Source organism: Actinoplanes sp. NPDC051475, assembly GCF_040689425.1.
In the GTDB taxonomy this organism is placed as follows: domain Bacteria; phylum Actinomycetota; class Actinomycetes; order Mycobacteriales; family Micromonosporaceae; genus Actinoplanes.
The window spans coordinates 55,953-141,340 of sequence record NZ_JBFAZZ010000019.1; the positions used below are offsets into that span (position 1 = coordinate 55,953).

At 70.6% G+C, this 85,388-nt stretch carries 86 protein-coding genes, 3 tRNA genes, 2 pseudogenes and 1 riboswitch; of the genes and pseudogenes, 49 read left to right on the forward strand and 42 right to left on the reverse strand.

The features are described from left to right. The first annotated feature begins 76 nt into the window (after positions 1 to 76). On the forward strand, positions 77 to 1,078 hold the full coding sequence (locus AB0368_RS31820) for a sigma-70 family RNA polymerase sigma factor (protein WP_366157711.1): 1,002 nt from the start codon (positions 77 to 79) through the stop codon (positions 1,076 to 1,078). A gap of 74 nt (positions 1,079 to 1,152) precedes the next feature. Here the strand turns inward: AB0368_RS31820 and AB0368_RS31825 are convergent, their stop codons facing one another. The 3 genes from AB0368_RS31825 to AB0368_RS31835 all read right to left on the reverse strand — a co-directional run bounded on the left by AB0368_RS31825 (position 1,153) and on the right by AB0368_RS31835 (position 3,241). Continuing rightward, complete coding sequence (locus AB0368_RS31825; protein ID WP_366157712.1) at positions 1,153 to 2,082, reverse strand: NlpC/P60 family protein; 930 nt, start codon at positions 2,080 to 2,082, stop codon at positions 1,153 to 1,155. A gap of 42 nt (positions 2,083 to 2,124) precedes the next feature. After that, a riboswitch (cyclic di-AMP (ydaO/yuaA leader) is annotated at positions 2,125 to 2,261 on the reverse strand. A gap of 208 nt (positions 2,262 to 2,469) precedes the next feature. Beyond that, on the reverse strand, positions 2,470 to 2,799 hold the full coding sequence (locus tag AB0368_RS31830) for a DUF3817 domain-containing protein (RefSeq protein WP_366157713.1): 330 nt from the start codon (positions 2,797 to 2,799) through the stop codon (positions 2,470 to 2,472). A 13-nt stretch (positions 2,800 to 2,812) separates the two neighbouring features. Beyond that, positions 2,813 to 3,241, reverse strand: a complete 429-nt coding sequence (locus AB0368_RS31835) for a hypothetical protein (protein ID WP_366157714.1) — start codon at positions 3,239 to 3,241, stop codon at positions 2,813 to 2,815. A gap of 79 nt (positions 3,242 to 3,320) precedes the next feature. Here AB0368_RS31835 and AB0368_RS31840 point away from each other — a divergent pair, with 79 nt between their 5' ends. Further along, the gene (locus tag AB0368_RS31840; RefSeq protein WP_366157715.1) at positions 3,321 to 3,566 is read left to right on the forward strand and encodes a DUF6158 family protein; all 246 of its coding nucleotides are present in this window, start codon (positions 3,321 to 3,323) and stop codon (positions 3,564 to 3,566) included. 14 nt (positions 3,567 to 3,580) lie between these two features. Then, positions 3,581 to 4,147, forward strand: coding sequence for a DUF1360 domain-containing protein (locus AB0368_RS31845; protein ID WP_366157716.1), 567 nt, complete (start codon positions 3,581 to 3,583; stop codon positions 4,145 to 4,147). A 57-nt stretch (positions 4,148 to 4,204) separates the two neighbouring features. Here the strand turns inward: AB0368_RS31845 and AB0368_RS31850 are convergent, their stop codons facing one another. Then, positions 4,205 to 4,390 carry a hypothetical protein gene (locus AB0368_RS31850; protein WP_366157717.1) on the reverse strand — a complete coding sequence of 62 codons (186 nt, stop codon included), beginning with the start codon at positions 4,388 to 4,390 and terminating at the stop codon, positions 4,205 to 4,207. Positions 4,391 to 4,398: 8 nt separating this feature from the next. After that, on the reverse strand, positions 4,399 to 4,599 hold the full coding sequence (locus AB0368_RS31855; protein WP_366157718.1) for a hypothetical protein: 201 nt from the start codon (positions 4,597 to 4,599) through the stop codon (positions 4,399 to 4,401). A gap of 278 nt (positions 4,600 to 4,877) precedes the next feature. On the opposite strand from AB0368_RS31855, the gene AB0368_RS31860 reads away from it, so the two are divergent. Both AB0368_RS31860 and AB0368_RS31865 read left to right on the forward strand, forming a co-directional pair. After that, positions 4,878 to 5,081: a hypothetical protein gene (locus AB0368_RS31860; protein ID WP_366157719.1), complete on the forward strand. Its 204-nt coding sequence runs from the start codon at positions 4,878 to 4,880 to the stop codon at positions 5,079 to 5,081. A gap of 47 nt (positions 5,082 to 5,128) precedes the next feature. Further along, on the forward strand, positions 5,129 to 6,103 hold the full coding sequence (locus tag AB0368_RS31865) for a GAF and ANTAR domain-containing protein (RefSeq protein WP_366157720.1): 975 nt from the start codon (positions 5,129 to 5,131) through the stop codon (positions 6,101 to 6,103). A gap of 10 nt (positions 6,104 to 6,113) precedes the next feature. Here the strand turns inward: AB0368_RS31865 and AB0368_RS31870 are convergent, their stop codons facing one another. Genes AB0368_RS31870 through AB0368_RS31890 form a run of 5 tightly spaced genes read right to left on the reverse strand, consistent with a single transcriptional unit; the run spans position 6,114 to position 9,906 of the window. Then, positions 6,114 to 6,416 (reverse strand): antibiotic biosynthesis monooxygenase, encoded by a 303-nt coding sequence (locus AB0368_RS31870; protein ID WP_366157721.1) that lies wholly within the window; start codon positions 6,414 to 6,416, stop codon positions 6,114 to 6,116. A 54-nt stretch (positions 6,417 to 6,470) separates the two neighbouring features. After that, on the reverse strand, positions 6,471 to 8,105 hold the full coding sequence (locus AB0368_RS31875; protein ID WP_366157722.1) for an MDR family MFS transporter: 1,635 nt from the start codon (positions 8,103 to 8,105) through the stop codon (positions 6,471 to 6,473). Then, the gene (locus AB0368_RS31880; RefSeq protein WP_366157723.1) at positions 8,102 to 8,587 is read right to left on the reverse strand and encodes a MarR family transcriptional regulator; all 486 of its coding nucleotides are present in this window, start codon (positions 8,585 to 8,587) and stop codon (positions 8,102 to 8,104) included. The genes AB0368_RS31875 and AB0368_RS31880 overlap by 4 nt, the downstream gene beginning before the upstream one ends. Positions 8,588 to 8,617: 30 nt before the next feature. Beyond that, positions 8,618 to 9,256, reverse strand: a complete 639-nt coding sequence (locus tag AB0368_RS31885) for a 50S ribosomal protein L11 methyltransferase (protein ID WP_366157724.1) — start codon at positions 9,254 to 9,256, stop codon at positions 8,618 to 8,620. 53 nt (positions 9,257 to 9,309) lie between these two features. Beyond that, complete coding sequence (locus AB0368_RS31890; protein WP_366157725.1) at positions 9,310 to 9,906, reverse strand: hypothetical protein; 597 nt, start codon at positions 9,904 to 9,906, stop codon at positions 9,310 to 9,312. Positions 9,907 to 10,146: 240 nt separating this feature from the next. On the opposite strand from AB0368_RS31890, the gene AB0368_RS31895 reads away from it, so the two are divergent. Both AB0368_RS31895 and AB0368_RS31900 read left to right on the forward strand, forming a co-directional pair. Beyond that, positions 10,147 to 10,809, forward strand: a complete 663-nt coding sequence (locus AB0368_RS31895) for a response regulator transcription factor (RefSeq protein WP_366157726.1) — start codon at positions 10,147 to 10,149, stop codon at positions 10,807 to 10,809. Positions 10,810 to 11,059: 250 nt separating this feature from the next. After that, a complete protein-coding gene (locus AB0368_RS31900) occupies positions 11,060 to 12,457 on the forward strand; it encodes a hypothetical protein (protein WP_366157727.1) in 1,398 nt (465 codons plus the stop codon). A gap of 16 nt (positions 12,458 to 12,473) precedes the next feature. Here the strand turns inward: AB0368_RS31900 and serA are convergent, their stop codons facing one another. The 5 genes from serA to AB0368_RS31925 form a co-directional block, all read right to left on the reverse strand. Next, on the reverse strand, positions 12,474 to 13,688 hold the full coding sequence (gene serA / locus AB0368_RS31905; RefSeq protein ID WP_366157795.1) for a phosphoglycerate dehydrogenase: 1,215 nt from the start codon (positions 13,686 to 13,688) through the stop codon (positions 12,474 to 12,476). A 141-nt stretch (positions 13,689 to 13,829) separates the two neighbouring features. Further along, a complete protein-coding gene (locus AB0368_RS31910; RefSeq protein ID WP_366157728.1) occupies positions 13,830 to 14,753 on the reverse strand; it encodes an aminoglycoside phosphotransferase family protein in 924 nt (307 codons plus the stop codon). A 159-nt stretch (positions 14,754 to 14,912) separates the two neighbouring features. Further along, positions 14,913 to 16,193, reverse strand: coding sequence for a glycosyltransferase 87 family protein (locus AB0368_RS31915; protein ID WP_366157729.1), 1,281 nt, complete (start codon positions 16,191 to 16,193; stop codon positions 14,913 to 14,915). Positions 16,194 to 16,262: 69 nt separating this feature from the next. Next, the gene (locus AB0368_RS31920; RefSeq protein WP_366157730.1) at positions 16,263 to 17,273 is read right to left on the reverse strand and encodes a hypothetical protein; all 1,011 of its coding nucleotides are present in this window, start codon (positions 17,271 to 17,273) and stop codon (positions 16,263 to 16,265) included. Continuing rightward, positions 17,270 to 17,593 (reverse strand): PadR family transcriptional regulator, encoded by a 324-nt coding sequence (locus AB0368_RS31925; protein WP_366157731.1) that lies wholly within the window; start codon positions 17,591 to 17,593, stop codon positions 17,270 to 17,272. Before AB0368_RS31925 ends, AB0368_RS31920 begins: the two co-directional genes overlap by 4 nt. 1,136 nt (positions 17,594 to 18,729) lie before the next feature. Here AB0368_RS31925 and AB0368_RS31930 point away from each other — a divergent pair. Next, complete coding sequence (locus AB0368_RS31930; RefSeq protein WP_366157732.1) at positions 18,730 to 19,425, forward strand: 2OG-Fe dioxygenase family protein; 696 nt, start codon at positions 18,730 to 18,732, stop codon at positions 19,423 to 19,425. Between the two features lie 63 nt (positions 19,426 to 19,488). Further along, entirely contained in the window at positions 19,489 to 19,938 is a 450-nt protein-coding gene (locus AB0368_RS31935) for an SRPBCC family protein (protein ID WP_366157733.1), read from the forward strand. Between the two features lie 10 nt (positions 19,939 to 19,948). Here AB0368_RS31935 and AB0368_RS31940 read toward each other — a convergent pair whose 3' ends face one another. The 3 genes from AB0368_RS31940 to AB0368_RS31950 form a co-directional block, all read right to left on the reverse strand. Then, positions 19,949 to 20,314: a hypothetical protein gene (locus tag AB0368_RS31940; RefSeq protein ID WP_366157734.1), complete on the reverse strand. Its 366-nt coding sequence runs from the start codon at positions 20,312 to 20,314 to the stop codon at positions 19,949 to 19,951. Between the two features lie 92 nt (positions 20,315 to 20,406). After that, positions 20,407 to 21,117, reverse strand: coding sequence for a DUF4352 domain-containing protein (locus tag AB0368_RS31945; protein WP_366157736.1), 711 nt, complete (start codon positions 21,115 to 21,117; stop codon positions 20,407 to 20,409). Between the two features lie 56 nt (positions 21,118 to 21,173). Then, positions 21,174 to 22,268, reverse strand: coding sequence for an SPFH domain-containing protein (locus AB0368_RS31950; RefSeq protein ID WP_366157737.1), 1,095 nt, complete (start codon positions 22,266 to 22,268; stop codon positions 21,174 to 21,176). 351 nt (positions 22,269 to 22,619) lie between these two features. Here AB0368_RS31950 and AB0368_RS31955 point away from each other — a divergent pair, with 351 nt between their 5' ends. Beyond that, positions 22,620 to 23,696: a calcium-binding protein gene (locus AB0368_RS31955; RefSeq protein WP_366157738.1), complete on the forward strand. Its 1,077-nt coding sequence runs from the start codon at positions 22,620 to 22,622 to the stop codon at positions 23,694 to 23,696. A 501-nt stretch (positions 23,697 to 24,197) separates the two neighbouring features. Here the strand turns inward: AB0368_RS31955 and AB0368_RS31960 are convergent. From AB0368_RS31960 to AB0368_RS31970, 3 genes and pseudogenes are all read right to left on the reverse strand, one after another. Then, positions 24,198 to 24,979, reverse strand: a pseudogene (locus AB0368_RS31960) (transposase family protein). A gap of 1,795 nt (positions 24,980 to 26,774) precedes the next feature. Continuing rightward, positions 26,775 to 26,847 (reverse strand) — tRNA-Arg (locus tag AB0368_RS31965). A 48-nt stretch (positions 26,848 to 26,895) separates the two neighbouring features. Further along, positions 26,896 to 27,969, reverse strand: coding sequence for an alpha/beta hydrolase (locus AB0368_RS31970; protein WP_366157739.1), 1,074 nt, complete (start codon positions 27,967 to 27,969; stop codon positions 26,896 to 26,898). A 171-nt stretch (positions 27,970 to 28,140) separates the two neighbouring features. On the opposite strand from AB0368_RS31970, the gene ssb reads away from it, so the two are divergent. The 9 genes from ssb (at position 28,141) to AB0368_RS32015 (ending at position 39,018) form a co-directional block, all read left to right on the forward strand. After that, entirely contained in the window at positions 28,141 to 28,992 is an 852-nt protein-coding gene (gene ssb / locus AB0368_RS31975) for a single-stranded DNA-binding protein (RefSeq protein ID WP_366157740.1), read from the forward strand. A 635-nt stretch (positions 28,993 to 29,627) separates the two neighbouring features. Further along, positions 29,628 to 30,575: a cobalamin biosynthesis protein gene (locus tag AB0368_RS31980; RefSeq protein WP_366157741.1), complete on the forward strand. Its 948-nt coding sequence runs from the start codon at positions 29,628 to 29,630 to the stop codon at positions 30,573 to 30,575. After that, positions 30,572 to 32,107, forward strand: coding sequence for a cobyric acid synthase (locus AB0368_RS31985; protein WP_366157742.1), 1,536 nt, complete (start codon positions 30,572 to 30,574; stop codon positions 32,105 to 32,107). The genes AB0368_RS31980 and AB0368_RS31985 overlap by 4 nt, the downstream gene beginning before the upstream one ends. Beyond that, complete coding sequence (locus AB0368_RS31990) at positions 32,100 to 32,717, forward strand: hypothetical protein (protein ID WP_366157743.1); 618 nt, start codon at positions 32,100 to 32,102, stop codon at positions 32,715 to 32,717. The genes AB0368_RS31985 and AB0368_RS31990 overlap by 8 nt, the downstream gene beginning before the upstream one ends. A 20-nt stretch (positions 32,718 to 32,737) precedes the next feature. Next, the gene (locus AB0368_RS31995; RefSeq protein WP_366157796.1) at positions 32,738 to 33,817 is read left to right on the forward strand and encodes a M48 family metallopeptidase; all 1,080 of its coding nucleotides are present in this window, start codon (positions 32,738 to 32,740) and stop codon (positions 33,815 to 33,817) included. 180 nt (positions 33,818 to 33,997) lie between these two features. Continuing rightward, positions 33,998 to 35,347 carry a dipeptidase gene (locus AB0368_RS32000; RefSeq protein WP_366157744.1) on the forward strand — a complete coding sequence of 450 codons (1,350 nt, stop codon included), beginning with the start codon at positions 33,998 to 34,000 and terminating at the stop codon, positions 35,345 to 35,347. A 1-nt stretch (position 35,348) separates the two neighbouring features. Then, positions 35,349 to 36,842, forward strand: coding sequence for an FAD-dependent monooxygenase (locus tag AB0368_RS32005; RefSeq protein WP_366157745.1), 1,494 nt, complete (start codon positions 35,349 to 35,351; stop codon positions 36,840 to 36,842). A gap of 61 nt (positions 36,843 to 36,903) precedes the next feature. Next, positions 36,904 to 37,110 carry a hypothetical protein gene (locus tag AB0368_RS32010; protein ID WP_366157746.1) on the forward strand — a complete coding sequence of 69 codons (207 nt, stop codon included), beginning with the start codon at positions 36,904 to 36,906 and terminating at the stop codon, positions 37,108 to 37,110. A 354-nt stretch (positions 37,111 to 37,464) separates the two neighbouring features. Further along, complete coding sequence (locus AB0368_RS32015; protein ID WP_366157747.1) at positions 37,465 to 39,018, forward strand: ATP-dependent DNA ligase; 1,554 nt, start codon at positions 37,465 to 37,467, stop codon at positions 39,016 to 39,018. Positions 39,019 to 39,109: 91 nt separating this feature from the next. Here AB0368_RS32015 and AB0368_RS32020 read toward each other — a convergent pair whose 3' ends face one another. Both AB0368_RS32020 and AB0368_RS32025 read right to left on the reverse strand, forming a co-directional pair. Further along, entirely contained in the window at positions 39,110 to 39,547 is a 438-nt protein-coding gene (locus AB0368_RS32020; RefSeq protein WP_366157748.1) for a hypothetical protein, read from the reverse strand. An 85-nt stretch (positions 39,548 to 39,632) separates the two neighbouring features. Continuing rightward, positions 39,633 to 40,451, reverse strand: a complete 819-nt coding sequence (locus tag AB0368_RS32025) for an SURF1 family protein (RefSeq protein ID WP_366157749.1) — start codon at positions 40,449 to 40,451, stop codon at positions 39,633 to 39,635. Positions 40,452 to 40,562: 111 nt separating this feature from the next. Between AB0368_RS32025 and AB0368_RS32030 the strand changes: the two genes are divergently transcribed. Together AB0368_RS32030 and AB0368_RS32035 are read left to right on the forward strand one after the other, a co-directional pair. Beyond that, complete coding sequence (locus AB0368_RS32030; protein ID WP_366157750.1) at positions 40,563 to 42,041, forward strand: cobyrinate a,c-diamide synthase; 1,479 nt, start codon at positions 40,563 to 40,565, stop codon at positions 42,039 to 42,041. 166 nt (positions 42,042 to 42,207) lie between these two features. After that, on the forward strand, positions 42,208 to 42,813 hold the full coding sequence (locus AB0368_RS32035; RefSeq protein ID WP_366157751.1) for a TIGR03086 family metal-binding protein: 606 nt from the start codon (positions 42,208 to 42,210) through the stop codon (positions 42,811 to 42,813). A gap of 12 nt (positions 42,814 to 42,825) precedes the next feature. On the opposite strand, the gene AB0368_RS32040 is transcribed toward AB0368_RS32035, so the two are convergent. Next, on the reverse strand, positions 42,826 to 44,976 hold the full coding sequence (locus AB0368_RS32040; RefSeq protein WP_366157752.1) for a transglycosylase domain-containing protein: 2,151 nt from the start codon (positions 44,974 to 44,976) through the stop codon (positions 42,826 to 42,828). 89 nt (positions 44,977 to 45,065) lie between these two features. Between AB0368_RS32040 and cobC the strand changes: the two genes are divergently transcribed. Genes cobC through AB0368_RS32060 form a run of 4 tightly spaced genes read left to right on the forward strand, consistent with a single transcriptional unit; the run spans position 45,066 to position 48,751 of the window. After that, a complete protein-coding gene (cobC, locus tag AB0368_RS32045) occupies positions 45,066 to 46,109 on the forward strand; it encodes an Rv2231c family pyridoxal phosphate-dependent protein CobC (RefSeq protein WP_366157797.1) in 1,044 nt (347 codons plus the stop codon). Next, the gene (cobT, locus tag AB0368_RS32050) at positions 46,106 to 47,158 is read left to right on the forward strand and encodes a nicotinate-nucleotide--dimethylbenzimidazole phosphoribosyltransferase (protein WP_366157753.1); all 1,053 of its coding nucleotides are present in this window, start codon (positions 46,106 to 46,108) and stop codon (positions 47,156 to 47,158) included. The genes cobC and cobT overlap by 4 nt, the downstream gene beginning before the upstream one ends. Beyond that, a complete protein-coding gene (gene cobA / locus AB0368_RS32055) occupies positions 47,155 to 48,348 on the forward strand; it encodes a uroporphyrinogen-III C-methyltransferase (protein WP_366157754.1) in 1,194 nt (397 codons plus the stop codon). Before cobT ends, cobA begins: the two co-directional genes overlap by 4 nt. A 28-nt stretch (positions 48,349 to 48,376) precedes the next feature. Then, entirely contained in the window at positions 48,377 to 48,751 is a 375-nt protein-coding gene (locus AB0368_RS32060; RefSeq protein WP_366157755.1) for a VOC family protein, read from the forward strand. Here the strand turns inward: AB0368_RS32060 and AB0368_RS32065 are convergent. Continuing rightward, on the reverse strand, positions 48,740 to 50,170 hold the full coding sequence (locus AB0368_RS32065; RefSeq protein WP_366157756.1) for a trehalose-6-phosphate synthase: 1,431 nt from the start codon (positions 50,168 to 50,170) through the stop codon (positions 48,740 to 48,742). The two genes, AB0368_RS32060 and AB0368_RS32065, sit on opposite strands and share 12 nt — an antisense overlap. Positions 50,171 to 50,299: 129 nt before the next feature. On the opposite strand from AB0368_RS32065, the gene AB0368_RS32070 reads away from it, so the two are divergent. From AB0368_RS32070 to AB0368_RS32090, 5 genes are all read left to right on the forward strand, one after another. Continuing rightward, positions 50,300 to 50,821 (forward strand): hypothetical protein, encoded by a 522-nt coding sequence (locus AB0368_RS32070; protein ID WP_366157757.1) that lies wholly within the window; start codon positions 50,300 to 50,302, stop codon positions 50,819 to 50,821. A 117-nt stretch (positions 50,822 to 50,938) separates the two neighbouring features. After that, a complete protein-coding gene (ettA, locus tag AB0368_RS32075) occupies positions 50,939 to 52,615 on the forward strand; it encodes an energy-dependent translational throttle protein EttA (RefSeq protein ID WP_366157759.1) in 1,677 nt (558 codons plus the stop codon). 33 nt (positions 52,616 to 52,648) lie between these two features. Beyond that, complete coding sequence (locus AB0368_RS32080; protein WP_366157760.1) at positions 52,649 to 53,056, forward strand: thioesterase family protein; 408 nt, start codon at positions 52,649 to 52,651, stop codon at positions 53,054 to 53,056. Between the two features lie 2 nt (positions 53,057 to 53,058). Then, the gene (locus AB0368_RS32085; RefSeq protein ID WP_366157798.1) at positions 53,059 to 53,721 is read left to right on the forward strand and encodes a hypothetical protein; all 663 of its coding nucleotides are present in this window, start codon (positions 53,059 to 53,061) and stop codon (positions 53,719 to 53,721) included. Positions 53,722 to 53,849: 128 nt separating this feature from the next. Then, positions 53,850 to 54,434: a YbjN domain-containing protein gene (locus tag AB0368_RS32090; RefSeq protein ID WP_366157761.1), complete on the forward strand. Its 585-nt coding sequence runs from the start codon at positions 53,850 to 53,852 to the stop codon at positions 54,432 to 54,434. A 54-nt stretch (positions 54,435 to 54,488) separates the two neighbouring features. On the opposite strand, the gene AB0368_RS32095 is transcribed toward AB0368_RS32090, so the two are convergent. The 4 genes from AB0368_RS32095 to AB0368_RS32110 all read right to left on the reverse strand — a co-directional run bounded on the left by AB0368_RS32095 (position 54,489) and on the right by AB0368_RS32110 (position 58,819). Then, positions 54,489 to 55,748: a PKD domain containing protein gene (locus AB0368_RS32095; protein ID WP_366157762.1), complete on the reverse strand. Its 1,260-nt coding sequence runs from the start codon at positions 55,746 to 55,748 to the stop codon at positions 54,489 to 54,491. Between the two features lie 58 nt (positions 55,749 to 55,806). Further along, complete coding sequence (locus AB0368_RS32100) at positions 55,807 to 56,196, reverse strand: globin (protein WP_366157763.1); 390 nt, start codon at positions 56,194 to 56,196, stop codon at positions 55,807 to 55,809. Next, on the reverse strand, positions 56,193 to 57,590 hold the full coding sequence (locus AB0368_RS32105; protein WP_366157764.1) for an MFS transporter: 1,398 nt from the start codon (positions 57,588 to 57,590) through the stop codon (positions 56,193 to 56,195). The genes AB0368_RS32100 and AB0368_RS32105 overlap by 4 nt, the downstream gene beginning before the upstream one ends. A 233-nt stretch (positions 57,591 to 57,823) precedes the next feature. Next, positions 57,824 to 58,819: a mechanosensitive ion channel family protein gene (locus AB0368_RS32110; RefSeq protein WP_366157799.1), complete on the reverse strand. Its 996-nt coding sequence runs from the start codon at positions 58,817 to 58,819 to the stop codon at positions 57,824 to 57,826. Positions 58,820 to 59,130: 311 nt separating this feature from the next. Here AB0368_RS32110 and AB0368_RS32115 point away from each other — a divergent pair, with 311 nt between their 5' ends. Continuing rightward, complete coding sequence (locus AB0368_RS32115) at positions 59,131 to 59,673, forward strand: HNH endonuclease (protein WP_366157765.1); 543 nt, start codon at positions 59,131 to 59,133, stop codon at positions 59,671 to 59,673. Between the two features lie 3 nt (positions 59,674 to 59,676). Here the strand turns inward: AB0368_RS32115 and AB0368_RS32120 are convergent, their stop codons facing one another. Both AB0368_RS32120 and AB0368_RS32125 read right to left on the reverse strand, forming a co-directional pair. Further along, entirely contained in the window at positions 59,677 to 60,294 is a 618-nt protein-coding gene (locus AB0368_RS32120; protein ID WP_366157800.1) for a class F sortase, read from the reverse strand. 205 nt (positions 60,295 to 60,499) lie between these two features. Beyond that, positions 60,500 to 60,988 (reverse strand): hypothetical protein, encoded by a 489-nt coding sequence (locus tag AB0368_RS32125; RefSeq protein WP_366157766.1) that lies wholly within the window; start codon positions 60,986 to 60,988, stop codon positions 60,500 to 60,502. 271 nt (positions 60,989 to 61,259) lie between these two features. Between AB0368_RS32125 and AB0368_RS32130 the strand changes: the two genes are divergently transcribed. Both AB0368_RS32130 and AB0368_RS32135 read left to right on the forward strand, forming a co-directional pair. Continuing rightward, positions 61,260 to 61,511 carry a hypothetical protein gene (locus tag AB0368_RS32130; RefSeq protein WP_366157767.1) on the forward strand — a complete coding sequence of 84 codons (252 nt, stop codon included), beginning with the start codon at positions 61,260 to 61,262 and terminating at the stop codon, positions 61,509 to 61,511. 91 nt (positions 61,512 to 61,602) lie between these two features. Next, a complete protein-coding gene (locus tag AB0368_RS32135) occupies positions 61,603 to 61,986 on the forward strand; it encodes a DUF5130 family protein (RefSeq protein ID WP_366157801.1) in 384 nt (127 codons plus the stop codon). Positions 61,987 to 61,994: 8 nt separating this feature from the next. Here AB0368_RS32135 and AB0368_RS32140 read toward each other — a convergent pair whose 3' ends face one another. Together AB0368_RS32140 and pepN are read right to left on the reverse strand one after the other, a co-directional pair. Next, complete coding sequence (locus AB0368_RS32140; protein WP_366157768.1) at positions 61,995 to 62,558, reverse strand: Uma2 family endonuclease; 564 nt, start codon at positions 62,556 to 62,558, stop codon at positions 61,995 to 61,997. A 121-nt stretch (positions 62,559 to 62,679) separates the two neighbouring features. Continuing rightward, on the reverse strand, positions 62,680 to 65,235 hold the full coding sequence (gene pepN / locus AB0368_RS32145; RefSeq protein ID WP_366157769.1) for an aminopeptidase N: 2,556 nt from the start codon (positions 65,233 to 65,235) through the stop codon (positions 62,680 to 62,682). 187 nt (positions 65,236 to 65,422) lie between these two features. On the opposite strand from pepN, the gene AB0368_RS32150 reads away from it, so the two are divergent. The 4 genes from AB0368_RS32150 (at position 65,423) to AB0368_RS32165 (ending at position 68,373) form a co-directional block, all read left to right on the forward strand. Beyond that, entirely contained in the window at positions 65,423 to 65,665 is a 243-nt protein-coding gene (locus AB0368_RS32150; protein WP_366157770.1) for a hypothetical protein, read from the forward strand. A 61-nt stretch (positions 65,666 to 65,726) separates the two neighbouring features. Continuing rightward, on the forward strand, positions 65,727 to 66,917 hold the full coding sequence (locus AB0368_RS32155) for a DUF1015 family protein (protein WP_366157771.1): 1,191 nt from the start codon (positions 65,727 to 65,729) through the stop codon (positions 66,915 to 66,917). Positions 66,918 to 66,955: 38 nt separating this feature from the next. Further along, positions 66,956 to 67,876 carry an alpha/beta hydrolase gene (locus AB0368_RS32160; RefSeq protein WP_366157772.1) on the forward strand — a complete coding sequence of 307 codons (921 nt, stop codon included), beginning with the start codon at positions 66,956 to 66,958 and terminating at the stop codon, positions 67,874 to 67,876. 23 nt (positions 67,877 to 67,899) lie between these two features. Beyond that, complete coding sequence (locus AB0368_RS32165) at positions 67,900 to 68,373, forward strand: ribose-5-phosphate isomerase (RefSeq protein ID WP_366157773.1); 474 nt, start codon at positions 67,900 to 67,902, stop codon at positions 68,371 to 68,373. 12 nt (positions 68,374 to 68,385) lie between these two features. Here AB0368_RS32165 and AB0368_RS32170 read toward each other — a convergent pair. After that, a pseudogene (locus AB0368_RS32170) lies at positions 68,386 to 68,608 on the reverse strand (hypothetical protein); the annotation flags it as partial. 496 nt (positions 68,609 to 69,104) lie between these two features. After that, positions 69,105 to 70,343, reverse strand: a complete 1,239-nt coding sequence (locus AB0368_RS32175; protein ID WP_366157774.1) for a GNAT family N-acetyltransferase — start codon at positions 70,341 to 70,343, stop codon at positions 69,105 to 69,107. A gap of 99 nt (positions 70,344 to 70,442) precedes the next feature. Here AB0368_RS32175 and AB0368_RS32180 point away from each other — a divergent pair, with 99 nt between their 5' ends. Further along, positions 70,443 to 71,195 carry a DNA-directed RNA polymerase II gene (locus AB0368_RS32180; RefSeq protein ID WP_366157775.1) on the forward strand — a complete coding sequence of 251 codons (753 nt, stop codon included), beginning with the start codon at positions 70,443 to 70,445 and terminating at the stop codon, positions 71,193 to 71,195. A 25-nt stretch (positions 71,196 to 71,220) separates the two neighbouring features. Here AB0368_RS32180 and AB0368_RS32185 read toward each other — a convergent pair whose 3' ends face one another. From AB0368_RS32185 to AB0368_RS32200, 4 genes are all read right to left on the reverse strand, one after another. Then, positions 71,221 to 72,474, reverse strand: coding sequence for a hypothetical protein (locus AB0368_RS32185; RefSeq protein WP_366157776.1), 1,254 nt, complete (start codon positions 72,472 to 72,474; stop codon positions 71,221 to 71,223). Between the two features lie 133 nt (positions 72,475 to 72,607). Then, complete coding sequence (locus AB0368_RS32190; protein ID WP_366157777.1) at positions 72,608 to 73,129, reverse strand: SRPBCC domain-containing protein; 522 nt, start codon at positions 73,127 to 73,129, stop codon at positions 72,608 to 72,610. Further along, positions 73,126 to 73,446 carry a metalloregulator ArsR/SmtB family transcription factor gene (locus AB0368_RS32195; RefSeq protein ID WP_366157778.1) on the reverse strand — a complete coding sequence of 107 codons (321 nt, stop codon included), beginning with the start codon at positions 73,444 to 73,446 and terminating at the stop codon, positions 73,126 to 73,128. Before AB0368_RS32195 ends, AB0368_RS32190 begins: the two co-directional genes overlap by 4 nt. A gap of 81 nt (positions 73,447 to 73,527) precedes the next feature. Continuing rightward, on the reverse strand, positions 73,528 to 73,947 hold the full coding sequence (locus tag AB0368_RS32200) for a lipopolysaccharide assembly protein LapA domain-containing protein (protein WP_366157779.1): 420 nt from the start codon (positions 73,945 to 73,947) through the stop codon (positions 73,528 to 73,530). A 147-nt stretch (positions 73,948 to 74,094) separates the two neighbouring features. On the opposite strand from AB0368_RS32200, the gene AB0368_RS32205 reads away from it, so the two are divergent. The 4 genes from AB0368_RS32205 to AB0368_RS32220 all read left to right on the forward strand — a co-directional run bounded on the left by AB0368_RS32205 (position 74,095) and on the right by AB0368_RS32220 (position 76,745). Then, positions 74,095 to 75,180, forward strand: coding sequence for a CAP domain-containing protein (locus AB0368_RS32205; RefSeq protein WP_366157780.1), 1,086 nt, complete (start codon positions 74,095 to 74,097; stop codon positions 75,178 to 75,180). Positions 75,181 to 75,217: 37 nt separating this feature from the next. Then, positions 75,218 to 76,114, forward strand: a complete 897-nt coding sequence (locus AB0368_RS32210; protein WP_366157781.1) for a glucose 1-dehydrogenase — start codon at positions 75,218 to 75,220, stop codon at positions 76,112 to 76,114. A 96-nt stretch (positions 76,115 to 76,210) separates the two neighbouring features. Next, complete coding sequence (locus AB0368_RS32215) at positions 76,211 to 76,393, forward strand: hypothetical protein (RefSeq protein ID WP_366157782.1); 183 nt, start codon at positions 76,211 to 76,213, stop codon at positions 76,391 to 76,393. 70 nt (positions 76,394 to 76,463) lie between these two features. Further along, on the forward strand, positions 76,464 to 76,745 hold the full coding sequence (locus AB0368_RS32220) for a hypothetical protein (protein ID WP_366157783.1): 282 nt from the start codon (positions 76,464 to 76,466) through the stop codon (positions 76,743 to 76,745). Between the two features lie 71 nt (positions 76,746 to 76,816). Here the strand turns inward: AB0368_RS32220 and AB0368_RS32225 are convergent, their stop codons facing one another. Then, positions 76,817 to 77,119, reverse strand: coding sequence for a MerR family transcriptional regulator (locus AB0368_RS32225; RefSeq protein WP_366157784.1), 303 nt, complete (start codon positions 77,117 to 77,119; stop codon positions 76,817 to 76,819). Between the two features lie 1,124 nt (positions 77,120 to 78,243). Beyond that, positions 78,244 to 78,314: transfer RNA gene (locus tag AB0368_RS32230), tRNA-Gly, on the reverse strand. A gap of 141 nt (positions 78,315 to 78,455) precedes the next feature. Here AB0368_RS32230 and AB0368_RS32235 point away from each other — a divergent pair. The 7 genes from AB0368_RS32235 (at position 78,456) to AB0368_RS32265 (ending at position 84,603) form a co-directional block, all read left to right on the forward strand. After that, positions 78,456 to 78,529: transfer RNA gene (locus AB0368_RS32235), tRNA-Pro, on the forward strand. Between the two features lie 40 nt (positions 78,530 to 78,569). Continuing rightward, entirely contained in the window at positions 78,570 to 79,919 is a 1,350-nt protein-coding gene (tig, locus tag AB0368_RS32240) for a trigger factor (protein ID WP_366157785.1), read from the forward strand. A 186-nt stretch (positions 79,920 to 80,105) separates the two neighbouring features. After that, a complete protein-coding gene (locus AB0368_RS32245) occupies positions 80,106 to 80,735 on the forward strand; it encodes an ATP-dependent Clp protease proteolytic subunit (RefSeq protein ID WP_366157786.1) in 630 nt (209 codons plus the stop codon). Between the two features lie 11 nt (positions 80,736 to 80,746). Beyond that, positions 80,747 to 81,409, forward strand: a complete 663-nt coding sequence (locus AB0368_RS32250; RefSeq protein WP_366157787.1) for an ATP-dependent Clp protease proteolytic subunit — start codon at positions 80,747 to 80,749, stop codon at positions 81,407 to 81,409. A 290-nt stretch (positions 81,410 to 81,699) separates the two neighbouring features. Beyond that, positions 81,700 to 82,992 carry an ATP-dependent Clp protease ATP-binding subunit ClpX gene (clpX, locus tag AB0368_RS32255; RefSeq protein ID WP_366157788.1) on the forward strand — a complete coding sequence of 431 codons (1,293 nt, stop codon included), beginning with the start codon at positions 81,700 to 81,702 and terminating at the stop codon, positions 82,990 to 82,992. 110 nt (positions 82,993 to 83,102) lie between these two features. Then, on the forward strand, positions 83,103 to 83,636 hold the full coding sequence (locus AB0368_RS32260) for a GNAT family N-acetyltransferase (RefSeq protein WP_366157789.1): 534 nt from the start codon (positions 83,103 to 83,105) through the stop codon (positions 83,634 to 83,636). A 169-nt stretch (positions 83,637 to 83,805) separates the two neighbouring features. Next, the gene (locus tag AB0368_RS32265; protein ID WP_366157790.1) at positions 83,806 to 84,603 is read left to right on the forward strand and encodes a carbon-nitrogen hydrolase family protein; all 798 of its coding nucleotides are present in this window, start codon (positions 83,806 to 83,808) and stop codon (positions 84,601 to 84,603) included. Here AB0368_RS32265 and AB0368_RS32270 read toward each other — a convergent pair. After that, positions 84,600 to 84,815 carry a hypothetical protein gene (locus tag AB0368_RS32270; RefSeq protein WP_366157791.1) on the reverse strand — a complete coding sequence of 72 codons (216 nt, stop codon included), beginning with the start codon at positions 84,813 to 84,815 and terminating at the stop codon, positions 84,600 to 84,602. The two genes, AB0368_RS32265 and AB0368_RS32270, sit on opposite strands and share 4 nt — an antisense overlap. Positions 84,816 to 85,388: the final 573 nt, after the last annotated feature.

Below are 85,388 nucleotides of genomic sequence, written 5' to 3' on the forward strand. Positions count from 1 at the left end.
ATCAGTGCAGGGCGCCACTTGTTGTGTAGGTGTCAGCACCGCAATGCACGAACTGCGGACGTTACGGGGAGGGCTGATGGAAGCAGGAATTGCCCGTAACAGGGTTAGTGAAGGCAATGAGGGGACCGTGGGCAACGTGGAGAAGAGCACCGTGATGCGGACGGACGAAGTCGCCGAGGAGCGCGACCTCGTCGGCGTCTACCTGCACGAGATCTCCCGGACGCCGCTTCTGGACGCCGCCAGGGAGGTCGACCTCTCCAAGGCAATCGAGGCCGGCCTCTATGCCGAGCACCTGCTCGAGAGCGGAGACGTCCGTCGCGGCGTGAGCCGGGAGGAGCTGGAGCGGCTGGTCGTCGAGGGCGAGCGGGCGAAGGACCTGTTCATCCGCGCGAACCTCCGTCTGGTCGTCTCGATCGCACGCCGGTACGTGCGCTCGGGCATGCCGATGCTCGACCTGATCCAGGAGGGCAACACCGGCCTGGTCCGCGCCGTCGAGAAGTTCGACTACGAGCGCGGCTACAAGTTCTCGACGTACGCGACGTGGTGGATCCGCCAGGCGATCAGCCGGGCGATCGCGCAGCAGGAGCGCACCGTGCGCCTGCCCGTGCACCTCGTCGAGGACGTCAACCGGATGCGCAACGTCACCCGCCAGCTCGTCCGCGAGCTCGGCGCCGACCCGGAGCCCGAACAGATCGCTGCGGCGCTGGGCGTGACGGTGGAGCGCGTCGGCGAGCTGACCCGCTGGGCCCAGGACACCGTGTCCCTGGACACCCCGGTCGGCGATGACGGCGACACCAACCTCGGCGACCTGGTCGCCGACAGCGACGCGCCGTCGCCCGAGGAGATCGTGCTGACCGCCCTGGAGCGGCAGCGCATCGAGGGACTGCTCAACCACCTCGACGACCGCTCGGCGGGCATCATGCGCGCCCGGTACGGTCTCGAGGACGGTCGCGAGCACTCGCTGACCGAGGTCGCGTCGCGGTTCTCGCTCTCCCGCGAGCGCATCCGCCAGCTCGAGATCCAGGCCCTGGGCCGGCTGCGTGAGCTGGCCCGCGCCGAAGGCCTTCAGGCCGCGTAACCACTTCCCCCAACAACGCCGAAGGCCGGTGCCCCTCGCGGGACACCGGCCTTCTGTCGTGCCGGGGCGCGTGATCAGGTCACGCGGCCGTAGCCGTACGGGGTCATGATGTCGATCGTGCGATGCTTCACCGGCTCACCGGCCCGTGAGGCGTCGATGATCTTCCCGCCGCCGACGTAGAGCGCGACGTGCCCGAGGTTGCGGTAGAAGACCAGGTCGCCGGGTTCGAGCTGGGACCGGCTGATCCGCCGGGTGGCGCTGTACTGGGCCGCGGCGTTGTGCGGCAGTGACTTGCCCGCCTGACTCCAGGATCGCGAGGTCAGGCCCGAGCAGTCGTACGTGCCGAGCCCGTCGGCGCCGTACTCGTACATCTTGCCGATCTGGGCGAAGGCGAACCGGACCACGACGCCGGCCTCGCCGGAGACCGACGGGACGTTGCCGGTGTAGCTCGAGCCCTTCTCGGTCGCCCGGCCGTACGCTGCCTTGCGCATGGCGTACAGGTCCTTGAGCTGGCCCTCGATCTTCTTCTTGCGGGCGGCGAGCTCGTTGACCTCCGCGGTCTGCTTCACCTGAGTCGTCTTCAGTGCGGCCTGACGCTCGTTGTAGTTCTGCGTCGTGGCCGTGTACGTGTCGATGTCACGCTGCCGGTTGCGCGACAGCTGCTCGAGGATGGACATCCGGTCCATCAGGTTGCTGCTGCCCTCCAGCACGACGTTCATCGTGCCGACCTTGCCGGTCTTGTACGCGGACGCCGCGATGACGTTCATCTGCGCGCCGGCGGCCTGGAGGGCCTCCTTGGCGGGTGCGAGTGACGCGGCGAGCTTCGTCTCGTCGTCCTTCGTCTTCTTCAAGCTGATCTTCATCTTGTTGTAAGACTCGACGACGTCCTCGAGCTGGTTCGACGCCTTCTCGATCTTCTTGTTGATGTCACCGGTCGAGGGCGCCGCGTGTGCAGCCGGCGCGACGGTGCCGGTGATCACGATCGCCAGGGCGGCGACCACCATGGTGCGTAGCCTCGTTCGGGCGTGTGGCAACGGTACGTGGCCTTTCTTCCGCTGGGCCGCCTACCGGGTTAGCTGACGGATTCGGGCGGGAAGAAGGCCCTACCGCTGACGCGGATTCACCCCGGATGCTGCTTCGGTGGTTCCCCGGCTCGCCGAGACGGTCGCGGCGAGCCCCGGGGGATGGGGTCACCGTTACCGCCGTCGAGGGATTCGGCGGCGCTGGCCGGCGCCACTTGAGGGTATGGCTGCGGACCGGACCAACCGCATCAACTTATCGGCGATCTCAATTAACACAAGAGCCGGAAGAGTGACTTGCGCCAATTATCACAAATATGGGAATGATCCCGATAACGGGCTGCGATTCAACGCTTTCGCAGCGTGACCCTTCTATTTCTGCGCCATCGCGGGCGGGGTGTCCATCCCCTGGACGGCCCACTTGTGGGAGACGACCCGCTCGGCCCAGAACGAGAAGAAGGGGATCGTGCCGGCGAGCATCACCAGCAGCATCCTCCCGAGCGGCCAGCCGGCCCGGCGGCTCAGGTCGAAGGTGGCGACGAGGTAGATCATGTAGAGGAAACCGTGGACGGGTCCGACGGCCGCGACCACCGTGTCGTTGTGGCCGGCGTACTTCAGCGGCATGCCTACCAGCACGAGCACGATGAGGACCACGCCGACGATCCAGGCGATGATCCGGTAGCGGGTGAGGGCTCCCTGCACGGTCCACGTCCTTCTACTTGGTGCTGCTCTTGCGTCCGGGGTAGTCGCCGGGCCGGGCGCCGGGGTGGGCGTTGAGCCAGGCGAGGTAGTCGTTGTAGGCGTCCAGTTCGGGGTCGTCGGCGGGCATCGGCTGCGCGCCCACCGGCACGCGTACCGGCCGGCGCACCGTCACGGGCGTGTCGCCGCCGAGCGCTGCCGCCGGGGCCTCGGCGGGCTCCTCGGGCGCCTGCGGGCCGGCTCGGAGCTCCTGCTGCACCTCGCGCACCCACAGGAAGACCACGAAGAGGGCGAAGACCGGCCACTCGAAGGTGTAGCCCCAGCTGAGCGTGTTGCCGCCGGTGGCGCGGCTGAACTGCCACCAGCCCAGGCCGAGAAAGCCGATCACGAGCGCGAGCGCGACCACATGGCGCGCGATCCACGCCGGGGTCCACAGCCCTCTCATGGGTCGAGCGTACCCAGCGGGGGTTTGACGACAGGCGGCACGGGCAACCGTTGCGGGAACCACCGAGAAGGGAGAGATCATGAGCGACCCCGAGGTCGACGACCGCGTCGGCACCGAGCAGGGCATCGACCCCGCCGGGCTCGCGGACGAGGACCTGATCCGTGAGCTGGGGAGCCTGCACCGTACGCGGCTGCAGACCCTGCGGCACGGTCCGGACGCGGCGCTCGCCAACCACCTGCGCCGTACGGCCGAGCTGGAGACGGAATACCTCGCCCGGCACCCCGGCCGCGAGGTGGACCCGCACCGGCTCACCCAGGACTTCTGAGAGGACCCGTGCGCATGACCTCCTCGGTACGCGGCCGGTTCGAACGATTGCGACGGCAGTACGCCCCCCACGAGCACCGGCCGCTGGACGGGTACGCGGTGACCATGAGCGCCTTCGGCGTACTCGCCGGCAGCCTCGCCGTCGCCGCGAAGGTGACCGGACGTGTGGTGCCGGATCGCCCGGCCGTGTCGGACGTGGTGCTGATCTCGATCGCCACCCACAAGCTGAGCCGGCTGATCGCCAAGGATTCGATCACAAGCCCGCTGCGGGCCCCCTTCACCCGGTACGCGGAACCCGGCGGCAGTGGCGAGGTCAACGAGGAGGTCCGCGACGATGGCAACTCGATCCGCCACTCGATCGGTGAGCTGGTCAGCTGCCCGTTCTGCCTGGCCGTCTGGGTGGCCACCGGGCTGACCAGCGGCCTGGTGTTCGCGCCGAGGCTGACCCGGCTGGCCGCCACAGTGTTCACCGCGACGGCGGCGTCCGACTTCCTGCAGATGGCGTACTCGCTGGCCAAGGAGGCAGCGGAGGGCGACCACCAGGAGTCCGAGCCTTCGGTGAACGGCCGAGCGGTGGCTTAGGGCGGCGACGACGGCGAAGGCCCCGGCTTCCCGCCGGGGCCTTTCGCTGTGCCGTGATCAGGGTGGGCCTTCGCCGTCCAAGCCCGCCCAGCCGCGCGGGCTCTCCTGCTCGCCGGAGTCCTCGCCCTCCATGACGGCGGGCTCGACCGCGGTGGCGTCGTGCTCGCTCGCGAAGTCGTCGTCCCCGTCGGGGGTGCCGTCGGAGTCCCCGAAGGCCGGCAGGCGTTCGTTCTGCTGGGTCATGTCGCTCCTCAGGCGTCCAGAGTTCGCAGGGCCTCGGCGGCCTCGTCCTGGGCGTACTCGCCCTCGGGCAGCGCGTCGATGCGGGTCAGCGCCGTCGCCGGCAGGTCCGCGGCGATCGCCCCCCGCTGCAGGTCGGCGCTGCTCAGGCGCTCCTGCCCGGAATAGGCCTCGTCGAGGTATTCGTCCAACACTCGCAGGTCATCGCTCACAGCTCCGGACTACCCGGCGGGGCCGTCGGCAATCATGTGGTCCAGGTCACAATTGCTCGTGGAATGGGGTGGGCCTGCCGACCGTTGAGAGCAGATGTCGGTGTGCCCAGTGTCCCCGGGCCTCACCCTTTGCCTTCGCGGAATACCGTTCGGCTGGAGCCGCGTTGAGCCTTTCGCCGCGAGGCGACCTGCACACCGGCACCTACGTGACGTCGCTCCCGGCCCCGCCGGGAGCGACGTTTGTTTTCGGCCCTCATGATCGCGGGTACACGATCGGCATGAATGATGATCGGGTGCAGCAGCGGGCGGCTGACCTGCTGCCGGAGGAGCGCAGCGCGGGAAGTGCCGACCCGCAGGGCCAGGCCGAGGCCATTCTGGCCGAGTCCGACGAGCGCGAAGAGCTGCCGGACGCCGCGCCGAGCACATTCCTGGAACATCGCACGTCGGACCAGACGGTTACGCCCGCCGACGGCACCCGTTAGTGGACACCACTTTCGTGTTCACGGATCCGCATGGCAATATCGGGCAAATGTCTGCCCCGCAACGGAGCACCGGGCGGCGTCTGACGCCGCGTCGCCGCACGACCGCCCTCATACCCGATTCCAAGGGACTCGGCGTCCGAAGCCGGGTCCGGAGTACCCCGGAGTCCACGATCGCGGTCGCGCCGATCGCCGCCGGGGACCCGGATGCGGGCCGGACGACGGAGGGAGCCCCGGGTGGGAACGCCGCCCGCGGGCCGCGGCCCCGGCGTAACGCGGGGCGGGGGAGTGCCAAGACCCGCCGTCCGGTGCCGGGCAAGGCGTCCCGCTCCGGTCGTGGCGGTGAGCCGGCGCATCCCATCGAGCTTGCCGGCCTCCTGCACGAGCTGTCCGTGCGCCTGCTGGGCGCCGACGACGTCCCGCAGGCTCTCGACCGGCTGGCCGCCTTTGTGACCGCTGCGCTCCCGGGCGCCCTGCGCTGCTCGGTCGCGCTGATCGGCGAGGGCGGCCCGCCCACCCTGGCTGCGTCCGGGTCGCAGGGACAGGCCGTCGACGACATCCAGTACGCGACGGGCGAGGGCCCCGGCCTCGAGGCCGCCCGGACCCGTACGGTCGTCGCCGTCCACGACCTGGCGGCGGAAGAACGCTGGCCGGAACTCGCCGACCGGGCCCGCGCCGAGGGCGTGCACGGCATCGCCTCGGTGCCACTCGACATCCCGCGCTCGGCGGTCGGCTCGGTCAGCTTCTTCACCGGGTGCCCCGGCGGCGTCGACCCGGACACGCTGCTGACCGTGATGGTGGTGGTCAACCAGGCCGAGGTGCTGGTGGGAGAGGTGCATCGGCGGGAGGCCCTGCGCGAGGGCACCACCGTCGACCGGGCCGCCGGCGTGATCATCGCTCAGCGCGGCTGCGGTGTGCGGGAGGCGTACGACGTGCTGCGGGACACCGCCCAGAGGCTCGGCCTCCCCCGTGAAGAGGTGGCCGAGCGCCTGATCGCGGCGGCGGCCCGCAAAGCCGACGGCTGACGGGCGATCCCTACTTCGAGACCTGCTGGACGACCTCGAACTCGAGCAGGTCGGCGCCGGAGGCCACCGGGCGAGCGCGCTCGCCCGCGTGAGCGGCGCGGCCCATGCCTGACGACCAGGCCTGGAACGCCTCCTCCGACTCCCAGCGGGTGTAGACGAAGTAGCGAGTCTCGCCCTTGACGGGCCGGAGCAGCTCGAAGCCGAGGAAGCCCTCGGCGTTCTCCACCGCTCCCTGCCGCGCGGCGAAGCGCTGCTCCAGTTCGGGGCCTGCGCCCTCGGGGACGTCGATCGCGTTGATCTTCACTACTGGCATACGGCACAGGGTACGAGCGCGTGCTGCGCCCGTACCCTGTGCGGTCGTTGATCGTCAGTGCGCTCCCGGCGGACCGCCGGCGGCGGAGGCTGCCGCGGCGTCCTCGGCGCGCTGCTGCTGCGCCGAGCGCTGGGACAGCGGGATCTCCGGCAGGAAGAAGACCACGACCAGGCCGATGACCATGACCGCCAGCGCCATCAGATAGACGATGTGGATGCCGTCCGCGAAGCCGACCTTGAACGCGTGCGCGAGCGGCGCCGGCAGCTTGGCGATGAACGAGGTGTCGCTCAGGTCGCCGCCGCCACCCCGGGTGGGGAAGCCCGCGTCCTCGAGCTTGCCCGGCAGGACGTTGAAGAGCACCGACAGGAAGATCGCCGTGCCGAGCGTGCCGCCCATCGACCGGAAGAACGTCACCGAGCTGGTGGCCACGCCGATCTCGCGCGGCGACACCGCGTTCTGTACGGCCGTGATCATCGGCTGCATGTTGCCGCCCAGGCCGAGGCCCATCAGCACCATGATCAGCATGGTCTTCCACAGCGGCGTGTCGGCGCCGATGAGGGAGAACAGAGCCAGGGCCGCGGCCATGAGGATGCTGCCGATGATCGGGAAGATCCGGTAGCGGCCGGTGCGCGCGATCAGCTGACCCGCGGTGATCGAGCCGGCCATGATGCCGACGACGAACGGGATCATCTGCAGGCCTGCCACCGTGGGCGAGCTGCCCTTGACGATCTGGAGGTACAGCGGGACGGTCATCAGGCCGCCGAACATCGCCATACCCACGATCGTGCTGGAGGCCGAGCCGACGGCGATCGTACGGTTGCGGAACAGCCGCAGCGGCAGCAGCGCCTCGTCCTTGTACGCCCGCTCGGCGACCACGAAGGCGACCAGCCCCAACGCGCCGATCACGTAGCAGGCGATGGCTCTGGGGGAGTCCCAGCCCCAGTCGCGGCCCTGCTCGGCGACGGTCAGCAGCGGCACGAGGCCGACGATGAGCGCCAGCGCGCCGGGCCAGTCGATGCGGTGGTCGGTCCGGTGGTGCGGCAGGTGCAGCACCCGGGCCACCACGATCATGGCTGCGATGCCGAGCGGGACGTTGATATAGAAGACCCAGCGCCAGCCGTCGACCCACAAGATCTTGTCCTCGCCGGCGAAGAAGCCGCCGAGGATCGGGCCGATGACGCTGGCGGTGCCGAAGACCGCCAGGAAGAAGCCCTGGTACTTGGCGCGCTCGCGGGGCGGGACGATGTCACCGATGATCGCCAGGGCCAGCGACATGAGGCCGCCGGCGCCGATGCCCTGGATCGCGCGGAAGGCCGCCAGCTCGTACATGTTCTGCGAGAGCCCGCAGAGCATGGAGCCGACGATGAAGACCCCGATGGCGAACAGGAAGAACGGCCGCCGGCCGTAGATGTCGGAGAGCTTGCCGTAGAGCGGGGTGGAGATCGTCGACGTGATGAGGAACGCCGTCGTCGCCCACGCCTGCAGGTTGAAGCCGTCCAGGTCGTCCGCGATGGTCCGGGTCGCCGTCGCCATGATGGTCTGGTCCAGTGCGGCCAGGAACATGCCCATCATCAGGCCGATCAGAACCGTGATGATCTGCCGGTGGGTGAACTCCGCGGAGTGCTCGGCACCCTTCGCGGCAGCCCCCGGCCCGGCCGTCGCCGGTGCGGTGGTACTCGACTTGCTCACAGGTTCTCCCGTACTGATACGGCTGGGTCGCTGCGCAGTAGCGCCTCGACGGAGCTGTTGAATTCTTCGAACAGGTCGGTGAACGCGCGGACGCGCTCGGCCGGCCAGTCGCTCAGCGCCTCGCTGAGCAGTGCCTGCCGGGCCTCGTGGAGGTGCGCACAGGCCCTGCGGCCGGCCTCGGTGACCGCCAGCCTCGACGCGCGGCCGTCGGCCTGGTCGGCCTGCCGGCACGCGAGGCCCGCCTTCACCAGCTGGGCCGCCTGCCGACTCACCGTGGACGGGTCGGCGCCCTTGACCTCGGCCAGGTCGGTAACCCGCATCGGGCCGAGGTGGCGGAGCGGGAACAACAGCATCAGCGCGGAGAACTCGGCCCCGAGATCTCCCGTGTTGAGCATGCCCTTGGTGCGCGGCCCCAGGCGGAAGAACCGGACGAGTTCGTCGGCCAGCCGCCCGGTCGCGTCCCCGGTGTCCGGCTTCGTCACGCACCCACCTCCTTGGCAGATGCGTGCAGCTTACAACTTGTTGGTTGATGAATGCATTGTGTTCCGCATCTCCCACACCCCCGTGGCCAGCGCATCCGTCTCCTCCAGTGCCGCCGGGACCGGCACCGTGTACTGCGCCCGGCGGACGAAGAGTCGTTCCGGGAAATACCCGCGTCCGGGATCGCCAACCAGGATCAGACCGCTGGAACCGGCGGCCCGGCGCAGGGCGGCCGTCATGGTGCCGGCGACGCTGCGGGTGTAGAAGACGTCGCCGGCCAGGATCACGTCGGCCGGTCCGGCGTCGGAGATGTCCGCCGCCCTCGTCCGGACCGTCACGCCATTGGCGGCGGCGTTGCGCTCCGCCGCCTCGGCCGCCGCGGGATCGAGATCCAGCGCCTCGACGGTCGCCGCACCGGCGCGGGCCGCCGCTATCGCCGCGACGCCGGACCCGCAGGCCACGTCCAGCACCCGCCGGCCCGCCACCGTCTCCGGGTGGTCCAGCACGTAGCGGGCGAGGGCCTGGCCGCCCGCCCAGGCGAAGGCCCAGAACGGAGGCGGGACGTCGCTGCGGAACTCGCCGCCGGTCGCGTCGAACAACCCCGTGCCGCCGCCGGCCAGGTGCAGGGAGATCTCCGGAGCCAGGGGTACGGGGAGCAGTTCGGTGCGCACCGGACGATTCTCCGGCCGAGCAGTGCCGGGCCTGCCGGGAGGGGTCGGGTGGCCTATGCGGCGATTTCCGCCTCGTCCAGCGGGCGTCGCGGATCCAGCTCCTGTACCTGTTCCGCCAGGCGCCGGGCCGTCTGGGGGTCTCCGGCCGCCAGGGCGCGCCGGCCGGCGTCCAGCAGCGCTTCCGACAGGCGCCGGCGGTAGCGCTCACGGGCCTCCGCGGCCCAATGCGGCTGGTCGACGTCCTCCAGCAGGGGGCGGGTCGCCAGGTGGCTCGCGGCGGTCAGCGGGCGCAGGGCCCGGCTGGCCGTACGGCCCGAGGCGGCGGCGACCAGCTCGTCGAAGCGGGCAACGTCGACGCGTACCCGCTCGGCCACCAGGGAGTAGCCGCCGGGGGTCGAGGCGATGACCGAGTCACGGTCGTCGCCGTCGGGGTCGAGCCGATGGCGCAAAAGGGACAGATGACTCTCCACCTTGTCCTCATGACCCGGGCCGCCCCAGAGCAATTCGGTCAGCTCCGCCGTACGCACCTCGCCGTGCAGCGCCAGCAGCGCGAGGATCTGCCGCGGCTCGGCGCCGCCCAGATCCGAGCCGGAAAGGCGCAGTCCGCGCGTGCGAACCTCGAGAGGACCGAAGAGCTGGATTTCGTACATGGCGTAACACCCTGGACGGGGGACGGTCGTGCGACAAGCCACCTCGACGGTGAACAGAACCCCGAAAGCAAGGGGTAGGTTCCACCGAAGATACGAGTTATGGCGGCCGCTCGGACTCATCCGCACGGCGGGCGGCCACTGCGATCGGATTGGCTCGGATGGCCTGTCAGACTGTTGGTACGCCTTGGCGTCGCGCGGGGGACACATAGACTTCCAGCGCTGGCGGATCAGGAGGCGTTAATGGTGAGCGAGGCGATCACGGTGCTCGTGGTGGACGGGCATCAGACGTTCGCCGAGTTGCTCGGTGTGGCGCTGGCCGGGCAGCCCGAGCTGCTGTACGTGGGACATGCGCGTACAGGCGAACAGGCCATCCGAATGGTGCAAGAGGTGCGTCCCGACGTCGTGCTGCTCGATCCGGACCTTCCGGACGCGGACGGCATTGCCATCGCGGAGCTGCTGCGGCACCGGCAGCCCGACACGCGGTTCGTCATTCTCACCGCGAACAACGAGTCCGCGCTGGTCGGTCGCGCGACGGCCGCCGGCGCCTCGGGCTTCCTGTCGAAGAACGGCCCGCTCGGCGACGTGATGAACGCGATCCGTACGGCCCACGGCGGCGGCATGACGGTGTCCACGGACATCCTCGCGCGACTCCTGCGCAGCACCGCGCCCGTCGTCGGACCGCGAGCCGGTGGCCTGACCGCGCGTGAGCACGAGGTGCTGGTGTTGATGGGCTCCGGACTCGACCCGCGGGCGATCGCCCGGCGGCTCGGTATCAGCGTGCACACGTGCCGTGGCTACGTGAAGGCGGTGCTGGGCAAGCTCGGCGCGCACAGCCAGCTGGAAGCGGTGGCAGTGGCCACTCGCCGGGGCCTGCTACGCCCGGACGGACATAACGCAGAGTAATTCACGCTTGCACTCATCCGCTAAGCCGCGGGATCCGTACCACTGGCCGGGAGCGCCTCGTGGGAAGACGGCGCCGGCGTGGGCGGGAGGGCTTCGCGTGCAAAGACCGCTGGTGGATCCGTCCGATGTGTCCTTGGCGCCGGCGGCACTACCGCCGAACTCCGGTGCCGGCTGGGCCAACCGGGACAACGACTCGCTCTACCGCCGCCCGTCCGCGGCAACCCCGCTCCGTGATGAGGTAGATGACAGCATGGCCGACTCCGGAAGCTGGAACGCTTTCTCCGCGCCCTCCGAGGGCAGCCACCGACCCGCACCCGAGCCGGAGTTCGGGCCCGCGCCGCCGGCCACCTCCGGCCGTACGTCCTTCGGCGTGAGCGCCGGACCGATCAGCGGCACCACGCGGGACGGACGCCCGACATCGGGTGCGCCGATGCAATCGCCCGCTACGCCGCAAATGCCGCTTCCCTCGCGCTCCGCAAGAGACACCTCCTCGGCGGCGCCCGGCTGGGACACCCCCGCGGTGGCGCCCGGCTGGGACGCCCCAGCGGCAGCGTCCGGCTGGGACGGCCCCTCGGTGGCGCCTGGCTGGGACGCCCCCTCAGTGCCGCCAGGCGGGGACACTCCCTCGGTTACGCCCGGCTGGGACACCGCGGAGACCGCTCGGGTGGCTCGGCACTCCGATGAGGACGACTGGTTCAGCGCGCTGCGGCCGCCGCAGACGGTCACCGCGGAGTCCGTGCTCGACCGGTCGCGGCGACCGCTGTCCCGGCCGGCCGCCGATGCGGACGAGGGCGTGGGAGACATCGTCGGCGGCCCCGGCCACGAGATCCGGCAGCACCGGGCACCGCGACACCCCGCCGCGCCCGTGTCGCCCGCCGGGAAGCCGGCCGAACCGCGTCGCGGCCGCGGCGTCATGGTCGCCGGCATCGTCCTCACCGCCGCGGTGGCGATGGGTGCCACGGTCGCCGGGGTCACGTACTTCTCGGGCCCCGACAAGGACCTGACGTCCGTGCTGGAGCTCGGCGCGGGCAAGAGCGAGAAGCGTACGGTGGCCGCGCCGCTGGACGGCCGGACCGCCGCCAGCTTCGAACTGGTCAGCGCGGTCACCCGGGTGACCGTCCGCAACGAGGACCTCGGCAACGACCTCTACCGGATGACCGCGCCCGCGGGCTCCGGCGTGCTGCCCGAGCCCGAGCTGACGCAGGACAGTGTGCGGCTGCAACTCACCCCGGACGGCGATGCCGGCAGCGGCGAGGTGGAGGTCGTACTCTCCGCCGAGGTGACCTGGACGCTGCGGTTCTCGGGCGCCGCCGACGAGCAGATCCTCAACCTGCAGACCGGCAAGGTGGGGGGCATCGACCTGGCGGGCGGCGCCCGGCGTTCGGCGATCCAGCTGCCCGAAGCGGCCGGCACCGTGCCGCTGAAGGTCACCGGCGCGGTGGACGAGCTGGCGATGACGTCACCGGCCGGTAACCCGGTCAGGGTGCAGGTGAAGGGCGGCGCCAAGACCGTGGCGGCCGGCACGCGGACGCTGCGCGACGTGCCGCCGGGATCGACCGTGACGCCGAAGGACTGGGCCACCAACGACCGCTACGACGTCGAAGCCGAGGCCCGGGTGACCCTGCTGTCGATCGAAACCGCCAAGTAGGGCCACCCGGTCACGCTCAGGACAGGACCCGCAGCCGGACCGTCTGGCTCATGGCCCGCAGCTGGTCGAGGACGTCCTCGCTGAAGCTGCCGCTGATGTCGGTGATGAGGTAGCCGTACTCGCCGCGGGTGCTCAGCATCTGGCCCTCGACGTTGACGCTGTGCTCGGCCAGGATGCTGTTCACCTGCGCCAGGACGCCCGGCATGTTCAGGTGCACGTGGATGATGCGGCTCATGCCGGCCTGGGCGGGCAGGGCGATGCTGGGCAGGTTCACGCTCAGCGTGGTGTTGCCCTCCTGCACGAAGTGCGCCAGCTTGTTGGCGACGAAGTCCCCGATGTCCGACTGCGCCTCCTCGGTGGAGCCGCCGATGTGCGGGGTCAGGATCACGTTCGGCAGCCCGCGCAGCTCGGAGACGAACTCGTCGCCGCGGCCCTTCGGCTCCTTGGGGAACACGTCGACGGCGGCGCCAGTGAGGTGACCGCTGGTCAGCGCCTCGCGCAGGGCGACGTGGTCGACGACGATGCCGCGCGACAGGTTGAGGAAGATCGAGCCCGGCCGCATCTTGGCGAGCTGCTCGGCACCGAAGAAGCCGGCGTTGCCGGGACGGCCGTCGACGTGCAGCGTCACCACGTCTACCGATTCGAGCAGTTCGTTCAGCGAGCTGCACCGCTGCGCGTTGCCGAGCGCGAGCTTGTCGGCGGTGTCGTAGAAGGACACGTGCATGCCGAGGTTCTCCGCGAGCACGGAGAGCTGGGTGCCGATGTTGCCGTACCCGACGATGCCGAGCCGGCGGCCCCGGACCTCGTGACTGCCGTTGGCCGCCTTGTCCCAGACGCCCTTGTGCATCAGCTCGTTCTTCTCGGTCAGCCGGCGGGTCATCGCGATGATCTCGGCCAGCGCCAGCTCGACGACCGAGCGGGTGTTCGAGAACGGGGCGTTGAAGACCGCGATGCCGGCCTGCGAGGCGGCGGCGAGGTCGATCTGGTCCGTTCCGATGCAGAATGCGCCGATGGCGACGAGGCTGTCGGCCGCCTCCAGCACCTTCGCGGTGACCCGCGACTTGGAGCGGATGCCGAGCAGGTGCACGCCCGGGATGCGCTCGAGGAGCTCGACCTCGTCGAGGGCGTTGCGGACGGACTCGACCTGGTAACCCTCTGCCTCGAGCCGGGACACCGCGTCGGGGTGGATGCTCTCGAGCAGCAGAACTCGTACCTTGGCTTGGTCGATCATCACTTTCCGTTTCCTTAGGAGAACGTTCCTTGGGGGATCGATCGTCCGGGCCGCCACGCCGAAGCCCAGCTCACAGGCGTACCAGACTAATGCCCCGGATTGCCCGGACCCCGAGGGTGTGCTGGAGGTCCCACCTGCCGGTCACCCCCTCCGGGGCAGTCGCTCGCGCAGCCACGGCAGCAGGGCCTCCGCGTGCGCCCGCTGAAAGTCGCGCACGTACGGGATGCCGGGCGACGGATGCCGCGAGCGCTCCATCAGGTATCCGGCGAACCCCGCGCACACGTCGACGGCCTGTCCCGGATCGACGCCGACGAGGAGCCGATCGCCGTCCCCGCCGTGCACGATCACGTTCATCGCCAGCAGGACGGTGTCCAGCCAGGGCGGCCCGGCACAGGCCCACGGCCAGTCGACGACGGTGATCGAGCCGTCACGGCGTACCAGAAGATTGTCGGCCCGGATGTCGCAGTGCGCGACCGTCGCGCCGGTCCGCAGGACGTCGAGTCCGCGCTCCGCGGCCGCGCTCAGATCGTCGAGGTGGGCGGCGGTCCACGGGTCCAGGCCAGGCAGCGGGTCGGCCCGCAGACAGGCCCACCCGGCGAACTGTTCCGCGAGTCGCTCGCCGGCCTGCGGCACACCGACCATGGGCGCCGGCGTGAGGAGGTGGGCCAGGTCGCGCAGCGCGCTCACGGCCGCGTCCACCTCGTCGTCGACCCAGGGGGTACGCGGGTGACGACCGTCGACGTCCTCGAGAACGAGCACCATCCACTCGCCGTCGTCGAAGCAGCCGAGGAGCCGGGGCACGGGCGCCGCATCGGGCATCTGCCCGGTCACGTGGGCCTCGCGGCGGGCCAGCTCGACCGACGTGGTGTTGAGGTGGACGCTGACGGCTTTGACGAATGCACGGCGTCCGCGCTCAGTGACCACCCGGTCGGCGGTACCGGGCGAGAAACCGCCCCGCTGGGACGTCGCCGTCGCCACCCGGTCACCGATCAGCGACTCGACCTTCCGCCGTACGGGACGGGGCAGGTCGTGCCACCCGATCCGGAGTCCCGCCGCTTGGATCATGCATAACCCCTCGTCACCTCACCTGGGGAAGATCCTGACAGCATGATCGCGGTACGGAGACGGACTGGTTGGGTGGCCGTCGCCGACAATGTCGGGGGTGGGCGCTAGCGTCGGGCGGACCGGCAAGGGTTGGCGAGGTCCGAGGTGGTGGCGTTGATGTCAGACGAGTGGCGGCTTCGACTCCGGGAGCGGACCGACGAGGCGGTGCGCCGCCGGGCTGTTGCTGCGGCGGCGCGGGTGCGGCGCACGCGCCGTCGGGGGCATGGGCTGGCTGAGCGGCACGCGGTGCGGCTCCTGCGAAGCCGATCGGCTGGGCATCCGTTCGCCCCCGATCCGCACTGTTCCGAATAGGCCGCTTCGACGGACCCCACCCTCGGCAGATCTCGGGGAATCCTTCAGGAACATGGGCGCTACGACTGTGATCGCCACGGCCAGCAGGAGGCGGGAGTTGCTCCATGCCGGTGGGCCGAGGGCCGTCACCGGCATCACCATCAGAGCGACTACCAGGACCGGCCAGAGTTTTCCGCGCACGGGGAGGAGCGCCGCCAGCACGAGCCAGAGCTGGTGATGCGTCCAGGAGACCGGGGAGAGCACCACGCTCGCCGCGCCGGTGATGATCAGGGCTGGGAGCCATTGCCCCTGGCGGCCGAGGCGGGCGGCGTGCCACAGGCCTGTTGCCGCGATGCCCCCGCCGACGGTCAACGCGATCCAGGAGCGGGCCGGGCCAGGGACGTCGAAGCGCATCAGCACGCCGTTCAGGGACTGGTTGCCGACCGAGGAGATGTAGCCGAGCCGGCTGACGTGAAACACCTCGGACGTCCAGAAGCGCCAGGAGTCGCCGGGTAGTGCGATGGCGGCCGCGAGGGCACAGGCGAGGAAGGTCGAGGCCGCGGTCACGGCCGCGCGGCGGCGACCGGCGAGCCACAGCATCGGAATGAAGATCAGCGGGGTCAGTTTGATCGCCGCGGCGACGCCGATCAGGGCGCCCTGCCAGCGGCTTCGTCGCAGGGCCAGCACGTCGGCCACGATCGCCGCGGCGAGGAAGAGGCTGATCTGCCCGTACTTGAGGTTCGAGGAGACCGGGGCGGAGAGGGCCAGGACCAGCGCGTACGCCGGTGCGCGCCGCCGGTCGAGCAGCAGTGCTGTCAGCGCGACCGCGGCGATGGTGGCCAGCGTCCAGAGCAGTTGCAGCGGCAGCACCGGCACGTCGGCGAGCGGGAGGAACAGCAGGCCGGCGAACGGGGGATAGGTGAACGGCGCGTGCCCGGCGCTCATGAAGTCGTAGAGGCTTGCGCCGTGCCGCAGGCCGTCAACGGCGCCGGTGTAGACGCCGAGGTCGGAGAGGCGGACACGGGCCGGCCGGGCCAGCACGGCCCAGGCGGTGACGGCTGCGGCGACGGCGGCGGGCAACCAGAGGAGTGACCGGCGAGGGATACCCATAGTAGGAACTCTACATAGGGGTGGCAAGAGGCGCGACGACCCCACAAGCCGGGCCGTCGCGGTGCGCCGTCACCCCTGCTCGGCCGGGCGGCGGTACGCCACAAGCATCGCGACCAGCAACGCCGTGGCCGCCAACGCACCGGAATGCGCCAGGAAGCCGAAGCCGAACACCGCCGAGTTGTCGGCGAGCCGTTCCACCGAGGGAGCCGACCGGCGCAGCAGCTCGCCGGCGGCCACCGTGGCAAGCGCGGCGGTGATCCCGGCGGCGGTGCTGCCGACCCGAACGAGCCGAGGGACCGCAAGGCCGACCCGAGTCCGACCGATCGCCGGCGGGCGCAGCAGGCCCACCAGCACGTACGCCGAACAGAGCGCCATCGGCCCGGCCATGGCCGCGGCGTTCCCGACGAGCAGGGTCGGCACGGACTCCATCGCCCCGCCCGGCAGGAAGCTGAGCGGCAGCCAGAGCCCCGCCGACGACGCCGGGACGCCGAGCGTTGCGGCCGCGTGCAGGCAGCCGGCCGCCACCGCCAGGTCGAGAGCGGCAAGCGTGCCGACGGCCGCGACGACCCGCGAGGAGGCCGCCCGGAGTGTCAAAGCGGTCAGGACGGTCCATACAGCGATCGCCGGTCCGACGTCGCGCCAGCCCATGAACGGCATCACGGCGACCGTGTTGCCGGCCAGCAGGAATGCGTACAGGGAGAAGCCGAGCAGGACCACCCGCCCGGGCGTGGGTCGGCGGCTCGTGACGGCCATGACCGCGACCGCGACGGCCAGTGCCCCGGCGGCCGCCCACGGGCCCAGGTGGTGCTTCGCGAGTTGAACGCCGTTGAACAGGGCCGCCGCGAGCAGGGTCACGGCGACCGGCGTGGCGGCGGCGCGTGCCCGGTCGTGCCAGGTCGGGCCGTCGGCGGTGGGGGAGACGGCCAGGCTGGCGGCGAAGGCGAGCATCCGTCCCGGCCGGTCGCGCAGGACGTTCAGCTCCGCGTACCACTCGCGCTCGAGGTCTTCGGCGAGGTCGCGGGGCCAGCGGCGGGCGGCCAGCGCCACCAGCCGGCGGGCGAGTGAGGCGGCGGGTCTCATGTCGTGAGTCCCGGCTGTGTCGTGCCCGTGCCGCGGGTCAGCTGCTGGTGCATCGCCGCCACTTCGCGTCGCGCCTCGGTCTCGCCTTCGGCGGTGAGGCGGTAGTAGCGGCGGCTCGGGCGGCCCTCGGCGACCGGGTCGATGGTCTCCCACTCCGAGCGGACCCAGCCGGCGTGCTCCAGCCGGACCAGGATCGGGTAGAGGGTGCCGCTCGGCAGCCCGGTGGCGTCCATCAACTGGAGGCCGTACCGCTCGGCAGTGGGGTCGGCGAGCAGGGCAGCGATCACTTTGAGAACCGAGGTGGTCATCCGCAAGCCCATGTACGCAGCCTACATAGGTGCAGCAAGCGGTAAGTTGCTCTTCCCTGCCACTGTGGACGCAGGAAGTCGCCGGGGAGGTCGATTGAACGGGCGCAACAACCAGTGGGTGATCCCCGGTGTGCTGCTGAGTATCTCGGTCGTCTCCTATCTGTTGCTCTACACGCTGCGCGAAACCGTCAAATTGCAGGCGAATCTCCCCGTTGTGGACCGCATCTGGTCCGACGTGAGCACCACGATCCTGCTGGCGGGCATCGTGCTCGCCACCTGGGAGCGCTCGTCGCGCCGGGACATGGAGCGGTTCGTGCGCCGGCTGTCGCAGGAGCAGCGGGAGATCTCCGAGCGGATGCTCGAGAACGTGCTGGAGCGCGGCAGCGTCCGGGCGTTGCTCGCCGAGAAGATCACCGAGCCGGTCTTCCTCTCCATCCAGCGCCAGATCATCGACGTGCCCGTGGTCAACCGCGACTATCGGCTCAATCTCAAGATTCACCGGCTCGCCGAGGCGCCGGAGTTCGTCAGCATCAAGATCTTCGAGCGCTACCGGCTCTGCAACACCTCGCCCGAGTCCCGCGTGCTCGACCTGCACTGCATGTCGGACTTCAACTACGAAGACCGATTTCCCGGGTACGGCCGCCTGACCGAGGTCCGCCTGCAGCCCAGCCGCCAGCGTGACCGTCTGCGCGCGGACGGCGTGGGCTCCGACGACGACCAGACCCTCGACGAGGACAAGCTCGCCCAGTACGCGGAACGGCTCGGCAGCGCGCTGGAGTACCACATCCCCACGCCCCGGGTCGATCCGGGCGATGAAATCATGATCATGGTTCGGCGTACGAAGATCCAGCGCGCCAACGACGTCAACTTCTGGCGGGCGCTGCAGGCCACCGAGAGCGTCGAGCTGGACATCGAGCACGACGAGGAGCTCGAGGTCTCCGCCTTCCAATCGGCGCCGTGGCGGGCCTTCAGCAAGCAGGTGCACAGCGACCGCACCCAGAGCATCTGGACCATGGCGTACGCGATCATGCCGCACCAGGGCTTCGACATCTCGTGGCGGATACGCGAGCCCGGCGAAGAGCCGCCCGAAACCGTTTGACCTCGGCGGACGCCGTACTATGGGAAGATCCGCTGTGGAGGCGACGATCGTGATCTCAGCACGTCAATCCATCACCACCGACCTGGCCGAACGTGGCTACTGCCTCCTGCGGGGCCGCGACCTCCTGCTCGGTCCCGACCATCCCGCCACCCTGTCCGAGCTGGCCGGGGCGTGGAACGACCTCCCCGCCGATCCCTACCTTGCGGAGCCGCACCGCTACCGCTTCCGGCGGCACGCGCGCTACCGCTATGAGGGCGGGAAGCTCACCCGGCAGCCCGACGGTCCGTACTTCCAGTCCAAGAAGGACAACAAGCTCTTCGGCGGGACCGAGCGGACCTTCGCGCCGGTGACGCCCGAGGCCGGCGGCAACCCGTTCCTGCTGGAGCTGCTGCAATTCAACATCGACCAGCTGCCGGCGTCCGCAACCGGCTGGGACGTCAACATCCACCTGGTCCGCATCGTCGGGTCCCGGGACGCGGTCGGCGAGCCCGTGCCCGAGGGCGTGCACCGCGACGGCTTCGCGTACGTCTCCATGCACCTGATGAAGCGCGAGAACGTCGTCGGCGGCGAGACCGAGGTCTGCGGCGAGGACGGCACCCACCTGCTCAAGGGCGTTCTGGAGCATCCGCTGGACTCGCTCTACCTCGACGACCGGGCGTTGCTGCACTACACGTCGCCGATCTCGCCGGCGGACACCGAGCCCGCCCGCCGCGACATGCTGCTCGTCAGCTACGACCAGAACTGAGCCGCCCTGGCCGGCCCCAGCGATTCGCGCCGCCCGGCCGGCCCTTGGCGGCATTCTGGGCGGATGCCCATCTTCGAAGTTTTGACTCCGGTCCCGGCCGCCCCGGAAGAGTTGTTCGACCTGAGCCTCGACGTCGGCACCCATACGGCGTCGATGTCGGGGTCGGGGGAGCGGATCGTGGGCGGGGTGCGTACCGGCCGGATGCGGCTCGGGGACGAGGTGACCTGGTCGGCGCGGCATTTCGGGGTGCGGTGGCGGATGACGTCACGGATCACGGCCTACTCGCGGCCGGTGCGGTTCGTCGACGAACAGGTACGGGGGCCGTTCCGGCGGTGGCATCACGAGCATCTGTTCTCGTGGGACCCGGATGCGGAGGTCACGATGATGCGGGACGTCATTGCGTTCGTGGCTCCGGTCGGGGTGGTGAGCCATGCGCTGCTGGGGCCGTACATGAGGAATTTGATCGAGCGACGCAACGCCCACCTGGCGGCGAGTTTCCGGGGCGTGCGTTAGCGCTCGCCGGTCAGTCCGTCCAGTACCAGCCGTCGGCCATCGGCATCCGGCTCGCGCAGCCGTCGTAGACGTCGAACGCCAATTCGAGGCCGGGGTAGACGTAGCCGGCTGCACAGCCGCGAACCTTGCCGGCCGGCAGGAACAGCACCCGCTTTCCGTTCTCCTGCAGGATCATCGAGGCCGCCTGCCCTTTTCCGGACAGATATCCCAAGCCCTCGGGCAGTAGCGGACCATCGGCGATGTCGCCACCGAAGGCCCCGCGGCTCGCCATGTCGGCTACCGTGACGAAGTCGCCTCGATGCTCCCGGAAGAAACTACGGGCGTGCAGGGTCCTCCAGTCCTCGAATGCGATGAAGCCGACGCTGATCAGGCTCAAAGTGACGACGACGGCCGCCGCGAACCGCCTTGATCGCCTCCACGCCGTGGCGATCAGCCTGCCGGCTTGAGGGCCGCCGATGACGGGCCTGCTCAGCTGACCTTCACCTTGATGATGGAATCGGCGAACAGGTCGTCGGAGATCTGCAGGTACGCGAGGGTCGTGTCGGCCGGAACGTCGTAGACCAGAAGCTGGTCGACAGTCTTTCCCGGATCGATCGGCTGGTCGAGTTCTCGTTTCCCTTTGTTGGCGTACTCCTCGGCGATGATGCTTCTGTTGAGCACGCGTTCCGTGGCGTTGGTGGCCTCGATGCTCGTCGTCGGGTAGGTGTCGGTCTTCTCGCCGACGTTCTTCACCGAGAAGGAGACCACGCAGAACTTGCCCTCGGCCTTCTCGGAATTGGTGTCGTCGTAGGAGGTCGCCGGATCATCGGGTTGAGTGATCGTCTGCTTGGTGCAGTCGACGCCGCGGACCGTCGCCTCGAACGACTTGACCCGCGCCGTAGCGCCGACCTGCACCTCTTCCGCCTTGTCGGACGTATCGAAGAAGGTGGACGACAGGATCGGGTACATGATGGACCCGATCGCCAGGAAAACCGCCAGCACCATGAACAACGCCACCAACTTCTTGCGGCGCAGAACTTCGGGCGTCTCCGTGAACGTCCGAGTGGTGTTGATGGTGATGTGCGGCACGCTTGTGCCGCCCGTACCGAACGGCCAGCCTGCGGCCTGCGACGCCGGCAGCGGGACCTCGCGCCGGCAGTATGGGCATCGCATGACGCCCGCGTCGTGAACGACCTCCATCGCGGCTCCGCAGGACGGGCAGCTGGAGGAGACGGTGGTGGACTGCCCGGGGCCGGTCATCGGGGCATCGGGGGCGGCATGTGGGCGAACAGGTGCGCAAGCTCGGGTATGTCTGCGGCTCGTTCCCATTGAGCCATTCCGGCCCGCCACACCAGCGTTTCTCGGGTGATCGCACCGGCGCCCACCTGCCCGCTGAGGGTGCCGAGGTCCAACGGGCCCTGCTGGCTGCCGCCCACACCCACGTACCACTGCGGGGTCACCGGCAACGGAGGCGGCTGGGTCGGCACGGACGCCTGGCCGGCGTTCCCGTCGAGAGCCCCACCCAGGCGCTGGCCGAAGAGCATCCCGGCGCTCAGTCCCGTGCCCAGCCCCGCGGCGCCGGGGTTCCTTGCGGCGTCCTCGATGGCGTTGGCGGTCTGGAAAGTCGTGTACCGCTGCAGGTCGCCGATGATGCCCATCTGCGTACGCCGGTCGAGCGCCTGCTCCACCTCGGGCGGCACCGAGATGTTCTGGACGATGACGGTCGGGATCTTCAGGCCCATCGGAGCGAGCTGCTCGGCGAGCACCTCGGTGAGCTGCGCCCCGATGGCCTCTTGGTGGGCCGCCATGTCGAGCAGTGACACGTGTGCGGTGGCCAGTGCGGAGGTCAGCCTGCTCACGATCAGCTGCTGGAGATAGCCGGCCACCTCTTCGGAACGGAATTCCGGGTCGGTGCCCACCAGTTCGGTGAGGAATCGACGGGCGTCGACGATACGCAAAGCGTACGCGCCGTACGCGCGCAGCCGCACCATGCCGAATTCCGGATCCCGGACGATGACCGGGTTCTGGGTGCCCCATTTGAGGTCGGTGAACTGCCGGGTGTTGACGAAGTACACCTCGGCCTTGAACGGCGACTCGAACCCGTACTTCCAGCCCTTGAGAGTGGACAGAACCGGGAGATTCCGGGTGTGCAGAATGTGCGTGCCGGGACCGAAAGCGTCCGCGATGGTGCCCTCGTTTACGAGGACGGCCACCTGCGACTCGCGCACCACGAGGCGGGCGCCCATCTTGATCTCGTTGTGATACCGCGGGAATCGCCACACGATCGTGTCGCGGCTGCTGTCCAGCCACTCAACGATATCGATGAATTCGCCGCGAATCCTGTCCATCATCGCCATACGGACCTACCCGACATCTCCCCGCTGGCCGGCGTTCGGCCCGCATCATCCGGGCGGATGATATCAATGATGATCAACCTTGCCACCAGCCTTTCGGGCGGCCCGTTGCTTCCCGGCCTCGAAGGGCAGCCCCAGGAGACCGCGCCCATCGATCGCTCAGATTGCTGACCATCCCCGCCATGCCGATCGCGTCCACAATGAACCGCTGACCGCTGATTGCAGCTCCTGGGGGAATTGACCGGTATCACCGTCGGGGCCCCACCGGCTTGTTGATCTCCCGTACGATCCAGCATCCGTGCCCCTTCCGTTCGGCACGCGACGGTTCATATCGAGGAGTCATTCCGCATGGCAATGTCCTTTCCGCCCCGGCTCGCCCACATCACCCTGGGCCTCACCGTCGTAGCCGCCGCCACGACGGCGATCGGCACACCGGCCCTGGCTGCGACGCCCGGCGTCGCCAAGGTCGTCGGCTCGGCCACGGTCAGCTTCACTGCCGCCGCCGGGAACAAGAACGCGGTCGTCGTCACGCGCTCCGGCAAGACGATCACCATCGACGACCGGGTCAAGGTCAAGGCCGGCCACGGCTGCGTGGCGGTCCGAGGCGACGCGACGAAGGTCCGCTGCAAGACTGCCGACGCACCCACCTACGTGACCGTGAACCTGGGCGATCTCAACGACTCCGTCACCAACAAGAGCGACCTCGGCATCGTGGCCCTCGGCAGTGCCGGCGACGACACGTTGACCGGCGGCCCCGGTAACGACTCGCTGTCAGGCGGGGCGGGCAACGACAAACTCGTCGGAAAGGACGGCATCGACAGCCTCACCGGCGACGCCGGAAACGACCGGCTCGACGGCGGCACGGGCGGCGACGTGTTCATCGGCGGCGCCGGCGCGGACACCGTCATCGGCGGCGCAGGCGCAGACACCGTGATGTACACCGATCACACCGCGGCCGTGATCGCCGACCTCGACGGGGTGGCCGGCGACGACGGTCAGAGGAACGAGAAAGACACCCTGCAAGCGGACGTCGAGAACCTGTACGGCGGCAGCGGCAACGACACCCTGACCGGCAACGCCGCGGTGAACGTCATCTCCGGCGGCGCAGGCAACGACACGATCCGCGGCGGAACCGCCAACGATGTGCTCAGCGGCGACGACGGCGACGACAATCTGTACGGCGACGACGGCGCGGATGTCCTGACCGGGGCGAAGGGCAACGACACCATCCACGGTGGCGAGGGCAACGACATCGGCCAGGGCGGTCTCGGCAGCGACCACCTGTACGGCGAGGGCGGCGACGACTTCCTCACCGGCGACGGCGACAGCGCCGCGCTGGACGTGTTGGACGGCGGCCTCGACGGCGCCACCGGTGACTTCTGCCTGGTTGCGGCAGCCGGGACGAAGACCAACTGCGAGATGTAGTAACCGATCGCACCCGGACGCCCGAGCCAGCCGCTTTCCTCTGCCGGCTCGGGCGTTTCTGCGTTCGTGGCCGGTGCGGGAAAAGGCGATGTCAGCGCCGTAAGGCCGGCCGAGCCTGCCGATGATCGGACCCCCGGCGCGATCAACCTCAGTCACGAGCGCAGCGCCGGCCGCCCATCCGACCACGAGGAGCAGGTGCCGGGTCCAGCAGAGCAGGTCGATGCCGGTCAGGGCGAGTTCGAGCCAGGCGGCGGTGATCGCGAACTGCCGTGACGGGAACCGGCCGAAGCCGTGTGTACACCGTGTTCGCGCGGGCTGCGGATATGTCCGAGGCTCACGAGCCATGGCATCGTAACGTGGCTCGGCCATGGGTGGGCTGACAGCGCAGCGTCGAGTTAGGACGAGATTCCCTGTAACAGTTGGCCGGCGAATTCGGCTCGTGAACGGCCAGTTCCGGTGCCCTCAGGTGTACGACTTGTGCACCAGGGTCACTCAGCCTTCTCATCGCGGATAGGTGGGGTGCTCGACGTGGTGTAGAACCAGGATGGCCTGCGCTGCCGACTGCCCGGCATGGGCTGCAGCGCAGCTCGGTAAGGATTCTCCAGGTCTCGAGGGTGGCGTCGGCGCGTTCGCCTCGGGTACGGATTCGGGCGTGGGACCGGTTGACGGCTTTCTACCGTGCTGACAACCGCAGCTGCTAGCGGTGGCGTTTGAACGGGGTCCAGTCGCTGCTGTCGGTATCTTTGGTACGCCTGTCCGCGAATGTCATCATATTTGCGCTGTTCAGCGCGTCGATGATGCGGCGAGTGCGGGCCGCGGTCAGGTCGTGCGTCGAACCGGGCAGGGCCGCCGATGCCCAACCGAGCCGGCCGGGCGGGTACGCGATGACCTGGACGTTGCCGCCGTGGCGGCGGTGGTGCCCGAATAGTGCCGCTTCTGATTTGGCGATACGGTCGATCAGGATCATGGTCCCGGCAAGGATCGCGCAGGCCAGCGCTCGGATCCTGGTCATCGCGGTGTCCAGGGTGTCGCCGGTCGCGGTGGGCAGGGCGACGGCTTCGCGTGCGCATCGCCACGCGGTGGACACACCGATCTCGAAGCCGCAGGCCAGACGGGATCAATGTGTCACCGTTATGCAGGTGAGCCAGCGCGAGCAGGGCTTGGCGTCCGGGGCCGAGGCGCGGCCCGCGCGATCAGCGCTGGTCGCGGTGTCCGCGGATGAGTTCGGCCAGGTGGTTCAGGGCTCGGGTGGACAGCGGAATCGCGGCAGGGTGAGACAGCAACGAGATCTCCCGGTAAGGGCATCTCTCTTGGCCACCGGACTGCTGCCTTACCGGGGAGCCTCGTCCAGACTCGACGCTGGGCCGCCCGACCCACCAATGACAAGCCACATCACGATGAAATGGCTCAAAGTAGACAGCGTGCCGGTGAGCCCTTCTCTGATTCGCGGACTGGGGCTCACCGGCATCTCCGCTGGAAGTCGAAACGTAAGTCAAATCCGAAGGAGCATCAAGACGGGCTGGTTCTTAGAGCTCTTCAGGACCCGACGGAATGAGCTCTACAACGTCCAGCACGCGTATCCGCTGGTGTACGTGCCATTGCTCTTCACCCAGACGGCGCACACTCGGTGACCCTTTTGCCAGTTCTGGTTGATTCTCCAGACCGGAGTGACGTGATGGCTCCCCGGCACTACTATCAAGGAAGGGCCGTTGAAGGCCTGGTTGTGATTGTCTGCGATACGGACGTACCCGGTGTGGGCGTTATCCCCGAGGTTATTATGTCCACCGTACAGATCACCTACGAAATTGCCGATGCGGCACACCTGGATGGCCGTGGTTCCATGGAGTCCACCGCCAGTGTTGGTAGAATACCATTTGCAGCTCGGGGATGGTGCCGCGCTTGCGGGCTGAGCGACGATCCCGACCGACCCAACGGTAGCGACAACGGTAGCGAATACCGCCAGAGCGAATCTACGCAACGTGATCTCCGTTTCTTGTGTAGCCAAAATAGACTGACTTGCAGGTGATATACGGGCTGCCGAAGGCGAGCTATCATGTGAACGGATGCGGCATGGTTGGTTTGACGTCTGGCGACTAACCGATGCTCGAATGCTCCTGCGGGTGATACAAGAGACTCTATTCGGGTAGCGGCCCACTCGCCTTGATGCCATGTCGATTTTCCCTCGGGAATGTGACTCTTCGAAAGTCGACTCTCCCTGACAGCGCGACCCATCGGCAATTCGCGAACCTGCGACGGGTCTTTAAATCGAGCTACACTGCTACCGACGCCGAGCGACCGCAGCTGAGGCAGGACATCCTCGCCGTGCGCCACTCCAGTCAGCCGCTACGTACAATGAAAAGACACGCTGATCTTCATCAAGTTCCCCCGTTGGTACTGCAAGTGTCGCTCGCCTCGGTACGAGCCCGCAGAGTGTGGCATAGATCGATTCCAAGATCGAATGTGATGATCTGGACATTCGTACCAGGCCAGGCAGGCGCGTGTAAGTGAAAGTTCTGCTGAGTGCGCCATGCCCGCCTCATGGCCTCGATCGGCTTGGGCAGCCAGCGGGACCCGTCAAGGATGTCCAGTCGCTACAGCTCCATCGGACGGGACCGCTGCCAGCGCTTGTAGTCCTTGCGACGACGGCGGAGGGGAACCGCTTCGGCCAGGCCGTGCCGCATCAGCACCCGGTAGATCGTGCTCACCGACGGATCGGGCCAGGGCAGCTGGTGCGGCCCAGCTTGAACTCGATGCGTCGCTAACGTCGGCCGAACCCGCGCCGGATCCGCGGCCGTCCAGCGCACCACGGATTCACCCGCGCTGGCGCTCGTGTGCGGACCAACCACCCCTGCGGCCTCAAGACGAGGGGAACAACGCAGTGCCGCTCCTGCGCTTGGCCGGCACCTTCCACCCGGTGGCCGCCGTCATGTACCGGGAAGACACGCGCCGGCGGCCGGACGGTGGCATGGAGGCGATCGCCGTCGAGGACCGCGCCGTCGACCAGTTCGAGCTATCGGTCATGCCACACGCCGAACCACGCGAGGGAGACGAAGAAGCCGATCAAGGCTGTGACCTGGGTGCGCCCGGCAGGATTCGAACCTGCGACCGACGGATTAGAAGTCCGTTGCTCTATCCGCTGAGCTACGAGCGCCTGGCCAGCACATACTAGAGTCCCGGCGCCGTCGTGGCGAGCCGGATGTCAGGCCGTCGTGGTGTCCGCTTTGTCGCCCGATGCTCCCGCGGCCAGCTTCGCCTCGGCCTCGGCGCGGGCGACCCCCTCGGCGCTGTCCTCGGGTGCCGGCGGGATTTCCTCCTCCGGGGTGCCCGTCGGCGGCAGGAACCCGTCGACCCAGCGCCCGAGCTCCCGGAAGACCTCGGCGCGCACCTCTTTGCCCGACAGCGTCAGGTCGTGCATGCCGCCGTCGAACCGGGCGATCGTCACCCGCGAGCCGAGCTTCGGCGCCCAGCGGACGATGTGTTCCACATCGAGCACGGTGTCGGTCACCCGGGCGTCTTCCGACCAGGCGCGGCCGCGGTAGGTGCGGGTCGAGCAGGCGACCAGGACCGGTGCGTCGATCGTCAGCCCGGCGCGCAGGCGGGCCTGGCCGCGGCGAATCGCTTCGAGCCATCCGGTACGGACGGGGAAGCCGAGCAGGGGCTTCCAATCGAGCTCGTACGTCCACTCGCCACGGTGGTCGGAGTGCAGACTCTGCCCGTACACGCCGAGAGTGCCCACCGGCAGCACGCGGTAGGGGTTCCGGGAGCTCGTACGCCCGACGAGGTTCATCAGGGGCCGGCGCAGCACCCACGGGACGTTGAAGTCGAAGAACGGACTGTTGAGGAACAGGCCGTCGACGATGCCGCGGTCACTGCGCGCGTGGGACCACAGGGACGTGATCAGGCCGCCCGTGGAGTGGCCCGCGACGAGCATCTGGTCGTGGCCGTCCTGCTCGCGGATGATGCGCGCCGCCTCGTCCAGCTCGGGGAAGTATTCCGTGAGGCTGCGCGCGAAGTTGGGCGTCTGGTGCGGGAGCAGGCTGCGGCCGTACTTGCGCAGGTCGAGGGCGTAGAAGTCCCAGCCGCGCTCGACGAAGAAGTCCGCGAGGTGGGTCTGGAAGAAGTAGTCGACGAACCCGTGCACGTACAGCACCGCGCGCCGGGTGGGCTTGTCCGCGCGGCGCCGGACCAGGGTCGCGACGACCGGCCCTTCGTCGTCGGTGCCCAGGTCGATGGTGTGCCGCTCGTACGGCGGGCCCAGGACGTCGGTCTCCACGCCGTCAGGTTACCCACAAGTAGGGCGTGATGCGCCATAGCATGCACGGCCGATCTTCGACGGTTTTCCCCAACGCGACGTCGTCCACAGGCCGCGACGGCTCCTTCGGCACCGGCGGTGGCATCCGCGGCACGCTGCTCCCACGAACTTCGGACCGAATGAGGAGAAGCGATGTTCGACACCAACATTGTCGTGATCGGCAACGTGCTCACCGCGCCCGAGTGGCGGCGGACCGCCGGCTCCAACACGCTCGTGGCGAACTTCCGGGTGGCGTCGACGGCACGCCGGATCGACCGGGACACGGGGCGATGGGTGGACGGCAACCATCTTCGGGTACGGGTGAACTGCTGGCGCCGTCTGGCCGAGGGGGTGGCCTCGTCCGTCACGGTCGGCGACCCGGTCGTGGTGGCGGGACGCCTCTACACCCGGGACTGGACCGACTCGGAGGGCAACCTGCGGACGACGTACGAGATGGAGGCGGTCTCCGTCGGTCACGACCTGTCGCGCGGCCGGGCCCGGTTCTTCCGGACCAAGGCGGCCGCGATCGCGGCGGTCGAAAGCCCGGAATCGGTACGCGGTGAGCCGGCGGCCCCCATTTCCGAGGCCGATGCCCCCGCGGTCTACGGCGACGGGGTGCCCGACGGCGACGAGCCCGGATTCGAGGAGGCGCCGGCGCGCGTTCCCGAGCCCGTCGGCGCGCTGCGCGGTGGGGGCTTCGAGCCGTTCGACACCACGGCGACGCCCCCGGACTCGGAGGCGGACGCCATGGCGGTCGAGCCCGGCATGGACATCGTGGCCGAGCCGCCCGAGTCCGTCGGCCGTCCCGAGTCCGTCGGCCGCCCTGAGCGTGTCGATGCCGCAAGCCGCACGGAGCCGGTCGGGGCCGCAAGCCGCACGGAGCCGGTCGAGGCCGCAAGCCGCACGGAGTCTGCCGAGTCCGCGGGGCGCCCCGAGCCGGTCGTCTCGCCGAGTCCGCGTCGTGTGCGGGCTCGGAGCCCGCGTCGGCAGCCGGTCGCGGCCTGAGCGAGGCCGGCAACGGCAGCCGGCGGCCCGCGCGCGGCCGGCGCGGGCTTCCGGTCCGCCCGGGGTGGTGTCCGGTGGTCGGCACCCCGCCGGGCGGCATAGCCGCTCGTCGCCTGGGGTCGCGAGCGAGCGGCCGAAGCCCGGTCGTCGGCGTACGGCGGCGACCGGGCCCGACGTCCCCGCGGCTCTCCCCAGCGCGGTGGGCTATCCCGAGTCACCGGTCAATGCCGAGGGTGAGCACGCGGCATTAGCCGGCAGGGCGGACGGCCGGCACCCGTCCGTCCCCGCTGCCCGGCCTATCCCGTGGTGCGTCCACCCGGGGCGGGGCAGCACCGGCCGGCCGCCGCTGTCGGGCAACGGCGGCGGCTGGTCCCAAGAGGCGGCGGCGGGAGTTCCCCGTCTCCCGTTGTCGCCCGCGGCGGCGCGCGGATGTTCTGTGGCCGGCATCCGCGCGCACGCCCTCCCGTCCTGCCTCCCGGGCGGGAGGGACCGGCCTGCCCGGCGTACGGCACTCGAATGGCCGGGTGGGCGAGAAGAGCGCCGGCCACCGGTCCCGTCGGCGGGCCGGTGGCCGGCACGCGGGCGCGGGCCCGCTCACTAGGGTGGTTGGGATGGAACGAGGAAGGCGAGCTGCGATGGTTGCCGACGCCGCCGGGATTGTGGCGGGGTACGCGTTGGATGCCGTTCTCGGCGATCCGCGCCGCTTCCACCCCGTGGCGGGTTTCGGCCGGGCGGCCGGGGCGCTCGAGCAACGCCTGTACGCGCCGAACCGGGCGGCCGGCACTGCCTTCGCGGCCGCGGCGGCGGGCGTCCCCGTCGTCGCGGGGGTCTTACTGGCCCGCGCCACGCGTCGCCGGCCGGCCGTGCGTGCCCTCATGGTGGCCGCCGCGACCTGGACGGTGCTGGGTGGCCGCACCCTGCGGCGGGAGGCGGGCATCATGGCCGGCCACCTCGAGGGCGACGACCTCGCCGCGGCGCGGGGACGGCTCAACCACCTCTGCGGCCGTGACCCCTCGACACTCGACGCTCCCGAGCTGGCCCGGGCCACCGTCGAGTCCGTCGCCGAGAACACCTCCGACGCCGTCGTCGCCCCGCTGTTCTGGGGAGGCGTCGCCGGGCTGCCCGGGTTGCTGGGATACCGGGCCGCCAACACGCTGGACGCGATGGTCGGGCACCGCTCCTCGCGGTACGCACGGTTCGGGACGGCGTCCGCTCGGCTCGACGACTTGCTCAACCTCCTTCCCGCGCGGCTGACCGGGCTGCTCACGGTGGCCGCTGCGCCGCTCGTCCAGGGGCGTTCCGGTGAGGCGTTGCGCGTGTGGCGACGCGACAGGCTGGACCATCCAAGTCCCAATGCGGGGCAGTGCGAGTCCGCGATGGCCGGGGCGCTCGGGGTGCGGCTGGGGGGACGGAACGTCTACTTCGGGCGTACGGAAACCCGGCCCTTCCTGGGCGACGGACCGCGACCGTCGGCCACCCACCTCCGCCGCGCCGCACGCCTGTCCGGGGCCGTAGGGCTGGCGGCGGTCACTGTCAGCGCTGGGGTGGCCCTCGTGCGCGGGCTCGCCGGGAGCCGTCGATGAGCGGCGGGCTGCTGGTCGCCGGGACCACCTCCGACGCCGGCAAGAGCGTGCTCACCGCGGGGATCTGCCGCTGGCTGCATCGCCGGGGCGTGAGAGTGGCACCCTTCAAGGCCCAGAACATGTCCAACAACTCGGTCGTCGTGGTCGGCGCGGACGGGCGCGGCGGCGAGATCGGGCGGGCGCAGGCGATGCAGGCCGCCGCGTGCGGGATCGCGCCGGACATCCGGTTCAATCCCGTGCTCCTGAAGCCCGGCAGCGACCTGTCCAGCCAGGTCGTGCTGCTCGGCGAGGCCATCGACACGGTGACCGTCCGTAACTACCGGGCCCTGCGGCCGAAGCTGGCGGAGAACGCGCACGCCACGCTGGCCGCGCTGCGCACCGAGTTCGACGCCGTCATCTGTGAGGGTGCCGGCAGCCCGGCCGAGATCAATTTGCGGGACGGCGACTTCGTCAACATGGGGTTGGCGCGGCATGCCGGTCTGCCCGCCGTGGTCGTCGGCGACATCGACCGGGGCGGTGTCTTCGCGGCGCTCTTCGGGACCGTGGCCCTGCTCAGCCCCGAGGACCAGGCTCTGATCAGCGGGTTCGTCATCAACAAGTTCCGCGGCGACCTCGGGCTGCTGCAACCGGGGCTCGAGATGATCACCGCTGCCACGGGGCGGCCGGTGCACGGTGTGCTGCCCTTCGATCTCGATGTGTGGCTCGATGCCGAGGACTCCCTCGCGTACGGGCGGACGCTCGGACGGCCGGGCCCCCCGCGTGGCACCGAGTGGTTGCGGGTCGCCGTGGTGCGGCTGCCGCGCATCTCCAACGCCACCGATGCCGAGGCGCTTGCCACCGAGCCGGGGGTGCGCGTGATGCTCACCATCGAACCGGCCGACATCGCCGACGCCGACCTCGTCGTGCTCCCCGGGTCGAAGGCGACGGTCAGCGACCTGGCCTGGCTGCGCGAGACCGGCCTGGCCGATGCCGTACGGGCCCACGCGGCCGCCGGCAAGCCGCTGGTCGGCATCTGCGGCGGCTTCCAGATGCTTTCCGAGGCCATCCACGACGAGGTGGAGAGCCGCCGCGGCACCGTGCCCGGCCTGGGACTCCTGCCCGTCGAGATAACGTTCGGCGCCCGCAAGACCCTGGCCCGGTCGCGCGGCGCGGCGTGGGATCAGGTCCCGGTCGGCGGCTACGAGATCCATCACGGGTACGTCTCCACCGGCGCACCGGAGCCACTCCTGCGGTACGCGGACGGTACGCCGGAAGGTGCCGTGGTCGGCGCGGTGTGCGGCACGCACTGGCACGGCGCCTTCGAGTCCGACGAGTTCCGGCGCCGGTTCCTGACCGAGGCGGCCCGTCAAGCCGGCCGGCGCGGTTTCGTGGTCGCTCCGGACACCCGCTTCGCCGACGTACGCGAGAAGGCGCTGGACACGCTGGGCGACCTCGTCGAGGAGCACCTGGACACCGACGCGTTGTGGCGGCTGATCGAGTCGGGTCCGCCCGCCGGCCTCCCCTTCATTCCGCCGGGAGCGCCGGGTGCCTGACTTCACCGACCTTGCTGCGCGGATCCTGGCCACCGAACCTCGACTCGGGCCCGTACGCCTCGTCGCCGTCGACGGGCCGAGCGGCGCGGGCAAGAGCTGGTTCGCCGGTAAACTGGCCAAGGCCGCCGACGTGCCGGTCGTGCACACCGACGACCTGCTCGACGGCTGGGACGACCAGTTCAGCTTCTGGGCACGCCTCGAGGAGCAGGTGCTGGAGCCGCTGCGGGACGGGCGTACAGCTACCTATCGGCGCTACCTGTGGCATCGGCAGGCGTTCGGTGGGCCGGCTGTGACCGTTGCGCCTGCTGTGGCCGTACTTTTGGAGGGGGTCACGTCGGCGCGACGGGCGATTCGGCCGGAGCTGTCCTTCTCGGTCTTCGTGACGGCGCCGCCCGATCTGAGATGGCGGAGGGCCTTGGCACGCGATGGGCGCAACGATGTTGCGTTTCGGGCGTACCTTGAGCGCTGGCGCGCCGCCGAGGATGAGCACTTCGCGGCGGAGGCCACCGCCGCGCACGCCGACCTGCTGGTCGACGGCGCGGCCGAAGGATCCGGCGACCGCTACGAGGCGATGCGGCAGCCGCCTCATTGGCCACGATCTGCTGTGTGAGCAGCAGGGACGGGGACGAGATGACGACCGACGACGACAACCGGCCGACGCGGCGACGGGTCACGCTGACCGGCATCAGTTCCCGCGCCTGGGAGCACCCGGCCGACCGCGGCGCGCTCACCGCCCTGCGGGAGCTGCGCGGCTTCGACGACGTGGTGAAGGCGTTCTTCGGCATGTGGAACGAGCGAGGCTTCCGGCTGCAGTTCCTCGCCAGCGCCATGCGGGTCGACCACCGCCAGTACCCGCGCGTCTACCAGCGCTTCACCGAGGCCGCGACGGCCCTCGACGTGGCGGAGCTGCCCGAGCTGTACGTGAGCCAGGCGCCGATCATCAACGGTCAGGCGATCGGCATGGACAAGCCGTTCATCGTCATCACCACGGCGGCCGTGGAGAAGCTCGACGACGACGAGCTGCGGGCGTTGCTCGGTCACGAGATCGGCCACGTGCGCAGCGGCCACGCCGTCTACAAGACGATCATGATGATCCTGACCCGCTGGGCCGCCAACCTGAGCTGGCTGCCGGTCGGCGCGATCGCGCTGCGGGCCATCCTCGCCGCCATGTTCGAGTGGTGGCGCAAGGCCGAGCTGTCCGCCGACCGTGCGGGCCTGCTCGCGGGCCAGGATCCGGCGGCCTCGACGCGCCTGCTGATGAAGCTCGCCGGCGGCGGCGACCTCTCCCAGATCGACACGGCGGCGTTCCTCGAACAGGCCGCCGAGTACGAGAGCGGCGGCGACCTGCGCGACAGCATCCACAAGATCGGCATGACCGCGTGGAGCAGCCACCCGGTCCCGGTCGCGCGCGCCTCCGAGCTGCGCAAGTGGATCGACGGGGGCGAGTACGGCCGTATTCTCGGCGGCGACTACCCGCGTCGCGACTCCGACGGAGACGCCTCGGTCACCGAGGACATCAAGGCGGCCGCCGATTCCTACCGGGAGAGCTTCAGCAACTCGCAGGACCCGCTCGTAGGGCTGCTGCGCAAGCTCGGTGACGGCGCGGCCGACCTCGCCGGGTCCGCCGCGCGCGGGGCACGGGACTGGGCTTCCGGCCCCGGCCGCCGCCGGGGCGAAGACACGCCGCCGCCCCCGCCCCCGCCGGCCTGATCGCTTCGCTGCCGGCTCGACCGGCAGGCGCCGGCTTCGTCGTTCGGCGTCGCCCGGCCGCCCGGCTTCGGCGGCCGGGCCTCGCCGCCTCCAGCGTCGCCCTGACCCTCGCCGGCCCGTTGTCCACAGCCCGCCGAAGCGGCCCCGCACCGGGCCGCGCGGCGGGCCTAGGATCGGGTCATGAGCCTCACTGAAGACGACCTGCGCGCCGCGATCGCGCGGGAGCTGCCCGGTGTCCGCGCCGACCTCGAACGGCTGGTGCGCATTCCCGGGATCGCGTTCGACGGCTTCGACCACTCGCACGTCGAGCGGTCCGCCGAGGCCGTCGCGGAGCTGCTCCGCGGCTGCGGGCTCGATGTGCAGATCGTCCGCGGCGGGGGCCAGCCCGCGGTGATCGGGCACAAGCCCGCGCCGGCCGGGGCGCCGACCGTCCTGCTCTACGCGCACCACGACGTCCAGCCGGCCGGCGACCCCGCGCTGTGGACGAGCGACCCGTTCGAGCCGGTCGAGCGCGACGGGCGGCTCTACGGCCGCGGCGCCGCGGACGACAAGGCCGGCGTGATGGCGCACGTGGCCGCGCTGCGCGCCTTCGGCGACCAGTTGCCGGTCGGCGTCGTGCTGTTCATCGAGGGCGAGGAGGAATACGGCTCCGACTCCCTCGACGAGCTCATTCAGACCCACAAGGAGCTCCTGCGCTCCGACGTGATCGTGATCGCCGACTCCAGCAACTGGGACATCGGTGTGCCCGCGATGACCACGTCCCTGCGCGGCCTCGTCAACTGCTTCGTCGAGGTCGGCACGCTGCAGAACGCCGTGCACAGCGGTATGTTCGGCGGACCTGTCCCGGACGCGCTCACCGTCCTGGCCCGCCTGATCAGCACCCTGCACGACGAGCACGGCGAGGTGGCCGTCGACGGTCTCGTCGGCCGCGAGGGCGCCTCGGTCGACTACCCGGAGGACCGCCTGCGGCACGAGGCCGGCGTCCTCGACGGGGTCAAGCTGGTCGGCAACGGCCGGCTCACCGACCGCATCTGGACCAAGCCGGCCATCTCGGTGCTCGGCATCGACGCCCCGAGGACGCTCGAGGCGGCAAACGCCCTGGTGCCCAAGGCCAAGGCCAAGCTGAGTGTACGGCTGGCACCCGGCGACGACCCGGCCTCGGCGTTTGCGGCGGTCCGCGCCCACCTCGAGAAGTTCGTGCCCTGGGGTGCGCACGTCGAGGTGACCCTCGAGAGCGGCGGCGCCCCGTGCGTCATCGATGCGACCGGCCCGGCGTACGACGCGGCCCGCGCCGCGTTCACGACGGCGTGGGACGGGGTGGCGCCCGTCGACATGGGCGTCGGCGGCTCGATCCCGTTCATCGCCACGTTCCAGGAGCTCTTCCCGGCGGCGGCGATCCTGGTCACCGGCGTCGAGGATCCCTTCTCCGGGGCTCACGGGCCGGACGAGAGCCTGCACCTGGGGGAGTTCGCGCGGGTCTGTCTAGCCGAGGCGCTCCTGCTGCGCAACGTGGCCGGGCTGGGCGAGTGACATGACGTCCCCTGCCCCGGGCGAATCACGGTCGAGCTACGACGTACTCGTGGTCGGCGCCGGTCCTACCGGACTGATGCTGGCGAACTGGCTGGCCAAGCTCGGGGTCAGGGCCGTCGTCGCCGACGGCAAGGCGGGACCGACCCGCGAGTCCCGGGCGCTGGTCGTGCAGGCACGCAGCCTCGAGGTGTACGACCAGCTCGGCCTCGGTGACAAGGTCATCGCGGCGGCGCAACAGGCCCGCGCCCTCGCACCGGGCTTCGGCGATCGCGTGTTCGGGCGGATTCCGCTCGGGCCGCTCGGGGAGGGGCGGACGCCGTACCCGTGGATCGAGATCCTCGAGCAGAGCCGCAACGAGGAGATCCTCTACGAGAACCTGCGGGCCCTCGGCGGTTCGGTCCGCTGGGGTGCCACGGTCAGCTCGGTCGAGCCTGCGCCCGGCGGCGTCGAGGCGGTGATCGACGGCGAGAAGATCACCGCCCGCTTCTGCGTCGGCGCGGACGGCGCCAACTCGATCGTCCGCAGGGCGCGCGACATAGGCTTCGACGGCATCACCAACCCGCACCTCTTCTACGTCATCGACGCGACGGCTGTGGGTGGCCTCGTCGAGGCGTCGATCAACGTACGCCCGGGCCGCGACGACTTCCTCCTCGGCTTCCCGATGAGCGGCCGCGGCAACTGGCGCCTGATCGGCCTGGTACGCGACGACGACGGCGACGGCAAGGTCGGCGAGGAGGACGCCCGCGCCCGCATCCGGCGTGACTTCGCCGTCACGTACGCGGACTCCCGCTGGTTCGCGACGTACAGGGTCCATCACCGCGTGGCGGCAGCCTTCCGCGACGGCCCGTTCTTCCTCGCCGGCGACGCGGCCCACGTCCACTCGCCGGTCGGCGGCCAGGGCATGAACACCGGCCTGCAGGACGCGCACAACCTGGCGTTCAAAATCGCCGACGTCGTCCACGGCCGGGCCGCAGAGGCCTGGCTCGACCGGTACGAGGCGGAGCGCCGTCCCGTCGCACACACTCTCGTCTCCACGACTGACCGGATTTTCGGCTTCATCACCTCCCAGCGCACGTCGCTGCGGCTCCTGCGGCGGGCGATCGTGCCGCTGCTGGCCCCGGTCGGCGTACGCGCCCTCCCCGGCACATCCGGCGGGTCCCGCCTGTTCGAGTACGTGTCCCAGATCCGCATCCGCTACCCGATGCTGCCGGACGAGCCCCGCGACCCGGTGGTAGGCCGCCGCCTCCCCTGGACCGGCGACAACTTCGCGGCGTTGCGGTCGCTCGAGTGGCAGGTGCACGCGTACGGGGGAGTGAGCTCCCCGCCGGATCTCGGCCTGCCGGTGCACCTCTTCGACGCGGCCCCCGCGACGGCGTTGCAGCCGGGCACGCTCTACCTCGTACGGCCGGACGGGTTCGTGGCTGCTGCCGCACCGCCGTCGGAGGCGGCCGAGGTGTTTCGCCGGGCGATGCCGCCGCCGGGGTCCTCCGCATAGCGGCTCGCTTGATCGGGTGATTGCGGTCCCGGCCGGAGATCACTCCTGATAGGATTCGAACATGAGTTCGAATGACGCCATTGAGGCGCTCCGCGCCGCCGGCCGTGCTCTGGGGGACGTCGACGTCTCCGGATGGGACGACACCATCCTCACCGACCAGCTCGCGGAGCTCTCCGCGGTCCTGTGTCAGCTCGATGCTCAGCTGAGCCGGGTTGCCGACGCCGTGCGAGCCCGCGGTTACCGCATAGCGGAGCCCGCGGCGGCCTGACGCCTTGAAATGCCGCCGCTCGCCGGCCCGCCCACTGCCCAAGGGCGAGCTCGTCGAGTAGCGGAAACGCCGCCGCGCTCGCCGGTCCTGTCGCCACAGGACCGGTGGGACGGCAGGCAGACCGCCGGGTCCTCCCCGACCCGCCGGTGGTCCGGGCCGGCCCGCATGTCCCCATCGGCCGGCCCGGCAAGCTTCCGCACGCGCCGTCCAGGGGTGTCCGGTCCGCGGCATTCATCCTTCTGCTGCGGGTCCGGTCGCCCCGGCGGCCGCGCGGTCGTGGCCGTCTTGACCGCTTCACGGGGGAGCACGTCACGACGGCCGGAAATTGTCGTAGGTGGCTGCCAGGATGGGTCCGTGCAGTTCCTGGACCTGGCAGCCACCTCGGCAGCCGTCACCGCCGTCTCCGGCCGGAAGGCGAAGATCGACCTGCTGGCCGACGCCCTGCGACGCCTCGATCCCGACGAGATCGCGCCCGGGTCCGCCTATCTCGCCGGGGAGCTTCGGCAGCGGCAGACCGGCGTCGGGTATGCCGCCCTGCGGGATCTGCCCTCGCCCGCCGCCGAGCCGAGTCTGACCGTCGCCGAGGTCGACGACCGGATCGCCGCCATCTCCATCGTTGCCGGCGCCGGTTCGCAGGCCCGTCGCCGGGAGTTGCTCGGTGAGCTCTTCGGCCGGGCGACCGCCGATGAGCAGCGGCTGCTTGTCGGGCTCTTCGGCGGGGAGCTGCGCCAGGGTGCCCAGGCCGGCCTGCTGGCCGACGCGATCGCGCGAGCCGCGGAGGTGCCGGTTACCGCCGTCCGCCGTGCGCTGCTGCTCTCCGGTGACCTCAAGCAGGTGGCGGTCGCTGCCCTGGGCGGCGGCGCGCCCGCGCTGGCCGGGATCAGTTTGCAGGTCGGCACGCCGCTGACCCCGATGCTGGCCAGCAGCGCCCCGGACGTCGACGCCGCCCTGCTCGCCACCGGGTCGCCCGCCACCGTCGACGTCAAGCTCGACGGCATCCGCATCCAGGTGCACCGCTCCGGCGACGACGTCGCCGTCTTCACCCGCAGCCTGGACGACATCACGCCCCGCCTCCCGGAGGTCGCCGCCGCCGCGCGGGCGCTGCCCGTGTCCGACATCGTGCTCGACGGCGAAGCGATGGCGCTCCACACCGACGGCCGTCCGCGGCCCTTCCAGGAGACGTCGAGCCGGGCCGCTACCCGAGGCGCCCGCCGCGGTGCATCGGTCGGTCCCGTCGAGCGCCCCCCGCTCGTCCCGTTCTTCTTCGACCTGCTGCACCTCGACGGCACCGACCTGCTCGACGAGCCGGGACGCGTCCGCTGGGCCGCGCTGGCCGACACCCTCCCGCCGGGGCTCATCGTCGGCCGCCGCACGGTCGAGAGCGGCGAGCAGGCTCAGGAGGCCTTCGCCGCCGCGCTCGCCGCCGGCCAGGAGGGCGTCGTCATCAAGGCGCAGGAAGCTCCGTACGACGTGGGTCGCCGCGGCGCGGCCTGGGTGAAGGTGAAACCCCGGCACACCCTCGACCTCGTGGTCCTGGCGGTCGAGTGGGGACACGGGCGCCGCAAGGGCTGGCTGTCCAACCTGCACCTGGGCGCCCGTGACCCGCGTACCGGTGGGTTCGTGATGCTGGGCAAGACCTTCAAGGGCCTGACCGACGAGCTGCTGCGCTGGCAGACCGAGCGCTTCAAGGAACTGGCCGTCGACGATTCCGGCTGGGTGGTGACGGTACGCCCGGAGCAGGTGGTCGAGATCGCCTTCGACGGCGTCCAGTCCTCACCGCGCTACCCGGGCGGCGTGGCCCTGCGGTTCGCCCGGGTGCTGCGTTACCGCGACGACAAACGCGCCGAGGAGGCGGACACGATCGACATGGTGTGGGCCGTCGGCGGCAACACGCCGCCCGAAGGCTGAACAACCAGCACCGGCGAGGGCGCGAAGACAAGCGGTGCGCGAAACACGGGGGCGAGGGGGTGGTCACCGCGGGTCGCAACACGGGATTGAGTCAGAGCGCCGCGAGTGACCTCACGTAGTTCACCTGCTGATGGACGTACGTGACCTGGGTCTGGTCCGTCACCGGGATTCGGGCGACGTACTGCCGGGTCCCATTCGTCACCGTGACCTGCACCGTGCCCTGGGTGATCGTCACCTTGACCAGCAGGAACAGCAGGCTGAACACGGTCAGCACGCAGAAGCCCGCGATCGCCGCGATGATGGCCCACTTCGGGATCTTGGTCTCGTTGTGCCAGTAGTCGTGGACCGTCCACGTGGAACCCGCGAGCGGGATGTCCCCGGCCGGCGTGTGGACGACCGTCGAGGTCACGCCCATGTCCCCGATCTGCACGATCACCGGGCCGGGGACCGCCGGCAGGTCGGCGGCGGGCGGGGGAGGGGCCGGCACGCTCCACGGGTCGCCGGCGGCCGGATCCTGGGGGAACGTCACCCCAAGAACCCTAGCCGGGCTCACGCACGCACGAAACGCCCCGCGCGAGTACACGAAACGCCCGCGCGCGAGCGGGAACCACCCGTCAATCAGGCACACGGCTCGTCGGCACGGGCTTCCCGCGCTCGTCGGCCGCCGCCACGCGATCAACCCGCTTCTTGGGCGTGTCCCCCTGCGCTTCCCTCCGCGCCTGCCACCCGTACGCCAACAACGCCATCACCGCGAACATCCACCACTGCACCGCGTACCCGCCGTTCTGCCACGAGTCCTCGTGGTCGATCGGGATGCGGGAGAAGCCCTCCGCCGGGTCGCTCTGCAGCACGTATGCCCCGTACACGGGATAGGGCATTTCCTTGGCCAGACGGGGCAGCGAGATCCTGCGTGTGTCGAGGCGCCCGTCCCGGCGCGAGACGGCCGAGGGGTGGCTTTCCGAGAGGTGGAGCTGGCCGACCACCGTCACGTCGCCCGCCGGGGGTGGGGACGCGACCGGCGGCGAGATGGCGTCGCCGTCCCGCGACGGGACCCAGCCGCGGTCGATCAGGACCGCCGTCCCATCCGGCAGGACGAGGGGGGTGACGATTTCGAATCCGACTTTGCTCTCGACCGTACGACCGCGGGCCTGGATCTCGTGCGTGGCGTCGTACCGTCCGGTCACGGTGACCTTCGTCCATGCCTGGTCCTCGCCGGGGCGGGCTCCCAGCGTGCCTGCCGCAGCGGGTTTGACCAGCACGGACGTCAGCGGAATGGCCGGCGCCGAGTCGGCCGCGTCGATGCGGTGATTGATCGCGCTGCGCTCGTGGTACCGGTGCAGCTGCCAGTTGCCGAGCAACACCATGACCACCGATGCGGCCACGGTCAGCGCCGCCGCGGCGAGCCAGCGGGGGGTCAGCAGGAACCGGTACACGACCTGAGGCTACCCGGGCGGCGACGGCGGTTCGCGGCTGGCAGGTAGGGTGCGACTGCCGGCGGGCATATCACGTCGGCGGCGTTTTCCATATCCCCGAGGGAGCCATTGATGACCACGCCATCACGTCTGGTGGTGAGCGCCCCCTCGTCCGGGCACGGCAAGACAGCGATCGCTGTGGGGTTGCTGGCGGCGTGTGCCGCCCGGGGGATTCCCGCGGCCGGTTTCAAGGTCGGGCCGGACCACACCGACGCGGCGTACCTGGGTCTGGCCGCCGGCCGGCCGGGCCGCAACCTCGACCCTCGCCTGGTGGGCGCCCAGCGCATCGCGCCGCTGTTCGCCCACGGCGCGGCCGGGGCGCAGTTCTCGGTCATCGAGGGCGCGATGGGCCTGTTCGACAGCCTCACCGGCCAGCCCGAGATCGACGGCACCGCCGCGGTCGCGGCCGCCCTGCGCGCGCCGGTCCTGTTGATCGTCGACGTCGCCGCGATGGGACATTCGCTGGCGGCGCTCGTGCACGGCTTCCGGATGTTCGACGAGATGGTGCACCTCGGCGGCGTCGTGCTCAACCGGGTCGCGTCGCCGCGGCACGAGGAGATGCTGCGTACCGCGCTGGACGACATCGGTATGCCCGTGCTCGGCGCGCTGCGTCGCGGCGACCTTCCCGCGGTTCTGCCGGCGCGTGCCCAGGGCCCGGTGCCGGTCGCCCACCGTACGGTCGAAGCCGTCCGTGCCGTCCGCCGCCTGGGCGAATCCGTCGCGGGAGCGCTCGACCTGGACCGCATCATGGCCCTGGCGGACACCGCGCCCGCGCTGCCGGGCACGGCCTGGTCGCCGGCGGACGCCCTGGCCGAGGCGACCGGTGAACCTCCGGTCCCGTTCGAGACCCGCCCGGTGATCGCGCTGGCGGGCGGGCCGGGCGCGCCCTACACGTACGTCGAGACGGCGGAGCTGCTGGTGGCCGCCGGGGCGGACGTCGCCGTGGTCGACCCGCTGCGCGACGAGACGCTTCCACCCGGCACCCGGGCCCTGATGATCGGCGCCGGTCTCCCCGAGGGCTACGCGGAGGAGCTCTCGGCGAACCGGCGCCTCTGCGCGGCCGTCGCCCAGCTCGCCCACGAGGGCGGCCCGATCGTCGCGGAAGGCGTCGGACTGCCGTGGCTGGCCCGGGACTTCGACGGCCGGCCGATGTGCGGCGTCCTGGACGCATCCGCGACGACGGGCACGCAAACCGTGGCCGGGTACCGCGAGGCGACAGCGCCGGCCACCTCGCCTCTCGCTCCGGCCGGGGCGCGGATCACCGGCTACAAGCAGCACCGGGCGATCGTGACGCCGCGTGCGGGTCAGGTTCCGGCGTGGACATGGTCCGGCGGCAACCCGGAAGGCTTCGTGTGGCGGCAGGTGCACGCGTCGCAGCTCGGCCTGCATTGGGCCGGCGCTCCGGAGATCGCGCGGCGTCTGGTGGCGGCGACCGCGCTGCCGTCCGTACCGGTGCAGGGCGGGATGCCGGAAAGCCCGCCGGCTCCGCGAGAGGACGATCCGGGCGAGGCCACGTTGTCACTCACGGCCGTGACACTTCCAAAATCTTGATGGGTACGGCCACACGAGCCCGGTGACACCAAGCCTCGCGACCGCCCTCGCGCGCACCGGCTCGATGATGCCCGGCGGACGCGGCGTGTCGCCGCACGACACGCCGCCCGGCAATAGTCGCAGCCTGGCCTTACGGTGAGGGGGTCCGCGAGAAGGGAGAACGACCGTGGCTGATCGTGTGCCGCTCGATTTCGACCCGCCGGTCCGTCAGATCCGGTCCCTGCTGTTCGGCATCACCGATGGCCATCTCACCGCGCCGACGCCGTGCCCCGGCTGGACCGTCGGCGACCTGCTCGATCACCTGATGGGCCTCTGCTGGGCGTTCACCCAGGCGGCCCAGAAGAAGACCGACGCCCCCGGCACCGATTCCGCCCCACCCCAGCCCTCGGCGGCCAACCTCAACCGCCACTGGCGCAGCCGCCTCCCGGTCGTCCTCGAAGACCTCGCGACAGCCTGGAAACAACCCACGGCCTGGGAAGGCACGGCCCGAGCGGGCGGCGTCACCATGCCGGCCGCCGCCATGGGCACCGTGGCGATCAACGAGCTCATCATGCACGGCTGGGACCTGGCACGAGCCACAGGTCAGGAGTATGCGGCCGATCCCCGCACCCTCGAGCACCTCATCGAGTTCCTGTCCCAGGGCCCGGAGCAGGGCACGCCCGGGCTGTTCGGCCCGGTCGTCCCCGTGGACGACGAGGCCACCCTGCTGGAGCAGGCGGTCGGGCTGGCGGGCCGCGACCCGCACTGGCGCCCCGTCACCGCACCCCACTGATCGGAGAAAGGTTCAGCCCCCGTGCACCATCTCGTCCGGAGGCGGATTGAACTTCGCCTTCGGCAGCCCCTTCAGCGCATCCTTCAACGTCTCCGCCACGGTGTACTTCGAGATCGTCCCCCGGCTGGTCCCCACGGTGTTGTCCGGGTTGTCGGGATCGGCCACGAAGGCCGCCGCCGCCAGCTGCGGGGTGAAGCCGCAGAACCAGGCGCTCCGGTTGCTGTCCGTCGTGCCGCTCTTGCCCGCCACCGGCCGCTGCAGGGTGGCGTGGACCATCGGCGAGGTCTCCCAGCCACCGCATGATCCCTTCGCCGCGCCGTAGCCCGTCACGCAGCGGGCCGCGTCCGTCGCCGCCTGGGCCACCGCCGGGCGCAGCGCCTGGTGGCAGCGGGGGCCGGCGACCTTCTTGCCCTTGTATTCCAGGCTCGCGCCGTCGCGGGTGTTGATCATTCGGACCGGGATCGGCTCGCAGTACTTGCCCTCCGCCGCGAGGGTGGCGAAGACGTTGGCCATCTCGATCGGGGTCGCGTCGCTCACGCCGAGGGTGAAGGCGCCCCAGCCGTTCGCGTGCTCCGGGGTGGCGAGCATCTTGTCGATCTCCGTACGCCACTTCAGGCCGAGCCGCTCCGCCATCCGGACCGCCTTCTCCGCGCCGACCTTCTGCTCCACCTGCACCCAGTACGTGTTGACCGACTTGCCGAAGCCGCTCCACATGGTCTGGCGGCCGCTCATCGAGGCGCTGGAGTTCTTCGGGCACCAGTGGATGCCGCAGGTGGCCGGGCCCGGGGCGGTGATGTACCTGGAGACGTACCGCTGGGGAGCGTTGAAAGCCGTGTCGAGGGGCATGCCCTCGTCCAGGGCCGCCAGCATGGTGAAGATCTTGAAGGTGGAGCCGGCCTGGTAGCCCGCCATGTCGCCGCCGCCGAGGAGCGGGTTGACCGTGTTGGGGTAGTTGCCGCGGACCTTGTCGCGCAGGCGGCGGTCGCTGTGCTCGCCGTTCTTCCGCTGGTCGAGCGAGTAGCGGCGGTTGACGGCCATGGCCTTGATGCGGCCGGTGCCTGGTTCGATGACCACCTCGCCGTGGGCGTAGACGCTCTTCTTCTTCTCCTTGTCGAGGACGTGCTCGATCGCCGACGCCTGGATCTTCGGGTCGATGGTGGTCACGACCTTGTAGCCGCCGCGGCGCAGGTTCTCGAGGCGTTCCTGGGCGTTGGCACCGAAGGCCGGCTGCTCCATCCACCAGTTGCGGAGGTAGTCGCAGAAGAACCCCCAGTCGTTGTGCTCCTTCGGCACCGAGACGCAGTCGTTGGGCGGGCTCGTCAGCTTGAGCCTGATCTTCGACTTCTTGGCGGACCGGGCCTTCTCCTCGCTGATCGTGCCCATCTTGACCATCTGGTCGATGACGTAGTTGCGCCGCTCGGTCGCCGCCGTCTGGTCGTTGACGGCCGGGTCGTACGCCGAGGGCGCCTTGACCAGCCCGGCGAGGGTGGCCGCCTCGGTCAGCGACAGCGTCTTGGGCGTCTTGGAGAAGAACACCTCCGACGCCGCGAAGATCCCGTACGCCCGGTGCCCGAAGTACGCCGAGTTCAGGTACCGCTGGAGGATCTCCTCCTTCGACACGCGCTGCTCGAGCTCGATGGCGAGGCGCATCTCCCGCAGCTTGCGCGCGGTGGTCTGCTCGGTGGCCTCGAGGGCCTCCTTGGGCGTCTTGGCCCCGTCGCGCAGCGCCATGCGGACGTACTGCATGGTCAGCGTCGATGCGCCCTGGGAGACGCCGCCGGCCTGCTGGTTGGCGACGAAGGCGCGGGCCACTCCCTTGGGGTCGACGCCGTTGTGCTCGTAGAACCGGGTGTCCTCCGAGGCCACGATCGCCTTGAGGATGTACGGCGACATGTCATCGATCTTGGTCGGCTTGCGGTGCTCCTCGTAGAACATGGTGAGCAGCGTCTTGCCGTCGTTCGCGTACACGTAGGTGGTCTGCGCTGACGGGACGACCGAGAGCTGTTCGGGCATGCTCTGCAGCGCGTCGGCCCCGTTCTTCGCCTGGACGCCGGCGAGGGCGACCAGGGGGAAGATCAGGCCGGCGATGGCGAGCCCGGCGATGAGTCCGGCCCGGATGAGCGGGGCGAGCCGTCCAGCTTTGGCGAGTCCGGTCTTCGTCACCCTTCGAAGGTATGACAAAACCGCTCATGTCCCGACGGAACGGCCGAAGTGGCCGCCGGTTTCCGATCCGGCATGCTGGCGGGGTGGAGATGGATCTGCACCACCACGGCGACGCCGAGGTGGCACCGGGCCTGGTGGACCTGGCCGTCAACGTACGGCGGCAGCCGATGCCCGCCTGGCTCGCCGATCCGATCGCGGCCACGCTCACCGATCTCGCCGCCTATCCCGACGCGACGCGTGCCACCGAGGCCGTCGCCCGCCGCCACGGCCGGGACCTGCGGGAGGTGCTCCTGACGGCCGGTGCCGCTCAGGCCTTCGTGCTGATCGCCCGGGCGATCGCCGCGCGGCACCCGGTCGTCGTGCATCCGCAGTTCACCGAGCCCGAGGCGGCGCTGCGCAACGCTGGCCACGAGGTCGGGCGGGTCGTGCTGCGCGAGCAGGACGGGTTCCGCCTGGATCCGGCGTTGGTGCCCGACGATGCCGACCTGGTCTTCGTGGGCAACCCGACCAATCCCACCTCCGTCCTGCACCCGGCTGAGGACGTCGCCGAACTCGCGCGGCCCGGCCGGGTCCTGGTCGTCGACGAGGCGTTCTCCGACACCACCTGGCGCACGGGCGTCGACGGCGAGCCGGAGTCGCTCGCCGGCCGCCGCGACCTGCCGGGCCTCATCGTGCTGCGCAGCCTCACCAAGACCTGGGGGCTGGCGGGCCTGCGGATCGGCTACGCCCTCGCCGGGCCGGATCTGATCACCCGCCTCGCCGCCGCCCAGCCGCTCTGGGCGGTGTCGACCCCGGCCCTGGCCGCGGCCGAGGCGTGCGCGTCGCCGGTGGCCGTCGCCGCCGAGCGCGGGATCGCCGCGGCCCTCGCCGCCGAGCGTGATCACCTGGTTGCCGGGTTGCGTGGCGTGCCGGATGTCACTGTCGCGGGCGATCCGGCCGCTGCCTTCGTCGCGCTGCGCCTTCCCGGCGCCGGCCAGGTGCGCCTTGAACTGCGCAGACGCGGGTACGCGGTCAGGCGCGGCGACACCTTTCCGGGGCTGGGTGCCGACTGGCTGCGAGTCGCCGTGCGCGACACTGCCACCAGCGACGCGTTCCTCGCGACGCTGACCGACGTGCTGAAGGAGCGCCAGTGACCCTGGAGACGACCCTCGCCGCCATCGGGCCCGCCGATGAGCCGGCCATGGCCGCCGCCCGTGACCTGCAGTCGCGGCTGACCAAGCCGGCCGGCTCGCTGGGCGTGCTCGAGGAGCTGTCCGTACGCCTGTCCGGCCTGGCCGGGACCTGCCCGCCGCCGATGCCGGAGCCGGCCGCCATCGCGGTCTTCGCCGGGGACCACGGGGTGCACGCCCAGGGCGTCACGCCGTGGCCGCAGGAGGTCACCGCGCAGATGGTGGCGAACTTCCTCGCCGGCGGAGCCGTGATCAACGCGTTCGCCCGGCAGGTCGGCGCCTCGCTCATGGTGGTCGACGTCGGGGTGGGCGTACCGCTGCACGGTGGCGACAACCTGCTGGACGCCAACGTGCGCCGCGGCACCCGCGACCTGGCCGTCACCGCGGCCATGACGCCGGAGGAGGCGCGGGCCGCCCTCGAGACCGGCATCTCGGTGGCCGGGGCGCTGGTGGACGGCGGGGCGAAGTGCCTGCTCACCGGTGACATGGGCATCGCCAACACCACCCCGGCGGCGGCGCTGATCGCGGCCTTCACCGGCGCCGCTCCGGCCGCGGTGACCGGTCGCGGCACCGGCGTCGACGACGAGACGTACGCGCGGAAGGTCGACGTCGTCACCCGCGCGCTCGCGCTGCACCGCCCGGACCCGGCCCGGCCGCTCGCGACCCTGGCCGCCGTCGGCGGGCTGGAGCACGCGGCGCTGGCCGGCTTCATCCTGGGCGCCGCGGCCCGCCGCGTGCCGGTGATCGTCGACGGTGTCATCGCCGCCTCCGCCGCGGTGGTGGCCGCGGCGTTCGCGCCCGCCGCCGTCGCCGCGATGGTCGCCGGGCACCGCTCGGTCGAGCCTGGTGCCTCGGTCGCCCTCGCCCACCTGGGCCTCACCCCGCTGCTCGACCTGGGCATGCGGCTCGGCGAGGGTACGGGCGCCGCCCTGTCCCTCCCGGTCGTCGCCGGCGCGGTCCGCGTCCTGCGCGAGGTGGCCACGTTCGACTCGGCGGGGGTCTCGGAGAAGTGAACCTGTACCCGTTGGCACTGCGGCTCGACGGCCGCCGGGTGCTCGTCGTGGGCGGCGGGGCGGTGGCGACCCGCCGCATGCCGGCCCTGCTCGCCGCCGGGGCGCGCGTCGAGATCGTCTCGCCTGTGCTTACGCCGGCGCTGCGGGCGTACGTGGACGCGGGCCGGCTGAGCTGGCGGGAGGGCCGGTTCGAGCCGTCCGATCTGGACGGTGCCTGGCTGGTGCAGGTCGCCGTCGACGATCCGAGCGCGGCCGCCGAGGTGAGTGTGGCGGCCGAGGAGCGCCGCGTCTTCTGCGTACGCGCGGACGACCGCGACGCCGCGACGGCCTGGACCCCGGCGGTGACCCGGCAGGGGCAGATCACCGTCGCGGTGACCGACGGCGGTGACCGCCGCAACGCGATGGCGTTGCGCGATCTCATCGCCGCCGCGCTGGAGAACAACGAGTTGCTCACCCACCGCACCGAGCGGGGGCAGGTGTTCCTGGTCGGCAGCGGCCCGGGCGACCCCGAGCTGATCACCGTCAAGGGTCGCCGGCTGCTGAACCGGGCCGAGGTCGTGGTGGCGGACCGGCTGGTGCCCGGCATGCTGCTGGACGAGCTGCGTCCCGACGTCGAGCTCGTCGACGCCGCCAAGATCCCGTACGGGCCGTCGGCGGCCCAGGAGGAGATCAACCGGATCCTGGTCGAGCGGGCGCAGGCCGGCAAGTTCGTGGTGCGGCTCAAGGGCGGCGACCCGTTCGTGTTCGGTCGCGGCGGCGAGGAGGTGCTGGCCTGCGCCAAGGCGGGCGTACCGGTGACGGTGGTGCCCGGGGTGACCAGTTCGATCGCCGCGGCCGCGCTGGCCGGCATCCCGGTCACCCACCGCGGGGTCGCGCACGAGTTCGCGGTGGTGTCCGGGCACGTGCCGCCGGAGAGCGACCAGTCCCTCGTGGACTGGGCGGCGCTGGCCCGGCTGCGCGGCACCCTGGTGATCATGATGGGCCTCAAGAACCTGCCGCGGATCGCCGAGCGGCTGCTGGCCGAGGGGCGCGCCGCCGACACCCCGGCCGCGGTGGTCCAGGAGGGTTCGACGAGCTCGCAGCGGGTGCTGCGCAGCACCCTCGGGGAGGTCGCCGCGGCGACGGCCGCCGCGGGACTGCGGCCGCCGGCCGTCGTGGTGATCGGGGATGTCGTTCCGGTGTTGGGATAGTCACCGTACGGATGGGTAACTCGCATCTATGAGCGAGCGACCGCAGATGACACTGGCGGGGGTCACGCTGGACGCCCCGGACGCCCAGGAGCTCGCGGCGTTCTACCAGCGGCTGCTGGGCTGGAACGTCGTGCAGGACGAACCGGGCTGGGTGACGCTGGGCGCACCCGCGGGCCCGACCGCCCTGTCGTTCCAGACCGAGAAGGACTACGTCCGCCCGGTCTGGCCGGCCGGCCCCGACGACCCCCAGATGAGCGTGCACCTCGACATTCGCGTCGACGACCTCGACGCGGCCTGCGCGCATGCCGAGAAGGCGGGGGCCGGCCGGGCCGACTACCAGCCGCAGGAGGACGTCCGGGTCTATCTCGACCCGGCCGGCCATCCGTTCTGCCTATTTCTCTGAGTCCGGCTCCTCCGGGTCCGGCGCGGTGCCGGGCTCCGAGGCGCCGAGCTCCTTGAGGAACGAGCGGGCCCACTCGGCGACGTCGTGGGTCCGCAGGTGCCGCTGCATGACCCGCATCCGCCGCTTGAGCTCGGACGGCTCGGCGCCCACGGCACGCAGGAGCGCGTCCTTGACCCCGTCCGGGTCGTGCGGGTTGCACAGGAAGGCCTGCCGCAGCTCCGTCGCAGCGCCGGCGAACTCGCTCAGCACCAGCGCCCCGCCGCGGTCGGACCGGCAGGCCACGTACTCCTTGGCGACCAGGTTCATGCCGTCGCGCAGCGGCGTCACCATCATGACGTCGGCCGCGACGTACAGGGCCGCCAGTTCCTGCTTGCTGTACGACTGGTGCAGGTAGTGCACGGCCGGCATGCCGACCTTGCCGAACTCGCCGTTGATCCGGCCGACCTCGCGCTCCACCTTCACACGCAGCGTCTGGTAGTGCTCGACGCGTTCCCGGCTCGGCGTCGCGACCTGCACCATGACCGCGTCCGGCACGCTGAGCCTGCCGTCGGCCAGCAGCTCCCGGAAGGCCTTGAGGCGCAGCTCGATGCCCTTGGTGTAGTCGAGCCGGTCGACGCCGAGGATGATCGTCTCCGGGTCGCCGAGCTCCGCACGGATCTCCTTGGCCCGGGCCTGCACCTTCGGGTCCGCGGCCATCCGTTCCATGTCCGCGGTGTCGATGCTGATCGGGAAGGCGCCCGCCTTGACCTTGCGGCCGTCGACCTGGATCGACTGGCCCTCGTAGCGCAACCCGAGCAGGTGCCGGGCGAGCCGGACGAAGTTCTGCGCGGCGAGGCGCTGCTGGAAGCCCACCAGGTCGGCGCCGAGCAGGCCGCGCAGGATCTCGGCGCGGAACGGCATCTGCATGAACAGCTCGATCGGCGGGAACGGGATGTGCAGGAAGAAGCCGATCCGCAGGTCGGGGCGGACCTCCCGGAGCATCGCCGGCACCAGCTGCAGCTGGTAGTCCTGCACCCAGACGGTCGCACCCTCGTCGGCGACCTCCGCCGCGGCCTGGGCGAAGCGCTGGTTGACCACCCTGTACGTCTCACGCCAGCGACGCTTGTACACCGGCGTCTCGACGGCGTCGTGATACAGCGGCCAGATCGTCGCGTTGGACTGGCCCTCGTAGTAGCGCTCGAGCTCCTCCGCGCTCAGCGGCACGGGATGGATGTGGATCCCTTCCAGCTCGAACGGCTCCGGCGCTTCGCCGTCCCCGCCGGCCCACCCGATCCACGTGCCCCGCTGCTGGGTCAGCACGGGGTGCAGGGCGGTCACGAGACCCCCTGGACTCGGGCGCCACTGCCGCTCGCCGTCGACGATGACCTCGTCCACGGGCAGGCGGTTGGCGACTACGACGAAGGAACTTCGTTCGGCCACGCTGAGAGCACCTCCGGGTCGTTCTGGTTCCCCGCTGCTGAGCCTACTGTGCGTAGCCAGCCGGGGCCTGCCGAGGCATGTTCCGGCGCCGCGGCACCGCGTCTGGCGAACAGGTGCCATCCTTGGCCGGTGAGCCTGCCCGTTGATCTTCCCCCGCCGCGGCGACCACTGTTCTTCCCTGTGGTCATCGCCACCGTCTTCCTGAGCATCATCGGGATGTCGGCGGGCTTCGCGCTGGGCACCCGCCATGAGGGCGCCTCGGTCTCACCCACGTCCGGCGTCCCGCAGGAGCCGGGGTCGGCGGACGGCGACGGGGTCGCCTGCCCGCCGGAGATGAGGGAGACGGCCCGTCGGCTGGGCTTCGACGACTCGCTGACCCAGATCCTGCGGGTACGGGCCGACGAGACCGGCACGACCGTCTGGATCTGCCACGATTCCGCCGGAAAGCTTTACTACCAGGCGAATCGGGGCGGGGAAGCGGCCAAGTGGGTCGAGGGGGAGACCGCGCTCTTCCTCTCCGACGTGACCCAGGACGGCGACACCTACACCGCCAAGGCGGCCGACGGGAACACGTTCGCGGTCAACGGGAGCGAGCTGCGGGTCACCGTCAAGGGCGACGAGAGCACGTACGAGGTCCGGCCGGAGGAGTGATCGCGCGGGGAATCCTTGTGCGGCGGGCGGGGTTGTTGTAAGCGGCCGGGGAGCGACCTGGAAAGATTGTGCTCCCATTCCGGCACCGGAATTCAACTCACGGAGGTAGGCCGCACCGTGGCCCAGTTCATCTACACCTTGGAGAAGGCGCGCAAGGCGCACGGCGACAAGGTCGTGCTCGACAACGTGACGCTGAACTTCCTGCCCGGGGTCAAGATCGGTGTCGTCGGTCCGAACGGCGCCGGTAAGTCCAGTCTGCTCAAGATCATGGCGGGCGTGGACCAGGTCAGCAACGGTGAGGCCCGGCTGATGCCCGGCTACACCGTCGGCATGCTGGCCCAGGAGCCCCCGCTCAACGACGCAAAGACGGTCCTCGGCAACATCGAGGAGGCCGTTGCGGAGACCAAGGCCAAGCTCGAGCGGTTCAACAAGATCGCCGAGCAGATGGCCACCGACTACACCGACGAGCTGATGGAGGAGATGGGCAAGCTCCAGGAGGAGCTCGACCACTCCAACGCATGGGACGTCGACTCGCAGCTCGAGCTGGCGATGGACGCCCTGCGCTGCCCGCCGCCGGACGCGGACGTCACCCAGCTCTCCGGTGGTGAGCGCCGCCGGGTCGCGCTGTGCAAGCTGCTGCTCGAGGCGCCCGACCTGCTGCTGCTCGACGAGCCCACCAACCACCTGGACGCCGAGAGCGTGCAGTGGCTGGAGCAGCACCTCGCCAAGTACGCCGGCACCGTGATCGCCATCACCCACGACCGGTACTTCCTGGACAACGTGGCCACCTGGATCCTCGAGCTGGACCGCGGCCGGGCGTACCCGTACGAGGGCAACTACTCCACCTACCTGGACAAGAAGGCGGCCCGCCTCGCGGTGCAGGGCCGCAAGGACCAGAAGCTGCAGAAGCGCCTCACCGAGGAACTCGAGTGGGTCCGCTCCAACGCCAAGGCCCGCCAGACCAAGTCCAAGGCCCGCCTCGAGCGCTACGAGGAGATGGCCACCGAGGCGGAGAAGACCCGAAAGCTGGACTTCGAGGAGATCCAGATCCCGCCGGGCCCGCGCCTGGGCAACACGGTGATCGAGGCCAACGGCCTGGTCAAGGGCTTCGACGACCGGGTGCTCATCGACCACCTGTCCTTCTCGCTGCCGCGCAACGGCATCGTCGGCATCATCGGCCCGAACGGCGTCGGCAAGACCACCCTGTTCAAGACCATCGTCGGGCTGGAGAAGCCGGACGAGGGTTCGGTCCGCATCGGCGAGACGGTGAAGCTGTCGTACGTCGACCAGAACCGGTCCGGGCTCGACGGCAGTAAGACCGTGTGGGAGGTCGTCTCCGACGGTCTCGACCACATGATGGTCGGCAAGGTGGAGATGCCGAGCCGCGCCTACGTGGCCGCGTTCGGCTTCAAGGGCCCGGACCAGCAGAAGCCGGTCAAGGTGCTCTCCGGTGGTGAGCGCAACCGGCTCAACCTCGCGATGACGCTCAAGATCGGCGGCAACGTGATCCTGCTCGACGAGCCGACCAACGACCTCGACGTCGAGACGCTGTCGAGCCTGGAGAACGCGCTGCTGGAGTTCCCGGGCTGCGCCGTGGTCATCTCCCACGACCGGATGTTCCTCGACCGGGTGGCGACGCACATGCTCGCCTGGGAGGGCACCGAGGAGGACCCGGACAACTGGTTCTGGTTCGAGGGCAACTACGACGCGTACGAGAAGAACAAGATCGACCGGCTCGGCGCCGACGCGGCCCGCCCGCACCGGGTGACCTACCGCAAGCTCACACGTGACTGAGTCTTCCCGCGGCGGAAAACCCAAGGGAAAATCGTGAGGGAGAGATTCACCTATGAGGTGGCCGTGCGCTGGTCCGACATGGACGCGTACGGCCACGTCAACAACGCGCGCTTCCTCACCCTCTACGAGGAGGCGCGCGTCGCCATGTTCTTCGTCGGCGCCCGGGCCCAGGGGCTCACGTCGTTCGAGGAGGGCATCGTGATCTCGCGCCATGAGATCGACTACCTGCGTCCGGTGGACTACGGCGACCCGGTCCGGATCGACCTGTGGATCTCCGAGCTGCGTACGGCGTCGTTCACGGTCGCGTACGAGCTGTTCGACGGCGACGTGCTCGCGAGCCGGGCCCGGTCGGTGTGTGTTCCGTACAACCTGGCCGAGGGGTTCCCGCGCCGGCTGACCGAGGCCGAGCGGGCGTTCCTGAAGCCGTACCTGGACGCATGAGCATGGGTGACCACGGCATTCGCGGGGTCGCCGACGCCGGGGCCTTCGTGGCCCGGCTCGCCCGCCTCGACCGCTCGCTGCCGGTCCGGCTGCGCTCCGGCCGCTCCGGGCGCACCGCGCTCTGGGCCCGGGTGCCCTGGGGTGTGCTGGTCACCCGGGAGGTGGAGGGCCCCGGACCGGGTGACGCCACCGCCTCCGCCGGGGACCTGCTCACCGTGCTCGCGGCCGGCGGCGGCGAACTGCCCGGCCGCCGGGACGCCGAGTGGCGCTGGCCGCTGCCGCCCGCGGGCATCCAGGCCGTCGAGTCGGTGGGCGCCGCCGAGTTGAGCCGCCTGGCCGACGCCGCCGCCGGCACCCTGCGCGAGGTGACCGCCGCCGGTCTCGGCGGCCGCTCGGTGGGGCAGCGGGCGGTCCGTGACGCCCTCCTGGACCACGTCGCCCTGATCGTCACACCGGCGCAGGGAGATCCGGTGGCGGTCCCGCAGCGGCTCGTTCAGGCCGTCTCCCGGATGGGTTTCCTCGGTACGCCCGATGTGGACGGTCCGGGAGCACGCGTGTGCGTAGCGGGACGATGGGTGGGACTTTCGGCACCATATGGAGTCGCGTGGCTACAGCCGGTCCGGGAATTGACCGTTATGCCCATAGGGGGTCACCCGAAAGGGTGATGCTGCATCGGTTGTCCGGTCGCGCCCTCCCTTTGAGGGGATGACCTCCGCGACCTGTACGGGTACCGTCGCCCCCGGGTCACCGCTACGTCCGGCGGCTGACCTGCTGGGGAGTGAGGTGCACAACGATGCCGTGGTGGTCATGGCGTCCCGGATCGTCCGGAGACAACGAACCCGAGAGTGGTGGCGAGGTCGCGTTGCAGCGCGGCGTCCGCGTCGGCGTGCCGGCGCAGCGGGAGCCCGAACGCTTGGCGATGTCCTCCGCCGATCTGTCCACGATCGATGAGCCCGAACAGGTCGCCCCGGTCGACCTGACTCGGATCGGCAAGGCCCTCGATCTGCTCGACATCCGGTTCCTCGCCGACGGCGGCGGCAGCCTGCTGGCGATGTGGGAACGGCACGCGGTGCTGTTCACGCTCGAGGGTCCGGACGACGAGATCCTGGTGATGCGGGCCCGGCCGCACGCGACCGTCCCGCCCGACTGGGCCGACCGCGCCTACCGCGTGGTCAACGAATGGAACCACACCCGCCGCTTCTGCAAGGCGTACGTCGGCGATCCCACCGAACGGGGTCAGCTGCCGATCTACGCGGAGCTGCAGGTGCCGCTGGCCTCGGGAGCCCACGAGGCACTTCTCGTGGAGATGCTCGACTGCGGGGCCGCGGTGGCGACCTCGTTCGTCGACTGGCTGCACGACGAAGGCGCTCTGTTGTAGTCCGAACATGGAAAAGGCCGGGCCCCGTCGGGCCCGGCCTTCCGTCTTTGTGGCTCAGGCGAGCGGGAACATGCCGACCCGGCCGTGGTACTCCCTGCCGAGCTGGTCGGTGTCCCAGCCGACGATCAGGCCCTCGGGCACCGCCCGGAACGCTCGGACGCCCACGTTGCGCTTGAGGCTCGGGTTCCAGGGCAGCGCCCGGCCCGTCGCCGGGTTGAGCGCCCCGATGCCCACCCGGCCCACCGCGCCCGGGCCGGGGCCCTTCGCGTCGCTGCCGAACGGGTTGTCCAGGTAGCGCTGGTGGCCGCCGACGTACACGGCGCTGCCCGTGACCGCGACGGCGTAGAGCGAGTCGCCGCCGGTGCGCTGCACCCACGTCGGGTTGTGCTTACCGCCGCCGGTCGTCTCGAACCGCGCCGCCGAGTCGCAGAGCTTCGTGGGGGAGGAGGCGCGGCCCGTCGACACCACGACGAAGTAGCGGCCGTCGGGAGAGAATTTCACCTGCCGCAGGTACGTGTCGAAGCCCTTCATGCACTCCGCCTGGTACGCGTCGGTGTACCAGCTCAGGACCGTCGCCCGGGTGCCCGACGTGTCGAACAGGGCGATCTGCGTGCGGCTGACCGTACCGACCTTGAGCAGGGCGCCGATGACGATCAGGCGCTTGCCGTCGGGGGAGACGTCGAAGTGCTCCACCCGGGTACGGCTCAGCCCCGGCGCGGAGAGCTTGGCGTCGAAGCCGGCGTCGACCAGGCCCGAGCTGGTGTGGACGCGGGCCAGCGCGACCCGGCTGACGCCGTTGACCGCGCTGAAGGTGCCACCGAGGTAGAGGCGGCTGCCCTGGGCCGTCAGCGCCCGTACGTCACCCCAGTTGATCTTCGCTGCGAAGCCGGGCACGCGGGCGCCGTTGCCGACGAAGACCCGGGCCACGCCGCGCTGGGCCGCCTGGTTGACGGTCTTGAAGGCGCCGCCCAGGTAGACGGTGTTGTCCGCCCCGGCCGCCAGCGCGTAGACCGGCGCGTCGACCGCGGGAGCGAACGGGCGCACGATGCCGTCGCGGAGCCCGTACGCGAAGACGTTCTTCCGGTCGTAGGTCAGCTTGCGCGTGCTGTCCTGGACCTTGGTGAAGCTGCCGCCGACCACCACCGTGTCCCCGACGACGGCGAGGGCCCACACCGTGCCGTCCAGGACGTGCGGGGTGGTGTCGACCGGATTGGCCGACACCACCGCGGGTTGGGCGAGGTCGGCCGCCGCGGGCATCGCCCCCAGCAGGGTGGCGCAGGACAGCGCGGCAGCGGCGAACAGACGGCGTCGCATCGGTGGCAGCTCCTGGAAGATCGGGGCGCGAGTCAACCGATCAACGAGCGGCGCCGCCTCAGGGACTCGCGTCCATGGTGTTGACCATGAAGTAGGCCGCGCGTTCCATGTACTCCCACAGAGCGGCGTGCTGCGCCTCCGGCAGCTCGAGCGAGTCGACGGCCTCGCGCATGTGCAGCAGCCACGCGTCGCGTTCCTCGGGGCCGACCCGGAACGGCGCGTGACGCATCCGCAGGCGCGGGTGGCCCCGGCCGGCCGAGTAGGTGTTCGGCCCACCCCAGTACTGCATCAGGAAGAGCGTCAGCCGCTCGGCGGCCGGCCCGAGGTCCTCCTCCGGATACATCGGGCGCAGCAGGGGATCCTTGGCGACGCCCTCGTAGAACCGGTCGACGAGCCGGCGGAAGGTGGGTTCGCCACCCACCGCCTCGAAGAAGCTGACCTCGCTCACCCGTCCAGTCTGCCAGCAGCGGTCGGGCGCACCCGGCCGGGTGTGACGCGCATGGCGGACCGGTCGGGCCGATCGTCCTTGGGCGGGCCCGGCTCGCGCGCGGCGGTCGTGGTCTCGCCGGCGGCCGCGGCCCGGCCCGGCCAGCGGGCGGCGAGCGTCGCCATCAGGACCAGTCCGCCGAGGCTCCAGAGCCCCATGACCAGCGGGATCGACGTGTGCTGGGCGATGCCGCCGCTGAGGATGGCGGCGAGGCCCTGGGTGAGCTGCATGCCTCCCTGCATCACGCCGTACGCGCGGGCCCGGTAGCCGTGCGGCAGGGCGAGCACGAACACCGCGTTGAGCGTCGGCATGAGCACGCCCTGGGCTATCCCGGAGATCGTCACGAGGACGGCCACCACGGTGGCGTTGGGTGCCCAGGCGGTCAGCGCCAGCGCCAGCGGCATCAGCACGGCGAACGGCCTGACCAGCTGCGTCTTGCGCGACGGCGGCACCAGCCGGCCCACCACGAGACCGCCGACCACGAACCCGACCGGCCCGGCCGCCATGATCAGGCCCTGGTCGAAGCCGCGGCCCGCCGGGTCGGCGTGGAACAGCGCCGCCCAGCCGGCCGCGAGGCCCTCGGGCAGGATCGTGAACGTCGTGAGCGCGAAGACCATCAGGGCGATCGACCGCAGCAGCCGCGTACCGAAGACGAGCCGGTATCCCTCGCTGGTCTCGCGCAGCAGATGGCGGCGCTCGGCGGGGCTGGCAGCGGCCGGCCGTGGCCGGATGCCGATCGCGATGATGGCGGCCGAGACGAGGAAGGACACCGCGTCCAGGGCGATGCCGAGCCGGGCGTCGACGGCGACGGCCACGGTGGCGCCGACCAGGTAACCGAAGACCTGCGCCGCCTGCGCCGTCGAGGAGTTCACGGCCAGCACGGTGACGACGTGCTCACGCCGGACCATGAGCGGGATGAGCGCGGACCGCGCGGCCTGCGTGGGCGGAGCGCCCAGCATCGCGAGGAACAGCAGCGCGAAGATCGCGGGGACGGGCATGCCCGGCAGGGCGATGAGCGCGATCGGGAGGGCACGCGCCAGGTCCGAGGCGATCAGAACCCGGCGGTACGGATAGCGCTCGGCGACCGCCGCCAGCACCGGCCCGCCGATGATCCACGGGAGGTAGCTCACCGCGAACGAGGCGGCCGACAGCAGCACCGACTCGCTCTGCTGGTAGACGAGGGTGATGATGGCCGCACGGGCCAGGTAATCGCCGACCCAGTTGACGATCAGGGACACGTACAGCGCGCGGTATTCGCGGTTCGCGAAGACGTCCCGGAAGGTCACCGGGCGGTCCGGCTCCGTTGCGCCGCCGGCTCTGTCGCCGGGTTGCGCAGCGGGTCGGTCGTCGGACACCCGGGCCCTCCATCGATGGCGACGGCCGGCGGGATCGCCGACGGCGGTCGGTCACGGACGCCGGTCACCGGGGTTCCGGCGGTGCGCACTTCCCGGCTGCGTACGTGACGCTGCATGTGCAGATGCGTCTTGCACGATTCTGCCCGATCGGCCGAGCCCTGGCTAGGGCGTACGGGGGGATTATCGGCCAATCGGTCGAGGGCGGACATCCCCCATCATGCCGTATCAGCAGGTCAGGTAGCACCTCCGGGCGTGCTCGACGAATCCTGCGAGGGGCCCGGGAACGCCGGTGGCACGGCCGATCGGGGCAGCATGCGCGAGATCGCGATGCGTTCGGAGATGCCCGCGCTCTCCAGCGCCTCGGTGAGCCGGCGGCGGAGTTCACGTTGGACGACGGGCTGACCGTCCGCCGTGGTCTTGGCGATCGTCCGGATGACCGCGCCGTCGACGGTCATCTGTTCCACGCCGATCACGTCGGGCGGCTCGAGGAACTCGGTCGCGTGCTCGGGCTCGTCCGCCAGCGCCAGCGCCGCCCGGCGGAGCACGGCGGACGCCTCCTCGGAGTTCACGAAGCCGATCGGGATGTCGATGACCACCATCGCCCAGCCCTGGCTTTTGTTGCCGACCCGGACGATCTCGCCGTTGCGGATGTACCACAGCACGCCGCGCATGTCGCGCACGGTCGTGACGCGCAGCCCGACCGTCTCCACCACACCGACGGCGTCGCCGAGGTCCACCGAGTCACCGACGCCGTACTGGTCCTCCAGAAGCATGAACAGGCCGGCTATGAGGTCCTTGACCAGGCTCTGCGCGCCGAAACCCAGGGCGACGCCGACGATGCCCGCGCTGGCCAGCAAGGGGGCCAGGTTGAAGCCGAGCTCGCCCATCACCAGCAAGCCGGCCATCGTGGCGATGACTGCGGTCACGAAGCTGCGCAGCACCGAGCCGATCGCCTCGGCCCGCTGGCGGCGGCGCTCCGGGATGAACTGGTTCTCCGCCGCTTCCGGCTGCTTGGCCGTGCGTTCGCGCAAGGGCTTCAGCAGCGCCGGCATCTCGGCCCGGGAGGTGGACGTGGTCAGCCGCCGGATCGCCCGGTGCAGCAACCAGCGGATCAGCAGGGCGAGAAGGATGATCGCCAGGATCCGCAACGGCTTGCTGATCAGGACGTAGCCGCTGTTGGCCAGCCACTGATTGTGGTTGGTGCTGTCGTAGATCCACGTACACAGCACATCCGACTTGCAGCGTTCGGACAGCGGTGTCTGGTCGACGATCACGTCGGTGGACGGCGGCGGGGTGGGCGGGGCTAACAGGATCACGGGTCCTCACCGTACCGGCCGCCGGGCCCGGACCGGGAACCGGACATCCTCGCACGAGACCTCAGACGTTTACGTCGCGGCCACAGATTGTGCTCGCCAATTCGTCATTCATCAGGGACTATTGGCGGACGAGGATCGGCGTTCACAGGCCCTCGGCGGACCTCGCATGCGACTTCAAACACACCGGGAGCGGTTACAAGCACCTCCACCGAAGGGTGATCGCGATGCCTGACATACGACCCGCAGTGGGCTCTTCCGCGTTGGTTCTGAACGCCACCTACGAGCCGCTGTGCGTCGTATCGGTGCGTCGAGCGACCATCCTCGTGCTGACCGCCAAGGCGGAATGCGTCTCCGACGGGGACGGGATTCTGCACAGCGCACGCCACGCCCTCCCGGTGCCCTCCGTCGTCCGGCTGACCCGGTACGTGAAGGTTCCGTACCGCACCCACGTAGGACTCTCGCGACGGGCCATCTTCGCCCGCGACGGCGGCCGGTGCGCCTACTGCCGCGGCTCCGCCGAGACGATCGACCACGTCTTCCCCCGCAGCCGGGGCGGCCTGCACGCCTGGGAGAACGTCGTCGCTGCGTGCGCGAAGTGCAATCACAGCAAGGGCGACAAGACCCCCGCGGAGCTGGGCTGGCGCCTGCACGCGCCGCCCCAGGCGCCGCGCGGCGTGGCCTGGCGGGTGCTCGGCCACCGCACCCCCGACCCGCGGTGGGCGGACTGGCTCGACCTGCCCACGCCGGTCGAGGCCGAGGCGGCCTGACCGCTACCGCCGGTCGGCGCCGACCGGCTTGGTGCCGATCAACGAGGCGAAGACGACGATGTTGTCGGAGTAGCCGCGCTCGCCGCCGAGCCACGTGCCCCCGCAGGTCACCAGGCGCAGCGACGGTCTGCTGTAGTCGCCGTAGACGCGCCGGATCGGCAGCTTCTCCTTGCCGTAGCGCTCCACCGAGTTCACCTGGAAGACGGCCGTCTCGTCGTCCTCCCGCAGGACCTCGATCTTCTGCCCCGGCTTCAGCTCGCGGAGCCGATGGAAGACCGAGGGACCGGTACGGGTGTCGGCATGCCCCACGATCAGCGCCGGCCCGTACTGCCCCGGCGTGGGGCCCCCGCCGAACCAGCCCGCCTCGTTGTGCCGGTTCAACGGCGGTACGGCCACCGACCCGTCCTCCGCCAGCCCGACAGTCAGGATCGGCGCCGCCACATCGATGGCGGGAATCGTCAGGCGCTGCGGACGGCTGGGCTCCAGCACCGGGAAGTCGCGCGGCGGCGGCTTGTCCGGCCCCCGGAAGAGGTCGCCGAGGTTGAAGCCGGTCGCCGCCCCAAGGCCCACGCCCACGGTGAACAGTCCGACGAAGACCAGCAGCACGGCGATGAGACCCATCGGCACGGCGCGACGGCCGCGTACGGGTGGGGGAGCGGGAAGCCTTCTCCGACGCGGTAGCGAGGGGGGCGGCACGCGCGGTGCCGCCTTCTCGGGCACCGTTCCCGCCACGATCTCGGCGGGGCGGCGGCGGAGCACCGACTCGGGCATGGGGGGACCGGGAACGGCCGGGGTCGGCCGTACCGGGCGTGACATCGGCCCCGCCTCAGCTCGGCCGGCGGCGGCGCAGCGCCGCCACGCCCAGGACGAGGCCGGCCGCGACCGCCGTGGCGCCCCCGCCGATCAGCATCGGCGCGGACCTGCCCGGTGCGGTGCCGCCCCCACCGGTAGCGGGGCCGCGTTTCGGCTCCACCTTGACGACCACGTGCAGGGTGCTGGTGGCCACCTTGCCGTCGGGGCAGCGCAGGCCCACCGGGTAGGCGCCCGCGTCGGTGGCGGCGGGGACGCGGGCGGTGGCCGTCAGGAAGCCGTACCGGGGGGAGACCGTCACCGTGCCCAGCGGCTCGGCCGTCACCTTGGCGGCGGTCAGGTTGTCGTCGCAGCTGGCGCGGATCCCGACCTCGTCGCCGGCCCGTACGGTGCTGGGGTTGGTCTCGACGAAGACGGTGGCCGCCCGCGCGGGGGAATCCGGCAGCAGGACCACGGGCACGGCCAGGGCGAGCGCCGCGCAAGCGGCCGGGACGGATGGGCGCATGATCTCCCCCTCCTGCCGTCCGGGGCGGAAACGTCGCGGACGGCGCGTGAAGGTGATTTTCGCACCTCCGGGCCGATTTCGCGTGGTCAGGGACATCCCACGTAGTGGGTCTTGACACCCGCCGCTTCGTGACGCCGCACACTCAGCTACCGTGATTGACGTTCGGATCACTGGGAAGACAGTGACTTGGCCCGGTTCCTTTTGACGCCTGGGGGCGTTGAGGTTGTCGATATTCAGCACGTTTCTGGTCTACGCGGCGATCCCATTAACGGTGATCGTCGTGGTGGCGGCCCTCGTCGCCGCCGGTGGGCGCGGCAGCCGGCCCGACCGCCGCTACCGGCCCGGCCGGCCGTACGACTTCCGCCCGATCTGGTTCCTGGCGTCACCCTCGCAGGTGAGCCCGTCCTTCGGCGCCAAGGCGTCCGACGGCTCCACTCGGGCGCTGGAGCCGGGGGTCGTCGAGGGTCCCGGCGGCCGGCAGGTGCGGCCCGGACCGGTTGGAGGCGCAAGTGACCGTTGGTGAGCACCAGGCGATCGTGAGCAGCGGCGAGCAGCCCCTCACCGCCCTCGACCACGCCGGCGGCCCGACGCTGACCGAGCGGCCGGAGCTGACGATGTCCGAGGCGGGCATCGCGGCGCTCGACGGGCCGTTCACCACCCGGCAGCTGCTGCGCCTCGACGAGGCCCTGCGCGTCGCCGACCAGCAGACCGGCCTGACCTTCAGCGTCTACATCGGCCCGCTCGAGGAGCCCACCCGGGAGAGCGCTGAGGCGCTGCACCGGCAGCTCGACGGCGCGACCACGGCGGTGCTCCTCGCGATCTCGCCCGGCCAGCGGCTCCTCGAGATCGTCACCGGCGCGGACGCCCGCAGGCGCATCTCGGACCGTGACGCCAAGCTCGCCGCGCTCTCGATGGCGGCGGCGTTCGCCGGGGGAGACCTGGCGGGCGGCGTGCTCGCCGGCCTGGACCAGCTGGCCTCCCACGCCGGCCGGCACTGAGCCGGGGATTACAGCCAGGCGTCCGGCGAGATCCGGACGGGAAACGGGGCGTCGACCTTCACCGGGCCGGCGCCCCGAATCGTCTGCGCCGGTTGGTAGCCGTCCGGCCCGAGCTCGTAGACGTGCAGCTCCGGCTCCGGCAGCGGCTCGACGCGCCAGTAGCCGTCGATGCCGGCCTCGGCGTACACGTCGGGCTTGAGCAGGCGGTCGTAGCGCCGGCTGGTGTCGGTCTCGACCTCGATGACCAGCGCCACGTCTGCCGGGTCCGCCCAGCTCGCGCCGGAGGAGCGCGGGCGCAGCACGGTCACGTCGGGGATGAGCTTGCTCGTACCCAGCTCGATGCCGAGCCGGGTGCACACCCACCAGCCCTCCGGTGCCGCCGCACGCAGCGCGGTGACGAGCGCCCGGACCACGGTTTCGTGCTCCTCGGCCAGCGGTGGCGTGACGTGGAGGCTGCCGTCGACGATCTCGTAGCGGTGGCCGTCCTGCGGGAACAGGTGCAGGTCCGGCTCGGTCCACGGCCCCTCGGGGGCGGCCCATCGCGCCGGGGAACTGTGCCCGAGCACCACCACCGCACCACCTCCATCACCGCGGAGTGCCAGCGTACTCACGCAGTGTGGTTTTCGGTGGGTTTCTCCGCCGTGAGTTTCGCGGGTCGCGAGGAACGGAATCCCTCGCGACCCACGGGAAACGTCAGGCTGTGGCGTCCTTCTTGCGGGCCTTGAGCGCCCGGAGTACGCCGTCGCGGCCCTCGGCCACCAGCCGGCGCAGCGAGGGCGAGTGGTCCTCGGCCGCGAGCCAGGCGTCGGTCAGCGCGACGGTCTCCTCGCTCACCTGGTAGGCCGGGTACGCCAGCATCACGAACTCCTGGGCCGGCTCGCTGTCCGACCGGGTCCACACCTGGTCGGCGACCTCGAAGAACTTCGGCGCGTACGGCGCGGTCAGCTCGATCTGGGTCGACGACTGGAAGCCCTGGAGCAGCGACCGGTTGAGCCAGTTGGGCAGCTTCTCGCCGCCGGTGAGCTTCGCCCAGACCGCCGCCTTGTTCTCCGGCGTCGGCAGCAGCGCCCGCGCAAGGGCCGCCTCCCGCTCACCGCTGGCGGTGCGATCCGAGTCGAGCTCGGCGCCGATCTCCTCGTCGGTCGCGGCGCCGCGGGCGGCCAGCGCCTCCAGCAGAGACCAGCGCAGCTCGGTGTCGACGGTCAGGCCCGCCGGGATGTCCCGGCCCTCCAGCCAGCCGCGCAGGACGGCGAGCTCCTCGGGGCTGCGGGCGGCACCGAGGAAGGCCCGCGCCCAGGCGAGCTGGAAACCGCTGCCCGGCGCGGCCGCAGCCAGCGCGGTCCGGGCGGTCTCGGCAAGCTTCGCCCAGCCGGTGGGGGCCCACTGCGGGTCGGCGTACATGGTCAGCGTGGTCGCCGCCTGCCGCAGCGTCGCCGTGGTGAGGTTGATGTCGCGTTCCTTGGGCAGGCCGGTGCTGACCAGGGCCACGTAGTCGCGGGCCGCCAGTTCGGCGTCCCGGACCATGTCCCAGGCGGCGGCCCAGCACAGCGCGCGCGGCAGCGACGACTCGAAGCCGTCGATGTGGCGCACCACCGTGGCCATCGAGCGCTCGTCGAGGCGCAGCTTCGCGTACGTGAGGTCATCGTCGTTGACGAGCAGCACGTCCGCCGCCCGCTGCCCGGCCAGCGCCGGGACCGGCGTCTCCTCACCGCTCACGTCGATCTCGAGCCGGTCGCGGCGCACCAGCCGGTCGCCGTCGAGGTCGTAGAGGCCCACCCCGATGCGATGGGTACGCAGCGTCGGATAGGTGGCGGGCGCCTCCTGCTTCACCACCACGCTCTCGTACGTGCCGTCGGCGCCGATCGTGACCACCGGCCGCAGCATGTTGACCTGCGCGGTCTCGAGCCACTGCGCGGCGAACTTGCGCAGCTCCCGGCCCGACGCCGTCTCCAGCTCGGTGAGCAGGTCGTCGAAGGTGGCGTTGCCCCACGCGTGCCGCTGGAAGTACGCCCGCAGCCCGGCCAGGAACGAGTCCAGCCCGACGTACGCGACGAGCTGCTTGATGACGCTCGCGCCCTTCGCGTACGTGATGCCGTCGAAGTTGACCTCGACCGCCTCGAGGTCCGGCATCTCGCAGTAGACCGGGTGGGTCGACGAGAGCTGGTCCTGGCGGTAGCCCCAGGCCTTGCGCACGGACAGGAAGGTCGACCATGCGTCGGTGAAGCGGGTGGCGCTGGTGTTGCACCAGTGACTCGCCCACTCGGCGAACGACTCGTTCAGCCACAGGTCGTTCCACCAGCGCATGGTCACCAGGTCGCCGAACCACATGTGGGCCAGCTCGTGCAGGATCGTGTTGGCGCGCTGCTCGTACTCGAAGTCGGTGACCTGCGAGCGGAAGATGTAGTGCGCCTCGGCGTGGGTGACGCAGCCGAAGTTCTCCATCGCGCCGGCGTTGAAGTCGGGCACCCACAGCTGGTCGTACTTCGGCAGCGGGTAGCGCATCCCGAACTGCTCGTGGAAGAAGTCGAAGCCCTGCTTGGTCACGAGGAACAGGTCGTCGGCGTCGAGGTACTGCGCCATCGACGCGCGGCAGAACACACCCAGCTCGATGCCGTCGTGACTGTCGCGGACCTCGTGGTACGGCCCCGCGCACACCGCCGTGATGTACGTGCTCATCCGGGGCGACTGCCCGAAGTGCACCGTCTTGGCGCCGGCCTCGGCCGGGACCGTGCTCTCCGCCGGCATGTTCGAGACGACTTTCCAGTGCCCCGGCACGGTGGCGTGCCACGTGAACACGCTCTTCAGGTCGGGCTGGTCGAAGGCCGCGTAGACGCGCTGGGCGTCCGCCGTCTCGAACTGGCTGTAGAGGTAGACCTCCTTGTCGACCGGGTCCTCGCTGCGCTGCAGACCCTGGCCGCTCGCGGAGAAGAAGTAGTCGGCGTCGACCACGAGGGTGTTCTCGGCGGCCAGCCCGGTCAGCGTCAGGCCGGTCTCCGCCGACCAGCCGGACGTGTCGACCGGCTTGCCGTTGAGCACCGCCGACCGCACGGCTGCGGCCGCGACCTCGATGAACGTCTGGGCGCCCGGCTCGGTGCAGCGGAACGTGACCTCGGTGACCGACCGGAAGGTGCCCTCGCCCGGGTTTCCGGCCCCGTCGGTCAGATCCAGGGCGATGTCGTACCCCGTCACCTCGAGCAGGCGGGCCCGCTCGGCGGCCTCCACCTGGGTCAGGTTACGAACTCCGGCCACGATCACTCTCCTCCACACTGGCAGGGGGCTGCGTCGCCCCCGGCCTCGAGCTTTGCACGCCCACCCTATGCGGTGCCTGTGGGCTCTCGCGGGGCGGGAAGATCGGGGGTATTTGCGGGAAGTCATCACGTACGAGCGTCTTCTGTCGTTGTAAAGGTGAGAACCGTCACTTCTACCGGAGGCTCCGATGGCCGAGTCCGACACCGTCGCCACGAGCACCATCGCCGTGCACCGGGGCGCCTGGGAGAGCGTGTGCCCCAAGCTGCCCGCCGATGTCGCCGCGATGGTGGCGCCGCCCGTCACCGTCTCGAGCTTTCCCGTGACCGGGATCGCCGGCACCGCGCAGGACCGTCGCCGGGCCCGCGAGGCGCGCTTCCGGGGGAACATGCCGTCGGTTCCCGCGTACGGACGGCACCGGCGCACCAGCTGAAGCGTGGGACGGGCCCGGGGTCCTCACCGGCGCCCGGAAGCCGCTCGGTAGGTTCGCGGGCATGACGGTCGTGCACCCGATCAGCCGGGCCTGGATCACCACTGGCGGCACCGGCGCGCAGAACTACGACGAGTTCGCGGACGACGCGGAGATCACCGAGATCATCGCCGGGAACCCGCACAGCGCGCTGGCCATCGAGATGCCCCACCGGGCGCCGGGGTCGGTGGGCCGGTCCTTCCTGGATTGCCTGCCCGACGCAGCCGGTCGGCTCGCCGAGGAGAAGGCGGACGGCAGCTACACGCCCGCCGAGCAGGTGGTGGTGCTCTACCGGATCAGCGCGCCCGGCGAGCCCGCCGCGTTCGGCCTCTGGGCCGTGGTCGACACCGACCAGATCTCCACCAGCGCCGACGAGCCGGGGCTGGTCATCCGCAACGAGGACGTCTTCATCGCCAAGGTGCGCGAGCGGGTCGCGCTGGCGGAGGCACTGCAGACGCTGCTCTCGCCCGTACTGCTGCTCCAGACCGGCAAGGGCGACGAGCTGCACGCCGCGCTCGCCGCCGCTACCGAGGCCGCCGGGGTTCCCGCCGCCACCGACGTCGACCAGAGCGGGCGTACGCACGCGATCTGGATCGTGCCCGCCGGGCCGCAGCAGGACGAGCTCACCGCCCTGGCCGGCGGGGGCGAGCTGGTGGTGGCCGACGGCAACCACCGCAGCCTGGCGGCGCAGACCGGGGGCCTCCCGCGCTTCCTGGCCGTCGTGACCACGCCCGCGTCGGTCGCGATCCAGCCGTACAACCGGCTCGTCGCCGAACTGCCGGTCGAGGATCTGGTCGGGCAGCTCACCGCGGCCGGAGCGCGGGTCCAGGAGCTGCCGCGCCCCGCGGCGATCCCGGCCAAGGGCACTGTCGAGCTGTACGCGCACGGCAAGTCGTACGCGGTGGTCCTGCCGCCGGCGGAGAACGGCACCGCGGTCGACAACCTCGACCACGCGCTCGTGGAACGGGTGCTTCTGCGCGACGCCCTCGGCCTGGACCCGGGTGACAAGCGGATCTCGTACGTGGGCGGCGACTACCCGGCCGAGTGGCTGCGCGGCGAGGTCGACGCCGGCCGAGCCGAGCTGGCGGTGCTCATCGCCCCGGTCACGGTGGACGACTTCGTGGCGGTGAACCTGGCCCGCCAGAAGCTGCCCCGCAAGAGCACCTGGTTCACGCCCAAGGCCCGCGGCGGCCTCGTCCTGGCCCAGCTCGACTGATCCGTCCGACCACCCCACCCGCCACCCAAAGAAGGAAAATGGCCCTACATCCGCAGGTGGAGGCGTCGCTGGCGATCCGGCGGCGCCCACCGGCAGAGGTGCTCGCCGCCGATCCGTCGCAGCGGCTGCGGTTCGCCCGGCAGGCGATGGAGGAGTCCAACGAGGCCGAGTGCGGCCCGGCCATCCCGCTGCCCGTCGTGGTCGACGTGGACGCCGACGGCGTGCCCTGCCGCCTGTACGCGGCCAGAACCGGCGCACCGGTCCTCGTCTACGTTCACGGCGGCGGCTGGTGCTACGGCAGCGTGGAGACGGTCGACCGGCTCTGCCGCCGGATCGCCGACCGCTCGGGCTGCGCGGTGCTGTCCGTCGACTACCGGCTCGCGCCCGAGCACGTGTACCCGGCCGCGCTCGAGGACGTGGAGACGGTGCTGCGCTGGATCCGCAAGGAGGGCGCCGGCCTCGGCGTCGATCCCACGCGGCTGGCGATCGGCGGGGACAGCGCGGGCGGCCAGCTCGCCACCGTCGCCGCGCGCCGCCAGCGGGACGCCCTCACCCCGCTCGACTACCAGGTGCTGATCTACCCGGCGATCGACCCGATGACGGCCTCCGAGTCGTACGACGAAGTCGGCGCGTACGGCCTCGACCGCGCCTCGATGAAGCTGGCGTGGGAGACGTTCGTCCCGTCGCCCGCCGACCGTTTCAGCCCCGACGTCGCGCCGCTCGCGGCCGAGGACCTGACCGGCATGCCCCCCACCCTGCTGATCACGGCCGAGTACGACGTCCTGCGCGACGAGGGCGCCGACTACGCGGACGCGCTGCTCGCGGCCGGGGTGCCGGTGGTCCACGTCCGCTACGCCGGCGTCAACCACGGCTTCGCCCGCAAACTCGCCCTCTTCGACGCCGCCCGGGCCGCCGCCGACCAGATCGCGGTGAGCCTGCGGGCCGCGCTGACGTTCTGATCGGCGTTTGACAGACTGCGGTCATGCGCGTCTACCTCGGTTCCGACCACGCCGGCTACGAGCTGAAGAGCCACCTCGTCAACCACCTCGCCAAGCAGGGGTACGAAGTCGTCGACGTCGGCCCGCACGTCTTCGACCCCGAGGACGACTATCCGGCCTTCTGCCTGCACACGGGCGCGAAGGTGGTCGCCGACGAGGGCAGCCTCGGCATCGTCATCGGCGGCTCGGGCAACGGCGAGCAGATCGCCGCCAACAAGATCGCGGGGGTCCGCTCCGCGCTGGCCTGGAAGGTCGAGGTCGCCCAGCTCGCCCGCCAGCACAACGACTCCAACGTGCTGGCGATCGGGGCCCGCCAGCACACCCTCGACGAGGCCACGGCGATGGCCGAGGCGTTCCTGACCACCTCGTTCTCCGGCAACGAGCGGCACGCCCGCCGCATCGGGCAGCTCACCGAGTACGAGCGCACCCGCGAGCTCCCCGAGCTGCCGGCGTCCTGACCGGCCGGCGGCTCAGCGGCCGGCCCGGGGCAGATCCTCGCGGGGCACCCAGTTGCGCCGGACGATCGTCAGGTTCTGGTCGGCGTCGGCGACGTGCTGCTCCGACGGGCGGGCCGCGTCCCGGGCCCGCATCGCCGCCCCGACGCTGACCTGCGAGGACCCGGATCCGACGAGCCCGCGCAGGCCGCGTTCCGCCGGCTCGTCGCCCGCGCCGCGCGGGCCCGCGGGCCGGGCCGGAGCGCCCGAGCCCGGGGCCCCGCCGCCTGGGATCGGGCCGCCTGGGACCGGGCCGCCTGGGACCGGGCCGCCTGGGACCGGACCGCCTGGGATCGGGCCGCCCGGGGCCGGGGCCGCCGGTCGGGCCCCGGGAGTCGGGCCGGTGGGCCGGGGCGCCAGGCCGCCGGCGGGTCCCGGCCGCATCGTCGACGGCTTCGGGCCGTCCTCGGGATCGAGCACGGGCGAGGTCTCGGCCACGGCGGCCGGTTCGGGCGGATCCCCGGCTACTACGTCAGCAGCCTCCCGGGCGGTAAGAACCGCGTCGGTGGCCGCGGGAGCCAGGGCCGGGCCGGCCGGGTCGGTCGCCAGGGCGGTCAGGGCCGGGTCGGACGGGTCGGTGGCCGGGTCGGCCGGCGGGGTGGACGCGGACGGGGCCGGGTGGGAGGGACGCACGCGGCGGCGCCGGCGTCCGGGTTCTTCGCCCATGACGCCGAACCTACCGCCGCCGCGCCCACCTAGAACACTTCGGTCGGGTTCGGCATCCGGTGCCAGCCGAACGCCGTCGAGGCCGTTCGGAGCGCGTCCGGCGTCAGCTCCCGCACGGTCCCGGCCGCGCCGAGCGCCGCGAGCGGCACCGCGCCGAGATAGGCCGCTCCCAGCTCCAGCACGGTGCATGCCAGGTCGACCGGATCCTCGGTACGCGTACACGTCGCCGAGCCGGAGGCGTCAGCCGTCAGCCGCCAGCGCCCCGAGTTCTCCGTCAGCAACGGATCGGTCACGTCGAGCACCACGTCCACGGGCGCCGCGTAGCTGCGGGCGGCGAGGGCGCGGGGCAGGTCGACGATGCGGATCCAGAGGCCGTCCGCGACGGTGGCGCCGAGCCGTCGCGGCTCGTCGACCAGATACTGCAGGGGCTCGTCCAGCGCGGCGAAGTGCACGCTCGCCGTCCGCGCGAGGTCGATCGTGAGCAGGAAACGCCACAGCGCCCGGTACGTCGCCGGGTCCGCGGCCACGACCTCGCGGACCCGTACCTCGGCGTCGGGACCCTGGTCGTTCCAGTCGCCCTTCACGCGCCAGATCGCGTAGCCGGTCGGCCCGTCGGCGGTTTCGTGCAGCACGCCGTACTGGGCGGTCGCGCCCTCACGCTGGGACTCGATGTCGGAGAGCACGAAGCGCCACCACCGCTCGTCGCGGCTGGACCATCCGGTCCTGGTGGCGCGCAGTTGCTCGTACACCTTGCTCAGCTCGGGAATGACCTCCAGCGGGCGGACCATCCGCATCCGGCTGCCTGCGGCCGGCGGTGTCTCCGGGAGGCGTACCTCGCGGGTCGTGATCGTCATCCGCAGCCGCGGGCCGGCGTGGCCGTACCCGAATCGCTGGTAGATCTTGGTCTCGCTCGCCCAGAGGACCGCGACCGGCTCGCGGCCGGCGGCCGCGATCTCCCGCAGCTGCCGCTGCATCATCCGGGTCAGCAGCCCACGCCGGCGGTGGGTCGGCAGGACGCCGACCAGGGTGACGTGCGCGGCCGGGAGCACGGCGCCGGGCACGGTCAATTCTCTCGTGTACGCCGCGGCGTGGCCGGCCACGCCGCCGGCGTCGTCGGCGACCAGCGACCGTTCGGGCTCGAACACCGAGCCTTCGACGTCGCGTTCCTCGGGGGACGCCGTGTGGTGGAAGACGTTGCCCAGCAGGTCCGAGATCGCGTCCCAGTCCTCCGCAGTGCCGACCCTGATCGGTGTTCCGGTGCCGTCCATCCTGTTTGTGTAACGGACGGCGCGCGCCAGGGCGAGCTATTTGCGGGCTCGCTACTCTCGATTGCGGGGCGGCGACCGCCGTTCCGGGGGAGGGTAATGATGCCAGAGCAACCGCAGTGGCCCGAGCGGACGCTCGACATGCCGCCGCAGGATCCCTGGGCCGATCCGCCGACGACGGACATGCCGCGCCGGGGCGGTGCCGCTCCGCCCGATTCCACCCGGCAGTACGGCGCCGGGGCCACCCCGCCCCACGACCCGACCCGCCAGTACGGCGCCGGGCCTGCACCGCACTACGACCCGACCCGGCAGCAGGGCGCGATGGACCCGGCCCGCGCCGCCCACCCGGGCGATGCGCAGGCCGCCCGTCCGGCGCCGCCGCCGTCGCCGTTCTCCAGTGGCCGCGCCGCGGTCAACCCCCGGCCCCAGCCCCAGCAGTTCGCGGCGGAGCACGAGCCCACCGGCACGGGCTGGCCGGACGCGGGTGTGCCAGCCCAGCGGCATCCGCTGAGCTGGCACATCCGTCAGTTGCGTCGCGGCGGCGAATGGAGCTTCGCCGGTCTGTTGTTCGCCTTCGTCTGCTGGGGCATCTGGGCGATCTCGTCCGATGGCCGCAGCCTGACGACCCCCGTCGTGGTGTTCATCGTGTCGGTGGTGGTGGCCGCCGGTGTCTTCGCCCTGTCGCGGCTGGTCGGCCGGCTGGTCCTAGAGCGCCAGCTCGGCCGCGAACGCCGTACCGCGAAGGGCTCGCACATCGTCGCCGGCCTGTTCCTGGCCGGCGTCGGCGTCGCGCATCTGCGCCAGACCGAATGGGTGATGACCGCGGTCAGCTGGGTCGTCGACCTCTTCCGCTGACCACGGTCATGCTGCCCGGTCGGTCCTACTTGGCGGCCTTCTCGGCGGCCTTGGCGGCGGCGGCGTCGGCCTTGGCGGTGGCGGCGTCGGCCTTGTCCTGGGCCTTCGCGGCCTTGTCGGCGGCGGCGTCGGCCTTGTCCTGGGCCTTCTCCGCCTTGTCGGCGGCAGCGTCGGCCTTGCCCTGGGCCTTCGCGACCTTGTCGGCGGCGGCCTGCTCGGCAGCGGCCTTCTCAGCAGCGGCCTTCTCAGCAGCGGCCTTGTCGGCAGCGGCCTTGTCGGCGGCGGCCTGCTCGGCAGCGGCCTTCTCAGCAGCGGCCTTGTCGGCAGCGGCCTTGTCAGCAACGGCCTTCTCAGCGGCGGCCTTGTCAGCGGCGGCCTTGTCGGCAGCGGCCTTGTCAGCAACGGCCTTCTCAGCGGCAGCCTTGTCAGCGGCGGCCTTCTCGGCGGCGGCCTTCTCGGCCTCCGTCAGCACGACCTCCTGGGTCCAGTTCCAGTCCTTGATCCAGACCTCGTGCTCCGGCGCCGAGGTGGCAGCCGAACCGGGCCAGAGGGAGATCGCCTCGACCTGGAGCCGGGCGGAGACGTCGGTGCCCCAGCTCGCCTTGGGCATCTTCGTGTACGTCGCCGGCAGCACCCCGCCGTCAACGGTCAGCTCCACCTTCTGAGCCACCGGGTTCACCTGGAAGGTCACGGTGTGCCACGCGGTGTCCGGCTTCAGGTAGCCGGCCGGCACCCACGAACCGCCGTTGGCGCTGGACCACACCCGCAGCTGGCCGAAGTTCGACACCCAGGGGTTGAGGACCCACTGGAACGCGGTGCCGTTGTCGACCTTGCTCTTCGCGCCGTCCCAGACGAACAGGCCGCCCTCGACGGTCTGGGCGTTGCGGGACCCGCCGGCCGTCGACGGGACCGACGGCAGCTGGAACGAGTAGCCCGCCCGGTGCACGACGTTCATCATCGTCGCGCCGGTCATGCGCTTGTACGCCAGCGCGTCGGCCATCACCCCGCGGTGCCCCACGTTCGATCGCAGGCTCGTATAGCTGCGACGGTTCTCCGCCGCGACGTCGGCGCTGGTGACCGAGGCCTGGCCCGCGGCGGCGAAGGTGCCCCCGCCGACGACCGTCTCCCAGCCCGACAGGTCGGAGCCGGCGCCGACGGTCTCCGCCGGGCTCGCCATCGCGGGGCTGGCCAGACCCACCGTCGCGGCCATACCGGCGGCGACAGCAGTCCCCAGCAGGGACAGGAAGCGTCGCTGACCGTTCCGGTTCGAAGCCTTCATCGAAGTGATCCTTCCGCGTTTTTGCTGACCTGTTCAGGTTGCCCGCCGTAGTTCAAGCGCAGCTCAACGGCAGTTCAGCGGTCGGTCCAGTTCGCCGGGGGAGGGGGCGGGCGCCGGACCCGCCCCCGGTGCGTCAGCCGCGCCCGCTCATCGCCGTGCCGGTCTCCAGCAGCGACTTCAGGTCGCTGAGCACCCAGGCCCAGCCGCCGCCGCCCGCCTCGTCCAGCGGCGAGCCGGCCACCATCGCCGACGTCGCGGGCGCTCCGGTCAGCTCGTGCGTCACGGTCAGCCGGCACACGCCGGGCTGGGACTTGAGCTCTTCGATCAGGTAGGTCAGTGTCGTGAACGGCTCCGCGGCTGTGGCCGGGTCCATCAGCATCCGCCAGGTCTGCTTCAGCAGCCGCGGCGGATCCGCCTCGACGACCTCGCCGTCGACGATGGTGTCGGGGACCTGGAAACCGTTCTGGTCGGCGTAGTCGCGCATCTCCTGCGTCGACTCCGAGCGGTAGGAACCGCCCGGCCGCAGGTCGAAGAAGACCGGCGCGGCGTAGCCGTACTTCACGGTCCACCCGGGGTCGGTGATGGCGGTCCAGATCTTCTCCGGGGTCGTCTTGATCCAGACCCGGAAGACCTGGGTCGTCAGCGGCTCGGTCATGTCTCGTCCTCCAGCGCTTTCTTGAGATCGACGAGCGCCTCGACGTGACGCTCGGTGTACTTGTCGATCCACCGGTCGTGGATCAGCCGGATCGGCACGGGGTTGAGGTAGTGCAGCTTCTCCCGCCCTGACCGGCGCGCGACGACGAGACCCGCCTCCTCCAGCAGCTTCAGGTGCTTCGCCACCCCGAAACGGGTCATCTCCACCTCCGACTCCAGCTCGGTGAGCGTCCGCCCGTCGCGGGCGAACAGCAGGTCGAGCAGGAAACGACGGGTCGGGTCGGCGAGCGCCTTGAACACCCGATCGTCATCCGTCATGACGCCAAGTTAGGTGACCAAAAGGTCACATGTCAAGCCCGGAAAAACCCGCCCGGGTACGCCGGGCGGGTTCTGCGGGGGTCAGCGCCGCCGGCTGCGGGCGGCTCCCCGGAGATGGACGATCCGGGCCGTGAAGACGGCGGTCGCGATGGCCGCCCCGGCGGCGCCGGCGACGACCAGGGCCAGCGCCAGCGGCATGCGGCCCTGCATCCAGAGGAAGCCGACTTGTGCGCCACCGGTGTTCTGGGCGATGAAGAGGACGAGCAGCAGGAGCATCGCGGCGGCCGACCAGATCGCCAGCCGCAGCGCCCGCGTCCGGGCCCCGGCGGTAGCGCGTCCGCGGGCCGCCGGTGCCTCGCCCGCGGGCCCGAGTCCCGCCAGCGTGCGGGCGAGCTCATCGGGCAGCGGCAGGGCGGATTCGGTCGGTGACGCGGCGCCGTCCGGCAGCGGCGGCAGGGCATCCGGCCCGGGGGACGGCCTGTTCTCGGAGGGGTACGCCATGACTGACAGTGTCCCTGATATTGACGTTGAGTCAGAGCCGTACACGCGGCTCCGGAGAATTAAGAACGATCTAATAGACGTTCATCGAATAGTGACGTTACGGTCTCCGGCGGACTTCCCACCCCCGAGACAACGATTCGGATCACCATGCGCAGACCCGTCCTCATCGTCGGCGGTACGGCCGTCGTCACCGTGGTCGCCGGCATCGCCGTGGCGGCGAGCGCCAGTGCCGGAACCACCACGTACGAGGCTGAGGCCTCGGTCAACACCTTCGGCGGCGGCGCCCACGCCGTCGACTGCCGCCGCTGCTCCGGCGGTAGCCGCGTCACCGGCATCGGCCGCGAGGGCGTCCTGACGATCACCGGGGTCGTCGCCGAGAAGGACGGACCCACCCGGCTCGCGATCACCTACACCGGCGATCGCGGCCGTGCGGCCCAGATCAGCGTCAACGGCGCGGTGCCCACGGCGGTGCTCTTCCCGGGTACGCGCGGCAGTAGCCGCCCGGGCACACTGCGGGTCACGGCCACCCTCCGGTCCGGCGAGAACACCATCGCCTTCGGCAATCCGGTCGGGCCGGCGCCGGAGGTCGACAAGCTCGTCATCACCACGGACGGAACGCCGCCCACCCCCGTACCCACGGCGACAGCCTCCGGTGACCCGGGCGCGACCGCGACCGTCCCGCCGAGCCCGACCACGCCGCCGGCCTCTCCGCCCGATGCGCCGTCACCCTCGGTCCCGACGTCGCCGCCGGCGCCTGCGCCCACCACGCCGTCACCCTCTGCTCCGACATCCGTGCCGGCGCCGTCGCCCACCACGCCGCCCGCGAGCCCCGAGCCCACCGGCACCGCGGCGCTGGAGGCCGAGGTCGTGACGATCGTCAACAGCGAGCGGGCGAAGGCGGGCTGCCCGGCCGTCACCGCGGACGACCGCCTCACCAAGGCGGCGCGCGGGCACTCGGCCGACATGGCGGCCCGCGACTACTTCAGCCACACGACCCCGGAAGGCGTGGAGTTCGCCACCCGCATCACCGACGCCGGCTACCGCTGGTCCCGTGCGGGGGAGAACATCGCCAAGGGTCAGCGCACGCCCGCCGAGGTGATGACGAGCTGGATGAACAGCAGCGGGCACAAGGCCAACATCCTCACCTGCGCCTTCAAGAACATCGGCGTCGGCGTGGCCGCGGACGCCCGGGGAGCGCTGGTCTGGACCCAGGACTTCGCCACCCCGCTGTAAGCCGGTTAGTGACGCCATGGGCGGGCATCCGGGGGACATGACACAGGATCAGTACGCGCGCCAGGACCCGCGCAGCCAGTACCCCGCACCCGAGCTCAAGGGCGGCGACCAGTCGCATCCCGGGGACACCCGCCGGATGCCCGACCGGCCGGACCACGGCGAGGACACGTACCGGGGGAGCGGCCGCCTCACCGGCCGCCGTGCGGTCATCACCGGCGGGGACTCGGGAATCGGCCGGGCGGTGGCCATCGCGTTCGCCCGCGAAGGCGCCGACGTGCTGATCTCGTACCTGCCCGAGGAGGAGACCGACGCCCAGGACACCGTCCAGCTCATCGAGAAGGCCGGGCGCAGGGCGGTGGCCGTACCGGGCGACATCCGGGACGAGTCCCACTGCCAGGCCATCGTCGACCGGGCCGTCAGCGACCTCGGCGGCCTGGACATCCTCGTCAACAACGCCGCGTTCCAGATGGCCCAGCCGGGCGGCATCTCCGACATCACCACCGAACAGTTCGACCGCGTCATGAAGACCAACCTGTACGCGATGTTCTGGCTCTGCCGCGCGGCCGTACCGCACATGCCCCCGGGAGCGGCGATCATCAACACGGCGTCGATCCAGGCGTACCAGTCCTCGAGCGCGCTGCTCGACTACGCCACCACCAAGGGTGGAATCGTGGCCTTCACGAAGGCGCTGGCGGAGGACCTCGCCGAGCAGGGCATCCGGGTCAACGCGGTCGCGCCGGGCCCGATCTGGACCCCGCTGATCCCGGCCACCATGCCGGAGGAGAAGGTCAAGTCCTTCGGCGCCGACACCCCGCTGGGCCGCGCGGGTCAACCGGCCGAGCTGGCGCCGGCCTACGTCTACTTCGCGTCCCAGGAGTCCAGCTACACCACCGGAGAGGTACTCGGTGTCACCGGCGGCAAGCCGGTGAGCTGACCCGCCCGGCACGCCGAAGGCCGCTCCCTGCGAGCGGACCTGCGCTACCTTCTGCACATTGCGTTCCGGGCGACCCGGCATTCTGAGGAGACAACCATGTCCGACCCCACCGCTGACGCCGAACCCGAAACCGAGGAGCAGCCCTTCGCCAACCGGGCCGAACGCCGGGCCAAAGGCAAGAAGACCGCCAGCCCCACGGTGGGCGCCCAGGGGCAGCGTCCGATGCGCCCCGGCACCGTGCAGAGCCCCCGCCAGTACGGCAACCGGCGAAGCGGCTGACCCCTAGCCCCCTGACTCTCGACGACGTCGGCGGGCGGCGGGTACCTGGCCCTGGGTACGGTTAACGACTATGACGATGACCTACTCCGGCCCAGCCAGGCTGACCCTCGTCGACGGTGCATGCATTACAGGTATGGCATCGCTGAACACCAACCAGCGCGGAGGCCTCAACGGCTGGGGCGGCACGTTCCGTCCGGACGAGGTGACCGACGACCTTCGCAACGCGGGCGAGGGGCTGCAGTTGGAGCTCCCGTACGAACGGGTGGGCGAAGTCACCGTCACCGGCATTCGCAGGCTGCTCGCCACGCAGGTGCTGGTGTCGTTGGCCGGTCGAGGGCCTGCACCGTTCTGACGCCCCTGCCAACTTGACCGCCGGACGGTCCCTTCCGTGGCGGGAGGGACCGTGTGGGCGGCGGGGGGTGGTCAGTCGTGCCGGTGGGCCTCGTTCTGGCGCAGAGCCTCTTCGAGCTGGTCCTCGAGGATGATGATGCGGCAGGCGGACGCCATGTCGGTGCCCTGGTCGCACATCTCCCGGGCCCGGGCTGCCAGCCGCAATTGATAGCGGGAGTAGCGGCGGTGTCCGCCGCCGGAGCGGATCGGGTCGATCAGTTTCGCCTCACCGAGGCGGCGCAGGAAGTCCGGCGAACTGCCGATGATCTCCGCGGCACGGCCCATGGTGTAGGCGGGGTAGTCCTCGTCGTCGAGCATGTCGTCGGGTTGGCCCATGGACACCTCCATCACGAGGGCCCCGGCGCTGGGAAGCGCCGGGGCCCAAAGGTTACGGGTCAGAAACACCATCTACCGACAGGTACGTCGGCTTGTCGTATCCGCACCACAGACGGGTGCGAGGATCGCATAAGCGTGACCGGAGACCACCTCTCGTTCGATGGAAACTGCGGTGTCCGCGCCCACCCCACTACTGCGGCCGGCGGCGGGCGATCCAACGGTGTCGGGCCCTCCCTTTCCTCTGATTTCCTGGACTTCTTACCTGGTGCTCGTCCGCCGGTGCTGGAGCCCCACGCGACTTCATGGCCCCGGACACGTGCGACGGATCGGTACTGCCTCGGTGGGGCCCTGAAACTGCCTCAGCTCCACCGTCTGGTGCTCACTTCACTTACCGGTACTGATCTTGCGGGCCTTGGTCCGGCCTTGCGCCCTCTGAGCGGGCGTCGCGTCAGCGTCTCTGACGATCTCCGTTAGCAACGGGAAGAACGTTAGCTGGTGCCACCGAGCATGTCTAGCACCGAGAGCATAGATTTTATGAGAGTCCGCTCCGAGCTGTTCCGGCTGCCGGGGATCACCCTCTGGGTGGGCCGGGGTACCGCATGGAAACTTCGCGATGGAGCGGCGCTGACCTGCAGCACAGGGCTGATGGCCTCGGCCGCTGGCCGGGGAGCGGGCGACGAGAACCGAACTCGCGCAATAGTTCGAAGATCGCTACGTCGTGGCGCGGTGGTGGGTGCATCGGCCGACGCCGGTCCTCACGCTCGACCCAGCGCAGGGCGACCGCGGCTGTCCGAGGGCAAGCCGGCCCGCCGGCTCGGCAGCCGATAGCCCGCCCTCGACGGGCCGGAGCGCCGCTGGGGATGGGCGAGAAAGATGGGCCGCAGCTCGTTGCCGCACCCCTGGGTACCGAAGGCTCCAACGGTGATGGCGCCGTTCACTGGAACCTCATCTGCAGGAGCGGTCCTGGGTGGGTGCCGGCGTGCCCGGGGCGCGCGATGCCGGCCGGAGGCAGCCAGCTGCGGGCCGCGAGCGCGTGCGGTGCGCCGGGGCAAACCGTCAGGGCACCGGCAAGACGGCGGCCCAGGCTGTGGGAGATGTCCCCTGACCTGGGCCGATGAACTCTGAGCGGGCGACGAGAATCGAACTCGCGTAATCAGTTTGGAAGACTGAGGCTCTACCATTGAGCTACGCCCGCGCGGGCATCGCACTCTGTGCGATGCCGTGGCTAGCGTACTGAATCCCCTCGCTGGACGCGAACCGGTTCCCCCGCGTGGCGCATGCGGGCGACGCCGAGGCACACGGCACACGACCGACCGCATACACTTGCCTGCGGCCTCGGGGTGTGGCGCAGCTTGGTAGCGCACTCGCTTTGGGAGCGAGGGGCCGTGGGTTCAAATCCCGCCACCCCGACTTTCACCAACACCGAAGAGATCCATCAAGGAGTACGCCTGTGAAGAGCACCGTCGAGACTCTGAGTCCGACTCGGGTGCGGCTCGCCATCGAGGTGCCGTTCGATGAGCTCAAGCCGAGCCTGCAGAAGGCGTACCGTGAGATCGGCTCTCAGGTCCAGATTCCCGGCTTCCGGCGCGGCAAGATCCCGGCCGCCGTGATCGACCAGCGGGTGGGCCGCGGCGCCGTGCTCAACGAGGCCGTGCAGGAGGCCATCCCCCAGCAGATCCTCGCCGCGGTGCGCGAGCACGACGTCAAGACGCTCGGCCGCCCCGAGGTGGAGATCACCGAGTTCGCCGACAACGAGCCGCTGAAGTTCACGGCCGAGGTCGACGTGCGCCCCGAGATCACCATCCCGGACCTCAGCACCATCAAGGTCGAGGTCCCGGCCCTGGAGATCGGCGACAGCGAGATCGACGAGCAGATCAACGGGCTGCGGGAGCGCTTCGCCACCCTCAAGACCGTCGAGCGCCCGGCTGCCGAGGGTGACTACGTGCAGCTGGACCTCAAGGCGACCGTCGACGGCGAGGAGGTGCAGGGCGGCTCGGCCAGCAACATCTCTCACGAGGTGGGCAGCAAGCAGCTGCTTCCGGGCCTCGACGAGGTGCTCGTCGGCCTGGCTGCCGGCGCCGACACCACCTTCACCACCCAGCTCGTCGGCGGCGAGTTCGCCGGCCGGGACGCCGAGGTGGCCGTCACCGTCCGTACGGTCAAGGACAAGCAGCTCCCGGAGATCAACGACGAGTTCGCCCAGATGGCGAGCGAGTTCGACACCCTCGAGGAGCTCCGCAACGACCTCCGGGAGCGGGTCACCCGGGTCAAGAAGGTCGAGCAGATCTACGCCGCCCGGGACGAGGCGCTCAAGCAGCTCGTCGCCGCCGCCGACATCCCGGCGCCGGAGGGCATCGTCAAGGACGAGGTCGAGGGCCGCAAGCAGGCCATGACCGACCAGCTCGAGCGCATCGGCGCCACCCTGGAGGACTACCTGGCCTCCGAGGAGAAGACCGAGGAGCAGATCGACACCGAGCTGGCCGAGGCGGCCACCGAGGGCGTCAAGATCCAGCTGCTGCTCGACACGATCGCGGACGCCGAGGAGATCCAGGTCTCCGACGACGAGTTCGGCCACGAGATCGTGCACCGGGCCCAGCGCGCCCAGATGCAGCCCCAGCAGTACTACGACCAGCTCGTGCAGTCCGGGGCGGCCGCGGCCGTGTTCGGCGACGTGCGCCGCGGCAAGGCCCTGGCGAACGTCATGGAGCACGTCGAGATGAAGGACACCGAGGGTAACGTCCTGACCCTGGACGACCTCCGGGCGGCCGGCGAGGACGACCACGCCGGGCACGACCACTGACGTTCCACGAGGGGGCCGCCGCGTGTCCGTGGCGGCCCTTTCCGCGTTCCCGCCACCCCGGTGCGCTGTCAGCGAACACCTGCCCGAGCGGGAAGCTGATGCGCATTCGACCGGTTAGGTTGGTCGTACGACGGACAACCTGCCGGCCGGATCCTCGGCCGACACAGTCAGCTGTGAAGGGCTGCCATGACCGATCTGCACATCCCTGCGAGTCCCACGCTGCGTGGTGACTCCATCAGTGGCAACCTCGACGACTCGGTCTACAACCGCCTGCTGCGTGAGCGGATCATCTTCCTCGGCAGCGAGGTGACCGACCAGGTTGCCAACCGCATCTGCGCGCAGCTGCTGCTGCTCTCGGCGGAAGACCCGGAGCGCGACATCAACCTCTGGATCAACTCGCCCGGTGGTTCCGTTTACTCCGGCATGGCGATCTACGACACGATGCAGTTCATCGACAACGACGTCGCCACCGTGGCCATGGGCATGGCCGCGTCGATGGGACAGTTGTTGCTCTGCGCGGGTGCCAACGGCAAGCGTTACGCGCTGCCGCACGCGCGGATCATGATGCACCAGCCGTCGGGCGGCATGGGTGGCACTGCCGCCGACATCGCCATCCAGGCCGAGCAGATGCTGTATACCAAGCGCATGTTCCAGGAGCGGGTGGCCTTCCACACCGGCCAGGACCAGGCGACCATCGAGGCCGACTCCGACCGGGACCGCTGGTTCACGGCGCAGGAGGCCAAGGATTACGGCTTCATCGACAAGGTGATCACCGGGGCCACACAGGTTCCCGAGGGCGCCGGAACGCTGAACTGAGGAGCTGAGCAATGACGGACCTGACTATGCCTCCCGGGTTCGCTCCGGTGCACAACCGCTACGTCCTGCCCTCGTTCGTCGAGCGCACGTCGTACGGCGTGAAGGAGTCGAACCCGTACAACAAGATGTTCGAGGACCGGATCATCTTCCTCGGCGTCCAGGTGGACGACGCGTCGGCCAACGACGTGATGGCCCAGCTGCTGACGCTGGAGAGCGCCGACCCGGACCGCGACATCCTGATGTACATCAACTCGCCCGGCGGCTCGTTCACGGCCATGACGGCCATCTACGACACGATGCAGTACGTCCGGCCCGACATCAGCACGGTCTGCCTCGGCCAGGCGGCCAGCGCGGCCGCGGTGCTGCTCGCGGGGGGCACCCCGGGCAAGCGGATGGCGCTCCCGCACTCTCGGATCATCATCCACCAGCCGGCCACCGAGGGCGGGTACGGGCAGGGCTCGGACATCGAGATCCAGGCCCGCGAGATCCTGCGCATGCGCACCCAGCTGGAGGAGCTGATCGCCAAGCACTCCAACCGGCCGGTCGAGAAGGTCAGCAAGGACATCGACCGTGACAAGATCATGACGGCCGACGAGGCCAAGGAGTACGGGATCGTGGACACCGTCCTCGCGACCCGTAAGAAGAGCCTCCAGACCGCCGGCGTGGGCAGCTGAGTTCTTCCCTGCCGCCGCGGCGGACCGGCTCCTGAGCAGGTCCGACCCCGGCCAGGGAACCGCCGAATTGGCGGGATGAGCACGCGGTGTCAGGGGTCGGTCGGGTCGCGCTAGACTGACTGGCCCCTGACACGCCCGTTTTGGGGGGTCGGAGAACTGCCCCTGAGCGGGTAACGTCGAGTCGGCAACCTCAGTAACGCGGGTCGGCAGACGATGAGATACCGACGAGGAAATTCGTCCTCGGGCCAAGGGTCGGTGTGAGCCGGCCGATGAGCGCAGGGAGACCGTAGGTGGCACGGATCGGTGACGGTGGCGACCTACTGAAGTGCTCGTTCTGTGGGAAGTCCCAGAAGCAGGTCAAAAAGCTCATCGCGGGCCCTGGGGTCTACATCTGCGACGAGTGCATCGACCTCTGCAACGAGATCATCGAGGAAGAGCTGGCCGAAACCGGCGAGGTGAAGTGGGAAGAGCTTCCCAAGCCGATGGAGATCTGCCAATTCCTCGACAACTACGTGGTGGGTCAGGAACAGGCCAAGAAGGCCCTGTCCGTGGCCGTCTACAACCACTACAAGCGGATTCAGGCCGAGTCGGCCGGCGCGCCCGGTGCGGGTAGCGACGTCGAGGTGGCCAAGTCCAACATCATGCTCATCGGTCCCACCGGCTGCGGTAAGACCCACCTGGCGCAGACGCTTGCCCGGATGCTCAACGTTCCCTTCGCCATCGCGGACGCCACGGCGCTGACCGAGGCCGGCTATGTCGGTGAGGACGTCGAGAACATCCTGTTGAAGCTCATCCAGGCCGCCGACTACGACGTCAAGCGCGCCGAGCAGGGCATCATCTACATCGACGAGGTCGACAAGATCGCCCGCAAGAGCGAGAACCCGTCGATCACCCGGGACGTCTCCGGCGAGGGCGTGCAGCAGGCACTGCTGAAGATCCTCGAGGGTACGGTCGCAAACGTCCCGCCGCAGGGCGGCCGCAAGCATCCGCACCAGGAGTTCATCCAGATCGACACCACCAACGTGCTGTTCATCGTCGGTGGGGCGTTCGCGGGCCTGGACCGTATCATCGAGTCCCGCGTCGGCCAGGGCGGTGTCGGCTTCGGCGCGCACCTGCGCTCGGTCTCGGAGCGGGACACCGACGACATCTTCAGCAAGGTCATGCCGGAGGACATGCTGAAGTTCGGGCTCATCCCCGAGTTCATCGGCCGGCTCCCGGTGATCACCACGGTGCGCAACCTCGACCGCGAGGCGCTCATCAAGATCCTCACCGAGCCCCGCAACGCGTACGTGAAGCAGTACCAGCGGCTCTTCGAGCTCGACGGCGTGGAGCTCGAGTTCGACACCGGCGCCCTCGAGGCCATCGCCGACCAGGCGATGCTCCGTGGCACCGGCGCCCGCGGGCTTCGCGCGATCATGGAGGAAGTCCTCCAGAACGTGATGTTCGAGGTGCCCAGCAACCCCGACGCCGCCCGAGTGCTGATCACTCGGGAGGTGGTGGTGGAGAACGTGATACCCACCATCGTTCCGCGCGAGTTCGCCGGCCGCCGTGCCCGCCGCGAGCGCGAGGAGAAGTCCGCCTGACATCGGCGTACGGTCTCCCGGAGGTCCTGGCCCGCGTCGAACGTGGCGAGCGGCTTCCCACGGAGCCCTGGTTCGATCTGATGCCGTCACCGTCGCCCCGCAGGGCGGCGGTGACGTCGTTTCCGGGGTACGTCGTGGTGGCGGCGGACGTCGACCGCTCCTGGCTCGACTCCCGGATACGTGGCGGAGACCTCGGCGCGCCGTTGTCCCCGCCGTTCCTCTCCGCGCTCGAGCAGCGGTTGCGGCTGGCCGCCGGATCGGTCGATGCGGTCGTGCTGGCGTCCCCGCTCGCCGGTGATCCGCCGGTGGACCTAACCCCGGTCGAGGACAGCGCCCATCCGAGGGGCGTGCGGGCCCGCCGCTTTCGCACCGAGGTTCGCATCTGGACCTGCGGGCCGTCGGTGCTCGTCGTGGGCAAGGGGCTCGGCGGGCGCTGGGAGGCCGCGATCGAGGTCGACAGCTCCGCGCGCAACCGAGGGCTGGGGCGGTCGCTGGCCCGGGCAGCACGTCATCTGGTGCCCGACGGCAGGCCGGTGTGGGCGCAGGTGGCTCCGGGGAACGCGGCGAGCCTGCGCGCGTTCCTGGCGGCGGGGTACTCCCCGGTGGGGGCTGAGGTGCTCCTGACGCCGGCCGCGTCTCCCTAGCAGGGCTTCGTGCCCTCAGTGGGCTTCGTGCCCCCCAGTGGGGCTACGTGCCCCCAGTGGGGCTTCTCCTGTCCCCGGCTGAGGCTGAGGTCGTCTCGCCGCGGCTGCGTTCGCGTAGCGGGCTTCGTGGGCGTTTCCCGCGCCGGCTCCGCCCCGTACGCTGGCTGGCATGCGTGTCGCCGTCTGCCAGTTGAACGCTCGCGATGACCGTACCCGTAATCTCGCCGTGGCCCGCGATCTCCTGGGCCGGGCCGCCGCGGCAGGAGCCACCCTCGCGGTCCTGCCCGAATACGTCGACTACCTCGGACCCGGCGGCGGACTGCCCAAGCCCGAGCCGGTCGACGGCGAGTTCGCGGCATTCTTCGCCGAGGCCGCCCGCGACCTCGGCATCTGGGTGCATGCGGGATCGTTCCACGAGGTCGGCCCCGACGCGGACCGCACCTTCAACACCTCGTTGATCTTCAGCCCGGCGGGTGAGCTCACGGCGACCTATCGCAAGATTCATCTGTACGACGTGGAGCTCCCGGGTCGGGTGTCCTACCACGAGTCCCGCACGGTGGCGCCGGGTGACCGCACGGTGGTCACCGAGATCGACGGCGTGCCGACGGGCCTCTCCATCTGCTACGACCTGCGGTTCCCCGAGCTGTACCGGCGGCTGGCCGTCGAGGGCGCGAAGATCCTGGTGGTGCCGGCGGCGTTCATGATGCACACCGGCCGGGACCACTGGGAGGTGCTGCTGCGGGCCCGGGCGATCGAGAACCAGTGCTACGTCGTCGCGGCCGGCCAGATCGGCGACCACGAGCCGCAGCGGACCTGTTTCGGGCGCAGCATGATCGTCGATCCTTGGGGGACCGTTGTCGCGCAGGCGCCGGACGCGGTGGGCATCGTGACGGCGGACCTCGATCTCCAGCGGCTGGAAGAGATCAGAACCGATCTGCCCAGCCTGCGGAACCGCCGGCTGTTCTAGAAGGCCTGCACCAGGTACCCGACCACCGCGACGCAGACCACAGCTCCACCCGCGATCAGCATGGCTCCGCCCATCCGTGAGGGCCCGCGCACGATCAGGCGATGCACCGACACGACCACCGCCGCGAGCACCAGAATGCCGATGACCAGCTGAGACAGGGGCATCAGCAGATCGAATAGCGCGTCGACGGCCAGCGCCGGTTCAGGTGCCATGCCTGCCACTGTGGCACGGGGCTGGGACGGATGGTGTTCCTGAGGCGGGGGTCGATTTGCTTTTCCGGTGGGGCGTCGCGTAACTTTCTCTCTGCCCGAGGGGAACCCGGACGGACCGGCACGAAAGTGACCGGGTTGGCGGTGTCCCAGCGGGCGGCTGAAGGAAGGCGCTATGCTGACTGACAGTTCCGGGCGAGGCAGGCGGCGGGAAACCGGATTTGCGCCTGCGAGAACGACCGGGTAGAGTAAACCAGCCAGCAGGAACCGGGCGGATCGATCATTCAGTGATCTCCGGACGGCTGCAGGGCTAACCGACGATTCGCACACCTTCCGGGGTGGGCGTCAGCGCGGGAAAACACTTGGGCGATGCCACGAAGATCCTTCGGATTTTCAGAGACTCCGGTCTTGCGCTGGCGAGGTCGACCAGGTAAGTTAGAGCGGTTGCCCCGAGCGGGCCTCCTCGGATGAGGTGGTGCCGAACGGTGTGTGGTTGTTCTTTGAGAACTCAACAGGGTGCTTGATAAGCCAGTGCCAATTATGATTTACCCGGCCAGATGCTTTTGTGTCTGGTGG

Bases quoted from the DNA above. Each gene is read 5' to 3' on its own strand.
- AB0368_RS31820 (WP_366157711.1), top strand. From the start codon at position 77: ATGGAAGCAGGAATTGCCCGTAACAGGGTTAGTGAAGGCAATGAGGGG.
- AB0368_RS31825 (WP_366157712.1), bottom strand. From the start codon at position 2,082: ATGGTGGTCGCCGCCCTGGCGATCGTGATCACCGGCACCGTCGCGCCG.
- AB0368_RS31835 (WP_366157714.1), bottom strand. From the start codon at position 3,241: ATGAGAGGGCTGTGGACCCCGGCGTGGATCGCGCGCCATGTGGTCGCG.
- AB0368_RS31840 (WP_366157715.1), top strand. From the start codon at position 3,321: ATGAGCGACCCCGAGGTCGACGACCGCGTCGGCACCGAGCAGGGCATC.
- AB0368_RS31845 (WP_366157716.1), top strand. From the start codon at position 3,581: ATGACCTCCTCGGTACGCGGCCGGTTCGAACGATTGCGACGGCAGTAC.
- AB0368_RS31850 (WP_366157717.1), bottom strand. From the start codon at position 4,390: ATGACCCAGCAGAACGAACGCCTGCCGGCCTTCGGGGACTCCGACGGC.
- AB0368_RS31860 (WP_366157719.1), top strand. From the start codon at position 4,878: ATGAATGATGATCGGGTGCAGCAGCGGGCGGCTGACCTGCTGCCGGAG.
- AB0368_RS31865 (WP_366157720.1), top strand. From the start codon at position 5,129: ATGTCTGCCCCGCAACGGAGCACCGGGCGGCGTCTGACGCCGCGTCGC.
- AB0368_RS31870 (WP_366157721.1), bottom strand. From the start codon at position 6,416: ATGCCAGTAGTGAAGATCAACGCGATCGACGTCCCCGAGGGCGCAGGC.
- AB0368_RS31890 (WP_366157725.1), bottom strand. From the start codon at position 9,906: ATGTACGAAATCCAGCTCTTCGGTCCTCTCGAGGTTCGCACGCGCGGA.
- AB0368_RS31895 (WP_366157726.1), top strand. From the start codon at position 10,147: ATGGTGAGCGAGGCGATCACGGTGCTCGTGGTGGACGGGCATCAGACG.
- AB0368_RS31900 (WP_366157727.1), top strand. From the start codon at position 11,060: ATGGCCGACTCCGGAAGCTGGAACGCTTTCTCCGCGCCCTCCGAGGGC.
- serA (WP_366157795.1), bottom strand. From the start codon at position 13,688: ATGATCGACCAAGCCAAGGTACGAGTTCTGCTGCTCGAGAGCATCCAC.
- AB0368_RS31910 (WP_366157728.1), bottom strand. From the start codon at position 14,753: ATGATCCAAGCGGCGGGACTCCGGATCGGGTGGCACGACCTGCCCCGT.
- AB0368_RS31915 (WP_366157729.1), bottom strand. From the start codon at position 16,193: ATGGGTATCCCTCGCCGGTCACTCCTCTGGTTGCCCGCCGCCGTCGCC.
- AB0368_RS31920 (WP_366157730.1), bottom strand. From the start codon at position 17,273: ATGAGACCCGCCGCCTCACTCGCCCGCCGGCTGGTGGCGCTGGCCGCC.
- AB0368_RS31925 (WP_366157731.1), bottom strand. From the start codon at position 17,593: ATGGGCTTGCGGATGACCACCTCGGTTCTCAAAGTGATCGCTGCCCTG.
- AB0368_RS31935 (WP_366157733.1), top strand. From the start codon at position 19,489: ATGCCCATCTTCGAAGTTTTGACTCCGGTCCCGGCCGCCCCGGAAGAG.
- AB0368_RS31945 (WP_366157736.1), bottom strand. From the start codon at position 21,117: ATGGAGGTCGTTCACGACGCGGGCGTCATGCGATGCCCATACTGCCGG.
- AB0368_RS31950 (WP_366157737.1), bottom strand. From the start codon at position 22,268: ATGATGGACAGGATTCGCGGCGAATTCATCGATATCGTTGAGTGGCTG.
- AB0368_RS31955 (WP_366157738.1), top strand. From the start codon at position 22,620: ATGGCAATGTCCTTTCCGCCCCGGCTCGCCCACATCACCCTGGGCCTC.
- ssb (WP_366157740.1), top strand. From the start codon at position 28,141: ATGTTCGACACCAACATTGTCGTGATCGGCAACGTGCTCACCGCGCCC.
- AB0368_RS31980 (WP_366157741.1), top strand. From the start codon at position 29,628: ATGGTTGCCGACGCCGCCGGGATTGTGGCGGGGTACGCGTTGGATGCC.
- AB0368_RS31985 (WP_366157742.1), top strand. From the start codon at position 30,572: ATGAGCGGCGGGCTGCTGGTCGCCGGGACCACCTCCGACGCCGGCAAG.
- AB0368_RS31995 (WP_366157796.1), top strand. From the start codon at position 32,738: ATGACGACCGACGACGACAACCGGCCGACGCGGCGACGGGTCACGCTG.
- AB0368_RS32000 (WP_366157744.1), top strand. From the start codon at position 33,998: ATGAGCCTCACTGAAGACGACCTGCGCGCCGCGATCGCGCGGGAGCTG.
- AB0368_RS32005 (WP_366157745.1), top strand. From the start codon at position 35,349: ATGACGTCCCCTGCCCCGGGCGAATCACGGTCGAGCTACGACGTACTC.
- AB0368_RS32010 (WP_366157746.1), top strand. From the start codon at position 36,904: ATGAGTTCGAATGACGCCATTGAGGCGCTCCGCGCCGCCGGCCGTGCT.
- AB0368_RS32030 (WP_366157750.1), top strand. From the start codon at position 40,563: ATGACCACGCCATCACGTCTGGTGGTGAGCGCCCCCTCGTCCGGGCAC.
- cobC (WP_366157797.1), top strand. From the start codon at position 45,066: ATGGATCTGCACCACCACGGCGACGCCGAGGTGGCACCGGGCCTGGTG.
- AB0368_RS32060 (WP_366157755.1), top strand. From the start codon at position 48,377: ATGAGCGAGCGACCGCAGATGACACTGGCGGGGGTCACGCTGGACGCC.
- AB0368_RS32085 (WP_366157798.1), top strand. From the start codon at position 53,059: ATGGGTGACCACGGCATTCGCGGGGTCGCCGACGCCGGGGCCTTCGTG.
- AB0368_RS32090 (WP_366157761.1), top strand. From the start codon at position 53,850: ATGCCGTGGTGGTCATGGCGTCCCGGATCGTCCGGAGACAACGAACCC.
- AB0368_RS32095 (WP_366157762.1), bottom strand. From the start codon at position 55,748: ATGCGACGCCGTCTGTTCGCCGCTGCCGCGCTGTCCTGCGCCACCCTG.
- AB0368_RS32115 (WP_366157765.1), top strand. From the start codon at position 59,131: ATGCCTGACATACGACCCGCAGTGGGCTCTTCCGCGTTGGTTCTGAAC.
- AB0368_RS32120 (WP_366157800.1), bottom strand. From the start codon at position 60,294: ATGGGTCTCATCGCCGTGCTGCTGGTCTTCGTCGGACTGTTCACCGTG.
- AB0368_RS32125 (WP_366157766.1), bottom strand. From the start codon at position 60,988: ATGCGCCCATCCGTCCCGGCCGCTTGCGCGGCGCTCGCCCTGGCCGTG.
- AB0368_RS32135 (WP_366157801.1), top strand. From the start codon at position 61,603: ATGTCCGAGGCGGGCATCGCGGCGCTCGACGGGCCGTTCACCACCCGG.
- AB0368_RS32150 (WP_366157770.1), top strand. From the start codon at position 65,423: ATGGCCGAGTCCGACACCGTCGCCACGAGCACCATCGCCGTGCACCGG.
- AB0368_RS32155 (WP_366157771.1), top strand. From the start codon at position 65,727: ATGACGGTCGTGCACCCGATCAGCCGGGCCTGGATCACCACTGGCGGC.
- AB0368_RS32160 (WP_366157772.1), top strand. From the start codon at position 66,956: ATGGCCCTACATCCGCAGGTGGAGGCGTCGCTGGCGATCCGGCGGCGC.
- AB0368_RS32165 (WP_366157773.1), top strand. From the start codon at position 67,900: ATGCGCGTCTACCTCGGTTCCGACCACGCCGGCTACGAGCTGAAGAGC.
- AB0368_RS32175 (WP_366157774.1), bottom strand. From the start codon at position 70,343: ATGGACGGCACCGGAACACCGATCAGGGTCGGCACTGCGGAGGACTGG.
- AB0368_RS32180 (WP_366157775.1), top strand. From the start codon at position 70,443: ATGCCAGAGCAACCGCAGTGGCCCGAGCGGACGCTCGACATGCCGCCG.
- AB0368_RS32185 (WP_366157776.1), bottom strand. From the start codon at position 72,474: ATGAAGGCTTCGAACCGGAACGGTCAGCGACGCTTCCTGTCCCTGCTG.
- AB0368_RS32190 (WP_366157777.1), bottom strand. From the start codon at position 73,129: ATGACCGAGCCGCTGACGACCCAGGTCTTCCGGGTCTGGATCAAGACG.
- AB0368_RS32195 (WP_366157778.1), bottom strand. From the start codon at position 73,446: ATGACGGATGACGATCGGGTGTTCAAGGCGCTCGCCGACCCGACCCGT.
- AB0368_RS32200 (WP_366157779.1), bottom strand. From the start codon at position 73,947: ATGGCGTACCCCTCCGAGAACAGGCCGTCCCCCGGGCCGGATGCCCTG.
- AB0368_RS32205 (WP_366157780.1), top strand. From the start codon at position 74,095: ATGCGCAGACCCGTCCTCATCGTCGGCGGTACGGCCGTCGTCACCGTG.
- AB0368_RS32210 (WP_366157781.1), top strand. From the start codon at position 75,218: ATGACACAGGATCAGTACGCGCGCCAGGACCCGCGCAGCCAGTACCCC.
- AB0368_RS32215 (WP_366157782.1), top strand. From the start codon at position 76,211: ATGTCCGACCCCACCGCTGACGCCGAACCCGAAACCGAGGAGCAGCCC.
- AB0368_RS32220 (WP_366157783.1), top strand. From the start codon at position 76,464: ATGACGATGACCTACTCCGGCCCAGCCAGGCTGACCCTCGTCGACGGT.
- AB0368_RS32225 (WP_366157784.1), bottom strand. From the start codon at position 77,119: ATGGGCCAACCCGACGACATGCTCGACGACGAGGACTACCCCGCCTAC.
- AB0368_RS32245 (WP_366157786.1), top strand. From the start codon at position 80,106: ATGACCGATCTGCACATCCCTGCGAGTCCCACGCTGCGTGGTGACTCC.
- AB0368_RS32250 (WP_366157787.1), top strand. From the start codon at position 80,747: ATGACGGACCTGACTATGCCTCCCGGGTTCGCTCCGGTGCACAACCGC.
- AB0368_RS32265 (WP_366157790.1), top strand. From the start codon at position 83,806: ATGCGTGTCGCCGTCTGCCAGTTGAACGCTCGCGATGACCGTACCCGT.
- AB0368_RS32270 (WP_366157791.1), bottom strand. From the start codon at position 84,815: ATGGCACCTGAACCGGCGCTGGCCGTCGACGCGCTATTCGATCTGCTG.